We start from the raw sequence: 94,616 nt of genomic DNA, 5'->3' as shown, positions 1-94,616 counted from the left end.
GCCCGAATCCATCCACTATTTATGGCCGGTAACCCGGAACATGCGCTCTTGGCGCACAAATGGGGGAGAAGAGCACGGATTGCGCTCGGGAACATAGGTTGCCATGCCTAGGCCAACGGGGAGGCAAACTCGCCGGAAACCAAACACGACCCGGAAACCAATCAAGGCCCCGCGAAGCGGGGCCTTGACGATCATGGTGGGCGATGCCGGGCTCGAACCGACGACCTCTTCCGTGTGAAGGAAGCGCGCTACCAGCTGCGCCAATCGCCCATGACGAGGGTCAACTTTGCCACAAAAATCGACCTTGCGCGAATCAACAGTGCGCCGCACCTCCGTGACACACCGAGTTTTAGGATGCTGATCAGGAAGTTTCTAGAATTGCATCGGCGTGATTTGGTTTTCCGCGAATCGGTACGTTAGAGTCATTGACGCGCTGAACGATGCAAATCGCCAGGCGCAATGCGGATGTAGCGCAGTTGGTAGCGCATCACCTTGCCAAGGTGAGGGTCGCGAGTTCGAGTCTCGTCATCCGCTCGAGTGTGATCGGGGCCGCCAGTTCCGGAACACGGGAGACAGAATCCCACACGGTGACGTGGCCGAGAGGCGAGGCAGCGGCCTGCAAAGCCGTCCACACGGGTTCGAATCCCGTCGTCACCTCGCAAATGGGCGATTGGCGCAGCGGTAGCGCGCTTCCCTGACACGGAAGAGGTCACTGGTTCGATCCCAGTATCGCCCACTGATCAGTCTGGTACTGATCACGTCGACGCAAGTCGGCACGCGGATGTAGCGCAGTTGGTAGCGCATCACCTTGCCAAGGTGAGGGTCGCGAGTTCGAGTCTCGTCATCCGCTCTGAAATACCGAGTTTTCGTCGCTGGCAGTTTAGGCGGCAGATCACGGGCGATTGGCGCAGCGGTAGCGCGCTTCCCTGACACGGAAGAGGTCACTGGTTCGATCCCAGTATCGCCCACCACTCAACCCGGGGATGTGAGCGATGACGACCGACTTCCATCCCTATGAAGACGAAGAAGCCTCGCTGCGTCGAGCACCTTCATTGCGCTTCACCATCTCACTCATGGTGGTGCTCGGCCTCATTGGCCTGGGCCTGCTGGCGACTGCGGGCTTCCTGCGCTACTACCCAATCGGTATCTCGACGCCTCAGGTTGATCGCTGCGGCAGCATCGCTGAGCCGCTCGTGCTCAGTGACACTGGGCCGGCTCCGCTTGAACTTCGCGAGGCGGCCTGCGCGCAGGCACTCAACCAAGCCGGCGGCGAGGCGATGATGGCCGCATCAATTGGTATTGCCATGCTCGTGGCGCTCGTGGTCGTCGTCATCATCACCATCCGCCGGCGCGCTCGCGCAAACTGAACTGCATCCCGCGAATCCTTCGGCAGGCTGACGAGTCGAGAGCTTTCCGCGCAGTACGCTCGCGATATGCAGCACAATGACGCCGGGATGCCGAACAACGCACAGCAACCGAATTCGGTACCGAGCCCCAATGCCGGGCAATATGCCCCGTATGTGCCGGGTGACACTCAGCAAGCCGGTCAAGTGCCGCCCACTCAGGGATATCAGCCCAGCAACCCGCAGGGCTACCAACAGGGTTACCCGCAGGCGTACGCCCAGCAGCCCGGCGCGTACGCCCCAGTCGAGGTAGTGCCACGCAAGCCCAACCGCGTGACCGCGTACATCACCGCTGGCATCGTGGTGCTGCTTTCGGCGATCGTGATTGCAGTCGGTTTCTCGATGTTCTCGCAAGAGGTGACGATCACCTATCCGCAGGCCGACAATTGCGGCTCGGTGATGCAGCCGGCCTCGCTCAGCGAGGGCGGTAACTTCGATGTCGGGATGCGAGAAAAGGCGTGCGAGCAGGCACTGTCAAGCAAGACCGGCGAGGCGTTCATCCCGATCGGCATCGGTGTGGCGCTCATCGCGCTCATGTCATGGACGGCGTTCAGCGTCACCCGCCAGCACAAGAAGTGGCAGGAGCAGTACGGCCGTCGCTAATGCGTCGCGCCGGGCAATAGGACTCGCTTCGGCCTAGGATGGCCGAGTGAAGTCTCGCTCATTCGTTGCCACCACCCTCGCCCTTGTCGCTTCTGCCGCGCTTGCTGGTTGCGCGGGCGGGGGAGAACCGATCCCCACGATCACTGGCACACCGTCGAGCTACGAGTCGGTTGAGTCGATTCGCGATGCCTTTGTCGCAGCCGGGGGAGCGTGCCCCGCGTGGGAAGCAATCGACCCGGGCGACTACGACGCCGAAGCTGGCCGTTGCGACGACTCGACCGTCATTGCCGTCTACAAAGACCCGGCCGAGTTGGCGGATGTGGTCAAACGGGCCACCGAGCTCGCCACCGAAACGCACCTCCTCGTGGGTGAGAACTGGGTACTCAATACCCCGAACCCGCAGGACTTCGTCGACGCGCTCGGCGGAACTGTCGTCACTGGCTAGAGCCCCGGTCGTAGACTGAATCTCTGCGCGCCTCAACCAACAGGTCGAGCCGCTTGTCCGCATCCACATATCTGAGATCTCTTCAGGAGTTGTCGTGACCACATCCGACGTCGAGCCCATCGCCGCTGCCCCCACTGAGGCACCCCTTGCGGTGACGGCGACAGCGACCTCCGATGGCTTCACGCTCTTCGCCGATGCCCCGCGTCAGCCGGCGGTCGTGGCGATGAAGGTCAATGGCGAACTCAAGGATCTCTTCCGTGAGGTGCAGCCGGGCGACCAGGTTGAAGCGGTCACCATCGATAGCGAAGACGGTCTCAACATCCTGCGGCACTCGACCGCACACGTGGTCGCGCAGGCGGTGCAGAAGCTTCATCCCGGTGCGAAGCTTGGCATCGGCCCGTTCATCACCGATGGCTTCTATTACGACTTTGACGTTGACACGCCCTTCACGCCGGAGGATCTCAAGGCGATCGAGAAGGAGTCGATGCGCATCGTCAAGCAGGGTCAGCGGTTCGCCCGCCGCGTCGTGAGCGACGAAGAAGCCCGCGCGGAACTCGCGGGCGAGCCCTACAAGCTCGAACTCATCGGGCTCAAGGGCTCCGCCGGTTCGGCCGACAACGAGAACGTTGAGGTAGGCGAGGGCGAACTCACCATCTACGACAACCTCGACCCGCGCTCGGGCGAGGTCTGCTGGTACGACCTCTGCCGCGGCCCGCACTTGCCATCGACCCGCTATATCGGCAATGGCTTCGCTCTGCTGCGCAACGCTGCCGCCTATTGGCGCGGTAGCGAGAAGAACCCGATGCTGCAGCGCATCTACGGCACCGCCTGGCCGACTAAAGAAGAGCTGCGCGACTACCAGCACCGCCTGGAAGAGGCACAGAAACGCGACCACCGTCGACTCGGCCGCGAGTTCGATCTCTTTTCGTTCCCCGATGAGATTGGTTCGGGTCTCGCGGTATTCCACCCCGCCGGAGGCACCATCAGGCTCGAGATGGAAGAGCACTCGCGCCGCCGCCACGTCGAAGAGGGCTACTCGTTCGTTAACACACCCCACATCACCAAGGGCCAGCTCTACGAAGTCTCGGGCCACCTTGATTGGTATCGCGACGGCATGTACCCGCCGCTGCAGATGGATGAAGAAGTCGACGCCGAGGGCCACATCACCAAGGCCGGGCAGGACTACTACCTGAAGCCGATGAACTGCCCGATGCACAACCTCATCTTCGGTGCCCGGGCACGCAGCTATCGCGAACTGCCACTGCGCCTCTTTGAGTTCGGCACGGTGTACCGCAACGAAAAATCTGGTGTGCTGCACGGACTCACCCGCGCCCGCGGCTTCACGCAGGACGACGCGCACATCTACTGCACTCGTGAACAGATGCACGCGGAACTCACGAAGACCCTCGAGTTCGTGCTGTCGCTGCTCAAGGACTACGGTCTCGACGACTTCTATCTCGAGCTGTCGACTAAGGACCCCGAGAAGTACGTCGGCGATGACGCGACCTGGGAAGAAGCGACGCGGACGCTCGCCGAGGTTGCCGAAGCATCCGGCCTCGAACTCGTGCCCGATGAGGGTGGTGCCGCGTTCTACGGCCCGAAGATTTCGGTGCAGGCGCGCGATGCGATCGGCCGCACCTGGCAGATGTCGACGATTCAGCTCGACTTCAACCTGCCCGAGCGCTTTGACCTCGAGTATGCGGCGGCCGACGGCACCCGACAGCGCCCGGTGATGATTCACCGCGCCCTATTTGGTTCGATCGAGCGCTTCTTCGGTGTGCTCGTCGAACACTACGCGGCCGCCTTCCCGGTGTGGCTTGCCCCCGAACAGGTGGTCGGCATCCCGGTTGCCGAAGAATATGCCGACTATCTCGGCGAGATCATCGACCGGCTCAAGGCCGAGGGCGTGCGCGCCTGGCTCGATGACTCGGGTGACCGCATGCCGAAGAAGATTCGCACGCACACGAAGGCGAAGATTCCGTTCCAGCTCATTGCCGGTGAAGACGACCGCGCGGCAGGTGCCGTGTCGTTCCGCTTCCGCGACGGTTCGCAGCGCAATGGTGTGCCGGCCGATGAAGCCGTAGCGATCATCCTTGCCGCAATTGCCGAGCACAAGAACATCAACGGCGACTCAGACCTGTGACGGGTAAGCATGCGGGGTACCTCGGCTTCCCGGAAGGGGAGTTCGAGCAGGTCGAGATGCGTTCGGCCGCCGAGTTTGCGGGCGTCCCGGATGCAATGCAACGCACCTGGGTGCCACACCGGATGACGTATATCGCCGATGGCGAAGAGCGAAACCGGCCGAGCGCAAGCTGCCCGTTCTGTGACGTGCCAACCCGCAGTGACGATGACGGCCTCATCGTGCACCGCGGCGAGTTTGCCTATGTGGTCATGAACCTCTACCCCTATAACTCGGGGCACCTCCTTGTGTGCCCCTATCGCCATATCGCCACCTATGACGAAGCCAGCGATGCTGAGATCCTCGAGATCGGAAAGCTGACGCAGCAGGCAATGGGTGCGCTCGCGCGTGTCTCGAAAGCTGCTGGGTTCAACATCGGGATGAACCAGGGCGAAGTTGCCGGCGCGGGTGTCGCCGGTCACTTGCACCAGCACGTCGTGCCGCGCTGGTTTGGCGACGCAAACTTCCTGCCGATCATTGGCCGCACAAAGCCTGTGCCGCAATTGCTCGGCGATCTGCGGGCATTGCTGGCCGCTGGCTGGGAAGCGTGAGCGGCGACGCGTAATCTCGCCTAAAATGAATGCCATTCCCCAACGGAGTGGACGAAAGGACAACAATTGACCGAGCAGCTCACTGGCACCGATCGCGTCAAGCGCGGACTCGCCGAAATGCTCAAAGGCGGCGTCATCATGGACGTCGTCACCCCCGAGCAGGCGCGCATCGCTGAGGACGCCGGCGCGGTTGCCGTAATGGCGCTCGAGCGGGTTCCCGCTGATATCCGTGCCCAGGGCGGCGTCGCACGCATGAGCGACCCCGATCTCATCGATTCGATCATCGCTGAGGTCTCGATTCCCGTGATGGCGAAGGCCCGTATCGGCCACTTCGTCGAAGCCCAGGTGCTTGAAGCACTCAAGGTCGACTACATCGACGAGTCCGAGGTGCTGAGCCCGGCCGACTACGTCAACCACATCGACAAGTGGGCGTTTGACGTGCCGTTCGTGTGTGGCGCGACCAACCTCGGCGAGGCGTTGCGACGCATCAACGAGGGTGCGGCGATGATCCGTTCGAAGGGCGAAGCCGGCACCGGCGACGTCTCGGAGGCGATGAAGCACATCCGCAAGATCAAGGGCCAGATCCGCGAACTGCAGGCGCTCTCGAAGGATGAGCTCTATGTGGCCGCGAAGGAACTTCAGGCTCCCTACGCGCTCGTCGAAGAAATCGCGCGCACGGGCGAACTGCCCGTCGTGCTCTTTGTCGCCGGTGGTGTGGCCACTCCGGCTGACGCCGCGATGATGATGCAGCTCGGCGCCGATGGCGTGTTTGTGGGCTCGGGCATCTTCAAGTCGGGCAACCCGGAGGCTCGCGCAGCGGCGATCGTCAAGGCTGTGGCTGCGTACAGCGACCCGGCCACCATCGCCGACGTCTCGCGCGGCCTCGGTGAAGCCATGGTCGGCATCAACGTCGCCGACCTCCCCGCCCCGCACAAGCTCGCCGAGCGCGGGTGGTAATCACCGCGCCCATTGGCGTGCTCGCACTGCAGGGCGGTGTGCGCGAGCATGAGCAAATGCTCGCCTCACTCGGCTGTGAGGTGCGGCTCATTCGCAAGGTCGGCGATCTCGATGGGATCGCCGGCCTTGTTCTGCCCGGGGGTGAGTCGAGCGTGATCGACAAGCTCACGCGCATCTTCGGCATCCAAGAACCCATTCGCGAATTGATTCGCGGTGGTCTGCCGGTGTTTGGCACCTGTGCCGGGCTGATTCTGCTTGCCGAACGCCTTGCCGACGGCATCGCCGGACAACAGACATTTGGCGGTCTCGATGTGACCGTGCGCCGCAATGCCTTTGGTTCCCAACTCGACTCGTTCGAAACCGATCTTGAAGTGCCAGCGCTCGGCCCTGAACCTGCGCACGCCGTGTTCATTCGCGCGCCGATTATTGAGTCGGTCGGCGCGAGTGTTGAGGTGCTCGCGAGCGTGGGCGACGAGATCGTTGCGGCGCGCCAGGGTAACCTCCTCGGCATTAGCTTCCACCCCGAAGTCGCCGGGGATGCGCGCTGGCACGAGTACTTCTTGAAGATCGTCGCCGCTCGCAACTAGTTCACGTATTCAGAGGAGATCGCGCCATGACCGACAGCCAGACCGCCACCTTTGGGCAGCTCGCTGAGCTGGTTACCGCCGCACCTACCTCGTATCACGCAGCGGCGGTTGTTGCGGAACAGTTCACTACGGCTGGGTTTACACGAGTACACGACCAGGATGCCTGGCCCGCCACCCCGGGTGGCTACGTCATCGTGCGTGATGGCGCGGTGATTGCCTGGCGCATCCCGGCGGATGTGGCTGCCGAGACACCCGTGAACGTCGTTGCCGCCCACACCGATTCACCGGGGTTCAGGCTTAAGCCCGAGCCCGACACGGAGCGCGCGGGTTGGCGCTCGGTGAATGCCGAGGTGTACGGCGGGCCCCTGCTCAACTCCTGGCTTGATCGCGACTTGCGCATCGCGGGGCGGCTCGTGCTCGCCGACGGTACGACTCGACTTGCGAGCACCGAGGCAATTGCACGCATCCCACAGCTTGCTGTTCACCTCGACCGCGAAGTCAATGAGGGGCTCAAGCTCAACCGCCAGCAACACACCCGGGCGGTCGTCGGCCTGGCAGATCAGCCCGGTGTGGTCGAGCTTCTTGCTGCGGCGGCCGAGGTCGACGCTGACACGGTCGTCGCCTTTGACGGGTTCTTTGCCGACGGCCAGGCCCCCGCGCGCATTGGTGGCGGGGGAGAGCTCATTGCCTCCGGCCGCCTCGACAACCTCGTCAGCGTGCACGCGGGCACTCAGGCGCTGCTCGCCACTGAGCCGAGCGGCATCATTCCGATGCTCGCGGCCTTTGACCACGAAGAGGTCGGTTCAGATACCCGCAGCGGCGCCGGCGGCCCATTCCTCGAAGACGTGATCACTGGCATCCGCGAGAGCCTCGACGCAACGCCAACAGAAGCTCGACGCGCTGCGGCCGCAAGTTGGGTGGTCTCAAGTGATGTGGGCCACGCCGTGCACCCAAACTACCCCGACAAACACGATGATGATGTGCGCCCGATTGCCGGCGACGGCACGATCATCAAGACTAACGCGAACCAGCGCTACGCCACTGACGGCGTCGGCGAAGCGCTCTGGCGGCGCCTTGCCGCAACGGCTGGCACACCCGTGCAAACCTTTGTCTCGCGGAACACCATTCCCTGCGGCTCGACAGTCGGCCCAATCGTCGCGACGCGCCTGGGCATGCGCACGGTCGACGTGGGCATCCCGATGCTGTCAATGCACTCGGCCCGCGAAGTGGCCGCGCTTGTCGATATCGCCGCACTTGAGGCCGTCCTGCGCGAGTTCCTGCGCGCGGCGCACTAGAATTGACCCTCGCGGCACAGCCGCCACAACAAATCAACCGACCGAGGATTGGAGCAGGGGAGCAATGGCCGGACACTCCAAATGGGCGACGACGAAGCACAAGAAGGCAGCGCTCGACGCGAAGCGCGCGAAGTCGTTCGCAAAGCTGATCAAGAACATCGAGGTTGCCTCGAAGATCGGCGGCCCCGACCCGGCTGGTAACCCGACGCTGGCTGACGCCATCCAAAAGGCCAAGAAGCTTTCGGTGCCGAACGACAACATTGACCGCGCCGTCAAGCGCGGTGCCGGGCTCACCGGCGAGTCGATCAACTACGACCAGATCATGTACGAGGCCTACGCCCACGGCGGCGTCGCCATGCTCATCGAATGCCTCACCGACAACAAGAACCGCGCCGCCGCCGAGACCCGTCTTGCAGTGTCCCGCTCGGGTGGCAATATGGCCGACCCGGGATCGGTGTCGTTCAACTTCGAACGCAAGGGCGTCATCGCTGTGCCGAAGGTGGGCGACGAGCCGAGCGAGGATGCACTCCTCGAAGCCGGTCTTGAAGCTGGGCTTGAAGAGGTGCTCGACCACGGTGAAATGTTCGAGCTGCGCACTGAGGCAAGCGATATGGTCGCCGTGCGCGCGGCGCTGCAAGATGCTGGCATCGACTACGACTCGGCTGAGGCGGAGTTTGTCGCGAACGTGTCGGTGCCTGTCGACCTCGAGACGGCGAAGAAGGTGCTCGGCGTGATCGACGCGCTGGAAGACCTCGACGATGTGCAGAACGTCTTCACGAACATGGAGATCCCCGCCGACGTGCAGGCGCAGCTCAACGACGAAGAGTAGCGACACCTCGGTGACCAAGCGCATTCTCGGCATTGACCCCGGCCTCACGCGATGTGGGGTCGGGGTCATCGACGTCGGTGCCGGTCGCAAGTGCACGCTCGTGGCCGTGAGCGTCGTGCGCACTGCGGTCGATATGGAGCTTGCCGAACGGCTCGCCACGATTGGCAACGAGATCGCGCGGCTCATGGATGAGCACACACCCCAGGTCGTCTCGATTGAGCGGGTGTTTGCCGAGGCACGCAACCTCAATACCGTCATGGGTGTCGCCCAAATCACCGGCATTGCCCTGCGTGAGGCAGCAAACCGGGGCATTCCCACCGAGCTGCACACGCCTTCTGAGGTGAAGGCGGCAGTTAGCGGCTACGGGCAGGCCGACAAGGCGCAGGTTGCCGAAATGGTGCGCCGCATCCTGCGGCTCGATGCCCCGCCGAAACCTGCCGATGCCTCGGATGCGCTCGCGCTCGCCATTTGCGCCGGTTTCCAAACGCCGATTGCCCGGCTCGGGGGAGCGAAGCGCTCGCACGGTTCGGTGCCCGCTGCCGCAAAGCGCCCCACCACCCCGGCGCAGGAAGCGTGGCTCGCCGCCGAGCAAGCGGCGAAATCAGGGCGCCGCAACCTAGGCTGACCTAGTGATTGCCTCGCTGACCGGTCTTGTCGCCCACCTCGGTGCATCGTCTGTGGTGCTTGATGTTTCGGGCGTCGGCTACCACGTGCAGATCACCCCGGCGCACGCACTCGAGTTGCGTCACGGCGCCGAAGTGCGTCTCACGACCGCGCTCGTGGTTCGCGAAGACGCGATGCTGCTTTACGGCTTCCGCGATCAATCCGAGCGCGAAGTATTCGACCAGCTCACCGGCATCTCGGGCGTTGGCCCAAAATCCGCCCTCGGCGTGCTCTCGCAGCTCGGCCCGGATGAACTCGCACTCGCCGTCGAGCAGGAAGACGAAAAGGCGTTCAAGCAGGTGCCTGGCGTTGGCCCGAAAACGGCGAAGCTCATCATCTTGCAGCTCATGGGCAAGCTGCGGGCACCGGGTGCGGCGTCCGGTGAGGTGGGGACGCGAGCGATCGTGAGCGCATCCACGAGCGATGATGTTGTTGAAGCGCTGGTCGGCCTTGGCACCCCGCAGAAGCAGGCCGTCATGGCGGTTGAAACCGCGCTCGAACGACTCGACAACGAGGTGCCCGACGTGCCGACGCTCTTGCGCGCGGCGTTGCGTGAACTGGGCGGCGCGCGATGAACGCGATCCCCGAGCATCCCGAATCTGACACCGAACTCGAGTTCGAATCGACCCTGCGCCCGCGCAATTTGCGTGAGTTCGTCGGCCAAGAAAAGGTGCGCACACAGCTCGATCTGCTCCTGCGCGCGGCACGACTGCAGGGCCGCACGCCCGACCACATCCTGCTTGCTGGCCCGCCTGGACTCGGCAAGACGACCCTCGCAATGATCGTTGCCGAAGAGACGGGTCAGGCGTTACGACTTACTTCGGGCCCAGCCCTGCAGAATGCGGGTGATCTCGCGGCGGTGCTCTCGAGCATGACCGAGGGCGAAGTGCTCTTTATTGACGAGATTCACCGGATGGCGCGCACCGCCGAAGAGATGCTCTATCTCGCCATGGAAGACTTCCGCATCGACATCATGGTCGGCAAGGGCGCCGGTGCGCAGTCGGTACCGCTCGATCTGCCGCCGTTCACCGTCGTCGGTGCCACCACGCGCGCTGGGCTCCTCCCAGCGCCCCTTCGTGACCGGTTCGGCTTCACCGCACACCTCGAGTTCTACTCGGATGCGGAGCTCGAGCGGGTGCTCGAGCGCACGGCGCGACTGCTTGAACTCGGTGCGAGCGGCGCGCCGCTCGCGGAAATTGCCTCTCGATCACGGGGGACGCCGCGTATTGCGAACCGTCTCTTGCGCCGCGTACGTGACTGGGCACTCGTGCACCAAGCCGAGCTCGACACGCCGTCGGCGCAGGCCGCACTCGAACTCTATGACGTGGATGCTCGGGGTCTCGATCGCCTCGACCGCGCGGTACTCGAGGCGCTCATTCTGCGCTTCAGTGGTGGCCCGGTCGGCGTGCGCACGCTTGCCGTCACCGTGGGTGAAGAGGCGGAAACCGTCGAAGCGGTCGTCGAACCCTTCCTCGTGCGCTCTGGGCTCATTGCTCGCACGCAGCGTGGCCGAATCGCGACGCTTGAGGCCTATGACCACCTCGGAATCGCGCCGACTTCCCGTTAAGTTGGGCTGACTCGCTTATACTCGGTCTGTTTGCCACCAACGGCTCACGCCGACCGAAACTGGAGCCTCCACTCATGCAAGAATTTACGCTCGTTCTTCCTCTCGTCCTGCTCGCCGTCATGATCTTCTTCATGTGGCGCACCAACAAGCGGAACCAGGAGAAGCAGCAGGCGATTCGCAGCTCGATGGCTCCTGGTGTTGAGGTCATGACGCAGGCCGGTATTTACGGCACCCTCGTTGAGATCAACAGCGACGACAACCAGGCGATTATCGAGACCACCCCGGGCACCCGCCTGCGCGTGCACTCGGCCACCATTGTCAACGTCATCGAGCCCACCGTCGACGTGCCGAACGTGGTTATCCCCGACGACGCAAGCGCCCTCACCAACAGCAACTCGGCCGACGAGGTCGACAACTCGGTGAAGGCCAGCGAGCCAGACTACGTCGAGACCGTTGAGCCGGTCGACACCACCGAGGCTGACCAGCCTCGTGACCTCCACAACGACGACAAGAACGACGCACCGAAGGCTTAATTCCTCCAGTGTCGAACACGAACCGCGCACCCCGGCACCGTTCGCCCGCAGTGCAGTCTGCCCGCGTCGCTCTGACGTGGCTACTCATTGTGCTGGCGGGCCTCGTCGGCATTAACTGGCTCGCTGTCGCCCTCCAAGGCGGCACCTGGACGCCCAAGCTTGCCCTCGACCTCGAGGGTGGCACGCAGCTCGTTCTCGAAGCGCAGCTTTCTGAGGGCCAGGCCGACCCGACTGCCGAACAGATGGCGCAGGCAGTCTCGATCATTCGCCAGCGCGTGGATGCATCCGGTGTCAGCGAAGCTGAAATCACCACGCAGGGTGGCAAGAACATCGTCATCTCGGTGCCCGGTGAAATGGACCCCGAAACTCGCGCCCGCGTTGAGTCGAGCGCGAAGCTTGAATTCCGTCCGGTGCTCATGGCGACCTCGGCCGCCGATGTTCAGCTCATCACGCCCGACATGCTCGGCCCGGATGCGACGATCGGTCAGACGCCGCTCGGCGAACCGACCGACCCGTCGGATGTCATGCAGCTCTCCGACCAGCAGATCGTTGACTACTACGCGTTCGACTGTGCCGCGGCGCTGAGCGAGCGGCGTGCCCCGGCCGATCCGACCCAGCCGCTGATCACCTGTGACGCTGCCGGTGTCGAGAAGTACCTGCTCGGTCCGGTGGAAATCGAAGGCACGCACATCAGCAATGCGAGCAATGGCATGTCGACGAACGCGCAGGGCGTGTCGACGGGCCAGTGGGTCGTCAATCTCGAGTTTGACGCTGAGGGTGCTGCAGCATTCCGCGACGTCACGACTCGCCTTTACGCCATCGGCGCCACCATTGACCCGGCGACCGGCCAGCCCGATCAGACTCGCTCGCGCTTCGCCGTCACCATGGACAACCTGGTGATCACAGCGCCGACCGCGAACGCGGTCATCACCGATGGCAAGGCACAGATCAGCGGTAGCTTCACCGAAGTGAGCTCGAAGGCACTTGCCGACCAGCTCAAGTTCGGGGCTCTGCCCTTCAGCTTCGAAACGAAGTCGGCGCAGACCATCTCGGCGACGCTCGGTACCTGGCAGCTGCAGGCCGGTCTCATCGCCGGTGCAATCGGTCTCGCACTCGTCGTGATCTACTCGCTCTTCCAGTACCGTGCGCTCGGTCTCGTGACCATCGCCTCGCTCGCACTCCTCGCGATCGTGGCGTATCTCGTGGTTACCTTCCTCTCGAACCAAGAGGGATACCGCCTGTCACTGGCGGGTGTGGCCGGTTTGATCGTGGCGATCGGTATCACCGCCGACTCGTTCATCGTCTACTTCGAACGCATCAAGGATGAGCTCCGCGACGGCAAGACGCTGGCAGCTGCGGTCGAACATGGCTGGTCGCGCGCGATCCGCACGATCCTCGCCTCGGACGGCGTGAACTTCCTCGTCGCGATCGTGCTCTTCTTCATTGCGGTCGGGAATGTGCGCGGATTCGCGATCACCCTCGGGATCACGACGCTCATCGACCTCTTCGTCGTGACGCTCTTCACGCATCCGGTTATGCGCCTGCTTGCAACCACGAAGTTCTTCGGCGGCGGCCACCCGCTCTCGGGCCTCAACCCGAAGGCACTTGGTGCCGTCTACCGCGGCCGTGGCGAGTTCCGTGCGACCGCAACCGGTGGCAAAGGCGCGAGCCGCGAGGCAGCGAAGCGACAATCACTCGCTGAACGCAAAGCGGCAGCGGCCGGGAAGGTTGACGACTAATGGCGAACTTCCAGCAGTTCGGTAACGACCTCTACACCGGTAAGCGCTCGATCGACTTTGTCGGCAAGCGCAAGATCTGGTTTGCCATCGCTGCGGTGCTCATCATCGTGTCGGTGCTCATCCCGATTCTGCGCGGTGGGTTCAACCTCGGCATCGAGTTCACCGGTGGCTCTGAGTTTCAGGTGACCGCCCCGGCGAGCACCGACCAGAAACTCGCCACCGACACCGTGCGCTCAGTGACCCCGACGCCCGCGCGCGTGCAGGTGCTCGGCGATGGCTCCATCCGAGTGCAGACCGACCCGCTCACCGAAGAAGAAAACGCGCAGCTTCGCCAGGGTCTCGCCGAGGCCTACGGCGTGGATGCGGCAGAAGTTACGGTCTCGACCATCGGCCCCTCGTGGGGTGCAGATATCACCAGGCAGATGCTCATCGGCCTTGGGGTGTTCTTGCTCCTCGCTGGCGTGTTCATGGCGCTGTATTTCCGCGCTTGGAAAATGTCGCTGGCTGCGATTCTGGCGCTCTTCCACGACCTCATCGTGACGGCTGGCCTCTATGCCCTCACCGGCGTCGAGGTGACCCCGGCGGCGGTCATCGGCTTCCTTACGATCCTCGGTTACTCGCTCTACGACACCGTCGTCGTCTTCGACAAGGTGCGCGAGAACACCCTCGGATTCGGGCCAGAGTCAGAGCGCACCTTTGGCGGTTCGGTGAACCTCGCAATCAACCAGACGCTGGTGCGTTCGATCAACACCTCAGTCGTGGCGCTCCTGCCGGTTGCCGCGATTCTGTTCATCGGCGCCTTCATCATGGGTGCGGGTACGCTCCGCGATATTGCCCTGGCGCTGTTCATTGGTATGTTCGTCGGCGCACTGTCGACGATCTTCCTCGCCGGACCCCTCTATGTGGAACTCCGTAGCCGCGAACCCGCGTTGCGCGAGGCTGACGAGCAAATCCGCGAGTCAGCGGCGGTATAGAATTGCCCCTCACCGAGGCCACCGCATGGTGGCCTCGGTTGGAGTACCCGAAGGGAGTGCCGCATGAGCGAGACAAGTTCGCTATCGATGCGTCGACTAGTGCCGCGAATCTTTACCAAGTCGGCCGCGCTCCCTGAAATTGAGCCGCTCATCCGCACACTCAAGCGGCACGATCCGAAAGCCGACGTGCTCCTCGTGCAGCGCGCCTACGAGGTCGCCAAACGCTGCCACGAGGGTCAGTTTCGCCGCTCTGGCGAGCCGTACATCACGCATCCCATTGCCGTCGCGCAGATTCTCGCTGATCTCGGCATCGGACCGGTGACGGTCGCGGCGGCGCTCCTGCACGACACCGTCGAAGACACCGACTATTCGCTCGGCCAGCTCAGCGATGAGTTTGGTGATGAAATCGCCATGCTCGTCGACGGAGTCACCAAGCTCGACAAAGTGACCTACGGCGACTCGGCGCAGGCCGAAACCGTGCGCAAAATGATCGTCGCGATGTCGAAGGACATCCGCGTGCTTGTCATCAAGCTCGCCGACCGGCTGCACAACGCACGGACCTGGGGCTTCATGCCGCCCGAGAAGGCGAAGGGCAAGGCTGCCGAGACCCTCGAGATCTATGCGCCGCTCGCGCACCGCATGGGTATTCAGGGGATGAAGAACGAGCTGGAAGATCTCTCGTTTGCGGTCATGCATCCCAAGATCTACAGCGAGATCGAGCATCTCGTGCGCGAACGTCAGCCGCAGCGCGAGCGCTATCTCGGCCGGGTTGTTGGGTCGATTCGTACCGATCTGCGGGAGATGCGCATCCGCGGTGAGGTGGTGGGGCGACCGAAAGAGCTCTACTCGATCTATCAAAAGATGGTGGTGCGCGGTCGCGACTTCGACGAGATCTACGACCTCGTTGCCATCCGCGTCATCGTCGACACTGTGCGCGATTGCTATGCGGTCCTCGGTGCAATTCACGCTCGCTGGACCCCAATGCCGGGCCGCTTCAAGGACTACATCGCCACCCCTAAGTTCAATCTCTACCAATCGCTCCACACCACGGTGATTGGCCCCGACGGCAAGTCGGTGGAGATTCAAATTCGCACCCACGAAATGCATCAGCGCGCCGAGTTCGGTGTTGCGGCGCACTGGATGTACAAGCAGAACGTTGCCACTGGCGGCGAGCGCGTTGCCCGCGGCACGAGTGAGATGGCGTGGCTTAAGCGCATCAACGATTGGCAGCAAGAGACGAGCGACTCGGAGGAGTTCCTTGACTCGCTCCGTTTCGAAATCGGCGCGAGTGAGGTGTATGTCTTCACGCCGCAGGGCAAGGTGATTGGCCTGCCGCAGCTCGCGACCCCGATCGACTTCGCCTACGCCATTCACACCGATGTCGGTCACCGCACCATGGGTGCCAAGGTGAATGGCCGGCTCGTACCGCTTGAGACAAAGCTCGTCAACGGCGACACGGTCGAGATTTTCACGTCGAAGAATCCGGATGCGGGCCCCAAGCAGGATTGGTTGCAGTACGTCGCCTCGCCGCGCGCACGCAACAAGATTCGCCAGTGGTTCTCAAAGGAGCGCCGCGACGAAGCGATTGAGGTGGGTCGCGAGCAGGTCGCGAAGGCCATGCGGAAGACGAGTATTCCGCTTTCACACGACTACGTACAAGAGGCGTTCCGCACGGTCGCGTCAAAGCTGCGCTATCAGGATCTTTCAGCGCTCTACGCCGCCATCGGTGACGGGCACGTGTCGACGCAATCGGTGATGGAGAAGCTGCAGGCCGAACTGCGCACCGAGAGCGACTCGAGTGTGCCGAGCGACGAACCGCACTTCGACACCCAAGAAAAGGTCAATTCGATCAGCGACTCGGGCGTGCTCGTGCGCGGAGCCCCCGACATTCTGGTTAAAGTCGCGAAGTGCTGCACGCCGGTGCCGGGCGACAAGATCGTTGGCTTTGTCACCCGCGGTCAGGGTGTGTCAGTGCACCGCGCCGATTGCCGCAATACGAGCTCGCTCGAGCCCGAGCGGATGATCGAGGTCGAGTGGGCGGCACACTCGCAGGCCGTGTTCCTCGTGAACATTCAGGTGGAGGCGCTTGACCGGGCAGGCTTGCTCAGCGATATCACGAAGACGCTCTCAGAGCACCACGTGAACATTCTGTCGGCGACGGTGCACACTTCGAAGGCCCGCCTGGCGATCTCGAAGTTCTCGTTCCAGATGGGTGACACGACGCATCTCGACCGTTTGCTTGCGGCAGTCCGCCGCATCGACGGCATTTACGACGTCTACCGAGTGCAGAACAGCTAGCGGGTGCCACGCAGCTCGGCCGGATGCTCGAGGCGCTCCACGAGGACGCCACCGAGTTCGACCACGTCGTCTGGCGCGAGGGCGCGATAGTGCCATTGCACATTGCTGGGCGCATCGGCGATGAGCCGATTCGAGCGACGGCCAAGGTGCACCTCGGTCGGAGTCGGGCCGCCCTCGTGCACCCAGCGTGCAGTCGGGCCAATCACGACACGTGGATGCACTGCGATGCTGTGCAGACTCGCCGCCCGGTCAACCGCCGTCGCTGCCTCACCAATCGGAAGGTAAAACTCGAATCCACAAATACCGTGTCGTTGCACTTCGCCATCGAGTCGCATGACTTCGAGTTCGATGCGACTCAGTCCGGTAAGCGAGGGGGCAACGTGGGGTGCTGCTGGAAGCATGGTCACTCCGGCATTGTTGCCGGAAACGAGTTCGGTCACCTGCGGAATCCACAGGTGACCGAACTGGGGGAGTCGGTACTCAGCCGAGCGGGAAACTAGCCACCGATCGCCTTGAGCCACGACTTGCGCGTTTCGAGGGCTTCTTCCGCCTGCTTGATCTTCTTGGCGTCGCCACCAGCCCGAGCGGCGTCAAGCTCCGCCTCGAGCTTCGTGATGGCGTCGTGCAACTGCGCCGACATACCCGATTGGCGTGCCTGGCGCTCGGGGTTGGAGTTGGCCCAGTGGTCGTCGTCGAGCTTGCGCACGTGCTGTTCGACCTTACGCAGACGCTCCTCGACCTCCTTGAAGCGGTCGCGCGGCACGCGACCCACTTCATCCCAGCGCGTCTGAATCGCCGAGAGCAATTCGCGGGCCTTGACGCGGTCGCTCAGCTCGAGAATGGGCTGGGCGTCGTCGAGGATCGCGAGCTTGGCATCGAGGTTCGCCTGGAACTCTTCGTTGTCGCGGGCGTCAATTTCTCCCTTCGCCTGGAAGAGCACGTCACCGGCAGCCTTGAACCGAGCCCAGAGCGTGTCGTCGAGCTTGCGGCCAGCGCGGCCGACGGTCTTCCACTCATCGAGGAGTCGACGGTATTCGGCAACGCCATCGGCGCCCTGGGGCGCCAGGGCTTCGGCGCGCTCAATGATGCGCTGCTTCGCGTCGCGTGCGGTCTTGTGCTGCGAGTCGAGCTCGGCAAAGAACTTGCGACGTTCGCCGTCGAGGTGAGTGCGGGCCGCGCGGAATCGCTTCCACAGTTCGTTCGCCTCACCCTTGGGCAGGCGCGGGCCATCCTTCTGGTGCTGCTGCCACTGACCGAAGAGTTCTTCCACCTTCGCCGAGGTCTGCTTCCACTGGATGGAGGCGGGGTTCTGCGCGGCGAGCTTCTCTGCCTCAACCACAATCGACTCGCGGTGGGCGAGGGCTTCGGCGAGCGCCTGCTTCTGCTCTTCCTGCTGCTGGCCGCTGAGTTCCTCAACTGCGCCACCGAGTGCATCCAGTCGCGTGCGCAACGCTTCGAGGTCACCGACCGCATTCGCGTCGGTGAGCTGCTGGCGCAGGTGCTTCGCGCCCTTCGTGATGTCAGCGGGATTCGCACCAGCACGCACGCGCTGTTCGAGCAGCGTCACCTGGCCGGCGAGGTCATCGAACTTACGCACGAAGTAGGCGAGCGCCTCTTCGGGCGTGCCATCGGGATACTGTCCGACCTGGCGTTCTTCACCACGATCGGTGACGTAGACGGTGCCGTCGGCCTCGACGCGGCCGAAGGGGTGCTGGGGAAGTTCGGACATCTTGGTGTTCCTTGGTTGCTCGTCAAGCCGAAACTTGTCGGGTGGGCGAACGGCGCTCGTGGGCGTTCGCGGGCATCTCTACGATGCTAGGCCATGTGCGAGACCCGCTTGGGCTATTCGAGGGTGATCGCAGTAATTGTGGCGGGGGCGACGGGAGTGCCATCGCTCTCGGAGCGCCCGGGAACGACACCGGCCGTGACAATGTCGTTCTTGAGTTGGTCGAGACCCTCGGTGACGTGGCCGAATACCGAGTAGCCGCCAGGCAGGTTGGTGTCTTCGTAGACAATGAAGAATTGGCTCCCCATCGAGTCGGGCGTACCGCTATTTGCCATCGCGATCGTGCCAGCGGGGTACAGCCCGTCGGCCGGCACATTCTCGAGCGGACCGAACTGATAGCCGGGGTTGCCGGTTCCGGTGCCCGTTGGGTCGCCGCACTGCAAGACGAACAGGCCCTCAGTGGTCATGCGGTGGCAGGCAGTGTTGTTGAAGTAGTCCTTCTGCGCGAGATCGATGAAGTTCGAGGCGGCCTGCGGCGCGGCGGCTCCGTCGATCGTCACCTTGAGCGCGAGGGTTTCGTTGAAGGTGATCTCACCGGTCCATTCGCGATTCTCAGCAATGGTGGTCGGCGGCACGGTGGCATCAGGGAGCGCGTTCGGGTCGGCCGGGGCTGTATCTGTGGCCGCCGGGTCGGTCTGGGCGGGGTCGGCGGCCGGGCCCTGCGTGGTGAACCCACCGAGCACGAAGGCGAGCTGTGAGGCGAGGGCGAGCACCGCGGCAATCGCAATGATGATGATTGCTCGCTTATTATCACTGCGTGCGCGGTCGACCTCAACGTCGTGCACGACCACGCGTGCCTCGTACTGGCGCTGGCGGCGACGCGCTTCGCGCTGCTGTTTCGTTGATTCGGCCACGGTGTCCTCCCGACTGGCGCATTCCACTGCGGAATGGGCAATCCCGCCGGGCAGTTTACTAACATCGACGAGATGACTGATCAGGCGACACTCGGGAGCGGCGCGGCGGCACCGCTGGCAGCACGGATGCGTCCGCGCTCCCTCGACGAGGTGGTGGGTCAGCGGCACCTCCTCCGCCCGGGCTCGCCATTGCGTCGCCTTGCTGATTTGGATGCGGCGGAAACGGCCGGCACCTCGGTGATTCTCTGGGGTCCGCCCGGCACCGGCAAGACGACGATTGCCCAGGCGCTGGCGCAATCGGGTGGTCGCCGCTTCGTGCAGCTTTCGGCGATTTCTGCCGGGGTGAAGGACGTGCGCGCGGTCATGGAAGAGGCGCTACGTCACCGCGACTTCTATGGCGAGAGCACGGTCCTGTTTCTTGACGAGATTCACCGGTTTACCAAGGCGCAGCAGGATGCATTGCTTCCCGGCGTTGAACAAGGCTGGGTCACGCTCGTGGCCGCGACCACCGAAAACCCCTCGTTCTCGGTCATTTCGCCGCTCTTGAGCCGCTCGCTCTTGCTCACCCTACGCTCTCTCGATGAAGCCGACCTTGCTGAAGTGGTCGAGCGTGCAGTGACTGCGGCGCACGGACTCGGCGGAGCCTTTGAGCTTGAAGATGACGCCCGCGATGCGATCGTGCGACTTGCCTCCGGCGATGCCCGCCGTGCCCTGACGACGCTGGAAGCGGCGGCCGGGGGTGCGCAGGCTGCCGAGCGTGACCGCATCCTTGCTGAAGATGTTGAGGCTGCCAGTGACCAGGCACTCTTGCGATACGACCGCGATGGCGACGAGCACTATGACGTCATCAGCGCATTCATTAAGTCGGTGCGCGGCTCAGACCCGGATGCTGCGCTCCACTACCTAGCGCGAATGATCGTCGCGGGGGAGGACCCGCGCTTCATTGCACGGCGCTTGATGATCCTGGCGGCCGAAGACATCGGAATGGCTGATCCGCAGGGACTCGTGGTTGCGCAGGCGGCCGCGGCGACCGTGCAGCTGATCGGTATGCCGGAGGGTCGCATCCCGTTGGCCGAAGCGACGGTGTACCTCGCGACCGCGCCGAAGTCGAATGCAGCGTATGTGGCAATTGATGCGGCGATTGCCGATGTGAAGGCCGGGAACATTGGCCGAGTACCGCCGCCCTTGCGCGATGCGCACTACGCGGGCGCGAAGGCGCTTGGCCATGGCAAAGGCTATCGCTACCCGCACGACGATGCGTTCGGGGTGGTGGCGCAGCAGTATCTGCCTGATCCGCTCGTCGATCGCGTCTACTACGCGCCGACCGAACACGGTTACGAACGCGAGATCGGCCCGCGCCTCGACAAGCTCCGCCGCATCACCCGCGACCAGACTTCCTAATCCGCGTGCTGGACTCTGCGGAGCGGCTGGGGCTGTGGTAACGTTGGTAGGTCTGTTGCCTGGAGCGCACGGCTGCCGCACCGGATGCAGACATCGCGTTTGACGCCTCGGTTCCAAAGGGAGAGGCGGAGAAGCACTTATCTGCGCGCTCACGCGCGCCAACGCAACCACCGAAAGGAAGACACTTCGTGTCGAAGAAGTCGCGGACCCGTTCCAAGGTCCGGATGTCCCGTGCCCTCGGCGTCGCTCTGACCCCGAAGGCTGCCCGCCTCATGGAGAAGCGCCCCTACGCGCCCGGCCAGCACGGCCGTACTCGCCGCAAGACCGACAGTGACTACGCTGTGCGTCTGCGCGAGAAGCAGCGTCTGCGGGCTCAGTACGGTCTGCGCGAGAAGCAGCTCCGTATCACCTTCGAGCAGGCCCGTCGTCAGCCGGGTCTGACCGGTGAGAACCTCGTTGAGCTCCTCGAGATGCGTCTCGACTCGCTCGTGCTTCGCGCCGGCTTCGCTCGCACGACCGCGCAGGCTCGCCAGCTCGTGGTGCACCGCCACATCCTCGTCGACGGCAAGATCGTCGACCGCCCGTCATTCCGTGTGAAGCCGGGTCAGCTCATCCACGTGAAGCCCCGCTCGGAAGAGCTCGAGGTCTTCCAGGTCGCCGCTGCCGGTGGCCACGCCGAGGTGCTCCCGGCCGTTCCGGGGTACCTCGCCGTTGAGCTCGACAAGCTTCAGGCCCGTCTCGACCGTCGCCCGAAGCGCGAAGAGGTGCCGATCACTTGTGACGTGCAGCTCGTCGTCGAGTACTACGCCGCGCGCTAGCAACTAGTATCGGGGGCGGACCGCCAGCAGGTGGTCCGCCCCCGATCTGTTTCCCAATCGACAGATTTACTCAGAGCAACCCAGCATTTCGAGAGCATCACAAGGAGTTCACCATGACCGGTGGCGACATCGCAGGCCTCATTGCCGCGGGCGTCTTCCTCATCCTCGTCGCCCTGCTTGCGGTCCCGATCATCAAGCTCGGTGGCGTCTTCGACGAACTCCGTCGCTCGATTCGCGAGTCGACCGATGAAATCACCCCGACGCTTGCCGAAACGCAGGTCACCATGGCTGAGACGAACAAGCAGCTCGCCAAGGTTGACGCGATCACCACGAATGTGCACGAGGTCACGAGCAATGTGAACTCGCTCGTGGCACTTACCGCGGCCACTGTCGGTGGCCCGCTCATCAAGCTCGCTGGCTTCTCGGCCGCCGCCGTTGCTGGATTCAAGGCGCTGCGCCCCGAGCGCAGCCGCCGCAAGTAGCTTCCATCCCGCACGCAAAGGATTTCTTATGAGCAGTTTTCTGCGCACCACCGGACTCGTACTCGGCGGCATTGCCGCCGGGTTCGCACTGGCCCACCTCGTGAACTCGACTGAGCGTGGTCGCGCGTTCTTCGCATCCGTGAACGAACGCACCGACGAGGTCGTCGGCGCGATCAAGCAGGGCTACCAAGCCCGCACCGAGGCGATCTACGCTGCCCTCGACGAGCGCAACTAACTTCCGAACCACCCCTTGACCTGGCTCTGACGAGCACGAAAGCCACGCCGCAATGCAGACCGCAGAAATCAAGTCCCGCTTCCTCCAGTTCTTCGCCGACCGGGGCCACACCATCGTTCCCTCGGCGTCGCTCGTGAGCGATGACCCAACGGTGATGTTCACGATCGCCGGCATGGTGCCGTTCATCCCGTACATGACGGGTGTCGTACCGGCCCCGTATCCGCGGGCGGCGAGCGTGCAAAAGTGCATCCGCACGAACGACATCGAGGAGGTCGGCAAAACTCCTCGCCACGGCACCTTCTTCCAGATGGGTGGCAACTTCTCGTTCGGCGATTACTTCAAGCGCGAGGCAATCGAGTTCGCGTTCACCTTCCTCACCACTGCTGAGGATGAGGGCGGGCTCGGCTTCGATTCGAAGGACCTCTGGGTCACCGTCTACAAGGATGACGATGTCGCCCGCGACGCCTGGCTAGAGATCAGCGACATTCCCGAAGAACGCATCCAGCGCCTGGGCGCCGAAACCAACTTCTGGTCGGCCGGCAAGCCCGGTGGCCCCGCGGGTCCCGACTCCGAGATCTTCTTCGACCGCGGTCCCGCCTACGGCATCGACGGGGGACCGGCTACCGACGACGACCGCTACGTCGAAATCTGGAACCTTGTGTTCATGCAATACGAGCGTGGTGTTGACCTCGGTGACGGCACGTTTGAGCTGCTCGGTGACCTGCCGCAACGCAATATCGACACCGGCATCGGTCTTGAGCGCATCGCCTTTCTCAAGCAGGGCGTCGAGAACATGTACGAGACCGACCAGGTGCGTCCGGTGCTCGACCGCGCCGCTGAGCTCTCGGGCAAGACCTACGGTGACGACGCTGAAGACGATGTGCGGATGCGTGTGGTCGCCGACCACGTGCGCTCGGCACTCATGCTCATCACCGACGGTGTGCAGCCCTCGAACGAGGGGCGCGGCTACATTCTGCGCCGCCTGCTGCGCCGCGCGATTCGCAATATGCGCTTGCTTGGTGTCGAGACGGCAACCTTCCCCGAACTCTTCCCGGCTTCGATGCGCGCCATGCGCGACGCCTATCCCGAGGTTGAGCGCGACTTTGACCGCACCTCGCGTATTGCCTACACCGAAGAGGCACTGTTCTTGCGCACGCTCGCACAGGGCACGACGATCTTCGAAGAGGCGGCAGCGTCGGCTCATGAGCAGGGTGCCGTGATCATTCCCGGCGATACCGCGTTCAAGCTGCACGACACGTTCGGGTTCCCGATCGACCTCACGCTCGAGATGGCGGAGGAGGCCGGGCTCAGCGTCAACCGCGAAAAGTTCGACGAGCTCATGAGCGAGCAGCGTGCCCGTGCCAAGGCGGATGCCCGTTCGCGTCGCTCGGCACTCGCCGACCTCAGCGTCTACTCTGACTTCCGCGCCAAGGGTGAAACCGCCTTCCTCGGCTACGACGAACTGCGCCTAGAATCGCAGGTGCTCGGTCTCATCGTGAATGGGGTGAGTGTGCCGGTGGCACGCGTCGGCGACCGCGCCGAAATCATCCTCGCCGAGACGACGCTGTACGCCGAGGCTGGTGGCCAGGACTCCGACCAGGGCTGGATCTCGTCACCCACCGGCGGCTTCGAGTCGACCGTCGTCGATGTGCAGCGACCCGTGCCAGGACTCATTGCCCACACCGTCGATGTCACCCTCGGTGAGATCGCGGTTGGCGACACGGTGGAGACCATCGTTGATGAGCAGTACCGCCGCCAGGCCAACCAGGCTCATTCGGCGACCCACCTCATCCACGCGGCCCTGCGCGACACGCTTGGCCCCGACGCGCACCAGGCCGGTTCGTACAACAAGGCTGGCTACATGCGCCTTGACTTCAACTGGGCACAGCCGCTGTCGGTCGATACGCGCAGTGAGGTTGAAGAGATCGCGAACAATGCGATTCGCCAGAACCACGATGTCGTCACCCGCGTACTGCCAATCGATGAGGCGAAGGCGCTCGGCGCCCGGGCCCTATTCGGTGAGAAGTATGGCTCGGTCGTACGCATGGTGGACATTGGCGGCCCCTGGTCGCGGGAACTCTGCGGTGGCACGCACGTGGCAAACTCGGCGCAAATCGGACTCGTCAACCTCATTGGCGAATCGAGTGTTGGCGCGCAGAACCGCCGTGTTGAAGCGCTCGTGGGCCGGGATGCCTTCAGCGAGTTCGCTGCCGAGCGCGCGGTCGTGCGCGAGCTCTCGGCCGGATTGAAGGTGCCCCGCGAAGAGATTCCGGGCCGCATGCACGATCTATTCGCGAGCCTCAAGGCTGCCGAGAAGCGCATTGCTGAGCTTGAGTCAGCCCAGCTTGCCCGGCAGGTGCCGGCACTGCTCGAATCGGCAGTGGATGCGGGCGGCTCGCGTCTGGTTGCCGCGTCGATCGGCAATGTGCATTCGGCCGATGATGTGCGTCGCCTCGCGCTTGACCTGCGTGAACGACTCGGCGTGGATGCCGCTGTGGTTGCCCTCGCTGGCGTCGCGGACGGCAAACCCGCCATTGTGGTCGCCACGAACGAGGCGGCGCGCGAGCGCGGCGCCAAGGCCGGTGCTCTCGTGAAGCTGGCTGCAGGCATCCTTGGCGGTGGCGGTGGCGGAAAGCCCGACGTCGCGCAGGGCGGTGGTCAGGATGCGTCGAAGCTTCCCGACGCGCTCGCCGCGATCCGTAGCGAATTGGCAGGCGCCTAGTGCGTCAAGGTGTGCGACTCGGCATCGATGTGGGCAAGGCCCGCATCGGTGTCGCGCGCAGCGACCGTGACGGACTGCTGGCAACTCCGCTGGAGACGGTCGCCCGAGATTGGGCCGACGATGGCTCGGCCGGTGAGGCGCACATCCGGCGCATTGTTGAATTGGTTGATGAGCTCGAAGCAATCGAGCTCATCGTCGGCCACCCGCTCAATATGCAGGGCCAATCCACGCCATCGACCGAGGATGCGCTGTCGGTTGCCGGTGCGCTGGCCGAGGCGGTTTCGATCCCGGTGAGATTGCTCGATGAGCGGCTCACCACGGCCGCCGCTGCGAAGCAATTCCGTGCCACGGGACGCAAGGCTTCGCGTTCGCGCGATGTGATTGATCAGGCCGCTGCGGTAATACTGTTGCAAGACGCGCTCGATCGGGAGCGCGCCAGCGGCACTGCTCCCGGCACCGTCTATTCGACCGATTGACGAGGAATTACTGGTGAGCTCAGAAGACCAGCCGAAAACCCGACGAGAGCGATTTGCTGCCGAGCGAACGCGCCAGCGTGCTGCTGAAGAGGCAGCACGCCGAGCCGCGGCCGAGCAGCCGGGGGATGCCCGCACGGATGTGCCACCCGTCGCACCTGCAGAGGCGGCCGCCGCAACTGAGCAAGCAGCAACAACACCGTCGCTCCCTCGGCAGGAACCTGCTGTCCCGCAGCAGCCGGTGTCGCAGCAGTCGCAACAACAGCAGCCGCCGACAGCCGAACAACCGGCACCGCAGCAAGCCGTGTCGACCGCATCCAGTGGGCAAACCACGGCGGCCGCCACCCCGAGGAACGCAACTCAGTCGGCTTCGGCGGCCGCGTCGACAGACGCCGATGGCGACACGCTCCTCACCGACAGCCCCGATCCGTTCGCGAAGATCTTCGGCACCGACGACGACCCGGATGCCTCGCACATCGGCAAGCCGGTGCGGCAGCGCCGCAAGCGCAAGAGTCCCCGCATCGGCACGATTGCCGTGGTGCTCGTCGCACTGCTCGTGATTGGTGGCGGCGCCGTGGCCGGATGGAGTTTCTTCGGTGATCCAATCCAGCAGATGTTGAGCGGCGGCCCGGAGGACTATGAGGGGACCGGCAATGGCACCCCGGCTCAGTTCTCGATCATCGCGGGCGACACCGGTACCGATATCGCGATTCGACTCGCTGAGGCCGACATCATCAAGTCGAGCGAAGCCTTCATCGATGCGGTGCTCGCACGCCCCGAACAACCCGACTTTCATCCGGGCACCTACCAATTGCAACAGCAGATGAGCGCGTCTTCGGCACTCGTGGCACTGCTCGACCCGAACAATGTGCTCGCGAAAACCGTCATGATCCCCGAGGGCACGATCATGAAGGACATCTTCACGTCCATCGAAACGTCGCTCGAGATTCCGCTGGCCGACATCGAAGCCGCCGCAGCAGATCCAGCTTCCTACGGTCTACCGGCTGAGGCGACGAACCTTGAGGGCTTCCTCTTCCCGGCGACCTACACGTTCGAACCCGGGGTCGATGCCCGCACTGTGCTGCAGACGATGGTGAACCGCATGTTCCAGGCCTTCGATGAGCACGGCATTGCCGAAGAAGACCGGTGGGAGACCGTATTGCTCGCCTCGGTCGTGCAGCGCGAGGCATCAATGCGCGTCGACTTCCCGAAGGTCGCGCGCGTGTTCCTCAACCGCCTCACCATTGACATGCCGCTGCAGTCAGATGCGACGATCACGTACGGCACCGGCAATACGCACATCATCACCACCACCGATGCTGAGCGTGCCGACGCCTCCAACCCGTACAACTCCTATGTGCACCACGGTCTCCCGCCGACACCGATCTCCAACCCTGGCGACATGGCGCTGGAAGGGACCGTGCATCCGGCCGATGGTGAATGGCTCTACTTCGTCACGGTGAATCTCGACACTGGCGAGACCGTGTTTTCGAACACCTACGAGGAACACCTCGTGGCGGTGGACCAGTACCTTGCCTGGCTTGAAGATCACCCGGAGTACCTTGGCTAAGCAGCAGTGGCCCGAGCGGCCCGCGCCCGTTGTTCCCGTTGGCGCATTCGAACAGGAGCCGCCCCAGGGCGTTGGTTCCGCACGGCTCGCCGTGCTTGGCGATCCAATTGAGCATTCCAAGTCGCCCGAGCTTCACATCGCGGCTTATCGCGACCGTGGCCTTGAGTGGGACTATCACCGCTGGCGCATCCCGGCGGGCCAGCTCGCCGCAAATCTTGACGCGCGCGGCCACGGCTGGCGAGGATTCTCGGTGACCGCACCGCTCAAGGCCGAGGCGCTCGCTTGGGCCGACACCGCTTCGGCGGATGCACAGCTCACCGGAGCTGCGAACACGCTCGTGTTCGAGTCACTCGATTCGTCGTCGAAGAAGCACGCCGAAAACACTGACATCGCCGGAATCATCGGTGCCCTCGCCGAAGTTGAGGTCACGGCCCTCGATGGTCCGGTCGATGTGCTCGGCGCCGGTGGCACGGCCTCGTCAGCAATCGCGGCGGCGCACCGGCTCGGTGCTGACCGCATCCGCATTCTGGCCCGACGCCCCGAAGCCGCAACTGAGGTGGCCGAGCGGTTCGCCGCGGTGCCGGGGCTGGCAATTGAGGTTGCCGATCTCGCAACCTGGCAGCTCGCATCCGGTACCTCGCTCGTAATCGACACGATTCCCGAGGGATTCGCTGAGGTCGCGGGTGTCGACCAGGCACTCGTCCCTGGTGTGGCGCTGTTCTCTGCCGCTTACGATCCGTGGCCGACGCCGCTTGCTGACGTCTGGACCGCAGCCGGAGGCAAGGTAACTGCGGGGCTACAGATGCTCGCCCACCAGGCGCTCGTGCAGGTGCGACTCTTCTCGGGATACTCGGCAGAAACGCCACTTCCGAACGAGGAGTTCACCTTCAAGGCCATGCGCGCGGCGGTGGGCCTGCCGACCGCATGAGATGATGGGCTAATGCTTCGTTGGCTCACTGCCGGGGAATCTCACGGCCCCGAACTTCTCGCAATCCTTGAAGGGATGCCCGCGGGCATCCCCATCTCCCTCGACGACGTGCGTACTGACCTCGCACGTCGCAAGCTCGGCTATGGCCGCGGTGGGCGGATGAAGTTCGAGCAGGACCAGCTCACGCTGTCATCGGGGGCGCGTCACGGTTTCACCATCGGCTCGCCGATTGGCATCCGCATCGAGAACACCGAGTGGCCGAAGTGGACCGAGGTCATGTCGCCCGAACCGGTTGATGAGGCGGTGTTCGAGACCGGCCGCGGTACGCCGCTCACACGTCCGCGCCCGGGGCATGCCGACCTGATCGGGATGCAGAAGTACGGGTTTACCGAGTCGCGTCCGGCGCTTGAGCGTGCGAGCGCCCGCGAGACCGCGGCTCGGGTCGCCCTCGGCGCCGTGGCCAAGCGGTTCCTCGCTGAACTCGGCATTGGCACGATCAGCCACACCATCGCCATCGGCACCGTGGCGGTGCCCGAAACTGCCGCGTGGCCCGTGCCCGAGAACGTCGACGCAATCGACGCCGACCCGGTGCGCTGCTTCGATGCTGAGACCTCCGCGCGCATGGTTGAGGCAATTGACGAAACGCGTCACGCCGGCGACACCATCGGTGGCGTCACCGAGACGCTCGTGTATGGTCTCCCGCCCGGGCTCGGCTCCTACGTTCACTGGGACCGTCGTCTCGACTCGCGCCTCGCGGGTGCCCTCATGGGAATCCAAGCGATCAAGGGAGTCGAGGTCGGCGACGGTTTTGAGACTTCGCGTCGGCCCGGCTCCACCGCACACGACCCGCTCTATTCGGTTGACGGGGTCATCCACCGCGCCTCGGACCGCGCCGGTGGCATTGAGGGTGGTATGACCACCGGCACCGTACTGCGCGTGCGCGCCGCGATGAAGCCCATCGCGACCGTGCCCCGCGCGTTGCATACGGTCGATGTGAACACTGGCGAGAACGCGACCGCACACCACCAGCGCTCGGACGTTTGCGCGGTGCCCGCATCCGGTGTTGTCGCCGAAGCGATGGTCGCGCTCGTGCTCGCCGACGCCGTGCTCGAAAAGTTTGGCGGCGATTCGCTGAACGAGGTGCGCCGCAACATTGACAACTACCTCGCCGCAATTCCCGCGCACCTGCGCACGAGCGCCGAGATCATCGATGCCGCGAGCATCGACGGTGAGATCGACGACACGCCCATGGGTGATTCGCTGAGCGAGTGGCGAGTATGAGTCTCGTCTTCATCGGCCCGCCCGCGGCCGGTAAATCACGCGCGGGCAAACGTATTGCCCAGCGCCTTAAGAGCAGTTACGCCGATACCGACAAGCTGTTTAGTCGCGATCACGGTGCGATTCACGAGTTCATTCCGCGCGAGGGCGAACCGGAATTTCGTCGACTCGAACGCGAGATCGTCGCCGCGGCCCTCCGCGACTACGAAGTCGTGTCACTCGGCGGCGGCGCGATTCTTGACGCCGACACGCAGCGTGATCTCGAACGCGACGAGCACACGGTGATTCTGCTGGTCGCCTCGCCCGCAGCGATTGAGGAACGTATCACCGGTCGAACTAACCGGCCATTGCTCAGCGGCATCGACAGTTGGATCGCGACCTATGAAACGCGCAAGCCAATCTACGACCGACTCGCCGACCTGACTGTTGACACGAGTTTTCGCCCCATGTGGCAGGTCGTAAATGATGTGCGTCGCTATCTCAAGCGCACGAATTCGCCACTGGTCACCCGCGACCAAGGCGACGACGAAACGCACGACACACCCGAAGTAGAGGAGACTGCAGAGCAGTGACGAATTCGAGTTCGATTTCTGGGCAGGATGGGGTCACGGAGCTCCGCAGCGCTGGAGAGCACGGCCCCGTGCTCGTGGGGCGCGGCCTGATCAACCGCCTTGAAACGCTCCTTCCTGAGCTTGTCGGCGACAAGGTTGAGCAGGTGCTCATCGTGCACCAGCCGACCCTGCGCGAGATCGCCGAAGACGTGCACCTGCGACTCAGCAGTACCTACCGTCGTGCGCTCCTCGCCGAAATTCCGGATGCAGAATCAGGCAAGCGCATCGAGGTCGCCGAGTTCCTCTGGCAGATTCTCGGCCAGAGTGACTTCACCCGCACTGACGTCCTCGTCGCAATCGGCGGGGGAGCGGCCACCGACCTCGGTGGCTGGGTTGCCGCATCCTGGCTTCGCGGTGTCAAGGTCGTGCACGTGCCGACGACGGTGCTCGCCATGGCTGACGCTGCCGTGGGTGGCAAGACCGGCATCAACACGAACGAGGGCAAGAACCTCGTGGGCGCGTTCCACTTGCCGGCCGGCGTGATCTGCGACCTCGATGTGCTCGAGTCGCTGCCGCGCAACGAACTCGTCACCGGCTTCGCCGAAGCAGTGAAGATCGGTTTCATCGCCGAGCCCGAGATCCTTGATCTCATCGATGCTGACCCCGAACGGGCGACGAACCCGGCAAGTGACGAGTTCCGCCGCATCCTCGAACTTGCGATTGCCCACAAGCTTGAGGTGACGTCGAACGACCTCACCGAGCAGGGCGGCCGCGAGATGCTCAACTACGGGCACACGCTCGGCCACGCGATCGAACACGGCGAGCGCTACCAGTGGCGCCACGGTGCCGCAGTCGCGGTTGGCATGGCCTACGCCGCTGAACTGGCGCGCCTGTCGGGCCGCCTCAGTGATGCCGACGCTGACCGCCACAAGCGGGTACTTGAGCTTTTGGGCCTGCCGACGAGCTACCCTGCTGGCCGCTGGCCGACGCTCCTCAGCGTGATGGCGCGCGATAAGAAGTCTCGGGGCAAGCTCATGCGCTTCGTCGTACTCGACGGCATCGGTCAGCCGACGATCATGAACGCACCGGATGAATCGGTGCTCTTTGCCGCCTACCAAGAGATCGCGTCGTAGGTCCAACCGAGGGCAACAACTGAGTGCAACTCCCATGTGCACTGGCGCCTGCGCGCTAAGGTAGAGCGTTGACTTTCGCTGCGGCCCGGCCGGTCGCGCAATTCGAACTAAGGAATTTTCATGGCAACCACCGCCGACATCAAGAACGGACTCGTCCTCATCATCGAAGGCCAGCTCTGGCAGACGATCGAGTTCCAGCACGTCAAGCCCGGCAAGGGTGGCGCCTTCGTGCGTACCAAGCTGAAGAACGTTGTTAGCGGTAAGACCGTTGACCGCACCTTCAACGCGGGTGCGAAGATCGAGACCGCCACGGTTGACCGCCGCGACTACCAGTACCTCTACCAGGATGGCGACTCGTTCGTCTTCATGGACCAGCGCGACTACGACCAGCTCAATGTTCCGGCCACGGTCGTCGGCGATGCCGCCAAGTACCTCCTCGAGCAGCAGGAAGTGCAGATCGCGATGTACCAGGGCGAGCCGCTCTACATCGAAATGCCGGCCTCGGTCGTGCTCGAGATCACCTACACCGAGCCGGGCCTGCAGGGCGACCGCTCGAACGCTGGCACGAAGCCCGCAACCGTCGAGACCGGTGCCGAGATTCAGGTGCCGCTGTTCGTGAACCAGGGCACCCGCGTCAAGGTTGATACGCGCACCGGCGACTACCTCGGTCGCGTGAACGACTAGTGAGCGCACGTACCAAGGCGCGCAAGCGCGCGCTCGACATGCTTTACGCAGCCGAGCTCATTGATCGTCCCCTCAGCGATGTCATCGCCGAGGAACAAATGCGGGCCCTCGACGAGCCCGACCGCGAGAGTTCGTGGCGCTACGCGCGCGAGATCGTGCTCGGTGTTGACGAGCACGCCATCGAGATCGATGAAGCCATTGAGTCGGCCTCGCGCGATTGGACAATCGACCGGATGCCCCGCATCGACCGCGCGATCCTGCGCATCGGCGTGTGGGAACTCAAGTACAACGCCGAGGTTCCCGTAGGCGTGGTCATCAACGAGGCGGTCGAATCAGCGAAGCAGTACTCGACCGATGACTCGGCACGGTTCGTGAACGGCGTGCTGGGGCGCATCGCAGAGCGCTAACCGTCGGCCAATGGGGTGGGGCCCGAAGCAAGTTGCTTCGGGCCCCACCCCATTGGCATGTCCTCAGGACGCGTAGCTAGTGAGCACTCGTCGGCGCATCTGCATCCTGCTTGGGCAGCTGCGGGTTCTCCTGCTGCTTCTTCCCGAATGGCAGCACATGCAGGATGCCCATGATGATCGTGCCGATGATGAAGCCAAAGATGGCCGAGCAGATGGTTTCGACGAGCCAGCCGAGCACCGGGCCAGCAAACGGCGACGATGCCGCCCAGAGCGACAACTCGTGCACCCAACCGTAGGGCTGCGCGATACCGAGTTCGTGAATGTTCACGAGCAGAATGTGGCCACCGACCCAGAGCATCGCAATCATGCCTACGAACGAGATCACCGCGAGTACCCCCGGCATCGCCTTCACCATGCCGGTGCCGAGGCGCTGGGCAAACTCGTTCGGCTTCTGAGCAAGGTGGAGGCCCACATCGTCCATCTTCACGATGAGCGCCACGGCTCCGTAGACGGCGATGGTGATGGCAATGGCCACCACGATGAGAATGAGCGCGCGGTTGAGAATCGACTCGGCCGCGATCTCATTCATCGCAATCACCATGATCTCCATGCTCAGGATGAAGTCAGTGGTGATTGCGCCCTTGACGACCTTCTTCTCGGCCTCGGGGCCACGGTCAACCGCGGCTTGTTCAGGCACGTGATCGCCAGGGCGCATCATGTGCCAGAGCTTTTCAGCACCTTCAAACGCGAGATAACAACCGCCGGCCATGAGCATGAAGGGGAGTAACCAGGGCGCGAGCCAGCTGATCAAGAGCAGCAGAGGCAGAATGATGAGCAGCTTATTGATGAGTGAACCGCGGGTGATCTTCCAGATGATCGGGAGCTCGCGGCTCGGCTCCACATCGCGCACATACTGCGGCGTCACCGCAGCGTCGTCGATTACGACACCGGCGGCCTTTGCGCCAGCGCGACCGGCCGCAGCAGCGACATCGTCAAGGCTCGCGGCCGTGAGTTTGACCAGGGCGGCAATGTCATCGAGGAGTGCAGCGAGTCCGCTCACGGTGGTCCTTTCGATCGGTGCCGCAGGTGGAGAGCAAAGGCGACGGAAGCATCCTAGTCCCGAGAGGCATCCGTGCCGGTGGTAGGCTGAACAGGTTCAGATCATCCTTTAAATTCCGTCCGGCGAGGCGGGAAAGGAGGTCGTCTCATGGCCGAGCGCACTGTGCTCCAGCCTGATGACGTATCGCGCGCCCTCATGCGTATTTCGCATCAGATTCTCGAAGTCAACCAGGGAGCCGACGATCTCGTCGTTCTCGGCATCCCTACTCGCGGGGTACCGCTTGCCGGGCGTATTGCGCGCAATATCGCGCAGATCGCGGGTCTTGAAGGTCACGACCTCGACCCCGAAGCATTCGTTGGGGCCCTCGACATCACGATGTACCGCGATGACCTGCGTCGGCGCCCACTTACGCAATCGCATCCCACCGAGGTTCCACTCAGCGGCATCGACGGCAAGGTCGTCGTGCTCGTCGACGATGTGCTGTTCTCGGGCCGCACGATTCGCGCAGCCCTCGATGCCTGCCGCGACCTTGGCCGTCCGCGCGCGGTGCAGCTTGCTGTGCTCGTCGACCGCGGACACCGGGAGCTGCCCATCCGTGCCGACTTCGTCGGCAAGAACCTCCCGAGTGCTCGCTCGGAGCGCATCGACGTGCTCCTCAGCGAGATCGACGGTGGCGACGATCGTGTCATCATTCGCGATGGCGAGGAGGCGTAATGAAGCATCTACTGTCAACTTCGACGCTGTCGCGTGACGAAGCAATCCTCATCCTCGACACTGCCGAAGACATGGCGGCAACGCAGGAGCGTGAGGTCAAGAAACTCCCGGCACTGCGCGGCGTGACCGTCGTCAACCTCTTCTTCGAAGACTCCACCCGCACCCGCATTTCATTTGAAGCGGCCGAGAAGCGTCTGAGCGCCGATGTGATCAACTTCGCGGCGAAGGGGTCGAGCGTCTCGAAGGGGGAGTCGCTCAAAGACACCGCCCAGACGCTCCACGCCATCGGCGCGGATGCGGTGGTCATTCGCCATCCCTCCACCGGCGCCCCGCAAATGCTTGCCGAACGCGGCTGGATTGACGCGCCGATTCTCAATGCCGGTGACGGTTGCCACGAGCACCCCACTCAGGCGCTCCTCGATGCCTTCACGCTGCGTCGGCGCCTGCACGGGGTCGCCTCGCGCGGTAAAGGACTCGATGGCGCGCACATCGTCATCGTGGGCGACATTCTGCACTCACGCGTAGCGCGCTCGAACGTGTGGTTGCTCACGACGCTCGGCGCTCGTGTCACACTCGTCGGTCCGCCGACACTCCTCCCCGCTGCCATCGATGGCTGGCCTGCCGAGACGAGCTACGACCTTGACGCGGCACTTGCCGAAGGGCCGGATGCGGTGATGATGCTCCGCATCCAGGCCGAGCGGATGCACGACTCGTTCTTCCCGCACACTCGCGAGTACGCGCGGATGTGGGGGCTTACGGATGCTCGCTTCCGCGGGCTTCCGGAATCAACCTCGATTATGCATCCGGGCCCGATGAACCGTGGTCTCGAGATCGCTTCGGCGGCCGCCGACTCCCCGCAATCGACCGTGCTTGAGCAGGTCGCGAACGGTGTGAGTGTGCGCATGGCCGCACTCTACCTCCTCTGCTCCGGTGTGAAAGAAGGCCGCTAAGTGACTGACACGATCCTCATCCGCGGCGCCCGCCCCTATGGCGAGGCGCCCCAAGACCTGCTCATTGAGGGCGACCGCATCACCCGCATCGCCGATGCCGGGTCGATTGAGGCGCCGGAGGGGGCCGAGGTGATCGACGCCGATGGGCTCATCGCGCTTCCCGGTCTCGTTGACCTCCACGTGCACCTGCGCGAGCCCGGGTTCGAGTCGTCTGAGACCGTGCTCACCGGCACCCGCGCGGCCGCCAAGGGCGGCTTCACGACGGTGTTCGCCATGCCGAACACGCAGCCGGTGATGGACACCGCCGGTGTGGTCGAGGCCGTGTGGGCGCTCGGTCGCGAGGCTGGCTACGCCGATGTGCATCCGATCGGTGCCGTCACTGTCGGCCAGAACGGTGAGCAGATGGCCGAACTCGGTTCGATGGCAGCATCGCGTGCCGGGGTGCGCGTGTTCTCCGACGACGGCAAATGCGTGTTCGATCCGCTCATCATGCGTCGCGCGCTCGAGTACGCAAAGGCCTTTGGCGGTGTCGTTGCTCAGCACGCGCAAGACCCGGCACTCACCGTCGGTGCCCAGATGAACGAAGGCGCGCTCAGCGCTGAACTCGGGCTCGGCGGCTGGCCGGAGACTGCCGAGACCTCGATCATTGCCCGGGATGCGCTGCTCGCTGAAGCGACCGGGTCGCGCGTGCACGTGTGTCACCTCTCGACTCGCACTTCGGTGGATGTGGTGCGCTGGGCGAAGGCGCGCGGAATCGACATCACCGCCGAGGTCACCCCGCACCACCTGCTGCTCACCGAAGAAAAGGTGCGCGGCTTCGACGCACGCTTCAAGGTGAACCCACCGCTACGCACCGATGATGACGTTGCGGCGCTGCGCGAGGCGCTCGCCGACGGCACGATCGACATTGTCGGCACCGATCACGCTCCGCACCCGGCCGATAGCAAGCAGACCGAGTGGGATCACGCCTCGATGGGCATGGTCGGCCTCGAATCGGCGCTGCGTATTGTGCACGCGACAATGGTCGCCAATGGTCTGCTTGATTGGCGTGGCGTTGCCCGCGTCCTCAGCGAGACTCCCGCGCGCATCGGTTCGGCCCCGGACTCGGGTACCCCGCTCGAAGCCGGTGCGCTCGCGAACATCGTGCTCTATGACGCCGAGACCGAGAGCGTCTTCACCGAGGCCGATCTCGCTGGCAAGTCGACCAACTCGCCCTATCTTGGGCTCACGCTGCCGGGCTCGGTGCGCTACACGCTCTATCGCGGTACGCCCACCGTGCGCGACGGCGACGTCGTTGATGAAGACACGATCGCTCGCGCCAGCCGTCAGCGACTCGCAGGAGAGGTGGCGTAATGCCGGCTTGGCTTTGGATTTCACTCTGCATCATCGCGATTTGCGGCACCTTCATTGGCTTGCTCTGGCTCGGTTGGCGTCACCGTCAGCGCCAGCAGCATGCGCTGCCCGAGCCAGCGACACTCCCCGCCGGGCTCGGCGAACCGACCTTCGCGATCGACGACATTCACTACGTCGCCACCACCGAGATTGAGCGGGCACTTGAGCGCATCACGGTAAAGCCGCTGGGATTCCTCGGCCGCGCCGACCTCGAAGTTCACCCGAGCGGTATTGCCGTCGGTATTACCGGTGAGCGCGCGTTTTTCATCCCCACCGCCGATCTCATTGCGGTCGGCCGCGCCCAGGCCACGATCGACCGTGCGGTCGAGCGCGATGGCCTGATCAATCTGCGCTGGCAGCTCACCCCCGATTTCCCCGTTGACTCGTTCTTCCGCGTTGTCGATCCGGCGCAACGCCGTGAACTCTTCGACGCTATTGACTCGCTCATTTCCGCATCCACCTCACAGGAGCTCGTATGATCCGCACCGACCCCGCCGTACTCGTTCTCGAGGACGGCACCCGCTACGAGGGCACCGCGTACGGCGCGACCGGCGAGCGCTTCGGTGAGCTCGTGTTCACCACCGGTATGACCGGCTACCAAGAGACGCTCTCGGACCCGAGCTACGCCGGCCAGATCGTCGTGCAGACGGCGCCGCACATCGGCAATACCGGCGTCAACGCCGAAGACATGGAATCCGACCGCTTTTGGGTCGAGGGCTACGTCGTGCGCGACCCCAGCCGAATGATCTCGAATTGGCGGGCCGAAGGCACACTCGACGAGCAACTCGAGGCGGAAGGCATCGTCGGCATCAGTGATGTCGACACCCGTGCGCTCACCCGCCTCGTTCGGAACGAGGGTGCCATGCGCGCCGGCATCTTCTCGGGCGAAGCACTTTCGGCTGACGCGGATGCACAGCTCGAGAAGGTGCGGGCCCAGGCTCCCATGGCCGGTCGCTACCTCTCCGACCTGGTGACCACCAAAGCGGCCTACACCGCCGCGCACACCGCTTCCGAGCGCATTGGCTCAGTCGCGCTTCTCGACCTCGGCGTGAAGCGCGCCACCATCTCGAACCTCGCTTCGCGCGGCTTCGACGTGCACGTACTCCCGGCTGAAGCCACGCTTGAGCAGATTCGTGAGACCGGCGCCGACGCCATCTTCTATTCGAACGGCCCCGGTGACCCCGAAGCCAACGACGCCCAGGCCGTCGTGCTCCGTAAGCTGCTCGCTGAAGGCTTCCCATTCATGGGCATCTGCTTCGGCAATCAGTTGCTCGGCCGCGCCCTTGGCTTTGGCACCTACAAGCTGCCCTTCGGCCACCGCGGCGTGAACCAACCGGTGCGTGACACGGCCACCAACAAGGTCGAGATCACCGCGCAGAACCACGGCTTCGCTGTCGACCTGCCGATCGAAGGTACCGTCGACTCGCCGGTTGGCCTCGGACGCGTCGAAGTCAGCCACATTGGCCTCAACGACCAGGTGGTTGAGGGCATCCGCTGCCTCGACATTCCGGCGTTCTCGGTGCAATTCCACCCTGAAGCAGCCTCGGGTCCGCACGATGCCTCCCCGCTGTTCGACCGCTTCCGCGACATGGTGCTCGCCGCCATGGCTGAGCCTCGCCGCACCACCGAACTGACCGAAACGCAGAACGAGAACTAGGAACACCGCCAGCAATGCCAAAGCGTCAAGACATCAACTCTGTCCTCGTCATCGGTTCGGGCCCCATCGTCATCGGCCAGGCGGCCGAGTTCGACTACTCGGGAACGCAGGCCTGCCGCGTGTTGCGTGAGGAAGGCGTCCGCGTCATCCTCGTGAACTCGAACCCCGCCACGATCATGACCGACCCCGACTTCGCCGACGCCACCTACGTCGAGCCGATCACTCCCGAGGTCATCGAGAAGATCATCATCAAGGAACGCCCAGACGCGATCCTGCCGACCCTCGGTGGCCAGACTGCGCTCAACGCCGCCATGCAACTCGATGAGCTCGGCATCCTCGCCAAGCACGGCGTCGAGCTCATCGGCGCGAAGGTCGATGCCATTCGCCGCGGTGAGGACCGCCAAATCTTCAAGGACCTCGTGATCGAGTGCGGTGCCGAAGTGGCCCGCTCGCACATCGCCCACACCGTCGAAGAGGCGAAGACCTTCGCCGCCGACCTTGGCTATCCGCTCGTCGTGCGCCCATCGTTCACCATGGGTGGCCTCGGCTCGGGTTTCGCCTACACCGAAGAAGAGCTCGTGCGCATCGTCGAAGACGGCCTCCTCTCGTCGCCGACCACCGAGGTACTCCTTGAAGAGTCGATCCTCGGCTGGAAGGAGTACGAGCTCGAACTCATGCGTGACGCCTCCGACAACACGGTCGTCATCTGCTCGATCGAGAACGTTGACCCGGTTGGTGTGCACACCGGTGACTCGATCACGGTCGCCCCGGCGCTCACGCTCACGGATGTCGAGTACCAGAAGCTCCGCGATGTCGGCATCGCGATCATTCGCGCCGTTGGTGTCGACACCGGCGGTTGCAACATCCAGTTCGCCGTTGACCCGACCAACGGCCGCGTCATCGTCATCGAGATGAACCCGCGCGTTTCGCGCTCGTCGGCGCTCGCATCGAAAGCCACCGGCTTCCCGATTGCGAAGATCGCCGCGAAGCTCGCCATTGGCTACCGCCTCGACGAGATTCCCAATGACATCACCCAGGTGACGCCGGCCAGCTTCGAGCCCTCGATCGACTACACCGTCGTGAAGGTGCCCCGCTTCAACTTCGAGAAGTTCCCGGCTGCCGACCCGACGCTCACGACCACGATGAAGTCGGTGGGTGAGGCGATGGCGATTGGTCGTAACTTCACCACCGCGCTGCAAAAGGCGTTGCGCTCGCTTGAGAAGCGTGGCTCGTCATTTACCTGGCGCGAAGACGACCGCACGGTCGACGAACTGCTCGAGATCATCAAGGTGCCGACCGATGGCCGCATCGTCGATGTGCAGATCGCGCTCAATAGGGGCGCAACTCCTGAGCAGATCTTCGCCTCGACGGCGATTGACCCCTGGTTCATCGACCAGATTGTGCTCATCAACGAGATCGCCGCACTCGTGCGCGACGCCGAGGGCCTCGACGCCGCGACGCTGCGCCTCGCGAAGCGGCACGGTTTCTCGGATGCACAGCTCGCAGAACTGCGAGGCCTTGAAGAAGGCGAAGTGCGCGCGATTCGTCGAAATGCCGGCATTCGTCCGGTTTACAAGACCGTTGACACCTGCGCGGGGGAGTTCCCGGCATTCACGCCGTATCACTACTCGAGCTACGACAGCGAAACTGAGGTCACCGCATCCGACCGACGCAAGGTGATCATTCTCGGTGCTGGCCCGAACCGCATCGGTCAGGGCATCGAGTTCGACTACTCCTGCGTGCACGCCTCGTTCGCGTTGGCTGAAGCCGGCTACGAGACCATCATGGTCAACTGCAACCCCGAGACGGTGTCGACCGACTACGACACTTCCGATCGCCTTTACTTCGAGCCGCTCACCCTCGAAGACGTGCTCGAAATCGTCGATGTCGAGCGCTCGAACGGTGAACTCCTCGGCGTCGTCGTACAGCTCGGTGGCCAGACGGCACTGGGTCTCGCCAAGGGGCTCAAGGCTGCTGGCGTGCCGATCCTTGGCACCACCCCGGAGGCAATTGACCTCGCCGAAGAGCGTGGCCTGTTCTCGGAGATTCTCGAGAACGCGGGCCTCGTTGCCCCGGCAAACGGCACCGCCACGAACCTCGAGAGCGCCCAGGAGATCGCCGACCGCATCGGCTTCCCCGTGCTCGTGCGTCCGAGCTTCGTACTCGGCGGCCGCGGTATGGAGATCGTCTACTCGGCGGCGCAGCTCAGTGACTACTTTGAGCGCACCGCAGGCGAGGTCATCATCTCGGCCTCGCATCCGCTACTCGTTGACCGATTCCTCGACGACGCCACTGAAATCGACGTCGATGCGCTCTACGACGGCGAGCAGCTGTTCATCGGCGGCATCATGGAGCACATCGAAGAAGCCGGTATTCACTCCGGTGACTCGGCGTGCACCCTGCCGGCCATCACGCTGAGCGACGGCATGCTCACGAAGGTGCGCGACGCGACTGAAAAGATTGCGTCGGGTGTCGGTGTGCAGGGTCTGCTCAACGTGCAGTTCGCCATCGGTGCGGGGGAGCTCTACGTGCTCGAAGCAAACCCGCGAGCCTCGCGCACGGTGCCCTTCGTGTCAAAGGCACTTGGCACGCAGCTAGCGAAGGCCGCGAGCCGTGTCATGGTTGGCGACTCGATCGCAACGCTCCAGGCCGAAGGCATGCTCAGTGAGTCTGACGGCACGTTCCAGCCGATGGATGCACCGGTCGCGGTCAAGGAGGCCGTGCTTCCGTTCAAGCGCTTCCGCACAAAGGAGGGCTCAATTGTCGACGCCCTGCTTTCGCCCGAGATGCGCTCGACCGGTGAGGTCATGGGTATCGACCGCGACTTCCCGACGGCCTTCGCCAAGAGCCAGCTCGCGGCCTATGGTGGCATGCCCACCGAAGGCACCGTGTTTGTCTCGGTGAACGACCGCGACAAGGGCGGCATCGTGGCGCCCATCATGCGGTTGGTCGAACTCGGCTTCGAGCTGTTTGCCACCGAGGGCACCGCCCGGGTGCTTCGCCGTCACGGAATCGACACCCAGGTGGTCGGGAAGTTCACCGACGCGGACAATACTGCCGATGTGACTGAAGACCGCCCGAACATCGTGGAAATGATCAACGAGGGCAAGATCGACATCGTCATCAACACACCCTCGGGTGCGTCGGCGCGCGGTGACGGCTACCAGATTCGTACGGCCGCCGTCTCGGCGGACATCCCGATCTTCACCACGATGTCGGAACTGCACGCCGCGGTCGCTTCATTCCGCGTGTTGCAGGACGGCTTTACGGTCACTTCGCTGCAGGAGTACAACGAACGACGGAAGGCATCCAAGTGACCACTGCCACATTCGGCGAGCGTCTCGCCGCCACGACCGATCGCTACGGCCACCTCTGCGTGGGCATCGACCCGCACACCTACCTGCTCGAGCGCTGGAACCTGCCGATTTCGGCAGTAGGCGCCCACGAATTCGGCCTGCGCATTATTGATGAGCTCAAGGGTCGGGTCGGCATCGTGAAGCCTCAGGTGGCGTTCTACGAACGCTTCGGCGCGAACGGCTACAAGGTGCTCGAGGATGTCTTCGAGGCCGCCCGCGCAGCTGGGCTCCTGGTCATCGCCGATGTCAAGCGAGGCGATGTGGGTTCGACCCTCGAGGCCTACTCGGAAGCCTGGCTCACCCCGGGCATGCCGCTCGAAGCCGATGCCATGACGCTCAACCCCTACCAGGGCTTTGACACGCTCGCGCATCCGCTCGAGATGGCTGAGGAGCACAACAAGGGTCTGTTTGTCCTTGCCGCCACCTCGAACCCCGAATCGGCCTCGGTGCAGACCGCCCGTCGCGTGCGCGGCTCGCAGGAGGGTCGTTCGGTCGCCGGCGGAATCGCGGCCCGCGCGGTGCTCTGGAACCGTGACCGCTTTGCTGGCCGCACAAAGGGCTCGGTTGGTGTGGTGATTGGTGCGACGGTCGACCTCGAACTGCTCGATATCGACGTAGAAGACCTTGCCACTGAGCCCGACACTCCGATCCTCGCGCCCGGTTTCGGCCACCAGGGTGCGGCATTCGAAGACGTGAGGCGTATTTTCGGCTCCTCGGCGGAGAATGTCATCGTGACCTCATCCCGATCGCTCCTCGAAAACGGCCTCGAAGGCCTCGGTGGCGCCATCGACTCGCAGGTCAAGGTGCTTCGGGAAGCCTACAAATGAGCCAGACACCTCCAGAGGTTGATCGCGTCGCCGCCTCCAAGGCGGCGGTCGCGGCACGCCGCGCCCGGGCTGCGGTCAAACAACGCATCGCCTCGGGCGCGGCACGTCCGCTCGATGTGCTCGCGGCGGCAGTCGGCGAGCATCCGGCTGCTTCGCTGCGGGTCACGCAGTTCCTACGCGCTATTCCGCACATCGGCATTACCAAGACCGAGCGCATCCTGATTGAACTCAAGATTTCCGAAGTGAAGCGGCTCGGCGGCCTCGGCAAGAATCAGCGCGCTCGGCTTGAGCAATTTCTTGCGGATTGGGAACGCAGTAGCGGGCCAGAAGAGCCGCGCGTGGTGGTGCTCGCTGGACCCACTGCTGTGGGTAAGGGCACCGTCGCGCAGTACATTCGCGAGCACTACCCAACCGTGCATATCTCGGTGTCAGCAACGACCCGCGAGCCACGCCCCGGCGAGGTCGACGGTGTTGACTACTACTTCGTGACGCCCGAAGAGTTCGATCGGATGATCGAGGCGGGGGAGTTGCTCGAATACGCGACGGTGCACAAAGTGCACCGCTACGGCACCCCGGCCGCGCCACTGCGCAAGCGTCTCGCCGAACACCAGCCAGTGCTCTTGGAGATTGATCTTCAAGGCGCGCGCCAGGTGAGGGAACGCATGCCGGAGGCTAGACTGGTATTTTTGTTGCCCCCGAGCTGGGATGAGCTCGTGAACCGACTCACGGGTCGGGGCACGGAATCGTCCGAGGAACAGGCGCGCAGGCTCGACACCGCCAAGGTGGAGCTCGCTGCGCAAGACGAGTTCGACGCCCGCGTCGTCAACTCGACTGTGGCGGAAGCAGCACAACAAGTGGTCCGTCTGATGGGGCTCGACGTCGCACCGCGATAGCGCCAGCCCGCAACATCAGACAGCCCAACCCCGAATGGAAAGTAGCAATATGATCGACAAGCCCAAGGGCATCATCGACCCGCCGCTCGACGAACTCCTCGAGCGCGTCGACAACAAGTACCAGCTCGTGATCTTCGCGTCGAAGCGCGCTCGTCAGATCAACGACTACTACACCGACCTGCAGGACGGCGCGATCTACGACAACGTTGGCCCGCTCGTCGACTCGAACGTCGATGACAAGCCGCTGTCGATCGCACTGCACGAGATCAACGAGTCGAAGCTCACGATGCACCCGCCGGTGGCCGAGGAAGAAATCATCCTCGACGAGGGCGAACTCATCGACTTCGGCGACGACGCGGTCACGCCCGCCGAATAACCGAAACGAGCAGACCCATGCAGGACGAACGCAGCTGGCGCATCGTCGTCGGTGTCACGGGCGGTATTGCCGCCTACAAGGCCGTGTCCGTGATTCGCTCGCTCGTCCTGCTTGGTCACCACGTTGACGTCATCGCCACCGACGAGGCGCTGAAGTTCGTGGGTCAGCCCACGCTCGAGGCGATCAGCCGCAATCCGTTGCGCACTGACCTCTACGAAAATGTGGCGACCGTCCAGCACGTGGCACTCGGTCAGCAGGCCGATGTCATCGCAATTGCGCCGACAACGGCGAACACCATGGCAAAGCTCGCGAACGGGATTGCCGATGACCTACTCACGAATACGGTGCTCGCCTCGCTTGCACCGCTTGTGATCGCACCCGCGATGCACACCGAGATGTGGCAGCACCCGGCGACGCAAGCGAACGCGCACCGCCTCGATGAGCGCGGCGTGATTATCGTCGGCCCCGACTCGGGCCAGCTCACCGGCACCGACTCGGGCCCCGGGCGTATGTCTGAACCCGAGGTGATCGTTGGCGCGATTCTCGCGGCTGCACGTGCCGGTGCCCGCCGTCGCGATGACCAGGCCCGCGGTCGCGATCTCGAGGGCCGCCGCATCCTGGTGACCGCCGGAGGCACCCGCGAGCCAATCGATCCCGTGCGCTTTCTCGGCAACCGCTCTTCCGGCCGTCAGGGCGTTGCCGTGGCGGCGCGCGCGGCCGCCCGTGGCGCTGAGGTCACCCTCGTGGCGGCAAATATCGAAGTGCCGCCGCCGGACGATGTGCGCGTCGTGCGTGTGTCGAGTGCCGAGCAGATGGCGGCCGCCTGCGCCGAGCTGGCGCCGCGCCATGATGTCATTGTCATGGCCGCGGCCGTGGCCGACTTCCGCCCCGAGCACGTGCAGGAGGGAAAGATCAAGAAGGAGCAGACGGGCGATGACCTCACGCTCACCTTCGTAAAGAACCCCGACATCCTGCGCAACCTCGTGATCGCGCGGGTTCCCGATCAGGTCATCGTCGGCTTTGCTGCCGAGACTGAAACCGATGACGAAGCTCGCCTCGAGCTTGCGCGCCGAAAGCGGGAACGCAAGGGCTGCGACTACCTCGTGCTCAATCGGGTCGGTTGGAACGAAGGATTTCAGCGCGAGGACACCGAGATTCAGCTCATCGACGAACACGGCGAGGTTGTCGCCGAGGTCGTCGGTGACAAAGTGTCGGTGGCTGATGCGATCCTCGATGTGGTGGCGCCCGAGCGCTAACCACGCAGCACAAGCTGCACCCAAATTCACACAAGTTCTCCCACGCACCTTGGTGCGCACTCCTAGGGAAAGTGAGCCAATTCATGTCCGCACTCCGTTTGTTCTCCTCGGAATCTGTCACCGAGGGTCACCCCGACAAGATCTGCGATCTCATCTCCGATCGCATCCTCGATTCACTCATCGCCCAGCAACCTGACTCGCGCGTTGCCGTCGAAACGATGGTGACCACCGGCCAGGTGCACGTCGCGGGTGAGGTACGCACCGAGGGGTACGCCGACGTCGCGGGCATCGTGCGCGACACCATCACCGGGATTGGCTATGTCTCGAGCGACTTCGGTTTTGATGGCTCACTCTGCGGTGTCTCGGTCTCGATCGGCGCGCAATCCGATGAGATCGCCCAGGGCGTTGACACTTCAATGCAGCACCGCGACGAGGGCAGCAGTGACGCGATCGCGCAACTTGGTGCGGGTGACCAGGGCATTATGTTCGGCTATGCGAGCGATGAAACCCCGCAGCTTATGCCGCTACCGATCTGGCTCGCACACCGACTCTCCGAGAAGCTCACCGAGGTGCGGAAGTCGGGCGTGCTGCCCTACCTACGCCCCGACGGCAAGACGCAGGTCACGATCGGCTACGACGGCGACACTCCCCGCACCGTCGAGACCGTGGTGGTATCGACCCAACACGGCCCGGAAGTTTCGAACGAACAGCTCAACGCCGATGTTGAGCGCGAAGTGATTCGCCCGGTGCTCGCCCTCGTTGACCTCGACTCGAGCGCCACGAAGCTCCTGATCAACCCCTCGGGTCGCTTTGTGCTCGGTGGCCCGGCTGCCGATGCCGGGCTCACCGGCCGAAAGATCATCGTCGACACCTACGGCGGCATGTCGCGCCACGGTGGCGGTGCGTTCAGCGGCAAGGATCCCTCAAAGGTTGACCGTTCGGCGGCCTACGCCATGCGCTGGGTCGCGAAGAACGTCGTGGCCGCTGGCTGGGCGAAGCGCGTCGAGTTCCAGATTGCCTATGCGATTGGTTCTGCTGAACCCGTCGGCCTCTACTGCGAAACTTTCGGCACCCACTCGGTTGACCCGGATGCAATTGTTGCCGCCGTGCGCGAGGTGTTCGACCTGCGCCCGGGTGCCATCATTCGCGACCTTGACCTGCTCCGACCGATCTACGCGCTCACGTCAAACTACGGCCACTTCGGCCGCGAATTGCCCGAGTTCACCTGGGAACGCACCGACCGTGTCGACGCGCTGAAGGCTGCCCTGCAGGCGGCTTCGCACTAGCCGTGCCCACTGTTGCCCGGGTCGCACTCGACTCGCCGCTGCCCCAACTCGATCGCGTCTTTGAGTACGCGATCCCGGAACCGCTGCGCGAGCGAGTCGTCCCGGGCATTCGGGTGAAAGTGCCGCTGCGCGTTGGCGGCCGGATCATTTCAGCTTGGGTCGTCGGCGTGGCCGACAAGGCCGAATACGCGGGACGGCTTGCCGAAGTCGATTCGGTCGTGAGCGAGGCGCGCGTGCTCACCCCCGAGCTCATCCGCCTTGCCCGTGGCATTGCCGACCGACAGGCGGGCGCCTTTGCCGATGTCGTGCGCTTGGCTATTCCTGCCCGCTCAGCACGACTCGAGGGCCGCTGGCTCGAGGATGCCGACGGCGAGCGGGCCGCGCGAGCGCAGCGGCCCGAACCAATCGCGGCTCCGGCGACGACCGATGCTTCGTCACCTAGCTGGGCCGCCGAACTGCTCGCAAACGATGGTGCGCAAGCGCCTGCGCGCATCACCCTGCGCGTGCCCGTCGGACTGGCACCGGGTTCCTCCGAGCCGCGCCACCTCGGGGCGCTTGCCGACCTCGTTACCGAAAGCGTCGCATCCGGTCGCTCGGCGATTTTGCTCGTGCCCGACTTCCGTGACCTCGCACTTGCGGTAGCGGCACTCGAGCGGCGGCTGCCCGCATCCCGAATTCGCCGTTTTGATTCTCGGCTGAAACCAATGCCGCGCTACGACGAGTTCCTGCGGGCGCTCGAACCAGTGCCGCAGGTGATTATTGGCACGCGCAATGCCGTGTGGGCGCCCGCGCACGAACTCGGACTCATCGCGATGTGGGACGACGGCGACGAGTCATATCGCGAGCCGCACACGCCCTATCCGCACACGCGCGAAGTCGCGCTCATGCGTGCGCAACAGCAGGATGCGGCGCTCGTGCTCGCCGCCCACGCCCCCTCACTCGAATCGCGCCGGCTCGTGGCCACGGGGTGGATGCAAGAAATGCAGGTCCCCGGCGCCGCGCGGCCGAAGGTGATTCCCGCGGATGCAACACTGAGCGATGACCCGCTCGCGCGCTCCGCGCGGATTCCGCAGGCCGCCTGGCGTGCGGCTCGTGAAGCGCTCACGCACGGCCCAGTGCTCGTGCAAGTGGGACGCGCGGGCTATCGACCTGCGCTCGCCTGCGCGAATTGCCGCACGCCCGCGCGCTGCCAGCGTTGCCACGGTCCCCTCGGGCAACCCTCGGCGCAGCGCCCGCCGGCCTGTACCGTCTGCGGTGCCGTGCACGCGAACTGGCATTGCGCGGAATGCAGCGGAACGGCCTTGCGTGCGAGCGCCATTGGTCATGAGCGCACTGGCGAAGAGCTTGGCCGGGCATTCCCCGGGGTGCCGGTGATCGTCGCCGATGGGGGCCGCGAACTCATTGAGATTGGTGACGCGCCTGCCCTTATCGTCGCCACCCGTGGTGCCGAGCCCGTGGCCGCGGGTGGATACTTCGCGGTGCTCCTTCTTGACGCTGAAAATGCGCTCGCTCGCGAATCGCTCGACACCGTGGGCGACTCGCTTCGTGCCTGGTCAAATGCCGCAGCACTAGTGGCCGATGGCGCTCCCGTCATCATCACTGGCGCGCCTTCGGCACCGCTGCATGCGTTGCGCGATTGGCAGCAGGCCGGTCTAGCCGACCTGGAACTTGCCGAACGCCGTGCGCTCGACTTCCCACCGGCCATGCGGGTAGCAACTGTGCGTGGCAGCGAGGCAGAGGTCGAGGCGGCATTGCACCGACTCGATGAGTTGCAACTGCCAGAGCTCCACGTACTGGGGCCGGTGCCCGACCCAGACGAGCCTGGCCGCATCCGAGCAACGCTACGGTTCTCGTATCGTGCGGGGGAGGCGATCGCAACCGCGCTCAAGACTGAGCTCGTGGCGCAGGCGACGAGCTCCCGACGACGGGTGGCGAACCGCGCCGTCGCGCACGCCTCGACGCTGCGAGTGCACTTCGACGCCAGCGATGTGTTCTAGTTCACATGCGAGCACGTCGGCGCGGTAGTCAGCCGCCGATGTACGACATTTCGATGCGTTCGGGGTTGCCACCGAGTGGCGTGAGGGCTGCGCGCAGCTCGGAGTAGCGATCATCGCGACCGCGCCAGACGCCGGCGAGCGCGGCCGTGACGGCGTCATCGTTCGAGCCATCGCGCAGGAGTGCCCGCAGATCAGTGCCCTCGGTGGCGAAGAGGCAGGTGAATAGCTTGCCTTCGGCAGACACGCGCGCGCGGGTGCAACCACCACAAAAGGCATTCGTGACGCTCGAGATGACGCCGATCTCGCCAGCGCCGTCGAGATAACTCCAGCGCTTCGCGGTTTCGCCCGGATGTGCCGGTGCCATCGGTTCCAGCGGCCAAACCGCATTGACGCGTTCGACGATTTCTGCGGAAGGGACGACTTCGTCGAGGCGCCAGCCGTTCGAGGCCCCCACATCCATGTACTCGATGAAGCGCAGTGTGTCTCCGGTGGCGCGGAAATAGTCGGCAAGCTCGACGATCTCGTCATCGTTCATGCCGCGCTTGATTACCGCGTTCACCTTGATTGGCCCGAGCCCGGCGTCACGTGCTGCGTCGATGCCGTCGAGCACGCGGGCGACCGAGAAATTGACATCATTGATTGCTTGGAAGCGCTCTTCACGGAGCGAATCGAGTGAGACAGTAACGCGCTTGAGACCGGCATCGGCAAGCGCTTGTGCCTTGAGGGGGAGCACCGAGCCGTTGGTCGTGAGCGCGAGGTCGACCTCGTAGCCCTCGGGGGTGCGCAGGGCGGCAAGCTTCTCGATCAGGGTCTCAATGCCACGACGAAGCAGCGGTTCGCCGCCGGTAATGCGCAACTTCCGCACGCCGAGCGAGACGGCGATGCCGGCCAGCCGCTCGATTTCCTCAAAGGTGAGCAACTCGCTGCGTTCCCGGAACTGGAAATCTCGGCCGAAGATTTCCTTCGGCATGCAGTAGACGCAGCGGAAGTTGCAGCGGTCGGTGACCGAGATGCGCAGATCGCGCAGTGGCCGGTGGAGACGATCAGCCAGGCCCGACGAGGGGAGCGCTCGCGCACCCTGCATTCGGTTCGGCTCGTCTCGTGACATCATCGCGCCAGCCTACGCGCCGCCACCCGGATGCGCCCGAGTCGCGGCAAGCGCGCCAGCCGTCGCTACTACGCGCGCTTCCGCCTAATACGCCCGCTGCAGCGCGCGGTTTAGGCGGCGACGCGCGTATTAGGGCGGGTCAAGTGCCCCAGCGCCGCCGACTACGATTCCCTCTATGCGTATCGTCTTTGCCGGCACCCCCGAGGCCGCAGTTCCCACGCTCGAGGGGCTCGCCGCATCCGGTCACGAGATTGTCGCCGTGGTGACCCGCGAGGATGCGCCGCGTGGCCGCAAGCGCGTGCTCACGCCCTCGCCGGTCGCGCAGCGCGCCGCGGAACTCGGTCTGCCGATCGTCAAGGCAAACCGCCTGGATGCTGAGGTCACGGCCGGTCTGCTCGCTCGCGAACCAGAACTTGGCGTCGTGGTCGCTTACGGCGGACTTGTCCGAGAACCACTCCTCAGCGGCCCCACCCACGGCTGGATTAACCTGCACTTTTCAGAACTCCCGAAGTGGCGGGGGGCCGCCCCCGTGCAGCGCGCCGTGCTCGCTGGCGACACGACCTCAGGCATCGCCGTCTTCCAGCTCGAGGCGGGTCTCGACACCGGCCCCACCTTCGTGAATCGCGCCGTAGAGATCGGCACCGAAGAAAGCTCGGGGGAGTTGCTCGAACGACTCGCGACCGAGGGCGTCGCCGACGTGCTTACCGTCGTCGATGCCATCGCGAGCGGCACCGCCATCGCCACCGACCAGCGCGGCGAGCCCACTTACGCGCCGAAACTCACCGGAGCCGATGGCGAGATCGACTGGAACGCGAGTGCCGAGGCGGTGTCGGCACGCATCCGTGGGGCCACACCAGAACCCGGCGCGACGACCCGCCTCGGCGGTGAGCGTTTCAAGATTCACCGCATCGCGCATCCGAGTAGCGACACGGCGCTCGAGGCTGGGCTGGTGGCGCTCGTCGACGGCCGGGTGCTCGTCGGCACTGCCACCACCGCACTTGAACTCGTGCGCGTGCAACCCGCTGGCAAGAACGCCATGGATGCGGCCGCCTGGTGGCGCGGCCGCCACGGCGCGGAGGTTCGCTTCGCATGAGTACCCGTAACCCTGGTCGCTTTCGTGACCCGCTCCCCGGCCGCGATTTTGCCGCTCGCCAGCGCGGGCCGCGCGCCGTCGCACTCGATGTGCTCATCGCCGTCGACCGTGACGATGCCTACGCCAACCTGCTCCTGCCGCACCGCCTGCGCGACGCGGGTCTGCGAGGTCTGGATGCCGCCCTCGCCACCGAGCTCACCTACGGCACCCTGCGGCTCGGCGGCTACTACGACGAGATCATTCGCATTGTTGCTGGCCGCGAGATCGACCAGATTGACCCGGTGGCGCTTGCCGCACTGCGTCTCGGCGCGCATCAACTGCTCGGCACCCGTGTGCCGAAGCACGCCGCCGTCAACGAAACCGTCAATGCCGCTCGTGATCGTGGCTCGCGCGGGGTCGCTGGTTTCATCAACGCGAACTTGCGGGCCATCTCGGCGCGCACGGCCGAGGAGTGGCGCACCGCTGTCGCCGAGCGCCACGAGCGCGCGGATGACCGCCTCGCCGCGCTCACCTCGCATCCTGCCTGGATCGTCCGTGCGTTCCGCGATGCACTCGCTGATGAGGGTCGCGAGGATGAGCTCGAAGCGCTTCTTGACGCCGACAATGTCTCGCCGCTCGTGCACCTCGCGGCGCTTCCGGGCCTTGCCGATCGCGAGGACGTGCTCGACGCCCACCCGACCCGCCTCGTTCCCGAGCCGGCGTCACCCATTGCGATGCGCCTTGACGGCGGCGACCCGCAAGAGCTCAGGGAAGTGCGTGCCGGCACGGTTCGAGTGCAGGATGCGGGTTCACAGCTCGTCGCGCTGGCGCTCAGTCGAGTCGCGCCTATTCGCGAGGGGGAGCGGCTGCTCGATCTCTGCGCCGGTCCCGGCGGCAAATCGGCGCTGCTTGCTGCAGAGAGTCTTGTGGCCCGCGCGCATTTCGAGGCGAATGAGGTGACGCCATCACGCGCGAAGCTCGTGCGGGATGCGCTGCGGCCCATCACGCCCGAAGGTCACGAGTTCGAGGTGACCGAGTTTGATGGGCGCACGGTCGTGGACTCGCCCGAGAAATTTGACCGCATCCTCGTGGATGCCCCGTGCACCGGCCTCGGCGCCCTGCGCCGTCGCCCCGAGGCGCGGTGGCGTAAGCAGGCGAGTGATCTTGCCAATCTCACGCACCTCCAAGAGGAGTTGCTCGCGGCGGCGCTCGAAGCGACCGCCCCGGGAGGGCTCGTCGCCTACGTGACCTGCTCACCGCATCCGGCCGAGACGACCGCCGTGGTGAAGCATGTCTTGCGCAGTCACGATGCCGAGGTGCTCGATGCCCGGGCGATCTGCCACGAGCTCGCACCCGAACTCGATCTTGCCGAGCGACCGCTCGCCGAGGGCACCACGGTGCAATTGTGGCCGCATCGCCACGGCACCGACGCGATGTTCCTCACACTCCTGCGCAAGCGCGACTAGCGCCCGAGCCGGGCGGCTAGGCTCGAGGGCGTGACCGATGTGCGCATTAATCCCTCGATCCTGGCCGCCGACTTCGCGAATTTTGAGCGCGAGTTTGAGCGAATCTCTTCGGCCGATGCAGCCCATGTCGACATCATGGACAACCACTTCGTGCCAAACCTCACCTTCGGTCAGCCGATGGTGGAGCGGCTACAATCGCTCGGCACGCTGCCGCTCGATCTGCATCTCATGATTGAGAACCCCGACCATTGGGCACCGCATTTTGCCGAGATGGGCGTCTTTTCGGTGACCTTTCACCTCGAGGCAGCGACGGCGCCCGCGACCATCGCCCGCAACATCAAAGCGTTCGGCGCGCGAGCCGGTGTGGCGCTGCGCCCCGGCACTCCGTTCGCGATGATTGAAGAGCTTCTCCCGCACTTCGACCAGCTGCTCATCATGACGGTCGAACCCGGCTTCGGTGGCCAGAAGTTCATGCCCGAAACGATGCCGAAGCTGCGTCAGGCGCGGGAGTGGGCGACGCGTACTGGCTCGGAGATCTGGCTTCAGGTCGACGGCGGCGTGGGCGCCGAGACCATCGAGAAGGCGGCGGAAGCAGGTGCCGACACCTTCGTGGCCGGCTCAGCGGTGTTCCGGGGCGAGCCCGCCATCGAGATCGCACGCCTCCGGGAACTTGCCGCCACACACCGGCACTAGACTGGTCGATCGTGAAGACGTTCGAATCGCTATTCGCTGAGCTCGCCGAAAAAGCCGCCACTCGCCCCGAAGGCTCGGGGACCGTTGCCGAACTCGATCGGGGCGTCCATTTCATTGGCAAGAAGCTAGTTGAAGAAGCGGCCGAAACGTGGATGGCGGCCGAATACGAGTCCGACGCCGAGTGCCAGGAAGAAATGGCGCAGCTCATCTACCACCTCCAGGTCATGATGCTCGCGAAGGGGTACACCCTCGACGACGTCTACCGGTATCTCTAGGAAGGTCCCCAATGCTTCGCATTGCTGTGCCCAATAAGGGCATGCTTGCCGCGACCGCCAACGACATGCTCGTTGAGGCCGGCTACCGCGGTCGCCGCGACGATCGCGAACTCACGGCCGTTGACCCGGCCAACGAGGTTGAATTCTTCTACATTCGTCCCCGCGACATTGCCACCTACGTTGGCGAGGGTGTGCTCGACGCCGGTATCACCGGCCGCGACATGTTGCTCGACTCCGACTCGCCGGCGCAAGAGATCCGCTCGCTCGACTTCGGCGGTTCGACGTTCCGCTTCGCCGGGCCGGTCGGGGAGTACACCGATGTCTCACAGCTCAACGGCAAGCGCGTTGCCACGAGCTACACGGGCCTCCTCGGTCACTTCTTCGAAGATCACGGTATCGATGCTGAGCTCGTGAAGCTCGATGGTGCGGTTGAGTCGTCGATTCAGCTTGGGGTGGCGGATGCGATTGCTGATGTCGTCTCGACCGGCAACACCCTCCGTCGCGCTGGTCTCGAGATCTTTGGCCCGGTCATCCTTGACTCCACGGCCATCCTGATTTCGACCCCCGAGAAGGTCGGTGGCGCGGAGAAGCTCATCAAGCGCCTCGAGGGTGTGCTCGTCGCCCGCCAGTACAGCATCATGGACTACGACATCCCGGCCTCGAAGCTCGATGCCGCGATGGCGGTGACCCCCGGGTTCCAATCGCCGACGGTCTCCGCGCTCCACGACCCCGAGTGGCTTGCCGTGCGCGCGCTCGTGCCGCAGCGCGATCTCAACGCGGTCATGGACAAGCTCAGCGCGATCGGTGCGAAGGCCATCCTCGTAACCGCGCTACAAGCAGCCCGGATGTGATTGACGTGAACGAATTCGACACCCCGCAGCAATCAGGTGGTCTCGCGATTCGCGTCATTCCCTGCCTCGATGTGGCTGACGGCCGCGTCGTCAAGGGCGTGAACTTCCTTGATCTGCGCGATGCCGGTGACCCGGTCGAACTCGCTGCCCGCTATGCGGCCGAGGGCGCCGATGAAATCACCTTCCTCGATGTGACGGCAACGACCGACAACCGGGCGACCACCTATGACCTCGTCACCCGCACCGCCGAGCAGGTCTTTGTGCCGCTCACGGTCGGCGGCGGTGTGCGCTCGGTCGAAGATGTGACGCGTCTGCTCGGGGCCGGGGCCGACAAGGTTGGCGTGAACTCAGCGGCGATCGCGCGTCCCGAACTTATTGACGAGATTGCCGCGAAGTTTGGTTCGCAGGTGCTCGTGCTTTCGCTCGACATTAAGCGATCTAATTCAACCCCCTCGGGTTTCGTGGTCACCACGCACGGCGGCCGCAAGGAATCGGGCCTCGACGCACTCGAATGGGCGCGCGAGGTGTGCGATCGCGGTGCCGGCGAGCTGCTCGTGAACTCGATGGATGCAGACGGCACTAAGGCTGGCTTCGATCTCGAACTCACTCGCCTCGTGCGCGAACTCGCGACCGTACCGGTCATCGCGTCGGGTGGCGCCGGTGCCGTCGACCACTTCGCCCCCGCGGTCGCCGCCGGTGCTGACGCCGTGCTCGCGGCAAGTGTCTTCCACTATGGCGAGATGACGGTCGGTGAGGTGAAGCGCTCGCTCGCGGACGCCGGTTTCACCGTGCGTCTGCCGGGTAATGGTGCGGCCGCCAATGCGTGAGGTCAAGCTGCTCAGCGAGGCGCAGATCGACGAGATCATCGCGGCCGCGCGCTTCGACGCTGACGGCCTCATCCCGGCCATTGCGCAGCAGTACGACAGCGGCGAGGTGCTCATGATGGCGTGGATGAACGCCGAGTCGCTGCGGGAGACGCTCACGCAGCAGCGCGTTGTGTACTGGTCGCGCTCGCGCGGCGAACTCTGGCGCAAGGGGGACACCTCAGGTCATGCGCAGCGACTCATCGAGTTCGCGCTCGACTGCGACCGCGATGCCGTGCGCATCAAGGTCGACCAGGTCGGCTCGGCCTGCCACCTCGACACTCGTACCTGCTGGGACTCCGACCCGCTCGCCGTGCGCTTTGCGGAGCCAGCGTGACCGGCAAGCGCGCCAAGCGCCTCGCCCTCCTCGTCTTGCTCGTGGGGGCGGGGCTCGGGATGCTCGCCTGGTCGCAGCCGTGGGCCAGCGCCTCCCTTGCCGATGGCGGCACGCACGAGGTGCCAGGGAGCCAGGCAAGCCCCGAAACGCTCGCACTCGCGATGACGGCCCTTGCCGGAGTCGTGGCCCTTGCGATCGCCGGGCGCGTATTACGCCTCGTTGTCGGTGCCCTCATGGTGATCGTTGGCATCCTCATGGCTGCCACGGTCTTCCCGTACGAGGTCGCCGCCGTCAGCCTCGAACCACTCGCCGATGCCGCCGTGACACAAACGTTCTGGCCGATCCTCGCGGTCGTGGCTGGAGTCGTGATCGCGCTGAGCGGCATGGTCGCGCTCGCCACTGGCCGCACTTGGCCATCCACCGATCGCAAGTATTCGACAAGCAGGATGCAGGATGCGGCGGCCCCAGCCGACGACGCGAGCACCCGAATGGATCAGTGGGATGCGCTCTCGGCCGGTGATGATCCGACCGAAGAAGCGGAGTCGGAATCACCCGACGAGCCGGAAACGCCTCGAGCCCACTGAAACGCCTCGGGCACAGTAGACTGAACGCGTTCTGTTGTTCCTGAAGGAGTCACGCATGTCGAACCAGCAAGCCGTAGTCGAGCACCACGAAGACGAGGGCCACTCGGTCGCCGGTTGGGTTGGCGTCATCGTCATCCTCATCGGCTTCACCCTCGGCGCGATTGGCCTGTTCATCGACAACGCCGTGCTCACCTGGGTTGGCGTTGGCATGGTCCCCGCCGGAGCCATCATCTGGCCCGTGCTCAAGGCATTCGGTCTCGGTCCGAAGGAACACTAGTGATTCTCGACGACCTGTTTGCCGGGTCGCTCGAGGATGCCGCACGCCGTCGAGAGCAGTTGCCGACGGCACAGCTTGAGACGCTTGCGCTCGAGCAGACTCCCGCCATCGACGCGGTCGCAGCGCTATCGCGCGCCGAACTCGTGCACATCATTGCCGAGGTGAAGCGTGCGTCGCCGTCGCGCGGCCTCCTGGCGAACATCCCCGACCCCGCCGAACTCGCCACCGCCTATGCGCGTGGTGGTGCCTCGGCGATCAGTGTGCTCACCGAAGAACGCAAGTTCCTCGGCTCACTCGACGATCTGCGCGCCGTGCGCGCGGCCGTCGATGTGCCGGTGCTCCGCAAGGAGTTCATCGGCGAGGAGTACCAGATCCTCGAGGCGCGCGCCGCTGGTGCCGACCTCATCCTGCTCATCGTGGCGAGCCTTGACCAGCCCACACTCGATCGACTCAAGCGCTTCACCGAAGAACTCGGCATGACCGCGCTCATTGAGGCGCACACTCGCGACGAGTTCCAGCGCGCGCTCGATGTCGATGCCCGAGTGCTCGGCGTAAACGCCCGCGACCTCAAGACCTTCGAGATGCATCCCGAGCTCTTCGGCGAACTCGCCAGCGAGTACCCGGAGGGCGTCGTCAAGGTGGCCGAGTCGGCGGTGCTGCGCCCCGAACACGTGCGCGCCTACCGCGACGCGGGTGCCGACGCCGTACTCGTTGGCGAGGCGCTGGTCACCGGCGACGATCCCGCCGCATCCATCCAAGAATTCAGAAACGCATGACCGACACCCCACTTCGACACGCTCCCGGCCCGTACTTCGGTGAGTTTGGCGGGCGTTTTGTGCCCGAAAGCCTCATCGCTGCGCTCGACGAGATCGACGTCGCCTGGCAAGCAGCCAAGAACGATCCCGAGTTTCTCGCCGAGTTTGAGCGGCTGAGCCGTGACTTCTCGGGCCGACCGTCGCTCCTCAGCGAAGTGCCGCGGTTCGCTGAGCACTGCGGCGGTGCCCGCATCCTGCTTAAGCGCGAAGACCTGAACCACACCGGCTCACACAAGATCAACAATGTCGTGGGGCAGGCGCTTCTTACCAAGCGCCTCGGCAAGAAGCGCGTGATCGCTGAGACCGGCGCCGGTCAACACGGCGTCGCGACTGCGACGGCTGCGGCATTGTTCGGCCTTGAATGCACGATCTACATGGGTGCCGTCGACATTGCGCGTCAAGCCCTCAACGTCGCACGGATGCGCCTGCTTGGTGCCGAGGTCATCTCGGTTGCCTCGGGCTCGCGCACGCTCAAGGATGCGATCAACGAAGCGTTCCGCGATTGGGTCGCGAATGTTGAGCACACGAACTATGTGTTCGGTACCGCGGCCGGTCCGCATCCCTTCCCGGCGCTCGTGCGCGATCTGCAGCAGATCGTCGGCGAAGAGGCGCGCGCACAGGCCATCGATCAGTTCGGCGGTCTACCGGATGCGGTCGTCGCCTGCGTTGGTGGCGGCTCGAACGCGATCGGCATCTTCGAAGCCTTCCTCGATGACCCCGAGGTCAAGCTGTACGGCATTGAGGCGGCGGGCGAGGGCATCCACACGGCCCGCACGGCCGCGACCATCGAAACGGGTCGTCCGGGGGTGCTCCACGGCGCGCGCACGATGCTGCTCCAGGATGCCGACGGTCAGACCATCGAGTCGCACTCGATTTCTGCCGGGCTCGACTACCCGGGCGTAGGTCCCCAGCACTCATGGCTCAACTCGATTGGCCGCGTCGAATACCGGGGGAGCACCGACGCCGAGGCCATGGTTGCGATGCGTCTGCTCTCGCAGACCGAAGGCATCATCCCCGCGATCGAATCAGCCCACGCGCTTGCTGGTGCCATGAAGCTTGGCCGCGAGCTCGGCCCCGACGCCACGATCATCGTGTCGCTCTCGGGTCGCGGCGATAAGGACATGGAGACCGCAATGACCTGGTTCGAACTCGGCGATGCGAACCGTGTGATCGGAGACAGTGAATAGTGAGCCAGGTAGAACAGGCCATCGACCGCGCCCGCGCGGAGCGACGCGGTCCACTGATCGGCTATCTCCCCGCTGGTTTCCCCGACGTTGACACCTCGGTTGCGGCTGCTGTCGCAATCGCCCGTAACGGCGTCGACATCATCGAATTTGGTGTGCCCTATTCCGACCCGGTGATGGACGGGCCGGTTATCCAGGCTGCCTGCCAGACGGCCCTGCGCAACGGCTTCCACACGAACCAGCTCTTCGAGGTTATCGAGCGCGTCCGCGCCGAGATCGAAGTGCCAATTGTCGTCATGGGCTATTGGAACCTCATCCTGCAACGCGGTGTTGAGCGCTTCGCCGCCGACCTCAAGTCGGTCGGTGGCGCCGGGCTCGTCACGCCCGACCTCATTCCCGATGAGGCGGGCGAGTGGATCGCGGTTTCAGATAAGTACGACCTCGACCGCATCTTCCTCGCTGCGCCCACCTCGTCAGATGAGCGTCTGCGCAAGATCACCGAGGCGTCGCGTGGATTCGTCTACACCGTGTCGACGATGGGCATTACCGGTGCCCGCGCCGATGTCGACCGCGCCGCGCGCGTGCTCGCCGACCGCCTGCACGGCGTCGGTTGCGAGCGTGCCTGCGTCGGCATCGGCATTTCGACCGGGGACCAGGTGCGCGATGTGCTCGGCTATGCCGAAGGCGCCATCGTTGGATCCGCGCTCGTACGCTCGCTCACTGAAGGCGGCGTCGACGCCGTCGGACGTACCGCCGCCGACCTTGCTAAGGGAACTCTTAACTAATGCCATTGCAGCCCGCTCCCGCGTCGATTCCCTCACCACCGCTTGAGTGGGCCTCGTTCACCGTTGGCCCGTTCACCTTCCACGCGTACGCGCTGATCATTGTGGCGGCGATCATCATCGCCACGTGGTGGACGAACAAGCGGATGACCGCGCGCGGGGGCGAGCCGTGGATTGTGATTGACATCGTGATCCCGGCGGTGCTGCTCGGTCTTCTCGGTGCGCGGCTTTACCACGTGTTCACGCATCCGGCCGACTTCTTCTACGAGGGCGCCGAGTGGTGGCGCGTGTTCGCCATCTGGGAGGGCGGTAACGCCATCATTGGCGCGCTCATCGGCGGTGCCATTGGTGCGTACTTCGCCTGCCGCTTCCGGGGCGTGCGCTTCCTCGCCTTCGCGGATGCGGTGGCACCGGCAATCCTGCTCGCCCAAGCCATTGGCCGCCTCGGTAACTGGTTCAATCACGAGCTGTTCGGGTGGCCAACCAACCTGCCCTGGGGGCTCGAGATTCCGGCCACGAACCCCGCGTTCCCGGCGGGCCTCCCGGCCGGTACCCTCTTCCACCCGACGTTCCTCTACGAACTCATCTGGAACCTCATCGGCGTCGGGCTCATTGTGCTCCTGGGCCGCATGTTCCGACTCGGCCGCGGCCGCACCCTCGCGATCTACCTCATCTGGTACGGCCTCGGTCGCATGATGATCGAGTCAATTCGCGTCGACTACTCCGAGATCGTCCTCGGGATGCGCTCGAACGTGCTCGGTGCGCTCATCATGGTGCTCATCGGCATCGGCCTGATGATCTGGTCGCTACGGCAGCGTGACACCGACGTGTCGATCTACACCGATGACCACGTGTGGTCGGAGGAAGACGAGAGCGACAGGGATGCGGCGACCGACAAATCACCGGCCCCAGATGCTGAAGATTCTGTGGTCAAAGAAGATTCTGTGGAAATTTCTCAAGAAGAATCTGACGACAACGAGGATGAAGAAAAAGTCCCGGCTGAGACGGAAACTCGCCCCGCATCCTGAAATATGAACCATTTTTCTCGGGTTCATTTGAAACGTCCGCGTAACAAAAAGCGGTCGTAGTCTGAACGCCCCCGGCGGGCGCAGGCGTCCGCCTGCGACACCCCCCGAGGACACAGTGACTGCTTCCGCCTTTCATGCGACCGGTCTGCCCGAGGCCGTAGGCCTCTATGACCCGCGCAACGAGCACGATGCCTGCGGCATCGCCTCAGTTGCCACCCTTCGCGGTACCCCCGGTCACGACATTGTTGAACTTGCGCTTGAGGCGCTGCGCCACATGGAACACCGCGGTGCGGTTGGTTCTGACGCGGGTACCGGCGATGGTGCCGGCATTTTGCTGCAGGTGCCGGATGCGTTCTTCCGCGCTGTGGTGCCGTTCGAACTTCCCGAGGCGGGCCGCTTCGCGGTCGGCAATGTTTTCCTGCCGGTTGACCGCGAGGAGCGCGAGCAGGCGCGCCAGCGCATCACCGAACTCTGTGGTGAAGAGGGCCTACGAGTCCTTGGTTGGCGTGAAGTGCCAATCGTGCCAAGCGAGCTTGGTCCGTTGGCGCTTGAGGCAATGCCGCACATCGAGCAGCTCTTTGTGCGCTCCGAGCGACAGAACTTCCGCGGCCAACCTCGACGTGGCATTGCCCTTGACCGGCAGAGCTACCGACTGCGCAAGCGCGTCGAGCACGAACTCGGCACCTTCTTTTGCTCGCTGAGTTGCCGCACGATCACCTACAAGGGCATGGTGACGACGTTGCAGCTCGAGCCGTTCTACCCCGACCTCAGCGATGAGCGTTTTGCCTCGAAGCTTGCCATCGTGCACTCGCGCTACTCGACGAATACCTTCCCCTCGTGGCCGCTCGCGCAGCCGTTGCGCATGATGGCGCACAACGGCGAGATCAACACCGTGCGCGGCAACCGCAATTGGATGCGCGCCCGCGAATCGCAGCTCTCGAGCGACCTGCTCGGTGACCTCAGTGAGCTCACGCCCATCGTCTCCGACGGCGGCAGCGATTCGGCGAGCTTCGATGAGGTGCTGGAACTTCTCACCCTCGCGGGGCGCTCGCTCGTCCACGCGGTGCACATGATGGTGCCCGCCGCCTGGGAACACGCGAGCGACCTTCCGGCCGAAGTGCGCGACTTCTACGAGTACCACTCGCTCATCATGGAGCCGTGGGACGGGCCCGCCTCGATGACCTTCACCGATGGTCGCTTCCTTGTTGCCACTCTCGACCGCAACGGCCTGCGCCCGGGCCGCTTTGTCGTCACCGATGATGGCCTCGTAGTCGCGGGCTCAGAGGTCGGCATCCTCGATATCGCGCCCGAGCGGATCGTGCGCAAGGGTCGCCTCCGCCCGGGCCGAGTGCTCGTTGTTGACACCGAGATTGGCCGCATCATCGAGGATGAGGAGGTCAAGCACGATCTCGCCGACCTCGCTCCCTGGGGCGATTGGCTTGACGATGGCCGCATCCGTCTCGAAGAACTCCCCGAGCGCGAGCACGTCTCGCACACCTCATCGTCGGTTGAGCGTCGCCAGCGGGCCTTCGGCTACACCGAGGAGGAGTTGCGCATCCTGCTCGCGCCGATGGCACGCACCGGTGCTGAACCGATCGGTGCCATGGGTTCTGACACGCCGATCGCAGTGCTCGCCGAGCGTCCGCGCCTGCTTTTTGACTACTTCACGCAGAACTTCGCGCAGGTGACGAATCCGCCGCTCGACGCCATTCGCGAAGAGCTTGTGACGAGTCTGTCGACGTCGATTGGCCCGCAGGAAAACCTGCTCGCTGACGGGCCAGAGCACGCTCGCCAGATCATCGTGCAGTTCCCGGTGCTCGACAATGACGAGCTCGCGAAGATTCAGCACCTTGAGTCGAGCCCCGGCATCGACGACACCGTGACGCTACGCGGTCTCTACCGCATCGACCACGGGGTTGAGGGTCTGCGTCAGCGTCTCGAAGAACTCTGCGCGGAAGCCGACGCTGCGATCGATGGTGGCGCGAGCTTCCTCATCGTGAGCGACCGAGATGCGAACCGCGACTACGCGCCAATTCCGTCGCTGCTCATGACGAGCGCCGTACATCATCACCTCATCCGCACCCAGCGCCGCATGCGCGTCGGCCTTATTGTCGAGGCGGGCGATGTGCGCGAGGTGCACCACGTGGCAGTGCTGCTCGGCTACGGTGCCTCGGCCGTCAACCCGTACCTCGCGATGGAATCGGTCGAGATTCTCGCGGATGCGGGCAAGCTTGCGGTGACGCCCGAAAAGGCGACTCGTAACCTCCTCAAGGCGCTCGGCAAGGGTGTGCTCAAGATCATGTCGAAGATGGGCATCTCGGCCGTTTCGAGCTACTCGGGCGCGCAGACCTTCGAAGCCGTGGGGCTCGCCGGGGAACTGGTGGAGGCGTATTTCACCGGTACCGTCTCCAAACTCGGCGGTATTGACCTCGACATCGTGCACGCCGAAGTCGAGGCCCGGCACTCGGCGGCGTACCCGATTGATGGCACTGCGCTTTCGCATCGCTCGCTCGACATTGGTGGCGAGTATCAGTGGCGTCGTGAGGGACCGACGCACCTGTTCAACCCCGACACCGTGTTCCGCCTGCAACACGCCACCCGCGAGGGCCGCTACGACATCTTCAAGGACTACACGAGCCGCATCGATAACCAGGCGCGCGAAACCGCGACCCTGCGCGGGCTGTTCAACCTCGCAAGTGACCGCGAACCCATCTCGATCGACGAGGTCGAGCCAGCCGCGAGCATCCTGCGCCGCTTTTCCACGGGTGCCATGAGCTATGGCTCGATCTCGAAGGAAGCGCACGAGACCCTCGCGATCGCGATGAACCGAATCGGTGCGAAGTCGAACACCGGTGAGGGTGGCGAAGACGTCGAGCGCCTGCTCGACCCCGAACGCCGCAGTGCGATCAAGCAGGTGGCCTCGGGCCGGTTCGGGGTGACGAGCATGTATCTCACCCACGCCGATGATCTGCAGATCAAGCTCGCGCAGGGCGCGAAGCCGGGCGAGGGCGGCCAGCTCCCGCCGGCGAAGGTCTACCCCTGGGTTGCTCGCACGCGGCACGCAACGCCCGGTGTCGGACTCATCTCTCCGCCACCGCATCACGACATCTATTCGATCGAAGATCTCAAGCAGCTCATCTTCGACCTCAAGCGCGCGAACCCAAAGGCCCGCATCCACGTCAAGCTCGTGAGCGAGAACGGCATCGGTGCCGTGGCCGCTGGTGTGACGAAGGCGCTTGCCGATGTGATCCTCGTCTCTGGCCACGACGGTGGCACGGGTGCTTCGCCGCTCAACTCACTCAAGCACGCGGGCACGCCGTGGGAGCTCGGCCTCGCCGAGACGCAGCAGACGCTGCGCATCAATGGCCTGCGCGACCGAGTCACCGTGCAGGTCGACGGCCAGCTCAAGACCGGTCGCGATGTCATCATCGGCGCGCTCCTCGGTGCCGAAGAATTCGGTTTCGCGACGACCGCCCTCGTCGTCGAAGGCTGCATCATGATGCGCGTCTGCCACCTCGACACCTGCCCCGTGGGTGTTGCCACGCAAAACCCGGCGCTGCGCGAACGCTTCACCGGCAAGGCCGAGCACGTCGTGAACTTCTTCGAGTTCCTCGCCCAAGAGGTGCGCGAGCTACTCGCCGAACTCGGCTATCGCACCCTCGACGAGATCATTGGTCGCGATGACCTGCTCAATGTCGACGACGCGAAGCGGCACTGGAAGGCCCAGGGCATCGACCTCGCGCCAGTGCTCGAGGGTCCCGAACTCGGTGCGGCACCGCGCCGACGCCTGCGCACCCAAGACCACGAACTCGATGAGCACTTCGACCAGACCCTCATCAAGCTCGCGGCCCCGGCGCTGACCGACGGAGACGAGGTCGTCATCGAGCAGGAAGTGCGCAACACCGACCGTGCCGTCGGCACCATGCTCGGCCACGAGGTCACTCTCGCGGCGGGCGAGCTTGGTCTGCCCGAGGGCAGCATCCGCATTGAATTGCAGGGCACCGCCGGCCAATCGCTCGGTGCGTTCCTGCCCGCGGGTATTTCGCTGCGCCTCGAAGGCGATGCGAATGACTACGTCGGCAAGGGACTCTCCGGTGGCGAGATTGTGCTGCGACCGGATGCTCGTTCGACCTTTGCCGCTGAACACAATGTCATCGCGGGCAATGTCATCGGCTATGGCGCCACGAGCGGCACCATGTTCATCCGCGGAGTTGTGGGGGAGCGCTTTATGGTGCGCAACTCCGGTGCCACCGCGGTGGTCGAAGCAGTTGGCGACCACGCCCTCGAATACATGACCGGTGGCCTCGTCGCCATTTTGGGGCCCACTGGCCGCAACCTCGGCGCCGGGATGTCGGGTGGCGTCGCCTATGTGCACCGCCTTGATTCGGAACTCGTCAACCCGGTCTCGCTTTCGAGTGGCGAACTCCTCCTCGAACCGCTCAGCGACGAGGATGCGACCGAGCTGCAAGAGCTCCTCGAACGACACCGCGAAGCCACCGGCTCCGCGCTCGCTGCCGAGCTACTCGTCGACTTTGCGCGCTGCCGCGAGGAATTCACCAAGGTGCTCCCGCGCGACTACGCAGCCGTCACGGCCCTGCGTCGTGATGCCACCGCCAATGGTGAAGATCCCGATAGCGCCGACAACTGGACCAAGATTTTGGAGGTGACCCGTGGCTGATCCGCACGGCTTTCTCAACCACACCGAACGCGAACTGCCCGCGAAACGCCCCGTACCGGTGCGGCTCATGGACTACCGCGAGTTCACTGAGTCGCAATCACGCGACCAATTGCAACGCCAGGCGAGCCGCTGTATGGACTGCGGCATCCCGTTCTGCCACCAGGGTTGTCCGCTGGGCAATCTCATCCCCGAATGGAACGACCTTGCCTACCAGGGCGACCTCGTGACCGCGGGGGAGCGACTGCACGCGACAAACAACTTCCCGGAACTCACCGGGCGGCTCTGCCCGGCCCCGTGTGAGTCGGCCTGTGTGCTCTCGATTTCGCAGCCGGCGGTCACGATCAAGCGCATCGAGCAGACGATCGCCGACGAGGCGCGCGATGCGGGCCTCGTGCCACATCCGCCTGAGCGACTCACCGGCAAGACGGTAGCGGTAGTCGGCTCCGGGCCTGCGGGCCTCGCCGCAGCCCAACAGCTCGCCCGCGCGGGCCACACGGTGGCGGTGTTCGAGCGCGACGACCGCATTGGTGGTCTCTTGCGCTACGGCATCCCCGATTTCAAGCTTGAGCGCGAGGTGCTCGACCAGCGACTCGCGCAATTGCGTGCCGAGGGTGTGCGCTTCCGCCCGGGCATTGAGATCGGTCGTGACCTGCAGTGGGGGGAACTTCGTCGCCGCTACGATGCGATCGTCGTCGCCACCGGCGCCCAAGCGCCGCGCGCCTTCGACGTTCCCGGACGCGATCTCGACGGCGTGCTCGAGGCGATGCCGTTCCTCATTGCCCAAAACCGGCGTATCGCCGGTGATGAGGTCGATGAAGAACCCTCGGCCAAGGACAAGCATGTTGTGGTCATCGGCGGTGGCGACACCGGCGCCGACTGCATCGGCACGGCACACCGCCAGGGTGCGGCGTCGGTAACGAACCTTGCCATCGGTCGTCGCCCACCGACCGAACGCGCGGCCAATGAGCCGTGGCCGACGACGCCGCGCATCTACGAAGTGCAGTCGTCGCACGAAGAGGGTGGCGAGCGCGTCTTCGAGGCCTCGACCGTCGAGTTTGTCGGCAATGCCGACGGCAAGGTCACCGGCCTACGGGTCGCCGAAACCGAATTCCGCGAAGACGGTAGCCGCGGCCCGAAGGCGGGCACCGAACGGGTGATTCCCGCCGATCTCGTATTGCTCGCCACCGGATTCACCGGCCCGGAGCCTGCTGATCTCGAAGCGCAGCTTGGCGTCGAACGCACTCGCCGCGGCGCCTACCAGCGCCGCCCCGACTACGCGACGAGCACTGAGGGCGTCTTTGTCGCCGGCGATGCTGGCCGCGGTGCCTCGCTGATCGTGTGGGCGATCGCGGAAGGCCGAGCCGTGGCGGCTGCAGTCGACGCCTACCTCACGGGAGGTTCGAGTCTGCCGTCGCCGATTCCAGCGAATGCGGTGTCCATCTCGCTGTAACCGACGTGAGCCACACTTCAGGCGTCCGGTAGCATCGATCACCGTGCCACTGGGCGCCTGGAGAACGGAGAACGCATGTCGCGTCGCGCGAAGATTGTCGCCACACTTGGCCCTGCCGTGTCGAGCCCGGAGGGCGTACGTGCGCTCCTCGAGGCCGGCGTCAACGTCACCCGCTTCAACCTCAGCCACGGGGATCACGAGGTCCACTCAAACAACTACCAGCTTGTGCGCCAGGCCTCTGAAGACCTCGGCGTTGCGACTGCCATCTTGGTCGACCTTCAGGGACCCAAGATTCGTCTCGGCAAGTTCGATGACGGCGCTCCTTATCACCTCGCCGAAGGTGACCTCTTCAAGATCACCATTGACGACATCGTCGGCAACCAAGAGATCGTCTCGACCACCTTCAAGGGCCTGCCTGCCGACGTGAAGCCCGGCGACCCCATCCTTATCGACGATGGCAAGGTGCTGCTGCGCGCAATCTCGACCACCGACACCACGGTCACCACGCGCGTCGAGGTACCCGGCCCGGTCTCGAACAACAAGGGCATCAACCTGCCGGGCGTGGCCGTGAACGTGCCGGCACTCAGCGATAAGGATGAGGCTGACCTGCGCTGGGCTCTGCGCATCGGTGCCGACATCATTGCGCTCTCGTTCGTGCGCGGCCCTGAAGACATTCACCGCGTGCACCAGATCATGGATGAAGAGGGCGTGACCCTGCCCGTCATCGCGAAGATCGAGAAGCCGCAGGCTGTTGACCGCCTCGCCGAGATCGTGGATGCCTTCGACGGCATCATGGTCGCCCGCGGTGACCTCGGTGTCGAGCTGCCGCTCGAGTCGGTGCCGATCGTGCAGAAGAAGGCGATTGAACTGGCTCGCCGTCGCGCCAAGCCCGTGATCGTCGCCACCCAGATGCTCGAGTCGATGATCTCGAACCCGCGCCCGACGCGTGCCGAGGCCTCTGACTGCGCGAACGCGGTACTCGACGGTGCTGATGCGCTCATGCTCTCAGGCGAGACGAGTGTTGGCCAGTTCCCGATCGTCACGGTTGAGACCATGGCCCGCATTATCGAGTCGACCGAGGTGCACGGTCTCAACCGCATCCCGCCCCTCGGCACGAAGCCGTTTACGCAGGGTGGTGCCGTGACGCTCGCCGCGGCCGATCTCGGTGAGTTCCTCGGCGCGAAGTACCACTGCGTGTTTACCGAGTCGGGCGACTCGGTGCGCCGCATGTCGCGTCTGCGCCCGTCGATTCCGGTGCTCGGCTTCACACCGCGTGAGTCGATCCGCCGCCGCATGAGCCTCTACTGGGGCGTGCAGTCGACGCTGGTTGATCGCGTCACGCACACCGACGAAATGTTCTCGCAGGTCGACGACTATCTGCTTGGCGAGGGTCTCGCGCAGCGCGGTGAGAAGGTCATCATCGTCGCGGGCATGCCCCCGGGCGTTCCGGGTTCGACCAACGATGTACGTGTGCACCGCGTTGGCGACGCGGCGGATGCGCTGGCGCCAGCCTATGAGGGCCGCCACACGCGCAAGAGCTAGCGCCGCGCTCGTTCGCTGAGGTTCTCGAAGCGCCACCACCACCGTGCTTCGAGAGCCTCAGCACACCAGCTTGACCAAGGTTCAGAGAGAACTTGCGGGATTTAGTTAGGTAAGGCTAACCTAACTATCAGCACAGCAGTGCTGTTCCATCCCGACTTCAGGAGTCCTCTCCATGCGCCTTCGTCGCATCCTCGCCGCCACCGCCGTGGCCGCAACTGCGCTCGCCCTCACCGCTTGCTCGAACGATGCCGCAATCGACACTCCGGCAACCGGTGCTGCCGACGCCGCGAAAGCTGACCTCACGCTGACCACCGTCGACGGTGAGATCACGCTCGACGGAGTGCCTCAGCGCGTCGTCACCTTCGACTACGCGAGCCTTGACACGCTGAACACGCTCGGCCTCGGTGATGTCGTCGTGGGCGCACCGACCGCGATGCTTCCTGAATCGCTGCAATCGTTTGCTGAGGTCACTGCTGTCGGCACGCTGACCGAGCCCGACTTCGAAGCCGTTGCCGCGCTCGACCCTGACCTCATCCTCATCTCGAACCGCCTTGCCGAGCAGCTCCCGCAGCTCACCGAGATCGCTCCGACCGCAAACGTCGCAATCGACACTAAGCAATGGCTCACCTCGAGCACCGAGCGCGCCACCGACCTCGCGGCGCTGTTCGGTAAGCAGGATGCGGCTACTGAGTTCATCGACAAGATCAACGCCACCGCTGATGAGATCCGCTCCCTCGAAGTTGACGGCTCGACGATGTTCGTCATGACTTCCGGCGGCAAGGTCTCGACCTATGGCCCCGGCTCGCGCTATGGCTTCCTCTATGACGACCTAGGTCTCACCCCGACCGTCACCGGTGGCGACACCTCTTCGCGCCACGGCCAGGAGGTCTCGTTCGAGTTCATCGCTGAGAACAACCCCGGCCACATGCTCGTCATCGACCGCGACGCGACGATCGGTGAGTCGGGCCAGGCGGCAGCAGCACTTCTCGACAACGCCCTCGTCGGTTCGACCGATGCGTGGAAGAATGACAAGGTTGCCTACCTCAACGGGGCCAATTGGTACCTCGTTGGCGGTGGACTCACTACCTCTCAGTCCATGCTCACGGAGTTGCTCGATTCGCTGAAGTGATCCTCTTTCAACAACGGCTCGCGCGCTGGGGGCTTCCGCTCCTGATCGCGCTGACCCTCGCCGCCGGCGTCGTTAGCCTCTTCGTAGGGGCTGGCGGCGCCGTTGGCGCGACACCAGACGGCGAAGTCGGCTACTTCTTCTCGAGCCGAGTGCCGCGCACGCTCGCCCTCATCCTCGCCGGTGTGGCCATGGCACTCTCGGGCATGATCATGCAGATGCTCGCGCGCAACCGCTTCGCCGAGCCATCGACTGCGGGCACGATCGACTCCGCGACGCTCGGCGTTCTCATGGTGATGATCTTTGCGCCGGGGATGCCCGTGCTCGGTAAGATGATTGCGGGCACCATCGCGGCACTCATCGGCACCGGAATTTTCATGCTCATCCTGCGTCGCATGCCGCTGCGTGACCCACTCATGGTGCCGCTCGTCGGCATCATGCTCGGGGGAGTGATCGGAGCGGTGACCTCATTCCTCGCCTATCGACTCGACCTCTTGCAAGCGCTCACCGGCCTGCAGACGGCGAACTTCAGCGCAATGATGCAGGGCCGCTACGAACTCATGTGGCTCGCGCTCGTACTTAGCGTGATCGCCTTCATCGCCGCCGATCGCTTTACCGTCGCTGGGCTCGGTGACGACATGACCACAAACCTCGGCCTCAACTACGGCCGCATCGTCGCGATCGGGCTCATCATCGTGGCCATGAATACCGCCCTCGTGGTTGTGCACGTGGGGGCAATCCCGTTTATCGGCCTCATCGTGCCAAACCTCGTGGCCATGGCCCTCGGCGACAATGTGCGCCGCACGGCGCCCTGGGTGGCCCTGCTCGGCGCGTTCCTCGTGCTCGTCTGCGACATCATTGGCCGCTTGGTGAACTGGCCGTACGAGCTGCCGCTTGGCCTCGTAATGTCGGTCGTTGGCGCCGCAATCTTCCTCGTGATCTTGCTTCGCCCCGAACGATCGAAGGTGGCGCGTGCCTAATCAGCTCACTGTCACCACTCACGATCGTGCCGAGCAGCATCGCGCTGATCTGCGCCGCGATGTCTTGCTCATTGCCGCGCTCACGGCGCTGGCCGTTGGGTCTATTGCGGCATATCTGTTCACCGGTCTCACCGGCAACATCGATTACGCACTGAGCCGCCGGATCACGAGCGTCGCGGCGCTCGTGATCGTTGCCGTCGCGATCGGCGTATCGACGGTCGCCTTCCAGACGATGACGGCGAATCGACTGCTCACCCCGTCGATCATGGGGTTCGACTCGCTATATTTGCTCCTGCAGACTGTCGTGATCTTTGCGCTCGGTGTCACTGGCTTCGCCGTCATCGACGCCCTGGGCCAATTCTGGCTTGAAGTGGCCGCGATGCTCGTATTCTCGGTGCTGCTCTACGGGTGGCTACTCTCACGCAACACCCGGGTGACGAGGCTCCTACTCATCGGCGTGGTGTTCGGGATGCTCTTCCGCGGCATCTCAACGTTCCTGCAACGGATGCTCGACCCCGACGCCTTTGCCGTGCTGCAGACCCGCTTCTTTGCCTCGTTTACCGATGTGCCGAAGGAACTCGTGCTACCTGCCGCCGCACTCACGGTGCTGGGGTTGTTGATTGCCTGGTTCGACCGCCGCCGCTACGACGTCATGAGCCTCGGCGTGCCGATCGCAACCAACCTCGGCATCAACCCAGCGATGCTGCGGGCGCGCACACTTGGCGTGGTGGCACTGCTCGTGTCGGTGTCGACCGCGCTCGTTGGCCCAGTGATGTTCTTTGGTCTCATCGTCGCGCAATTGGCCTATCGCGCCGTGCGGCTCTCGCGGCACGAATTGCTTATGCCCGTGGCGAGCCTTGTCGGCGTGATTGCACTCGTCGGCGGCCAGACGCTCGTGCAGCGCGTTTTCGGGCTCGACGTGGCGCTCTCGATGATCATCGAGTTCCTCGGCGGCCTACTGTTTATTGCCCTCATCCTGCGAAAGAAGCCCCTGTGATCACGATCGAGTCCTGCACGAAGCGCTACGGGGAGAACGTCGTCGTCGACGATGTGAGCCTCATGATTCCCGCCGGTGGCATCACTTCGATCATCGGGCCAAACGGTGCCGGTAAATCGACCCTGCTGGCCCTCATGAGCCGCCTGGAGCCGCTTGGAGCCGGCAAGATCACCGTCGATGGCCTGAATGTCACAACGACGCGTTCAGACGCCCTCGCGCGCCGTCTGGCGATTCTGCGGCAGGAAAACCACGTCACCATTCGACTCACGGTGCGTGATCTCGTCGCGTTTGGTCGGTTTCCGCACACGCAGGGGCGAATGACCAAGAAGGATCACGAGCACGTCGATCAGGCCCTTGCCTTCCTCGGCCTCACCGAGCTACAAGATCGCTTCGTCGAAGAGCTCTCTGGCGGTCAGCGGCAACGCGCGTTTGTGGCGATGGTGATTTGCCAGGACACCGACTATGTGCTACTCGATGAGCCGCTCAACAACCTCGACATGCGGCACTCGGTCGCGATGATGCAGCACCTGCGCCGTATCGCTTCTGAGCTTGGCAAGACGATTGTGATCGTGGTGCACGACATCAACTTCGCCTCGGTGTACTCCGACACGATCATTGCGATGCGTGAGGGCAAGGTCGTGGTGCAGGGCTCACCCGATGAAGTGATGAATTCGAAGACCCTCGCCGAGATTTATGACATGTACATCCCGATTCATGAAATCGAGGGACGTCGCATCGGCTCGTACTACTGGGCACCCGAGATGCCGACACGCCGGGCGTAGGGCGGGTCGCAGGGTTTCGAAACCCCGCCCCGAAGGGCCTACATAACCGTGCCGGTGGTGGGACTCGAACCCACACGTCCTTTCGAACAGCGCATTTTGAGTGCGCCGCGTCTGCCATTCCGCCACACCGGCGAGCACGTTCGCAACACAGTACAGTAGCCTTTCCCCGTGACTGAAACTGCATCCAACCAAACTCCCCGCCGCGTCGTCGTCGCTGAAGACGAATCGCTCATCCGCCTCGACATCGTGGAGATCCTCCGCGACAACGGATTCGACGTGGTTGGCGAAGCGGGTGACGGCGAAACTGCAGTAGCCCTCGCACGCGAACTTCGCCCCGATCTCGTCGTCATGGACGTGAAGATGCCGAAGCTCGACGGCATCTCCGCCGCCAAGCAGCTCTCGGATGAGCACATTGCGCCGGTCGTGTTGCTCACGGCGTTCAGCCAGAAGGAACTCGTCGACCGCGCCACCGAAGCCGGTGCGCTCGCTTACGTCGTCAAGCCGTTCACGCAGAACGACCTGTTGCCCGCAATCGAGATTGCGCTCGCGCGTCACCAGCAGATCGTCGCGCTTGAGGCCGAGGTCGCCGACCTCGCTGAGCGTTTCGAGACCCGCAAGCTCGTCGACCGGGCCAAGGGCCTGCTCACCGACAAGATGGGGCTTACCGAGCCTGAGGCGTTCCGCTGGATTCAGAAGGCGTCGATGGACCGTCGCCTCACGATGCACGAGGTCGCCCAGGCGGTCGTCGAGCAGCTCGCCCCGAAGAAGGACTAGGTAGCGCTTCGAGAGCCTCAGCGCGCGGGACTGGAGCCTCAGCGCGCCAGCTGAGGCTCGTGCACTACTTCGCGTCGGGACGACGGCGAATCAGATTAGTGATCCGCACAGTCGAGCAGCGTCGGCCCGCCGCATCCGAAATCACGATCTCGTGCACGGTCATCGTGCCGCCAAGCTGAATCGACCGGCACTCACCGGTTACCCAGCCGCGCGAAGCCGAACCGGTGTGGGTGGCATTGATATCAGTGCCGACAGCGTAACCGCCCTTCGGCCAGGCGTGCAGGTTTGCGGCAACCGACCCCATGGCTTCGCCAAGCACGCAATAGGCGCCGCCGTGCATGAGGCCGATGGGCTGGGTATTGCCTTCAACGGGCATCACCGCGAGTGAATACTCCGGCGTGAGTTCAATGAAATACACGCCCATGCGCTCAGCCAGCACACCGACACCACGGCCCTGCGTCACCTCGAACTGATCGGGAATCGTGTGTCCGTTCACGACCTCGCCGATGTGCTCGGTAGGGAAGCGGGGTTCGAAGTCGAACATTGACACGGATGCTCCTCGATTCGCGGCCTCTAGACTGGCCGGGTGACAGCCACTCAACCCACGTCGAAGCCTACTCTCATGGTGATCGACGGCCACTCGCTCGCTTTCCGTGCGTTCTTCGCCCTGCCCGTTGACAGCTTCGTCAATAGTGAGGGCCAACACACGAACGCCATCCACGGCTTCATTTCGATGTTGCTTTCGCTCCTGCGCGATGAAAACCCAAGCCACCTCGCGGTGGCCTTCGATGCGGGCTCGCAATCGTTCCGCAACCGCATCTACGAGGAGTACAAGGGCGGTCGCGACGAGACGCCGCCGGAGTTCCGCGGCCAGATTGGTCTGCTCAAAGAAGCGCTACAAGCCATGGGCATCACCTGGCTCGAGAAAGACGACTTCGAGGCCGACGACATTCTCGCCACCCTCGCGCACGAAGGTGAGCGCGATGGCTACGAGGTGCTCGTGGTGTCTGGCGACCGCGATGCGATCCAGCTCGTGAACGAGAAGACAACCCTGCTCTACCCGGCCGTGCAGGGTGTGTCGAAGCTCACGCGCTACACACCGGATGCGGTCGAAGAGAAGTACGGCGTGCGCCCCGAGCAGTACTCCGACCTCGCGGCCATGGTGGGCGAGAAGGCCGACAACCTGCCGGGTGTGCCGAAAGTCGGCCCGAAGACTGCCGCGAAGTGGCTCGCGCAATTCGGTTCGCTCACTGGCGTACTCGAGCACGAGGATGAGCTCACCGGCAAGGTTGGCGAGTCATTCCGCGAGCACCGCGAAAACGCGATTCGCAACCGTGAGCTCAACCAGCTGCTCGTCGACGTTGAGCTCCCGTATCAGCCGAACGACCTCGACATTCGTGCAATTGACGTGGATGCGGTGCGCGAGGTGTTCACCCGCCTCCAGTTTCGCACCCTGCAAGACCGCGTGCTCAAGCTGGCGGCCGAGCGAGACGGTGCTGTCGCAACTGCCGAGCATCCTGCATCGGAGCTCGACATCGACGTGAACCTCGGCGGCGACGCGCTCACTGCCTGGCTCGAGCGCGAGCAGCAAGCCTGCCCAAAGGGCATTGGCCTACGCCTCGACTTCGTCGACGGCAAGCTTGCGGAGGCGGGGCTCGGCGGTGCCGAATCGGCCGCGACCGTGATTGCTGCCGATGACGCGGCACCGCTCCTTGAGTGGCTCGCCTCCGATGCCCCGAAGACCATGTTCGACGCCAAGCCCACCCTCAAGGCGGCTCTCGCCGCCGGAATCGAGATCGGCGGCGCGATCAATGACGCCCAGGTTGCCGCCTTCCTCGGTAACCCCACCGGCGTACCCAAACGCCTCGCCGAGCTCGTGCACCAGTTCCTCGGCGAGACCCTGCCCGAAGCCGACCCGAACGAACTCGTGCCGGTCGAGGATGCGACGAACTCGCTCGGTGCCGATGCCTGGTTCGTGCGCCGCGGCGCCGAAGCTGCCATCGCCCGGCTACCGGAACCCACCCGACCGGTCTTCGACGAGATCGAGGCCCCGCTCATCCCGGTGCTGGCCCAGATGGAGCACACCGGCGTTGCGGTGGAGCGCGAGTTTCTGCAGGAACTCGCCGATGGTCAGTCGGCGAAGGTCGTCGAATACGAGCAGGAGGCGTTCGACGCGGTTGGCGGCGAGCGTTTCAACCTTGCCTCGCCAAAGCAGCTGCAAACGGTGCTGTTCGACCAGCTCGACATGCCGAAGACGCGCCGCACTAAGACTGGCTACTCGACCGACGCGGAGTCGCTCGAGGCGCTCGAAGCGAAGTCGCCGCATCCGTTCTTGGGCGCCCTGCGCCGCCACCGTGATGCCTCGAAGCTCAAGCAGATCATGGAGTCGCTACTCAAGACGATCGACGCGAGCGGCCGCATTCACACCACATATCAGCAGACGGCGGCGGCCACGGGTCGTCTCGCGTCGACTGATCCGAACCTGCAGAACATTCCGATTCGTTCGGTCGATGGCATGCGCATTCGTGAGGCGTTCGTGGCAGGCGAGGGCTATGACGAGCTCCTCACCGCCGACTACTCGCAGATTGAGATGCGCATCATGGCGCACCTCTCGGGTGATGAAGATCTCATTGAGGCCTTCGTGCGCGGCGAAGACACGCACCGCTTTGTCGGTTCGCGAGTGTTCGGCGTTGCTCCCGAAGAGGTTGATGCAAACATGCGCACCAAGGTGAAAGCCATGTCATACGGCCTCGTCTACGGACTCAGCCCCTTCGGACTGTCGAAGCAGCTCGGCATCGAGGTGTCCGAGGCGCGCCAGCTCATCGAGGGCTACTTCGAGCGCTTCGGCAAGGTGCGCGACTACCTGCGCAATTCAGTGTTGCAGGCGAAGGAAGACGGCTACACCGAGACGCTCTTCGGCCGCCGCCGCCCCTTTGGCGATCTCAATTCGACGAACCGCGTCGCGCGTGAGAACGCCGAGCGCGCAGCCCTCAACGCACCGATTCAGGGGGCGGCTGCCGACATCATCAAGATTGCGATGGTGCGGATCGACGCCCGGATGCGGGCAGAAGAGTTCGCCTCGCGCATGTTGCTGCAGGTTCACGACGAACTCGTGTTCGAAGTGGCACCGGATGAGGGCGATCGTCTCGAAGCGCTCGTGCGCGAAGAGATGGGTGGGGCCGCAGAACTGCGTGTGCCGCTCGATGTCTCGGTCGGCCGCGGCGCAAACTGGCAGACCGCAGGACACTAGCGAACCAGCATGATTCGCGAATTCTTTGGCGGCGTCGCGCTCTTCTTCCGGGGTTTCGGGATGTGGGCGCGACGCCCCGGGATGATGGCCATAGGCGCGATCCCGGCGCTCATCGTGAGTGTGCTCTACTTCACCGCGGTCATCATCCTCGCGATCAATGCCACCCGCATTGCCGAGTGGGCAACGCCGTTTGCCGACAACTGGGCCGATCCCGCGACGACGCTCGTGCGCGTACTCGTCGCCGTTGCTGTGGTGGCGGCAGGTGTCGCCCTCGGCGTATTCACCTTCGCCGCTGTCACCCTCGCGGTGGCAGGCCCCTTCAACGAGCGCATTTCGCAGCGCACCGAACGCGAACTCGGCGGACTTGCGATCATGCCCGATGAAACTTTCTGGCAGGGATTTCGCCGCGGCCTCGGCGACGCGGCCCGCCTCATTGGCACAGGTATTCTCACAGCCCTCCTCGTCTTCCTTCTCGGCCTCATCCCGGTCGTGGGTTCGGTGCTCGGCTGGATCGCCGGCGCGTTTTTCGGCGGTCGTGCGCTTGCCATTGAGCTCACCGGCACGCCGGGTGATGCCCGCCGCATCCCGCTTAAACAGCGCGAGAAAATGCTTGCCACCCGACGCGCCCGGTCGCTCGGATTTGGCGTCTGCGCGTACCTGATGTTCCTCATCCCGCTCGGCGCCGTCGTCGGAACCCCGGCGGCCGCGGTCGGCGGCACACTCCTCATGCGCGATCTGCTCGGCGAGCCGACACGCCCCATGCCGCCAACGCCACCAGCACCAGCTGGCGCGGCCCTCACCCCAAACCCGGAGCCACCCCAGCACTAGGCTCGCGGGCATGACTGACGTCGCTACGCCCAACCCGAACCCTGCATCCCGCCCGCACACCGCGCTCGACCGTCTCGCCGAGCGCTGGCTCGACACTCAGGTCGAACTCAATCCCGCGATGCGAATCGATCTCGGTCGTCCGGGCGATCAAGCCGAATACGGCGACTACTCACCGGCAGGTCTCGAGGCGCGCCGCGCGGCAACGGCCACGACGCTTCGCGAAGTTGCCGACACGCCAGTGACCGACGAGGTGGATGCGGTCACCGCAGCTGAACTCACCCGCACGCTCGAACTCGACCTCGAACTCCTCGATGCGGGAGAGCCGCTGCGCGAGATGAACAATCTCGCAACAGTGGCCCACGAGATTCGCATGGTGTTCGACCTCATGCCGCAAGAAACGAGCAACGACTTCGTCGAAATCGCCCGCCGTCTCGCCAATGTGCCGGAGGCCGTTGCTGGGTATGCGGCAACGCTCCGCGAAGGGATGCGGCGGGGCATGACGCCCGCGGTCCGACAGGTCAACGAGCTCGCGACCCAGGCGGCCGACTACGGGCGCGCTGACGGTATGTTCGCGGGACTCGCAAACTCCGCTCCCGATGATGCCTCACCGGCCCTGCGCACCGACCTTGCCAAGGGTGCTGCAGCTGCCGCAGAAGCGTACGCGGGGCTCGCAAGCTTTCTCCGCGAGGAACTCGCGCCGGTCGCCACAGAGCAGGATGCCGTGGGTCGCGATCGCTACGCCCTGTACTCGCGCCTTTTTCTCGGTGCCGCGGTTGATCTCGACGACAGCTATGAGTGGGGTCTTGCTGAGCTCGACCGCATGCGCCGTGAGCAGGAGGCCGTGGCCGCCGAGATTGCACCGGGCCGCACGGTCGCCGAAGTCGCCGATCTTCTCGATCGCGACCCGCGCTATCGACTCGAAGGCACTGCTGCATTGCAGGCGTGGATGCAGGAGCGCAGCGACGCTGCCGTGAACGCGCTCGCTGGGAGTGAATTTGCGATCACGCCTGAGATGCGCCAACTTGAGTGCCGCATCGCACCAACCCAAGACGGCGGCATTTACTACACCGGCCCCAGTGACGATTTCACGCGTCCCGGACGCATGTGGTGGTCGGTGCCCGAGGGGGTCACGGAGTTTTCGACCTGGCGCGAACTCACGACGGTGTACCACGAGGGCGTGCCGGGCCATCACCTGCAGATCGCCACGAGCACGGCAGAGAAGGCGACGCTCAACGCCTGGCGGCGCGTGAACTGGTGCTCGGGGCACGGCGAGGGATGGGCGCTCTATGCCGAGTCACTCATGGATGAACTTGGCTTCCTAGATGAACCGGCCTACCGCTTCGGCATGCTCGATGCGCAGCGGATGCGCGCCGCCCGCGTCGTGCTCGACCTCGGCATGCACCTGGGAAAGCCCATGCCCGGAACGGGGGATCCGTGGACCTTTGAGCGCGCCATCGAGTTCTTCACGGGCGAAGTGAACATGGATGCGCCGTCAATTCACTTCGAGGTGACGCGCTACTTCGGTTGGCCAGGGCAGGCGCCCTCGTACAAGCTCGGCCAGCGCATCTGGGAAGACTTGCGCGCTGAGGCCGCACGTGTAGCGGGACCAGACTTTGATCTTGCCGCCTGGCACGAGCGCGCCCTGCGCCTTGGCACAGTTGGGCTTGACACGCTGCGTCAACAGCTGTCTCGCTAGTGCTTCAAGCACCTCAGCACACGGCGCCACCGCGTGCTGAGGTACTTGAAGTAACGAATAGAGCAGGCATCCCCAAGCCGGAGCGCCTAGGCTGTCCCGACCAGAACGAGGGGGTTCGGGTGACCAGCCAAACCACTCCCGCCGAAGCGCGGGGGAGTCGCACCGCCGAGCGGATGCGCGATCTCATCAGTGCGTCGCATCAACGCTCGACGCGCTTGCTTGGCACGCCGAACAATGCCCACCCCGAGCTCGCCATCGCCCGCGACGAACTCGCCGCATGGCAGGCGGATGCGCCCCTCGCGCCGGTCTACGACCTCCTCGACGAACTTGTGGTGCAGCCCGCGCGCGAATCTGGTCTGGTGGTCGCACTCGCTAACGATGAAGGTCGGCTCCTTTGGGTTGACGGTGCGCACCGAACCCGCGGTCAAGCCGAAGATATGGGCTTTGTTGCCGGAGCGGATTGGTCCGAGGCAGCCGTCGGCACCAGCGCTCCCGGCACCGCGATTGCCGCGGATGCTCCGGTACAGGTCGAAGGCGAGGAACACTTCGCTCCTGCCGCACACGGCGTGAGTTGCACGGCGGTGCCGATTCATGACCCCGCGACCGGCCGCATCCTCGGGGTGCTTGATGTCACTGGCGATCGCGATGCCGCCGCTCCACACACGCTCGCACTCCTACGTGCCGCGGTCGCCGCGAGCGAAGCAGAGTTGCAGCTCCACCGCATCCAACAACCTGCCGCCACCCGGGTGCCGAAGCTGGTGCCGCCCGCGGCCGGTCGCATCCGCATTCGCCTACTCGGACGCGCGAACGCAAGCATCGAGACCGTCGATGGTCGCAGCGTCGAGCTCAGCCCCCGACACTCCGAGATTCTCATGCTGCTCGCCTGGCACCGTGATGGCCTCAGCGCGGCGGAACTCGCCGGCTACCTGCACCCCGAAGGGATGCGACCGGCAACGCTGCGCGCCGAGATGGTGCGCCTGCGCCAGGTGCTTGCAACCATCGACCCGACCATCGAGCTTCGTTCGCAGCCGTATCGGCTCGACGATCGCGTCTCCTCAGATGCGGCGGATGTATTGCGTGCAATTGGCCGCGGCGCGCATCGACAAGCGCTGCACGATTACGTGGGTGCGGTGTTGCCGGCCTCGGATGCTCCCGGGGTCGTTGACATTCGGGAGATCACCCGCTCGACGTTGCGCGAAGCCGTGCTCACTCAGGGGAGCCCCGACGCTGTCGTGGAATGGCTCGAACTGCCGGGCCATGATCTCGACGTGGATGCGCATTTTCAGGCCCTGAGGCTGTTGCCGCCCCGCTCGCCCAAGCGTGCGGCGGTGGTCGCACGACTCGAGTCGCTGGAAGGCAACGACGTCGCGTAGCGCGGGGCGGCGCATCCCATTGCAACGCCGTACAACGCCATGTAGCACCGCTGCAACCCCGCTGCAACCCCTTGCGCTATAGCGTGCAGTCACGCGTGACCAACGCGGACTTATCCACGACAACGACGTCAAGGAGCAGAGATGACCGTTTACGCAAACCCGGGTACCGATGGTGCTGTGATGTCGTACCGAAGCCGGTACGACCACTACATCGGCGGTGAATGGGTAGCGCCCGTCAAGGGCGAGTATTTCGAAAACATCACCCCGGTCACCGGCCAGGTGTTCTGCGAGGTGGGCCGCGGCACGGCCGAAGACATTGAGAAAGCGCTCGACGCCGCACACGCGGCGAAAGCTGAATGGGGCGCGACTTCGCCCGCACAACGCGCGGTAGTACTCAACAAGATCGCCGACCGCATGGAAGAAAATCTCGAGAAGATTGCCGTCGCTGAGACGTGGGAGAACGGCAAGGCCGTGCGCGAGACGCTCAATGCCGACATCCCGCTCGCAATTGATCACTTCCGCTACTTCGCCGGGGCCATCCGCGCGCAAGAGGGCACGCTTTCCCAGCTCGACGACGACACCGTCGCCTATCACTTCCACGAGCCGCTCGGGGTCGTCGGCCAGATCATCCCCTGGAACTTCCCGCTGCTCATGGCAACGTGGAAGATTGCCCCGGCGCTCGCTGCCGGCAACTGCATCGTGCTCAAGCCCGCCGAGCAGACGCCCGCGTCAATTCTCTACCTGATGGAACTCATCGGCGACCTGCTTCCGGCCGGTGTGCTCAACGTCGTCAATGGTTTCGGTGTTGAGTGTGGCAAGCCGCTTGCCTCAAACCCACGTATCGCGAAGGTCGCCTTCACCGGTGAGACGACGACGGGCCGGCTCATCATGCAGTACGCCTCGCAGAACATCATTCCGGTGACGCTCGAACTTGGCGGCAAGTCGCCGAATATTTTCTTCGAAGACGTCATGGAGAAGGACGACGCGTACTTCGACAAGGCGCAGGAGGGCTTCGTACTTTTCGCGCTCAATCAGGGCGAGGTGTGCACCTGCCCGTCGCGCGCGCTTATTCAGGAGTCGATCTACGACAACTTCCTCGAGGTCGTGACCGAGCGCACGAAGCTCATCAAGCAGGGCAACCCACTTGACACCGACACGATGATCGGTGCCCAGGCCTCGAACGATCAGCTCGAGAAGATTCTGAGCTACATCGACATCGGAAAGCAGGAGGGCGCGAAGGTGCGTCTCGGCGGCGAGCGCGCCGACCTCGGTGGAGAGCTCTCGGGTGGCTACTACGTGAACCCGACGATCTTCGAGGGCGACAACGCGATGCGCATCTTCCAGGAAGAGATTTTCGGCCCTGTGGTGTCGGTGACGAAGTTCTCAGACTTCGACGACGCCATGCGCATTGCGAACGACACGCTCTACGGCCTCGGCTCGGGCGTGTGGACCCGCTATCAGAACACCGCCTACCGGGCTGGCCGGGCAATTCAGGCCGGACGGGTGTGGGTGAATCACTATCACAACTACCCGGCGCACGCCGCGTTCGGTGGCTACAAGTCATCGGGTATCGGCCGCGAGAACCACCTGATGATGCTCGACCACTACCAGCAGACAAAGAACATGCTCGTGAGCTACAGCGAGAACAAGCTCGGCTTCTTCTGATTCCCTCGGCCGCTCCGGCGGTCACTACCGCAAGTCCACGACACCAAACGACTACGAAACGAAAGTGAAGACCATCATGAAGCAAATGACCGCAGCAGTGGTGACCGCCTTCGGTGACCCCCTAGAAATCAAGCAGCTCGACCTTCCCGAACCCGGCCCACACGAGGCGCTGGTGAAGCTCATCACGAGCGGTGTGTGTCACACCGACCTGCACGCCGCCGAAGGCGACTGGCCGGTCAAGCCGAGCCCGCCGTTCGTTCCCGGCCACGAAGGCGTCGGCGTTGTAGAAGCAGTTGGCTCAGAAGTATCCGATGTCAAGGTGGGCGACATCGTCGGCAATGCCTGGCTCTGGACGGCCTGCGGAACGTGCGAGTTCTGTGAGACCGGCTGGGAAACGCTCTGCGAGGAGCAGCAGAACGGTGGCTACTCGGTCGACGGCTCCTTCGGTGAGTACATGCTCGTCGACGCTCGCTATGCACCGCGCATTCCAGAAGGGTCAGACCCGCTCGAGGTCGCGCCAATTCTCTGCGCTGGTGTGACGGTGTACAAAGGCCTCAAGATGACCGACACCCGACCCGGCCAGTGGGTAGTGATCTCGGGTATTGGCGGCCTTGGACACATTGCCGTGCAGTATGCGGTTGCGATGGGCCTCCGGGTCGCGGCAGTCGATATCTCCGATGAGAAGCTCGCCCTCGCTCGCAGCTTCGGTGCTGAGGTGACGGTAAACGCCCGCGACGAAGACCCGGTCGAAGCGATCCAAGCACAAACGGGTGGTGTGCACGGCGTGCTCGTGACCGCCGTCCACGAGTCAGCCTTCGGTCAGGCCATCGGCATGGCGCGACGCGGTGGCACGATCGTGTTCAATGGCCTGCCCCCGGGGGACTTCCCGGCTCCGATTTTTGAGGTGGTGCTCAAGGCGCTCACGATTCGAGGATCGATTGTCGGCACCCGCCGCGATATGAAGGAAGCGCTCGACTTCTACGCGCGCGGACTCATCCGCCCCACAGTTGCGGGACGCAAACTCGATGAAGTGAACGACATCTTCGCCGAAATGCACGAGGGCAAGATCGATGGCCGCATGGTCATCGATTACCGCTAAACCGCATCCGGTTTAGTACCAGGTAGTAGCCAGATCGGGGTTGATGCGTCGCAAACGCATCAACCCCGATCTTGCATGAATGCACGGAGGAATCATGGACGAAACAGCAAGCACCCAAGTCGCGCTGCAATCACGACCCGAGATCGATGGCGAAACCACCTCCCGAGTTGATCTGGCGCCTGCGGCACTCGAGCTGCTGCTCGACCTTGCCGAACGTCACGGCCCGCTCATGTTTCATCAATCTGGTGGCTGCTGCGATGGCTCGGCGCCGATGTGTTACCCGGCGGGGGAGTTCCTGACCGGCGACGCGGATGTGTTGCTCGGCACGTTCGATCTGCCAGCAGCCGGCGAGACCCCGGCGAGCGAGCTCGAGTTCTGGATGTCGAAAGAGCAGTTCGAGTATTGGCGGCATACCCGATTGCTCGTGGATGCAGTACCTGGCCGTGGTGGCGGGTTCTCGCTCGAAGGGCCGACCGGCAAGCGGTTCTTGATCAGGTCGACGATTCTGATCGGCGACTGACACATTCCTGCTTGTCAGGGTAATTTGCTCTTTGCCATCAGCATTTGCTAAGCATTGCCGCGGCCGATAGGCTAGGGGAGCACATTTGTGCGTTCCTATCCGTTTCCCGGACGGTAGTGCTCCGTCGCGTCGTCGTGTCGAGGCCTCCGGCCGGACTGATGACCCTATCCTTCTGGAGCACTACCTACATGACCAACATCACGACCGAACAGGCGCCCACGCAGATCGCCGTAAACGACATCGGCTCTGCAGATGACTTCCTCGCCGCGGTCGAAGCCACGATGAAGTACTTCAACGACGGTGACCTCATCACCGGCACCGTCGTTCGCATTGACCGCGACGAGGTTCTCCTCGACGTCGGTTACAAGACTGAGGGTGTCATCCCGCAGCGCGAACTCTCGATCAAGCACGATGTCGACCCCGACGAGGTTGTCGAGATCGGTGACGAGGTCGAAGCTCTCGTCATCCAGAAGGAAGACAAGGAAGGCCGTCTTCTCCTCTCGAAGAAGCGTGCGCAGTACGAGCGCGCCTGGGGCGACGTCGAGAAGATCAAGGAAGAGGACGGCGTCGTTACCGGTACCGTCATCGAGGTTGTCAAGGGTGGTCTCATCGTTGACATCGGCCTGCGCGGCTTCCTCCCGGCTTCGCTCATCGAGCTGCGCCGCGTTCGCGACCTCACGCCTTACCTGAACCAGGAGATCGAGGCGAAGATCCTCGAGCTCGACAAGAACCGCAACAACGTGGTTCTCTCGCGCCGTGCGCTCCTCGAGCAGACGCAGTCGGAGACCCGTTCGAACTTCCTCAACCAGCTTCAGAAGGGCCAGGTCCGCAAGGGCGTTGTCTCGTCGATCGTCAACTTCGGTGCGTTCGTCGACCTCGGCGGCGTTGACGGCCTCGTCCACGTTTCGGAGCTCAGCTGGAAGCACATCGACCACGCCTCTGAGGTTGTCGAAGTTGGCCAGGAAGTCACCGTTGAGGTGCTCGAGGTTGACCTCGACCGTGAGCGCGTGTCGCTCTCGCTCAAGGCGACGCAGGAAGACCCGTGGCAGGTGCTCGCTCGCACCCACGCCATCGGCCAGATCGTGCTCGGCAAGGTCACCAAGATCGTTCCGTTCGGTGCGTTCGTTCGCGTTGCCGACGGCATCGAGGGCCTCGTGCACATCTCGGAGCTCTCGAACCACCACATCGAGACCGCCGACCAGGTTGTCTCGGTTGGCGAAGAGCTCTTCGTGAAGATCATCGACATCGACCTCGACCGTCGCCGCATCTCGCTCTCGCTCAAGCAGGCGAACGAAGGCGTCGACCCCGAGGGTGCCGACTTCGACCCCGCCACCTACGGCATGCTCGCCGAGTACGACGAGCAGGGCAACTACAAGTACCCCGAGGGCTTCAACCCCGAGACCAACGAGTGGATGGAAGGCTTCGAGGCCCAGCGCGACGCATGGGAGCAGGAGTACGCCCAGGCTCAGGGTCGCTGGGAGCTCCACAAGGAGCAGGTCCGCAAGGCGCTCGACGCCGAGGCGACCGCTCCCGAAGCTCCGCAGGGTGCATCCTCGTTCTCGAGCGAGGTTGAGGACACCGGCGCGGGCACCCTTGCCGACGACGAGTCGCTCGCCGCGCTTCGCGAGAAGCTTGCTGGCAACTAGTCACTAGCCCAAACAAGTGGGGCGGTCTCCTTCGGGAGACCGCCCCACTTGCGTTATTGAGCTATTCGATCTGAGCTATTCGATCGTGGCGTCAGCAGCACGCTTGCGACGCCGCGTGAACGACCGTGTAATCCACCAGCCGAGGAAGATGCCCACCGCAAGTACCAGGATGACAATGAGCGGCGCAAAGATGGCGGCCGCGCTGAGACCAACGCTCACCGCATCCTCGCCGACCGAGAGCGCCGGGGATGCGGTACCCGCAGCCACCGCCGTGGCCGCGGCCCGCGTCGTCGATTTCGTGAGGTGGGTCACAAGCGCGACGACGACACCAATTGCGACCGGAATCCAGGCGTTCGAGGTGAAGAAATCGGCCGGATTCTCGATCGGCAGGGTCTGCGCCGAAGTTCCCGCCCCAAAGACGATGCCACCGGCCGTTGGTCGGATGAACGTCTGAATCGTGTCGTTGATGCTGTCGATCACCGGCACCTTATCGGCCACAATCTCGACGACCGCAAGCACGCCAACGATGATGAGCGTCCACTCGTTCGCAAGCCAGGCCCAACCGCCAGGCAGTTCCACGAACGAAGTGAATCGATCAAGCAACCCGAGTGCAAGCAGGGGGATGTAGGCGTTGAGCCCGGCCGCCGAAGCGAGTCCCAGGCCAGTCAGCATTTCCAGCATCATTCGTCTCCTTCCCGAGTAGTCTGACAGAACACCAGCCAATAGCCCGCGAAGGCGCGGGCCCGAACGTTCCGGGAGGATCCAGTGACCACCATCGCACTCACCGGAGGGATTGCTTCCGGAAAGACGACGATCTCGAACCGCCTGCGCGAGCTCGGTGCCGTGATCATCGACGCCGATGAAATTGCCCGCGAAATCGTGCAGCCGGGCAAGCGCGTGCTTCGTGAGATCGTTGATCGGTTTGGTCAGGAGATCCTCAACGACGACGGCACACTCAACCGCAAGGCGCTCGCCGACATTGTGTTTAATGACGACGACGAACTCCGCGCGCTCAACGACCTCACGCATCCCGAGATTCGTCGCATTACTCGCGAGCGCATCGAGACAACGCTCATTGACGACCCGGATGCAATCTTCGTACACGACATTCCGCTACTCGCCGAGAACCGCTCGAACTACGACTACGACGAGATCTGGGTCGCCGATGCCCCGGCCGAGGTGCGTCGCGAGCGACTCATGGAAGACCGCGGTATGAGCGCCGAAGAGGCGCAGGCACGCATCGATGCGCAGGTGAGTGATGAGGAGCGGCGGATGATCGCCGATGTCGTCATCGACACCACGCGACCGATCTCCGACACGATCGAGCACATTGACGAGATGTTCGTGCGACTGCGGCTCGGTGACTTCGCTGCTTCGGATGAAGTGAGTTACGACACTGCGCCAATCACGGTGCCGAAGGAAGAGCGGACGTCGGAGGACTGACTCCCGCGGCGCTTCGAGAGCCTCAGCGCACCAAGACGCGGGCCTCAGCGCACTCGCGCCAAACTGCGGGCTGAGGTTCTCGAAGTCCGCGGGCCTCAGCGCAACTCGCCGAGGTCAATCCAATCGGCGCCCTCATCCACTGCGACCGCCTCACCCTGGGTGAGCGCGGCGATGCGGGTGTCGAGTGCGGCTCGTGCATCCGGTTCGTCAACGATCGCGATGCGCAGCCATGCGACCTCGCTCGCATAGTCGGTGCCGAGTACGTCGAGCCCGGCGTGACGAAACTCGTGCTCGAGCCTCCCCGCCTCAGCGTGGGGGAGCGGCACCCGCACCACACGCATCCGCTGACGCGTTGCGAACTGCGCCCGGTGCAATGCCTCTGACACTGACTCGGAGTACGCGCGCACGAGGCCACCGGCCCCGAGGAGCACGCCACCGAAGTAGCGCACGACCACGGCGAGCACATCTGAGAGGTCGGCCTCCGCCTCACCCGGGCGCACAAATCGCGTGAGCGCATCGAGCATGGGCGCACCGGCAGTGCCGGAAGGCTCGCCGTCGTCGTTTGAGCGTTGCTGCATCCGGTCAGCACCGAGCACGAACGCCGTGCAGTGGTGACGAGCCAATCGATGTTCGGCACGTACGAGATCGACGCCATCGCGAGCATCCGCTTCATGTTCGACGCGGATGAGATAGCAAATGAAGCGCGAGCGTTTGATTTCTATCTCGTGCTCGATGTCGCGCAGCAACACCCCGTAGCGGGTCGCGCGCGACAATTCAGACATGACCGCAAGTCTAAGAGGTTCTACCGCAACACCGCAGTCGTTCGCGCAGGGCGTGCCGAAGCGAAGCCAGCATCCATGCCCGGCGACCTACCCTTGACGCATGGAACCCACTCGCGCCGTCAGACCCTTCGAGGTGATCAGCGATTATCAGCCGTCCGGCGACCAGCCGCAGGCAATCGCCGAACTTGCCCAGCGCATCAACGCTGGTGAGACCGATGTGGTGCTGCTCGGCGCGACCGGTACGGGTAAGTCGGCGACGACCGCCTGGCTTGTCGAACAGGTGCAGCGGCCGACGCTGGTGATCGCCCACAACAAGACGCTGGCGGCGCAGCTCGCCAATGAGTTCCGCCAGCTCTTGCCGAACAACGCGGTCGAATATTTCGTCTCGTATTACGACTACTACCAGCCCGAGGCCTATGTGCCACAGACCGATACCTTCATTGAGAAGGATTCCTCGGTGAACGATGAGGTCGAGCGGCTGCGGTATTCGACGACAAACTCGCTACTCTCGCGCCGCGATGTCGTCGTGGTCTCGACCGTCTCGTGCATCTACGGTCTCGGCAAGCCCGAGGAGTACTACGACTCGATGGTCGCGCTCCACGTGGGCGACCGCATCGATCGCGATGATCTCATCCGCCGCTTCGTGGCGATGCAGTACGCCCGCAACGACGTCGCCTTCCAGCGCGGCACCTTCCGCGTGCGCGGCGACACGATTGAAATTATCCCGGTGTACGAAGAGCTCGCGGTGCGCATCGAGCTGTTTGGCGATGAGGTTGACGCGATTTCAATGCTCAATCCGCTCACCGGCGATGTCGTGCGCGATGCCGAGTCGGTGAGCATCTTCCCCGCCTCGCACTATGTCGCGAGCCAAGACGTCATGCACCGCGCAATGGACGGCATCCGGGCCGAACTTGCCGAACGGCTGCCCGAATTGCACTCGCAGGGCAAGCTGCTCGAAGAACAGCGCTTGCGGATGCGCACCGACTTCGACCTCGAAATGATGGAGCAGATTGGCTTCTGCTCGGGCATTGAGAACTACTCGATGCACATTGATGGCCGTCAGCCGGGGGAGCCGCCGCACTGTCTGCTCGATTACTTCCCCGACGACTTCTTGTTGGTGATTGATGAGTCGCACGTCACCGTGCCGCAGATCGGTGCGATGTATGAGGGGGATGCGTCGCGTAAGCGCACGCTGGTCGACTACGGTTTCCGACTGCCCTCGGCACTCGATAACCGGCCGCTGCGCTGGGATGAGTTCAAAGAGCGCGTGGGACAGACGGTCTATCTTTCAGCGACGCCCGGCAAATACGAACTCTCGCAGGCCGATGGCGTGGTCGAGCAGATTATTCGCCCGACGGGCCTGGTTGACCCGAAGATCGTCGTGAAGCCTTCGAAGGGCCAGATCGATGATCTGCTCGAAGAGATTCGCCAGCGCGTGGATCGCGATGAGCGCGTGCTCGTGACGACGCTCACGAAGCGCATGGCCGAAGACCTCACCGACTTCCTCGGCGAGCACGGCGTGCGGGTGCGTTACCTGCACTCTGACGTCGACACGCTCAAGCGCGTGGAACTGCTGAGTGAATTGCGTGCTGGCGTCTACGACGTGCTCGTCGGTATCAACCTGCTCCGTGAAGGGCTCGACCTTCCCGAAGTTTCGCTCGTCGCCATCCTGGATGCAGATAAAGAAGGCTTCCTGCGCTCGGCGACTTCGCTCATCCAGACCATCGGTCGCGCAGCTCGAAATGTGTCGGGTGAGGTGCACATGTACGCCGACAAGATCACCGCGGCGATGGCCCAGGCAATTGACGAGACCGAGCGACGACGCGAGAAACAAATCGCCTACAACGAAGAACACGGCATCGACCCGCAGCCGCTCCGCAAGAAGATCAATGACATCACAGAAGTACTCATGCGCGAGGGGCAGGACACCGCCCAGTTACTCGCCGGGCGCGAGCGCGACCCGAAGCGGGTGGCTGCGCCGAACCTGCGGCGCGAGGGAATCGCGGCTCAGGGAGCCGAGCAGCTCGAAACGCTCATCGGTGACCTCAATGCGCAAATGCTCGCGGCAGCGCAGGAGCTCAAGTTTGAGCTCGCGGCACGCTTGCGCGACGAGCTGGCCGACCTGAAGCAAGAGCTGCGCAATATGGAGCGCGCCGGCCACGTGACGAAGGGCCGCGGATGATCGAGCGTCTCGCAGCGCTCAATACCACCGCGATGCGGGGCCCGGTCCCCATCGGCAGCACTCTCTTGCAGCGCCCTACCGATTCGGCGAAACGATTTGTGATTGGTGGCGTCGTTGCCGTTGCGGCGGTTGGTCTTCTGATCGGTGCAATTTCATCGCTCGTGCGCTGGCTGGGGTTGCCCGCTGCCGACGGCCCCGGACTCGTGCACGCCCAGCGCACGCAGGCGATGATGGCGACCGTCGGTCTTGGTGTGCTCGGCGTGGTGGCATTGATGATTGCCGGGTGGATTCTCGTTGGGCATCTGCTTCAACTACGTCGCATTCACCGTCTTTACCGGTTCGCCGTGGCGAACGAGCTTGCGTTCGCCCGGGAGCAATCTGGACAGCACATTGACGGGCCGGCCTTCTCGGTGTCGGGTAATTTTCGCGAGCATTCGCCACTCGTGCGCGGTCAGGTTGATGGTTCGGCCTTTGAACTCGGTGAGTATCAAGTGCGCCACGTTTCCGCGCAGCATGTCGGCAGCGGTCGTGGCAGTCGCACTAGGGATGCACGACGTACGCGATTCACCTACCTCTCAATCCACGTCGGAGTCGCGCTCCCTACCGTTCGATTGCAGGCCCGTCGGGCACCGCGGCTCCGATCTGCGGATACCTTGCCGCGGTGGCGTGGCGACGAATCGCTCGAGCGGGCCTTTGTCGTGCGTGGCGACGACGCGCGACTCGACCGGCTTGCGGAACCGAGACTGCGCACGGCACTCCTCGCGCACGCTGATCGTCATCACGTCGAGCTTCACGGCAGCCGTGTCACCCTGCTCACCGGCAGTGGCGCGTACGCCGACGAGCAACTACTCGCCGCGCTCCTTGAGGCTGGCGATGCGATCGCTCCGGCAGTGCACACGGCGTTTTCCTGAGTACGCGCAGGTGCCGACACCCTGCTGCTGAGCACTCAGATGAGATGATGGAACCGATGAACGAGCGAAATAACGGAGTCCGACGCGCCGGCGCCCCCACCTACCCAGGTGATCGCGGGGTACGAACAACGGCAGGGCGTGATGGTTCCGCGCGCCCTCAGGTGCGTCCGACCGCCGAGGGCTGGGTGCAGCCGATGGGGCCCGACGGCCGTCCGGTGCTGCAGTTTGCCGCCAAGCGTCGCGTCACGAAGCCGCCGCGGCACCTTGCCGACCTCTCGCTCGCAGATCGCCAGGCCGCGCTCAAAGAATCCGGCCACCAGCCATTCCGTGCGAAGCAGCTTTCGACGCACTACTTCGAGCACTACTCGGTTGACCCCGAGACGATGACCGATCTGCCAAAGGCGGGCCGGGAAGAGCTCGTCGCCGAGATGCTGCCGCCGCTCCTCACTGAAGTGAAGCGACTCAAGACCGATCGCGGTGACACGATCAAGTTTCTCTGGCGCTGCTTTGACGGGGTGCTCGTCGAGTCGGTGCTCATGCGCTACCCGGGTCGCATCACGCTCTGCGTTTCGTCGCAGGCCGGATGCGGCATGAACTGCCCCTTCTGTGCCACCGGGCAGAACGGTCTCACGCGCAACCTCTCGACGGCCGAGATCGTCGACCAGGTGGTGCAGGCCAACCGTGCCATCGCAGCCGGTGAACTCGGCGGAGCCCCAGGGGACGGCGGACCCGAGCGCGTCGGCAACATCGTCTTCATGGGGATGGGGGAGCCGCTCGCGAACTACAAGCGGGTGATGGAAGCCGTGCATCGCATGGTCGACCCATTGCCTGAAGGTATGGGTATGTCGGCGCGCGGCATCACGGTTTCGACCGTCGGTCTCGTTCCGGCGATCAACAAGCTCGCGGATGAAGACCTGCCGGTGACCTTTGCTCTCTCGTTGCACGCGCCCGATGATGAATTGCGCGATGACCTCATCCCGGTGAACAGCCGTTGGAAGGTCGACGAGGCACTCGACGCAGCTCGGGCTTATTTCGACAAGACCGGTCGCCGCGTGTCGATCGAGTACGCACTTATCAAAGACATGAACGACCACGGCTGGCGCGCCGACCTGCTCGCCGACAAGCTCAATGAGCGCGGCCGCGGATGGGTGCACGTCAACCCCATCCCGTTGAACCCGACGCCGGGCTCGATCTGGACGTCGTCGGATCCAAGGGTGATGCATGAGTTCGTCAACCGCTTGCGCGACAAGGGCATCCCGACGACCCTGCGCGACACCCGCGGCAAAGAGATCGACGGTGCCTGTGGCCAGCTCGCTGCTGGAGACTCCGAGTAGCGACGGGCAGTAAGTAGTGTCTCCGCGCCATCCTGGCGGTCTTGATGACCGCGAGCATCCTTCAATGCAGCGGGCGAGAAGGTAGTCAATGTCGCATTTGCCGCGCGCGATTTGCCATACGTATGCGATGGATACTAGGTCGCGTCCGGTGCCGGTAGCGGTGAGTGAAAATCTATCTCCCCAAATCTGCCTAACAATAACTACAACCACGCCTAGACCCATGGGCCGATGGGTCTGGTGGCACCGCTTCGATACCGTGGAGGCATGCGCCAACAACGAGTCCGCAACGTCGCTGCCTTGCTGGTTGCCATCGGCACAGTATTCGGCGCCTCGGCCTGTGCCGCCGGTCCCGAGTTGCCAACCGAGCCCGACGTGAGTACATCGAGCCAGCCAGCCACGACCGATACATCGGCACCGCAGGATAACTACGCACAATTGCAGCTGCATCCATCAACCACGCGAGATGGTTGGCTTCGAGACGACTACGCGAATGGTTTCGGAAACGTTTGGCAGCCCGAAAGCGATACTGCGAGTATCTGCGGCGTGGTTGATGGCGTGGTCATGCTCAACGAATCGTCCTCATCGCAAAGCTCGATTGTGGTTCGGGGTGTATGCCTCGACACCCACGAAGAGCTGTATCGAATCGAGAACGCTGAGTGTTCCCACGAGCAGTCGGTTGGGGATGCGGTCGCGATCAGAACGGTCATCGGCCCACTGACGAAGCTGCTCCTCGTTGAGGTGGCGAGTGGGGATGCAACGCAACTGCTCGAATCCGAAGATGTGATTGCGCCATTTGGCGCAGTGTACGAATTCAATGATTCGGTACTCCTTCAGGTCACTCACGCGCACTCCAGCGCCGCGGTCTATTCGATCGACAAATCAGGTGAGTTGCAATGGCAACAGCAATTCGACAGCGGAAACTGGGACTGCACCCTGCTCGATGGCGGCCCCACCGGAGTCTCCGAAGAGGCGCGTCTCGGATGTTCGAGCTTTCCCGACGACTACGCGATTGTTGACGCGACAACGGGCGAATTTGAAGTCGCGCCGGGGGAGTCACCGGTACCTGGGCAACCTAGGTGGGCGCGCGACGGCTTCTCAGTGTCGATCAATTCCTCGTCGGTTGAGCTCTTCGATCTAACCGGAACTCGCATAGACGAGGTCTCGGGAATCGACGGGTACCACCGGCCGAAATCGCCCCACGATGTGCTCTTGCCGATCGACGAATTCGTCGATGCCTATGGCGTCGCGGCATTGAGCCGCGAAGGCAGCGTGGTGAGCTATTACGCCTCAGCGAGTTCCGATCACACCTTCATTTCGACCGGTACTGTCGTCGAACGAAAGTCGGACCTCGGAGAGGTGCTCGTTACCGGTGCTGGTAATGCAGTGCTCTATATCGAGAATTCAGATTCGACGCTGTATTCCTCGAGCGGCGAGATGATCGGCGATGGCCCCCAACTCGAAGCCCATACGTGGACTGTGCTGGATGGGCTCATCGTGATTACCAAGGCTGGGCGCGCAGAGATTCACTTCCCTCGGTGATCAGCCCCTGGGGCGACGCGGCAGGAAGCCTCATCTGGCTAGGTTAACGATATGCGCCGTCTCCGAATGCGAGCAGCACTTGCCGCGCTCGTTGTGGCACTCACCGTAGGTATCGCTGGTTGTTCGACAATGCCAGCTGACGCGGGAAATACCGGAACTGACTACGCGACACTGCAATTTCATCCGAGCTGGCCGGCCGACTCATTCTTGTCCGCAGACTATGCTGCCGGACTCGGCGAATGGTGGCGACCACCTGGGCATAACAGCATCATTTGCGGTGTTTCGAACGGTATCGCACTCGTCAGCGAACCACACGTCAAAACTGATTCGGATGATTTCTTTTCGGACAATCGCGGAACTCTGCGCGGAATCCGTATGCACGACAATGCCGAAATTTGGCGGATCGAGAACGCCGCCTGCAATTCGGCGTCAGTTCTTGAGGACCATGCGTATATCGCACTCGGCGATTTCACCGAAGGATCGACTGTAGAACGGCTCAATATCGCATCCGGTGACCATGTCGCCAAATCCGAGCCGCTCAAGTACCTCACAGTCGATCGCGCAGTGATCGAGATCGAAGCAACAACACTGATCTTCGCCTCCTTCGATTCAAAGGTGCAAGGTCTTGTCTCGATGGATGGCAACGTTTCTTGGTCTAATGACTGGCCGAGTTCCTGGTACGGCTGCCACGTCCTCGATGGCGGGCCCAACGCAACTCCTGAGGACATGGTCTTGGGCTGCGAACGCGGGGATGGTTTCGCTCTCGTTGACCCTCGTACGGGTGAATTCAGCCTCGGGCCTACCGAGTGGCGCACGAAGAGTGAACGAATTATCTGGGCGCGCGACGGCTATCAGCTTTGGGGCGGGGATTCGTCGAGGACGTCAACGAGCGCGACCGGTGGATTCGGACTCGAAAGTGAGCGGTTCAGTTTTAAAGGCGAGTCGCTCGGCTGGGCCAGGCATATACTTCTCAGCCGAATCACCCCGTCAGCGAGCCAGGTGAAGCTACCGCTCAATGAAATGCCCCTGGCCGAATACGTACAGGCGATCACACCAACTGGTGAGGTCATCGCTTATCGCACGGCGGCTGTCGACGGTTTAGTGCTCGTCAATTCGGGTCGTGAAATTTCGGAGTCGGGCAGACTCGAAGCAGTGAGTGCGGACGGCAGCATCCTGCTGTTCAGCAACGGGAACGACCTCATTTTGCGCGATGGTAGGGGAGAGGAGCTCAACACAATTCCCAAGCCGTCATTGATCGACCTCCTCGACGGACACATTGTTCGTTGGCAGGCCGACGGCATCGAGGCGATTCTCCTCCCAGCGAAGTAGCCCGTCACGCGTTCGTCAACGTCGGAGTCACCCTCGACGACGATGCACCGCCGAGCCGACACGTCATACGGTGATGTCGTGACTCGCTTTCGAAACCACAGCTCACCGGCCCTGATCGGCATGACGGTGCTTGTCGCACTGACGCTTTCGGGCTGCGCCGGCCTGCCTGGTACGACAGCCTCGAGCGGCTCGGATGCGCAATTTCAGCCGAGCTGGGATCAAGACCGCTCACTTGCGGTTGAGTATGCGGCCGGTGTCGGAGATTGGTGGACCCCACCACTTCAAGGAAGCGTGATCTGCGGGGTAGCCGATGGCGTCGCACTCCTCATGGAGCCACGTCCCGATAGCGGGGGTGCGGTGCCAGAGGCCCATGATCGCTCGGCCGTGGTGGGCATCCGCATGGCCGACAACGAAGAGCTGTGGCGCATCGATGAGGCCGCTTGCACGTCAGACGAATCGGTTGGAGACGCCGTCTACGTCGCAATTGGTCCGTACCGCGGTGACTCGGTCATTGAGCGCGTCGTGATTGCGACGGGTGAGCGTACGCCGAAATCGACAGCCCTCGATCGGCTCGAACTTTCGGGCGTCATTACTGAGCTTGAGGACGTGACGCTGCTTACTGCGTATCAGGGCCCGGGTTCACGCACGATCCTCGCGCTCGACGGCACGATTCGGTGGCAGCTCACCGAACTCGGTTGGCTGAGCCGCTGTGAGTATCTCGACGGCGGACCGATCGCCGCACCGGGCGACGCTCGACTCGGTTGCAACGTCGACGAGGGGTACGCGCTTGTTGATACTGCATCCGGCGAAGTCGTCCTCGGCCCGAATCCATTGCGAGGCGACACAATCGTCACCTGGGCACGCGACGGCTATCTCGTGTACGAACGCGGACGCCCGACCGCTCAGGGTGAGTGGACGGTAACTGCCGAGCAGTTTGACCTCGAAGGCAACGCGCTCGACACCGTCACCTATGCACCAATGGCGGCAACTTCTCCCGCGCGACACGGGATGCTCCTCCCGCTCGACGAGGTCGCGGCTGCCGAATCGGTGACAGGAATCTCACCGACCGGGGATGCACTCCTGCGGCTAAGCGCGCGAGGTCGTGAGCTCGCGCTGTCCGGCACAAAGGTTGACGTCTCCGGCTACCTGCTCGCAGTGAGTAGTGGCGGTGAGGTGTTGCTCTTTCAGTCGAGCACTGCACTCACCTTCATTGATGCTCAGGGCACCACGCTGAGTGAGCTCCAGAGCAAGGACAGCGATGTCCGGGTGGTTAATGGCTACCTCGTGAAGCGCGCCCACCAATTGGGAGCTTCGGTGCTCCTGCCTGCCCCGCCATCTTGATCGCGAGCTAGCCGATTCCCAAGCGGGTGTACGCGGCGAGCACCGTGCGTTCCGAGTCGATGAGGTAACGCTCAAGCAATCGGGCCGCTTCGCTTGGTTCATTGGCCGCGAGCCGCTCGACGATCTCGGCATTGCGCACGACGAAGGGGCGGTGCAATTGCTCCGGGTTATCGATCTTCATGAACGCCAATCGCAATTCAGCAGCCGTATTGCGGTAGGTGCGGGCCAGGCGCGGACTGTCCGCGAGCGAAACCAATGCGGTGTGGTAATCCATGTTCGCAGTGCCGACCGCACTCCAATCGGAT

The 94,616-nt window shown here is 63.9% G+C and carries 86 protein-coding genes and 7 tRNA genes (1 of these 93 only partly in view); 82 read left to right on the top strand and 11 right to left on the bottom strand.

Annotated elements, in window-relative coordinates:
* Window positions 1-194: 194 nt before the first annotated feature.
* A tRNA-Val gene (locus EG850_RS05835) sits at window positions 195-270 on the bottom strand.
* A gap of 191 nt (window positions 271-461) precedes the next feature.
* Here EG850_RS05835 and EG850_RS05830 point away from each other — a divergent pair.
* The 21 genes from EG850_RS05830 (at window position 462) to EG850_RS05730 (ending at window position 16,623) form a co-directional block, all read left to right on the top strand.
* Window positions 462-534: transfer RNA gene (locus tag EG850_RS05830), tRNA-Gly, on the top strand.
* 52 nt (window positions 535-586) lie between these two features.
* Window positions 587-657: transfer RNA gene (locus EG850_RS05825), tRNA-Cys, on the top strand.
* A gap of 7 nt (window positions 658-664) precedes the next feature.
* Window positions 665-736: transfer RNA gene (locus EG850_RS05820), tRNA-Val, on the top strand.
* A gap of 41 nt (window positions 737-777) precedes the next feature.
* A tRNA-Gly gene (locus EG850_RS05815) sits at window positions 778-850 on the top strand.
* Window positions 851-896: 46 nt separating this feature from the next.
* A tRNA-Val gene (locus EG850_RS05810) sits at window positions 897-971 on the top strand.
* Between the two features lie 21 nt (window positions 972-992).
* Window positions 993-1,367: a hypothetical protein gene (locus EG850_RS05805; RefSeq protein WP_124971289.1), complete on the top strand. Its 375-nt coding sequence runs from the start codon at window positions 993-995 to the stop codon at window positions 1,365-1,367.
* A gap of 66 nt (window positions 1,368-1,433) precedes the next feature.
* Window positions 1,434-2,006: a hypothetical protein gene (locus EG850_RS05800; protein ID WP_124971286.1), complete on the top strand. Its 573-nt coding sequence runs from the start codon at window positions 1,434-1,436 to the stop codon at window positions 2,004-2,006.
* Between the two features lie 46 nt (window positions 2,007-2,052).
* A complete protein-coding gene (locus tag EG850_RS05795; protein WP_124971283.1) occupies window positions 2,053-2,451 on the top strand; it encodes a hypothetical protein in 399 nt (132 codons plus the stop codon).
* Window positions 2,452-2,674: 223 nt separating this feature from the next.
* Complete coding sequence (thrS, locus tag EG850_RS05790) at window positions 2,675-4,594, top strand: threonine--tRNA ligase (RefSeq protein ID WP_214609517.1); 1,920 nt, start codon at window positions 2,675-2,677, stop codon at window positions 4,592-4,594.
* Between the two features lie 56 nt (window positions 4,595-4,650).
* Window positions 4,651-5,181 (top strand): HIT family protein, encoded by a 531-nt coding sequence (locus EG850_RS05785; protein WP_124971384.1) that lies wholly within the window; start codon window positions 4,651-4,653, stop codon window positions 5,179-5,181.
* A gap of 66 nt (window positions 5,182-5,247) precedes the next feature.
* A complete protein-coding gene (gene pdxS / locus EG850_RS05780; protein WP_124971276.1) occupies window positions 5,248-6,138 on the top strand; it encodes a pyridoxal 5'-phosphate synthase lyase subunit PdxS in 891 nt (296 codons plus the stop codon).
* A gap of 56 nt (window positions 6,139-6,194) precedes the next feature.
* Window positions 6,195-6,725 carry a pyridoxal 5'-phosphate synthase glutaminase subunit PdxT gene (pdxT, locus tag EG850_RS05775; RefSeq protein WP_407920582.1) on the top strand — a complete coding sequence of 177 codons (531 nt, stop codon included), beginning with the start codon at window positions 6,195-6,197 and terminating at the stop codon, window positions 6,723-6,725.
* A gap of 26 nt (window positions 6,726-6,751) precedes the next feature.
* On the top strand, window positions 6,752-8,020 hold the full coding sequence (locus EG850_RS05770; protein WP_124971273.1) for a M18 family aminopeptidase: 1,269 nt from the start codon (window positions 6,752-6,754) through the stop codon (window positions 8,018-8,020).
* 64 nt (window positions 8,021-8,084) lie between these two features.
* On the top strand, window positions 8,085-8,849 hold the full coding sequence (locus tag EG850_RS05765; protein ID WP_124971271.1) for a YebC/PmpR family DNA-binding transcriptional regulator: 765 nt from the start codon (window positions 8,085-8,087) through the stop codon (window positions 8,847-8,849).
* Between the two features lie 10 nt (window positions 8,850-8,859).
* Window positions 8,860-9,474, top strand: coding sequence for a crossover junction endodeoxyribonuclease RuvC (gene ruvC, locus EG850_RS05760; protein ID WP_235829223.1), 615 nt, complete (start codon window positions 8,860-8,862; stop codon window positions 9,472-9,474).
* Between the two features lie 4 nt (window positions 9,475-9,478).
* Entirely contained in the window at window positions 9,479-10,087 is a 609-nt protein-coding gene (gene ruvA, locus EG850_RS05755; RefSeq protein ID WP_124971266.1) for a Holliday junction branch migration protein RuvA, read from the top strand.
* A complete protein-coding gene (ruvB, locus tag EG850_RS05750) occupies window positions 10,084-11,079 on the top strand; it encodes a Holliday junction branch migration DNA helicase RuvB (RefSeq protein WP_124971263.1) in 996 nt (331 codons plus the stop codon). Before ruvA ends, ruvB begins: the two co-directional genes overlap by 4 nt.
* A gap of 74 nt (window positions 11,080-11,153) precedes the next feature.
* On the top strand, window positions 11,154-11,612 hold the full coding sequence (gene yajC, locus EG850_RS05745; protein ID WP_124971260.1) for a preprotein translocase subunit YajC: 459 nt from the start codon (window positions 11,154-11,156) through the stop codon (window positions 11,610-11,612).
* An 8-nt stretch (window positions 11,613-11,620) separates the two neighbouring features.
* A complete protein-coding gene (secD, locus tag EG850_RS05740) occupies window positions 11,621-13,351 on the top strand; it encodes a protein translocase subunit SecD (protein ID WP_235829222.1) in 1,731 nt (576 codons plus the stop codon).
* On the top strand, window positions 13,351-14,325 hold the full coding sequence (secF, locus tag EG850_RS05735; protein ID WP_124971257.1) for a protein translocase subunit SecF: 975 nt from the start codon (window positions 13,351-13,353) through the stop codon (window positions 14,323-14,325). Before secD ends, secF begins: the two co-directional genes overlap by 1 nt.
* 63 nt (window positions 14,326-14,388) lie before the next feature.
* A complete protein-coding gene (locus EG850_RS05730; protein WP_124971254.1) occupies window positions 14,389-16,623 on the top strand; it encodes a RelA/SpoT family protein in 2,235 nt (744 codons plus the stop codon).
* Here the strand turns inward: EG850_RS05730 and EG850_RS05725 are convergent.
* The 3 genes from EG850_RS05725 to EG850_RS05715 all read right to left on the bottom strand — a co-directional run bounded on the left by EG850_RS05725 (window position 16,620) and on the right by EG850_RS05715 (window position 19,263).
* Window positions 16,620-17,063, bottom strand: coding sequence for a hypothetical protein (locus tag EG850_RS05725; RefSeq protein WP_124971251.1), 444 nt, complete (start codon window positions 17,061-17,063; stop codon window positions 16,620-16,622). The two genes, EG850_RS05730 and EG850_RS05725, sit on opposite strands and share 4 nt — an antisense overlap.
* 56 nt (window positions 17,064-17,119) lie before the next feature.
* Window positions 17,120-18,352, bottom strand: coding sequence for a DUF349 domain-containing protein (locus EG850_RS05720; protein ID WP_124971248.1), 1,233 nt, complete (start codon window positions 18,350-18,352; stop codon window positions 17,120-17,122).
* A 113-nt stretch (window positions 18,353-18,465) separates the two neighbouring features.
* Entirely contained in the window at window positions 18,466-19,263 is a 798-nt protein-coding gene (locus tag EG850_RS05715) for a peptidylprolyl isomerase (RefSeq protein ID WP_124971245.1), read from the bottom strand.
* A 72-nt stretch (window positions 19,264-19,335) separates the two neighbouring features.
* Between EG850_RS05715 and EG850_RS05710 the strand changes: the two genes are divergently transcribed.
* The 13 genes from EG850_RS05710 (at window position 19,336) to nusB (ending at window position 31,945) form a co-directional block, all read left to right on the top strand.
* Window positions 19,336-20,664, top strand: a complete 1,329-nt coding sequence (locus tag EG850_RS05710; protein ID WP_124971243.1) for a replication-associated recombination protein A — start codon at window positions 19,336-19,338, stop codon at window positions 20,662-20,664.
* Between the two features lie 188 nt (window positions 20,665-20,852).
* Window positions 20,853-21,482 (top strand): 30S ribosomal protein S4, encoded by a 630-nt coding sequence (gene rpsD, locus EG850_RS05705; RefSeq protein WP_124971240.1) that lies wholly within the window; start codon window positions 20,853-20,855, stop codon window positions 21,480-21,482.
* A 113-nt stretch (window positions 21,483-21,595) separates the two neighbouring features.
* The gene (locus tag EG850_RS05700; RefSeq protein WP_124971237.1) at window positions 21,596-21,964 is read left to right on the top strand and encodes a DUF948 domain-containing protein; all 369 of its coding nucleotides are present in this window, start codon (window positions 21,596-21,598) and stop codon (window positions 21,962-21,964) included.
* 28 nt (window positions 21,965-21,992) lie between these two features.
* A complete protein-coding gene (locus tag EG850_RS05695; RefSeq protein WP_124971234.1) occupies window positions 21,993-22,199 on the top strand; it encodes a hypothetical protein in 207 nt (68 codons plus the stop codon).
* A 52-nt stretch (window positions 22,200-22,251) separates the two neighbouring features.
* The gene (alaS, locus tag EG850_RS05690; protein ID WP_124971231.1) at window positions 22,252-24,921 is read left to right on the top strand and encodes an alanine--tRNA ligase; all 2,670 of its coding nucleotides are present in this window, start codon (window positions 22,252-22,254) and stop codon (window positions 24,919-24,921) included.
* Window positions 24,921-25,397 carry a Holliday junction resolvase RuvX gene (gene ruvX, locus EG850_RS05685; RefSeq protein WP_124971228.1) on the top strand — a complete coding sequence of 159 codons (477 nt, stop codon included), beginning with the start codon at window positions 24,921-24,923 and terminating at the stop codon, window positions 25,395-25,397. The genes alaS and ruvX overlap by 1 nt, the downstream gene beginning before the upstream one ends.
* A gap of 13 nt (window positions 25,398-25,410) precedes the next feature.
* Window positions 25,411-26,964, top strand: coding sequence for an endolytic transglycosylase MltG (gene mltG, locus EG850_RS13505; protein WP_235829221.1), 1,554 nt, complete (start codon window positions 25,411-25,413; stop codon window positions 26,962-26,964).
* On the top strand, window positions 26,957-27,892 hold the full coding sequence (locus EG850_RS05675; RefSeq protein ID WP_185714952.1) for a shikimate dehydrogenase family protein: 936 nt from the start codon (window positions 26,957-26,959) through the stop codon (window positions 27,890-27,892). Before mltG ends, EG850_RS05675 begins: the two co-directional genes overlap by 8 nt.
* A gap of 12 nt (window positions 27,893-27,904) precedes the next feature.
* Complete coding sequence (gene aroC / locus EG850_RS05670; protein WP_124971222.1) at window positions 27,905-29,173, top strand: chorismate synthase; 1,269 nt, start codon at window positions 27,905-27,907, stop codon at window positions 29,171-29,173.
* Window positions 29,170-29,742 (top strand): shikimate kinase, encoded by a 573-nt coding sequence (locus tag EG850_RS05665; RefSeq protein WP_124971219.1) that lies wholly within the window; start codon window positions 29,170-29,172, stop codon window positions 29,740-29,742. Before aroC ends, EG850_RS05665 begins: the two co-directional genes overlap by 4 nt.
* Window positions 29,739-30,854, top strand: coding sequence for a 3-dehydroquinate synthase (gene aroB, locus EG850_RS05660; RefSeq protein ID WP_407920581.1), 1,116 nt, complete (start codon window positions 29,739-29,741; stop codon window positions 30,852-30,854). The genes EG850_RS05665 and aroB overlap by 4 nt, the downstream gene beginning before the upstream one ends.
* A gap of 120 nt (window positions 30,855-30,974) precedes the next feature.
* Window positions 30,975-31,538, top strand: a complete 564-nt coding sequence (gene efp, locus EG850_RS05655; protein ID WP_124971216.1) for an elongation factor P — start codon at window positions 30,975-30,977, stop codon at window positions 31,536-31,538.
* On the top strand, window positions 31,538-31,945 hold the full coding sequence (gene nusB, locus EG850_RS05650; RefSeq protein ID WP_124971213.1) for a transcription antitermination factor NusB: 408 nt from the start codon (window positions 31,538-31,540) through the stop codon (window positions 31,943-31,945). Before efp ends, nusB begins: the two co-directional genes overlap by 1 nt.
* A gap of 76 nt (window positions 31,946-32,021) precedes the next feature.
* Here nusB and EG850_RS05645 read toward each other — a convergent pair whose 3' ends face one another.
* Entirely contained in the window at window positions 32,022-33,005 is a 984-nt protein-coding gene (locus EG850_RS05645) for a DUF808 domain-containing protein (protein ID WP_124971210.1), read from the bottom strand.
* A 147-nt stretch (window positions 33,006-33,152) separates the two neighbouring features.
* Between EG850_RS05645 and pyrR the strand changes: the two genes are divergently transcribed.
* The 12 genes from pyrR (at window position 33,153) to EG850_RS05585 (ending at window position 47,709) form a co-directional block, all read left to right on the top strand.
* Window positions 33,153-33,719, top strand: a complete 567-nt coding sequence (gene pyrR / locus EG850_RS05640) for a bifunctional pyr operon transcriptional regulator/uracil phosphoribosyltransferase PyrR (protein WP_124971207.1) — start codon at window positions 33,153-33,155, stop codon at window positions 33,717-33,719.
* Complete coding sequence (locus tag EG850_RS05635) at window positions 33,719-34,669, top strand: aspartate carbamoyltransferase catalytic subunit (protein WP_124971204.1); 951 nt, start codon at window positions 33,719-33,721, stop codon at window positions 34,667-34,669. Before pyrR ends, EG850_RS05635 begins: the two co-directional genes overlap by 1 nt.
* Entirely contained in the window at window positions 34,670-36,022 is a 1,353-nt protein-coding gene (locus tag EG850_RS05630) for a dihydroorotase (RefSeq protein ID WP_124971201.1), read from the top strand.
* Entirely contained in the window at window positions 36,022-36,540 is a 519-nt protein-coding gene (locus EG850_RS05625) for a PH-like domain-containing protein (RefSeq protein ID WP_124971198.1), read from the top strand. Before EG850_RS05630 ends, EG850_RS05625 begins: the two co-directional genes overlap by 1 nt.
* Entirely contained in the window at window positions 36,537-37,718 is a 1,182-nt protein-coding gene (carA, locus tag EG850_RS05620) for a glutamine-hydrolyzing carbamoyl-phosphate synthase small subunit (protein ID WP_124971195.1), read from the top strand. The genes EG850_RS05625 and carA overlap by 4 nt, the downstream gene beginning before the upstream one ends.
* Window positions 37,719-37,732: 14 nt before the next feature.
* Window positions 37,733-41,035, top strand: coding sequence for a carbamoyl-phosphate synthase large subunit (gene carB / locus EG850_RS05615; protein WP_124971192.1), 3,303 nt, complete (start codon window positions 37,733-37,735; stop codon window positions 41,033-41,035).
* Window positions 41,032-41,901 carry an orotidine-5'-phosphate decarboxylase gene (gene pyrF, locus EG850_RS05610; RefSeq protein ID WP_124971189.1) on the top strand — a complete coding sequence of 290 codons (870 nt, stop codon included), beginning with the start codon at window positions 41,032-41,034 and terminating at the stop codon, window positions 41,899-41,901. Before carB ends, pyrF begins: the two co-directional genes overlap by 4 nt.
* On the top strand, window positions 41,898-42,794 hold the full coding sequence (gene gmk / locus EG850_RS05605; protein WP_124971186.1) for a guanylate kinase: 897 nt from the start codon (window positions 41,898-41,900) through the stop codon (window positions 42,792-42,794). The genes pyrF and gmk overlap by 4 nt, the downstream gene beginning before the upstream one ends.
* Window positions 42,795-42,843: 49 nt before the next feature.
* A complete protein-coding gene (gene rpoZ, locus EG850_RS05600; protein WP_124971184.1) occupies window positions 42,844-43,170 on the top strand; it encodes a DNA-directed RNA polymerase subunit omega in 327 nt (108 codons plus the stop codon).
* Between the two features lie 17 nt (window positions 43,171-43,187).
* On the top strand, window positions 43,188-44,426 hold the full coding sequence (coaBC, locus tag EG850_RS05595; protein ID WP_124971181.1) for a bifunctional phosphopantothenoylcysteine decarboxylase/phosphopantothenate--cysteine ligase CoaBC: 1,239 nt from the start codon (window positions 43,188-43,190) through the stop codon (window positions 44,424-44,426).
* Between the two features lie 83 nt (window positions 44,427-44,509).
* Window positions 44,510-45,712 (top strand): methionine adenosyltransferase, encoded by a 1,203-nt coding sequence (gene metK, locus EG850_RS05590; protein WP_124971178.1) that lies wholly within the window; start codon window positions 44,510-44,512, stop codon window positions 45,710-45,712.
* A gap of 2 nt (window positions 45,713-45,714) precedes the next feature.
* Window positions 45,715-47,709 (top strand): primosomal protein N' family DNA-binding protein, encoded by a 1,995-nt coding sequence (locus EG850_RS05585; protein WP_124971175.1) that lies wholly within the window; start codon window positions 45,715-45,717, stop codon window positions 47,707-47,709.
* 28 nt (window positions 47,710-47,737) lie between these two features.
* Here EG850_RS05585 and moaA read toward each other — a convergent pair whose 3' ends face one another.
* Window positions 47,738-48,820 (bottom strand): GTP 3',8-cyclase MoaA, encoded by a 1,083-nt coding sequence (moaA, locus tag EG850_RS05580; protein ID WP_124971172.1) that lies wholly within the window; start codon window positions 48,818-48,820, stop codon window positions 47,738-47,740.
* Window positions 48,821-48,992: 172 nt separating this feature from the next.
* On the opposite strand from moaA, the gene fmt reads away from it, so the two are divergent.
* The 20 genes from fmt to EG850_RS05480 all read left to right on the top strand — a co-directional run bounded on the left by fmt (window position 48,993) and on the right by EG850_RS05480 (window position 70,599).
* Entirely contained in the window at window positions 48,993-49,910 is a 918-nt protein-coding gene (gene fmt / locus EG850_RS05575) for a methionyl-tRNA formyltransferase (RefSeq protein ID WP_124971169.1), read from the top strand.
* Window positions 49,907-51,355: an RsmB/NOP family class I SAM-dependent RNA methyltransferase gene (locus EG850_RS05570; RefSeq protein ID WP_124971166.1), complete on the top strand. Its 1,449-nt coding sequence runs from the start codon at window positions 49,907-49,909 to the stop codon at window positions 51,353-51,355. Before fmt ends, EG850_RS05570 begins: the two co-directional genes overlap by 4 nt.
* 30 nt (window positions 51,356-51,385) lie before the next feature.
* Entirely contained in the window at window positions 51,386-52,048 is a 663-nt protein-coding gene (gene rpe / locus EG850_RS05565; protein WP_124971163.1) for a ribulose-phosphate 3-epimerase, read from the top strand.
* 11 nt (window positions 52,049-52,059) lie between these two features.
* Window positions 52,060-52,323, top strand: a complete 264-nt coding sequence (locus tag EG850_RS05560) for a phosphoribosyl-ATP diphosphatase (protein WP_124971160.1) — start codon at window positions 52,060-52,062, stop codon at window positions 52,321-52,323.
* 11 nt (window positions 52,324-52,334) lie between these two features.
* Entirely contained in the window at window positions 52,335-53,174 is an 840-nt protein-coding gene (hisG, locus tag EG850_RS05555; protein ID WP_124971157.1) for an ATP phosphoribosyltransferase, read from the top strand.
* Window positions 53,171-54,001: an imidazole glycerol phosphate synthase subunit HisF gene (hisF, locus tag EG850_RS05550; RefSeq protein WP_328588373.1), complete on the top strand. Its 831-nt coding sequence runs from the start codon at window positions 53,171-53,173 to the stop codon at window positions 53,999-54,001. Before hisG ends, hisF begins: the two co-directional genes overlap by 4 nt.
* On the top strand, window positions 53,994-54,374 hold the full coding sequence (gene hisI / locus EG850_RS05545) for a phosphoribosyl-AMP cyclohydrolase (protein ID WP_124971154.1): 381 nt from the start codon (window positions 53,994-53,996) through the stop codon (window positions 54,372-54,374). The genes hisF and hisI overlap by 8 nt, the downstream gene beginning before the upstream one ends.
* Window positions 54,371-54,958, top strand: coding sequence for a Trp biosynthesis-associated membrane protein (locus tag EG850_RS05540; RefSeq protein ID WP_124971151.1), 588 nt, complete (start codon window positions 54,371-54,373; stop codon window positions 54,956-54,958). The genes hisI and EG850_RS05540 overlap by 4 nt, the downstream gene beginning before the upstream one ends.
* 55 nt (window positions 54,959-55,013) lie before the next feature.
* Window positions 55,014-55,235 carry an HGxxPAAW family protein gene (locus EG850_RS05535; RefSeq protein ID WP_124971148.1) on the top strand — a complete coding sequence of 74 codons (222 nt, stop codon included), beginning with the start codon at window positions 55,014-55,016 and terminating at the stop codon, window positions 55,233-55,235.
* Window positions 55,236-55,237: 2 nt separating this feature from the next.
* Complete coding sequence (trpC, locus tag EG850_RS05530) at window positions 55,238-56,011, top strand: indole-3-glycerol phosphate synthase TrpC (protein ID WP_124971365.1); 774 nt, start codon at window positions 55,238-55,240, stop codon at window positions 56,009-56,011.
* Complete coding sequence (trpB, locus tag EG850_RS05525; RefSeq protein WP_124971145.1) at window positions 56,008-57,237, top strand: tryptophan synthase subunit beta; 1,230 nt, start codon at window positions 56,008-56,010, stop codon at window positions 57,235-57,237. The genes trpC and trpB overlap by 4 nt, the downstream gene beginning before the upstream one ends.
* Entirely contained in the window at window positions 57,234-58,019 is a 786-nt protein-coding gene (gene trpA, locus EG850_RS05520; protein WP_214609516.1) for a tryptophan synthase subunit alpha, read from the top strand. The genes trpB and trpA overlap by 4 nt, the downstream gene beginning before the upstream one ends.
* On the top strand, window positions 58,019-59,044 hold the full coding sequence (gene lgt / locus EG850_RS05515) for a prolipoprotein diacylglyceryl transferase (protein WP_124971139.1): 1,026 nt from the start codon (window positions 58,019-58,021) through the stop codon (window positions 59,042-59,044). The genes trpA and lgt overlap by 1 nt, the downstream gene beginning before the upstream one ends.
* 115 nt (window positions 59,045-59,159) lie before the next feature.
* Complete coding sequence (gene gltB / locus EG850_RS05510) at window positions 59,160-63,722, top strand: glutamate synthase large subunit (protein WP_124971136.1); 4,563 nt, start codon at window positions 59,160-59,162, stop codon at window positions 63,720-63,722.
* Window positions 63,715-65,172, top strand: a complete 1,458-nt coding sequence (locus EG850_RS05505; RefSeq protein WP_124971133.1) for a glutamate synthase subunit beta — start codon at window positions 63,715-63,717, stop codon at window positions 65,170-65,172. Before gltB ends, EG850_RS05505 begins: the two co-directional genes overlap by 8 nt.
* A 75-nt stretch (window positions 65,173-65,247) precedes the next feature.
* Entirely contained in the window at window positions 65,248-66,714 is a 1,467-nt protein-coding gene (gene pyk, locus EG850_RS05500) for a pyruvate kinase (protein WP_124971130.1), read from the top strand.
* A gap of 172 nt (window positions 66,715-66,886) precedes the next feature.
* A complete protein-coding gene (locus tag EG850_RS05495; RefSeq protein WP_124971127.1) occupies window positions 66,887-67,843 on the top strand; it encodes a siderophore ABC transporter substrate-binding protein in 957 nt (318 codons plus the stop codon).
* Complete coding sequence (locus EG850_RS05490; RefSeq protein WP_235829220.1) at window positions 67,840-68,820, top strand: ABC transporter permease; 981 nt, start codon at window positions 67,840-67,842, stop codon at window positions 68,818-68,820. The genes EG850_RS05495 and EG850_RS05490 overlap by 4 nt, the downstream gene beginning before the upstream one ends.
* Window positions 68,813-69,817, top strand: a complete 1,005-nt coding sequence (locus EG850_RS05485; RefSeq protein ID WP_124971124.1) for an iron chelate uptake ABC transporter family permease subunit — start codon at window positions 68,813-68,815, stop codon at window positions 69,815-69,817. The genes EG850_RS05490 and EG850_RS05485 overlap by 8 nt, the downstream gene beginning before the upstream one ends.
* Window positions 69,814-70,599 (top strand): iron ABC transporter ATP-binding protein, encoded by a 786-nt coding sequence (locus EG850_RS05480; RefSeq protein WP_214609511.1) that lies wholly within the window; start codon window positions 69,814-69,816, stop codon window positions 70,597-70,599. The genes EG850_RS05485 and EG850_RS05480 overlap by 4 nt, the downstream gene beginning before the upstream one ends.
* 49 nt (window positions 70,600-70,648) lie before the next feature.
* On the opposite strand, the gene EG850_RS05475 is transcribed toward EG850_RS05480, so the two are convergent.
* Window positions 70,649-70,731: transfer RNA gene (locus EG850_RS05475), tRNA-Leu, on the bottom strand.
* A 36-nt stretch (window positions 70,732-70,767) separates the two neighbouring features.
* Between EG850_RS05475 and EG850_RS05470 the strand changes: the two genes are divergently transcribed.
* A complete protein-coding gene (locus EG850_RS05470; protein ID WP_124971121.1) occupies window positions 70,768-71,373 on the top strand; it encodes an ANTAR domain-containing response regulator in 606 nt (201 codons plus the stop codon).
* A 64-nt stretch (window positions 71,374-71,437) separates the two neighbouring features.
* On the opposite strand, the gene EG850_RS05465 is transcribed toward EG850_RS05470, so the two are convergent.
* A complete protein-coding gene (locus EG850_RS05465) occupies window positions 71,438-71,917 on the bottom strand; it encodes a PaaI family thioesterase (RefSeq protein ID WP_124971356.1) in 480 nt (159 codons plus the stop codon).
* Window positions 71,918-71,995: 78 nt separating this feature from the next.
* On the opposite strand from EG850_RS05465, the gene polA reads away from it, so the two are divergent.
* From polA to rpsA, 8 genes are all read left to right on the top strand, one after another.
* Entirely contained in the window at window positions 71,996-74,623 is a 2,628-nt protein-coding gene (gene polA / locus EG850_RS05460; protein WP_124971340.1) for a DNA polymerase I, read from the top strand.
* Window positions 74,624-74,632: 9 nt separating this feature from the next.
* Window positions 74,633-75,451, top strand: a complete 819-nt coding sequence (locus EG850_RS05455) for an EI24 domain-containing protein (RefSeq protein ID WP_124971118.1) — start codon at window positions 74,633-74,635, stop codon at window positions 75,449-75,451.
* 10 nt (window positions 75,452-75,461) lie between these two features.
* On the top strand, window positions 75,462-77,147 hold the full coding sequence (locus tag EG850_RS05450; RefSeq protein WP_124971115.1) for a DUF885 domain-containing protein: 1,686 nt from the start codon (window positions 75,462-75,464) through the stop codon (window positions 77,145-77,147).
* Window positions 77,148-77,266: 119 nt separating this feature from the next.
* Entirely contained in the window at window positions 77,267-78,520 is a 1,254-nt protein-coding gene (locus EG850_RS05445) for a helix-turn-helix domain-containing protein (RefSeq protein ID WP_235829219.1), read from the top strand.
* Window positions 78,521-78,661: 141 nt separating this feature from the next.
* Window positions 78,662-80,185, top strand: a complete 1,524-nt coding sequence (gene exaC, locus EG850_RS05440) for an acetaldehyde dehydrogenase ExaC (protein WP_124971112.1) — start codon at window positions 78,662-78,664, stop codon at window positions 80,183-80,185.
* 85 nt (window positions 80,186-80,270) lie between these two features.
* Window positions 80,271-81,284 carry an alcohol dehydrogenase AdhP gene (adhP, locus tag EG850_RS05435; RefSeq protein ID WP_124971109.1) on the top strand — a complete coding sequence of 338 codons (1,014 nt, stop codon included), beginning with the start codon at window positions 80,271-80,273 and terminating at the stop codon, window positions 81,282-81,284.
* 94 nt (window positions 81,285-81,378) lie between these two features.
* A complete protein-coding gene (locus tag EG850_RS05430) occupies window positions 81,379-81,804 on the top strand; it encodes a DUF779 domain-containing protein (protein ID WP_124971106.1) in 426 nt (141 codons plus the stop codon).
* Window positions 81,805-81,992: 188 nt separating this feature from the next.
* Complete coding sequence (gene rpsA, locus EG850_RS05425) at window positions 81,993-83,450, top strand: 30S ribosomal protein S1 (RefSeq protein ID WP_124971103.1); 1,458 nt, start codon at window positions 81,993-81,995, stop codon at window positions 83,448-83,450.
* Window positions 83,451-83,525: 75 nt separating this feature from the next.
* Here rpsA and EG850_RS05420 read toward each other — a convergent pair whose 3' ends face one another.
* Window positions 83,526-84,134, bottom strand: coding sequence for a DUF4126 domain-containing protein (locus EG850_RS05420; RefSeq protein WP_328588372.1), 609 nt, complete (start codon window positions 84,132-84,134; stop codon window positions 83,526-83,528).
* 81 nt (window positions 84,135-84,215) lie between these two features.
* Between EG850_RS05420 and coaE the strand changes: the two genes are divergently transcribed.
* On the top strand, window positions 84,216-84,893 hold the full coding sequence (coaE, locus tag EG850_RS05415) for a dephospho-CoA kinase (RefSeq protein WP_124971100.1): 678 nt from the start codon (window positions 84,216-84,218) through the stop codon (window positions 84,891-84,893).
* Window positions 84,894-84,988: 95 nt separating this feature from the next.
* On the opposite strand, the gene EG850_RS05410 is transcribed toward coaE, so the two are convergent.
* A complete protein-coding gene (locus EG850_RS05410) occupies window positions 84,989-85,675 on the bottom strand; it encodes an IMPACT family protein (RefSeq protein ID WP_124971097.1) in 687 nt (228 codons plus the stop codon).
* 100 nt (window positions 85,676-85,775) lie between these two features.
* Between EG850_RS05410 and uvrB the strand changes: the two genes are divergently transcribed.
* The 6 genes from uvrB (at window position 85,776) to EG850_RS05380 (ending at window position 94,311) form a co-directional block, all read left to right on the top strand.
* A complete protein-coding gene (uvrB, locus tag EG850_RS05405) occupies window positions 85,776-87,857 on the top strand; it encodes an excinuclease ABC subunit UvrB (protein WP_124971094.1) in 2,082 nt (693 codons plus the stop codon).
* Window positions 87,854-88,768 carry a hypothetical protein gene (locus EG850_RS05400; protein ID WP_124971090.1) on the top strand — a complete coding sequence of 305 codons (915 nt, stop codon included), beginning with the start codon at window positions 87,854-87,856 and terminating at the stop codon, window positions 88,766-88,768. The genes uvrB and EG850_RS05400 overlap by 4 nt, the downstream gene beginning before the upstream one ends.
* Window positions 88,769-88,812: 44 nt before the next feature.
* On the top strand, window positions 88,813-90,102 hold the full coding sequence (rlmN, locus tag EG850_RS05395) for a 23S rRNA (adenine(2503)-C(2))-methyltransferase RlmN (protein ID WP_124971087.1): 1,290 nt from the start codon (window positions 88,813-88,815) through the stop codon (window positions 90,100-90,102).
* A 264-nt stretch (window positions 90,103-90,366) separates the two neighbouring features.
* Window positions 90,367-91,641 carry a hypothetical protein gene (locus tag EG850_RS05390; protein ID WP_124971084.1) on the top strand — a complete coding sequence of 425 codons (1,275 nt, stop codon included), beginning with the start codon at window positions 90,367-90,369 and terminating at the stop codon, window positions 91,639-91,641.
* 51 nt (window positions 91,642-91,692) lie between these two features.
* Window positions 91,693-92,970, top strand: coding sequence for a hypothetical protein (locus tag EG850_RS05385; protein ID WP_124971081.1), 1,278 nt, complete (start codon window positions 91,693-91,695; stop codon window positions 92,968-92,970).
* A 78-nt stretch (window positions 92,971-93,048) separates the two neighbouring features.
* Window positions 93,049-94,311: a hypothetical protein gene (locus EG850_RS05380; protein WP_124971078.1), complete on the top strand. Its 1,263-nt coding sequence runs from the start codon at window positions 93,049-93,051 to the stop codon at window positions 94,309-94,311.
* 7 nt (window positions 94,312-94,318) lie between these two features.
* Here EG850_RS05380 and EG850_RS05375 read toward each other — a convergent pair whose 3' ends face one another.
* Window positions 94,319-94,616, bottom strand: partial view of a GntR family transcriptional regulator gene (locus EG850_RS05375; protein ID WP_124971075.1) — the 3' end only. It continues 359 nt past the right edge of the window; only the last 298 of its 657 coding nucleotides appear in the window; its start codon lies off the right edge, out of view — the gene reads right to left on this strand; the stop codon is at window positions 94,319-94,321.

Source organism: Gulosibacter macacae, assembly GCF_003865375.1.
Taxonomy (GTDB): domain Bacteria; phylum Actinomycetota; class Actinomycetes; order Actinomycetales; family Microbacteriaceae; genus Gulosibacter; species Gulosibacter macacae.
The sequence above is the reverse complement of the archived record's forward strand: the minus strand, read 5'-3'. Positions and strand labels throughout refer to the sequence as shown.

Excerpts from the sequence above, each read along its gene's own strand:
- EG850_RS05805 (WP_124971289.1), top strand. The coding sequence starts at position 993 with ATGACGACCGACTTCCATCCCTATGAAGACGAAGAAGCCTCGCTGCGT.
- EG850_RS05800 (WP_124971286.1), top strand. The coding sequence starts at position 1,434 with ATGCAGCACAATGACGCCGGGATGCCGAACAACGCACAGCAACCGAAT.
- thrS (WP_214609517.1), top strand. The coding sequence starts at position 2,675 with ATGAAGGTCAATGGCGAACTCAAGGATCTCTTCCGTGAGGTGCAGCCG.
- EG850_RS05785 (WP_124971384.1), top strand. The coding sequence starts at position 4,651 with ATGCGTTCGGCCGCCGAGTTTGCGGGCGTCCCGGATGCAATGCAACGC.
- pdxT (WP_407920582.1), top strand. The coding sequence starts at position 6,195 with ATGCTCGCCTCACTCGGCTGTGAGGTGCGGCTCATTCGCAAGGTCGGC.
- EG850_RS05770 (WP_124971273.1), top strand. The coding sequence starts at position 6,752 with ATGACCGACAGCCAGACCGCCACCTTTGGGCAGCTCGCTGAGCTGGTT.
- EG850_RS05765 (WP_124971271.1), top strand. The coding sequence starts at position 8,085 with ATGGCCGGACACTCCAAATGGGCGACGACGAAGCACAAGAAGGCAGCG.
- ruvB (WP_124971263.1), top strand. The coding sequence starts at position 10,084 with ATGAACGCGATCCCCGAGCATCCCGAATCTGACACCGAACTCGAGTTC.
- yajC (WP_124971260.1), top strand. The coding sequence starts at position 11,154 with ATGCAAGAATTTACGCTCGTTCTTCCTCTCGTCCTGCTCGCCGTCATG.
- secF (WP_124971257.1), top strand. The coding sequence starts at position 13,351 with ATGGCGAACTTCCAGCAGTTCGGTAACGACCTCTACACCGGTAAGCGC.
- EG850_RS05730 (WP_124971254.1), top strand. The coding sequence starts at position 14,389 with ATGAGCGAGACAAGTTCGCTATCGATGCGTCGACTAGTGCCGCGAATC.
- EG850_RS05720 (WP_124971248.1), bottom strand. The coding sequence starts at position 18,352 with ATGTCCGAACTTCCCCAGCACCCCTTCGGCCGCGTCGAGGCCGACGGC.
- EG850_RS05710 (WP_124971243.1), top strand. The coding sequence starts at position 19,336 with ATGACTGATCAGGCGACACTCGGGAGCGGCGCGGCGGCACCGCTGGCA.
- EG850_RS05700 (WP_124971237.1), top strand. The coding sequence starts at position 21,596 with ATGACCGGTGGCGACATCGCAGGCCTCATTGCCGCGGGCGTCTTCCTC.
- EG850_RS05695 (WP_124971234.1), top strand. The coding sequence starts at position 21,993 with ATGAGCAGTTTTCTGCGCACCACCGGACTCGTACTCGGCGGCATTGCC.
- alaS (WP_124971231.1), top strand. The coding sequence starts at position 22,252 with ATGCAGACCGCAGAAATCAAGTCCCGCTTCCTCCAGTTCTTCGCCGAC.
- aroC (WP_124971222.1), top strand. The coding sequence starts at position 27,905 with ATGCTTCGTTGGCTCACTGCCGGGGAATCTCACGGCCCCGAACTTCTC.
- EG850_RS05665 (WP_124971219.1), top strand. The coding sequence starts at position 29,170 with ATGAGTCTCGTCTTCATCGGCCCGCCCGCGGCCGGTAAATCACGCGCG.
- efp (WP_124971216.1), top strand. The coding sequence starts at position 30,975 with ATGGCAACCACCGCCGACATCAAGAACGGACTCGTCCTCATCATCGAA.
- pyrR (WP_124971207.1), top strand. The coding sequence starts at position 33,153 with ATGGCCGAGCGCACTGTGCTCCAGCCTGATGACGTATCGCGCGCCCTC.
- EG850_RS05635 (WP_124971204.1), top strand. The coding sequence starts at position 33,719 with ATGAAGCATCTACTGTCAACTTCGACGCTGTCGCGTGACGAAGCAATC.
- EG850_RS05625 (WP_124971198.1), top strand. The coding sequence starts at position 36,022 with ATGCCGGCTTGGCTTTGGATTTCACTCTGCATCATCGCGATTTGCGGC.
- carA (WP_124971195.1), top strand. The coding sequence starts at position 36,537 with ATGATCCGCACCGACCCCGCCGTACTCGTTCTCGAGGACGGCACCCGC.
- carB (WP_124971192.1), top strand. The coding sequence starts at position 37,733 with ATGCCAAAGCGTCAAGACATCAACTCTGTCCTCGTCATCGGTTCGGGC.
- gmk (WP_124971186.1), top strand. The coding sequence starts at position 41,898 with ATGAGCCAGACACCTCCAGAGGTTGATCGCGTCGCCGCCTCCAAGGCG.
- rpoZ (WP_124971184.1), top strand. The coding sequence starts at position 42,844 with ATGATCGACAAGCCCAAGGGCATCATCGACCCGCCGCTCGACGAACTC.
- coaBC (WP_124971181.1), top strand. The coding sequence starts at position 43,188 with ATGCAGGACGAACGCAGCTGGCGCATCGTCGTCGGTGTCACGGGCGGT.
- metK (WP_124971178.1), top strand. The coding sequence starts at position 44,510 with ATGTCCGCACTCCGTTTGTTCTCCTCGGAATCTGTCACCGAGGGTCAC.
- moaA (WP_124971172.1), bottom strand. The coding sequence starts at position 48,820 with ATGATGTCACGAGACGAGCCGAACCGAATGCAGGGTGCGCGAGCGCTC.
- fmt (WP_124971169.1), top strand. The coding sequence starts at position 48,993 with ATGCGTATCGTCTTTGCCGGCACCCCCGAGGCCGCAGTTCCCACGCTC.
- EG850_RS05570 (WP_124971166.1), top strand. The coding sequence starts at position 49,907 with ATGAGTACCCGTAACCCTGGTCGCTTTCGTGACCCGCTCCCCGGCCGC.
- hisG (WP_124971157.1), top strand. The coding sequence starts at position 52,335 with ATGCTTCGCATTGCTGTGCCCAATAAGGGCATGCTTGCCGCGACCGCC.
- hisI (WP_124971154.1), top strand. The coding sequence starts at position 53,994 with ATGCGTGAGGTCAAGCTGCTCAGCGAGGCGCAGATCGACGAGATCATC.
- EG850_RS05535 (WP_124971148.1), top strand. The coding sequence starts at position 55,014 with ATGTCGAACCAGCAAGCCGTAGTCGAGCACCACGAAGACGAGGGCCAC.
- trpB (WP_124971145.1), top strand. The coding sequence starts at position 56,008 with ATGACCGACACCCCACTTCGACACGCTCCCGGCCCGTACTTCGGTGAG.
- lgt (WP_124971139.1), top strand. The coding sequence starts at position 58,019 with ATGCCATTGCAGCCCGCTCCCGCGTCGATTCCCTCACCACCGCTTGAG.
- pyk (WP_124971130.1), top strand. The coding sequence starts at position 65,248 with ATGTCGCGTCGCGCGAAGATTGTCGCCACACTTGGCCCTGCCGTGTCG.
- EG850_RS05495 (WP_124971127.1), top strand. The coding sequence starts at position 66,887 with ATGCGCCTTCGTCGCATCCTCGCCGCCACCGCCGTGGCCGCAACTGCG.
- EG850_RS05465 (WP_124971356.1), bottom strand. The coding sequence starts at position 71,917 with ATGTTCGACTTCGAACCCCGCTTCCCTACCGAGCACATCGGCGAGGTC.
- polA (WP_124971340.1), top strand. The coding sequence starts at position 71,996 with ATGGTGATCGACGGCCACTCGCTCGCTTTCCGTGCGTTCTTCGCCCTG.
- EG850_RS05455 (WP_124971118.1), top strand. The coding sequence starts at position 74,633 with ATGATTCGCGAATTCTTTGGCGGCGTCGCGCTCTTCTTCCGGGGTTTC.
- EG850_RS05450 (WP_124971115.1), top strand. The coding sequence starts at position 75,462 with ATGACTGACGTCGCTACGCCCAACCCGAACCCTGCATCCCGCCCGCAC.
- exaC (WP_124971112.1), top strand. The coding sequence starts at position 78,662 with ATGACCGTTTACGCAAACCCGGGTACCGATGGTGCTGTGATGTCGTAC.
- adhP (WP_124971109.1), top strand. The coding sequence starts at position 80,271 with ATGACCGCAGCAGTGGTGACCGCCTTCGGTGACCCCCTAGAAATCAAG.
- EG850_RS05430 (WP_124971106.1), top strand. The coding sequence starts at position 81,379 with ATGGACGAAACAGCAAGCACCCAAGTCGCGCTGCAATCACGACCCGAG.
- rpsA (WP_124971103.1), top strand. The coding sequence starts at position 81,993 with ATGACCAACATCACGACCGAACAGGCGCCCACGCAGATCGCCGTAAAC.
- EG850_RS05420 (WP_328588372.1), bottom strand. The coding sequence starts at position 84,134 with ATGATGCTGGAAATGCTGACTGGCCTGGGACTCGCTTCGGCGGCCGGG.
- EG850_RS05410 (WP_124971097.1), bottom strand. The coding sequence starts at position 85,675 with ATGTCTGAATTGTCGCGCGCGACCCGCTACGGGGTGTTGCTGCGCGAC.
- uvrB (WP_124971094.1), top strand. The coding sequence starts at position 85,776 with ATGGAACCCACTCGCGCCGTCAGACCCTTCGAGGTGATCAGCGATTAT.
- EG850_RS05400 (WP_124971090.1), top strand. The coding sequence starts at position 87,854 with ATGATCGAGCGTCTCGCAGCGCTCAATACCACCGCGATGCGGGGCCCG.
- rlmN (WP_124971087.1), top strand. The coding sequence starts at position 88,813 with ATGATGGAACCGATGAACGAGCGAAATAACGGAGTCCGACGCGCCGGC.
- EG850_RS05390 (WP_124971084.1), top strand. The coding sequence starts at position 90,367 with ATGCGCCAACAACGAGTCCGCAACGTCGCTGCCTTGCTGGTTGCCATC.
- EG850_RS05385 (WP_124971081.1), top strand. The coding sequence starts at position 91,693 with ATGCGCCGTCTCCGAATGCGAGCAGCACTTGCCGCGCTCGTTGTGGCA.